General features: G+C 33.8%; 116 protein-coding genes, 1 rRNA gene, 4 pseudogenes and 1 other annotated feature (2 of these 122 cut by a window edge). Of the genes and pseudogenes, 18 read left to right on the plus strand and 103 right to left on the minus strand.

Translation table 11 applies throughout. From position 1 onward, the window contains the following. From IGM04_RS11205 to IGM04_RS11220, 4 genes are all read right to left on the minus strand, one after another. A 16S ribosomal RNA gene (locus IGM04_RS11205) occupies positions 1-995 on the minus strand (it extends 566 nt beyond the left edge of the window). Between the two features lie 434 nt (positions 996-1,429). Next, on the minus strand, positions 1,430-1,678 hold the full coding sequence (locus IGM04_RS11210; RefSeq protein WP_002387756.1) for a hypothetical protein: 249 nt from the start codon (positions 1,676-1,678) through the stop codon (positions 1,430-1,432). Next, positions 1,662-2,033, minus strand: coding sequence for a hypothetical protein (locus IGM04_RS11215; protein WP_002385270.1), 372 nt, complete (start codon positions 2,031-2,033; stop codon positions 1,662-1,664). Before IGM04_RS11215 ends, IGM04_RS11210 begins: the two co-directional genes overlap by 17 nt. A 64-nt stretch (positions 2,034-2,097) precedes the next feature. Further along, positions 2,098-2,466 (minus strand): CvfD/Ygs/GSP13 family RNA-binding post-transcriptional regulator, encoded by a 369-nt coding sequence (locus tag IGM04_RS11220; protein WP_002365178.1) that lies wholly within the window; start codon positions 2,464-2,466, stop codon positions 2,098-2,100. A 183-nt stretch (positions 2,467-2,649) separates the two neighbouring features. Here IGM04_RS11220 and IGM04_RS11225 point away from each other — a divergent pair, with 183 nt between their 5' ends. After that, positions 2,650-3,816, plus strand: a complete 1,167-nt coding sequence (locus IGM04_RS11225) for a MalY/PatB family protein (RefSeq protein ID WP_010777913.1) — start codon at positions 2,650-2,652, stop codon at positions 3,814-3,816. A 33-nt stretch (positions 3,817-3,849) separates the two neighbouring features. Here IGM04_RS11225 and IGM04_RS11230 read toward each other — a convergent pair whose 3' ends face one another. Then, on the minus strand, positions 3,850-4,056 hold the full coding sequence (locus IGM04_RS11230; protein ID WP_002355151.1) for a DUF3955 domain-containing protein: 207 nt from the start codon (positions 4,054-4,056) through the stop codon (positions 3,850-3,852). A 164-nt stretch (positions 4,057-4,220) separates the two neighbouring features. Then, a complete protein-coding gene (locus IGM04_RS11235; protein WP_002355150.1) occupies positions 4,221-4,811 on the minus strand; it encodes a peptidylprolyl isomerase in 591 nt (196 codons plus the stop codon). A 204-nt stretch (positions 4,812-5,015) separates the two neighbouring features. On the opposite strand from IGM04_RS11235, the gene IGM04_RS11240 reads away from it, so the two are divergent. Further along, the gene (locus IGM04_RS11240) at positions 5,016-6,026 is read left to right on the plus strand and encodes an NAD(P)/FAD-dependent oxidoreductase (RefSeq protein WP_086318211.1); all 1,011 of its coding nucleotides are present in this window, start codon (positions 5,016-5,018) and stop codon (positions 6,024-6,026) included. 147 nt (positions 6,027-6,173) lie between these two features. Continuing rightward, positions 6,174-7,136 (plus strand): phosphoglycerate dehydrogenase, encoded by a 963-nt coding sequence (locus IGM04_RS11245; protein ID WP_086318210.1) that lies wholly within the window; start codon positions 6,174-6,176, stop codon positions 7,134-7,136. 63 nt (positions 7,137-7,199) lie between these two features. Here IGM04_RS11245 and IGM04_RS11250 read toward each other — a convergent pair whose 3' ends face one another. From IGM04_RS11250 to efrA, 19 genes are all read right to left on the minus strand, one after another. Further along, complete coding sequence (locus IGM04_RS11250; protein WP_086318209.1) at positions 7,200-8,753, minus strand: bifunctional metallophosphatase/5'-nucleotidase; 1,554 nt, start codon at positions 8,751-8,753, stop codon at positions 7,200-7,202. A gap of 97 nt (positions 8,754-8,850) precedes the next feature. Next, entirely contained in the window at positions 8,851-10,131 is a 1,281-nt protein-coding gene (locus IGM04_RS11255) for an extracellular solute-binding protein (RefSeq protein WP_002359172.1), read from the minus strand. Between the two features lie 23 nt (positions 10,132-10,154). Further along, positions 10,155-11,444, minus strand: coding sequence for an MBL fold metallo-hydrolase (locus IGM04_RS11260; protein WP_002359171.1), 1,290 nt, complete (start codon positions 11,442-11,444; stop codon positions 10,155-10,157). Then, a complete protein-coding gene (locus IGM04_RS11265; protein ID WP_002355144.1) occupies positions 11,428-12,246 on the minus strand; it encodes a carbohydrate ABC transporter permease in 819 nt (272 codons plus the stop codon). The genes IGM04_RS11260 and IGM04_RS11265 overlap by 17 nt, the downstream gene beginning before the upstream one ends. Positions 12,247-12,250: 4 nt before the next feature. After that, a complete protein-coding gene (locus tag IGM04_RS11270) occupies positions 12,251-13,126 on the minus strand; it encodes a carbohydrate ABC transporter permease (protein WP_002355143.1) in 876 nt (291 codons plus the stop codon). Beyond that, positions 13,126-14,259, minus strand: a complete 1,134-nt coding sequence (locus tag IGM04_RS11275; protein WP_002396511.1) for an ABC transporter ATP-binding protein — start codon at positions 14,257-14,259, stop codon at positions 13,126-13,128. Before IGM04_RS11275 ends, IGM04_RS11270 begins: the two co-directional genes overlap by 1 nt. Positions 14,260-14,405: 146 nt before the next feature. Further along, complete coding sequence (locus IGM04_RS11280) at positions 14,406-15,344, minus strand: glycosyltransferase family 2 protein (protein ID WP_002355141.1); 939 nt, start codon at positions 15,342-15,344, stop codon at positions 14,406-14,408. Positions 15,345-15,547: 203 nt separating this feature from the next. Beyond that, the gene (locus IGM04_RS11285; RefSeq protein ID WP_002355140.1) at positions 15,548-15,877 is read right to left on the minus strand and encodes a HesB/YadR/YfhF family protein; all 330 of its coding nucleotides are present in this window, start codon (positions 15,875-15,877) and stop codon (positions 15,548-15,550) included. Positions 15,878-15,931: 54 nt separating this feature from the next. After that, complete coding sequence (locus IGM04_RS11290) at positions 15,932-16,597, minus strand: potassium channel family protein (protein ID WP_002355139.1); 666 nt, start codon at positions 16,595-16,597, stop codon at positions 15,932-15,934. 103 nt (positions 16,598-16,700) lie between these two features. Next, positions 16,701-17,333: a response regulator gene (locus IGM04_RS11295; RefSeq protein WP_002355137.1), complete on the minus strand. Its 633-nt coding sequence runs from the start codon at positions 17,331-17,333 to the stop codon at positions 16,701-16,703. Then, positions 17,308-18,411 carry a sensor histidine kinase gene (locus IGM04_RS11300; protein WP_002365182.1) on the minus strand — a complete coding sequence of 368 codons (1,104 nt, stop codon included), beginning with the start codon at positions 18,409-18,411 and terminating at the stop codon, positions 17,308-17,310. Before IGM04_RS11300 ends, IGM04_RS11295 begins: the two co-directional genes overlap by 26 nt. Next, on the minus strand, positions 18,408-19,139 hold the full coding sequence (gene liaF / locus IGM04_RS11305; protein ID WP_086318208.1) for a cell wall-active antibiotics response protein LiaF: 732 nt from the start codon (positions 19,137-19,139) through the stop codon (positions 18,408-18,410). Before liaF ends, IGM04_RS11300 begins: the two co-directional genes overlap by 4 nt. Positions 19,140-19,289: 150 nt before the next feature. Continuing rightward, positions 19,290-19,769 (minus strand): transcription elongation factor GreA, encoded by a 480-nt coding sequence (gene greA / locus IGM04_RS11310; protein WP_002355133.1) that lies wholly within the window; start codon positions 19,767-19,769, stop codon positions 19,290-19,292. A 260-nt stretch (positions 19,770-20,029) separates the two neighbouring features. Further along, positions 20,030-21,415 carry an endolytic transglycosylase MltG gene (gene mltG, locus IGM04_RS11315; RefSeq protein WP_002381167.1) on the minus strand — a complete coding sequence of 462 codons (1,386 nt, stop codon included), beginning with the start codon at positions 21,413-21,415 and terminating at the stop codon, positions 20,030-20,032. A gap of 207 nt (positions 21,416-21,622) precedes the next feature. Continuing rightward, positions 21,623-22,300, minus strand: a complete 678-nt coding sequence (locus tag IGM04_RS11320; protein ID WP_179189167.1) for an HAD family hydrolase — start codon at positions 22,298-22,300, stop codon at positions 21,623-21,625. Positions 22,301-22,374: 74 nt separating this feature from the next. After that, positions 22,375-23,526 carry a non-hydrolyzing UDP-N-acetylglucosamine 2-epimerase gene (gene wecB / locus IGM04_RS11325; protein ID WP_002387311.1) on the minus strand — a complete coding sequence of 384 codons (1,152 nt, stop codon included), beginning with the start codon at positions 23,524-23,526 and terminating at the stop codon, positions 22,375-22,377. 13 nt (positions 23,527-23,539) lie between these two features. Then, positions 23,540-24,031 carry a gamma carbonic anhydrase family protein gene (locus IGM04_RS11330; RefSeq protein ID WP_002355129.1) on the minus strand — a complete coding sequence of 164 codons (492 nt, stop codon included), beginning with the start codon at positions 24,029-24,031 and terminating at the stop codon, positions 23,540-23,542. Between the two features lie 242 nt (positions 24,032-24,273). Further along, positions 24,274-26,043, minus strand: a complete 1,770-nt coding sequence (gene efrB, locus IGM04_RS11335) for a multidrug efflux ABC transporter subunit EfrB (RefSeq protein WP_002365186.1) — start codon at positions 26,041-26,043, stop codon at positions 24,274-24,276. Continuing rightward, entirely contained in the window at positions 26,040-27,767 is a 1,728-nt protein-coding gene (gene efrA / locus IGM04_RS11340; RefSeq protein ID WP_010709903.1) for a multidrug efflux ABC transporter subunit EfrA, read from the minus strand. Before efrA ends, efrB begins: the two co-directional genes overlap by 4 nt. 228 nt (positions 27,768-27,995) lie before the next feature. Here efrA and IGM04_RS11345 point away from each other — a divergent pair, with 228 nt between their 5' ends. The 3 genes from IGM04_RS11345 to rnjA all read left to right on the plus strand — a co-directional run bounded on the left by IGM04_RS11345 (position 27,996) and on the right by rnjA (position 30,586). Next, positions 27,996-28,382, plus strand: a complete 387-nt coding sequence (locus tag IGM04_RS11345; RefSeq protein WP_086318207.1) for a YbaN family protein — start codon at positions 27,996-27,998, stop codon at positions 28,380-28,382. Between the two features lie 304 nt (positions 28,383-28,686). Next, positions 28,687-28,899 (plus strand): DNA-directed RNA polymerase subunit epsilon, encoded by a 213-nt coding sequence (locus tag IGM04_RS11350; protein WP_002355123.1) that lies wholly within the window; start codon positions 28,687-28,689, stop codon positions 28,897-28,899. A 1-nt stretch (position 28,900) separates the two neighbouring features. Further along, positions 28,901-30,586, plus strand: coding sequence for a ribonuclease J1 (gene rnjA, locus IGM04_RS11355; RefSeq protein WP_002355122.1), 1,686 nt, complete (start codon positions 28,901-28,903; stop codon positions 30,584-30,586). A gap of 105 nt (positions 30,587-30,691) precedes the next feature. Here rnjA and IGM04_RS11360 read toward each other — a convergent pair whose 3' ends face one another. The 4 genes from IGM04_RS11360 to IGM04_RS11375 all read right to left on the minus strand — a co-directional run bounded on the left by IGM04_RS11360 (position 30,692) and on the right by IGM04_RS11375 (position 33,765). Continuing rightward, positions 30,692-30,892: a cold-shock protein gene (locus tag IGM04_RS11360; RefSeq protein WP_002355121.1), complete on the minus strand. Its 201-nt coding sequence runs from the start codon at positions 30,890-30,892 to the stop codon at positions 30,692-30,694. A gap of 153 nt (positions 30,893-31,045) precedes the next feature. Further along, positions 31,046-31,744 (minus strand): RadC family protein, encoded by a 699-nt coding sequence (radC, locus tag IGM04_RS11365; RefSeq protein ID WP_002365188.1) that lies wholly within the window; start codon positions 31,742-31,744, stop codon positions 31,046-31,048. Between the two features lie 55 nt (positions 31,745-31,799). Next, the gene (locus IGM04_RS11370) at positions 31,800-32,459 is read right to left on the minus strand and encodes an HAD family hydrolase (protein WP_002385286.1); all 660 of its coding nucleotides are present in this window, start codon (positions 32,457-32,459) and stop codon (positions 31,800-31,802) included. After that, positions 32,443-33,765, minus strand: coding sequence for a bifunctional folylpolyglutamate synthase/dihydrofolate synthase (locus tag IGM04_RS11375; protein ID WP_086318206.1), 1,323 nt, complete (start codon positions 33,763-33,765; stop codon positions 32,443-32,445). Before IGM04_RS11375 ends, IGM04_RS11370 begins: the two co-directional genes overlap by 17 nt. 248 nt (positions 33,766-34,013) lie before the next feature. Between IGM04_RS11375 and IGM04_RS11380 the strand changes: the two genes are divergently transcribed. The 3 genes and pseudogenes from IGM04_RS11380 to IGM04_RS11390 all read left to right on the plus strand — a co-directional run bounded on the left by IGM04_RS11380 (position 34,014) and on the right by IGM04_RS11390 (position 38,646). Continuing rightward, positions 34,014-36,578, plus strand: a complete 2,565-nt coding sequence (locus IGM04_RS11380) for a YfhO family protein (RefSeq protein WP_086318205.1) — start codon at positions 34,014-34,016, stop codon at positions 36,576-36,578. After that, on the plus strand, positions 36,571-37,170 hold the full coding sequence (locus tag IGM04_RS11385) for a TVP38/TMEM64 family protein (RefSeq protein ID WP_002355114.1): 600 nt from the start codon (positions 36,571-36,573) through the stop codon (positions 37,168-37,170). The genes IGM04_RS11380 and IGM04_RS11385 overlap by 8 nt, the downstream gene beginning before the upstream one ends. Before the next feature lie 73 nt (positions 37,171-37,243). Then, a pseudogene (locus IGM04_RS11390) lies at positions 37,244-38,646 on the plus strand (IS3 family transposase). A gap of 86 nt (positions 38,647-38,732) precedes the next feature. Here IGM04_RS11390 and IGM04_RS11395 read toward each other — a convergent pair. The 30 genes and pseudogenes from IGM04_RS11395 to IGM04_RS11540 all read right to left on the minus strand — a co-directional run bounded on the left by IGM04_RS11395 (position 38,733) and on the right by IGM04_RS11540 (position 64,318). Then, positions 38,733-41,375: a valine--tRNA ligase gene (locus IGM04_RS11395; RefSeq protein ID WP_010709906.1), complete on the minus strand. Its 2,643-nt coding sequence runs from the start codon at positions 41,373-41,375 to the stop codon at positions 38,733-38,735. 103 nt (positions 41,376-41,478) lie between these two features. Next, positions 41,479-41,718, minus strand: a binding site (T-box leader). Between the two features lie 49 nt (positions 41,719-41,767). Continuing rightward, entirely contained in the window at positions 41,768-42,256 is a 489-nt protein-coding gene (gene tpx / locus IGM04_RS11400; protein ID WP_002367321.1) for a thiol peroxidase, read from the minus strand. Positions 42,257-42,319: 63 nt separating this feature from the next. Further along, on the minus strand, positions 42,320-42,967 hold the full coding sequence (locus IGM04_RS11405; RefSeq protein ID WP_002365189.1) for a redox-sensing transcriptional repressor Rex: 648 nt from the start codon (positions 42,965-42,967) through the stop codon (positions 42,320-42,322). Positions 42,968-43,096: 129 nt separating this feature from the next. Next, complete coding sequence (thiI, locus tag IGM04_RS11410; protein ID WP_002359156.1) at positions 43,097-44,311, minus strand: tRNA uracil 4-sulfurtransferase ThiI; 1,215 nt, start codon at positions 44,309-44,311, stop codon at positions 43,097-43,099. Between the two features lie 91 nt (positions 44,312-44,402). Further along, positions 44,403-45,521: a site-specific integrase gene (locus tag IGM04_RS11415; RefSeq protein WP_002365190.1), complete on the minus strand. Its 1,119-nt coding sequence runs from the start codon at positions 45,519-45,521 to the stop codon at positions 44,403-44,405. Next, positions 45,496-45,708: a DUF3173 domain-containing protein gene (locus IGM04_RS11420; protein WP_002399131.1), complete on the minus strand. Its 213-nt coding sequence runs from the start codon at positions 45,706-45,708 to the stop codon at positions 45,496-45,498. The genes IGM04_RS11415 and IGM04_RS11420 overlap by 26 nt, the downstream gene beginning before the upstream one ends. A gap of 92 nt (positions 45,709-45,800) precedes the next feature. Next, positions 45,801-46,157, minus strand: coding sequence for an LptM family lipoprotein (locus IGM04_RS11425; RefSeq protein ID WP_002393063.1), 357 nt, complete (start codon positions 46,155-46,157; stop codon positions 45,801-45,803). A gap of 65 nt (positions 46,158-46,222) precedes the next feature. Next, positions 46,223-46,759 (minus strand): EF0163 family protein, encoded by a 537-nt coding sequence (locus IGM04_RS11430; RefSeq protein ID WP_002408339.1) that lies wholly within the window; start codon positions 46,757-46,759, stop codon positions 46,223-46,225. Next, entirely contained in the window at positions 46,756-46,980 is a 225-nt protein-coding gene (locus IGM04_RS11435) for a hypothetical protein (RefSeq protein WP_033596683.1), read from the minus strand. Before IGM04_RS11435 ends, IGM04_RS11430 begins: the two co-directional genes overlap by 4 nt. A 12-nt stretch (positions 46,981-46,992) precedes the next feature. Next, positions 46,993-48,021, minus strand: a complete 1,029-nt coding sequence (locus IGM04_RS11440) for a phage tail tip lysozyme (RefSeq protein WP_074653638.1) — start codon at positions 48,019-48,021, stop codon at positions 46,993-46,995. A gap of 41 nt (positions 48,022-48,062) precedes the next feature. Continuing rightward, complete coding sequence (locus IGM04_RS11445; protein WP_033596685.1) at positions 48,063-50,114, minus strand: ATP synthase F0 subunit A; 2,052 nt, start codon at positions 50,112-50,114, stop codon at positions 48,063-48,065. Between the two features lie 15 nt (positions 50,115-50,129). Further along, positions 50,130-52,634 (minus strand): annotated as a pseudogene (locus tag IGM04_RS11450) (ATP-binding protein). Positions 52,635-52,655: 21 nt separating this feature from the next. Then, positions 52,656-53,045 (minus strand): conjugal transfer protein, encoded by a 390-nt coding sequence (locus tag IGM04_RS11455; RefSeq protein WP_002394253.1) that lies wholly within the window; start codon positions 53,043-53,045, stop codon positions 52,656-52,658. Between the two features lie 8 nt (positions 53,046-53,053). Next, positions 53,054-53,278, minus strand: coding sequence for a hypothetical protein (locus IGM04_RS11460; RefSeq protein WP_081115960.1), 225 nt, complete (start codon positions 53,276-53,278; stop codon positions 53,054-53,056). Beyond that, entirely contained in the window at positions 53,278-54,264 is a 987-nt protein-coding gene (locus IGM04_RS11465; RefSeq protein WP_085382910.1) for a conjugal transfer protein, read from the minus strand. The genes IGM04_RS11460 and IGM04_RS11465 overlap by 1 nt, the downstream gene beginning before the upstream one ends. After that, complete coding sequence (locus IGM04_RS11470; protein ID WP_002380870.1) at positions 54,245-54,712, minus strand: hypothetical protein; 468 nt, start codon at positions 54,710-54,712, stop codon at positions 54,245-54,247. The genes IGM04_RS11465 and IGM04_RS11470 overlap by 20 nt, the downstream gene beginning before the upstream one ends. Then, the gene (locus IGM04_RS11475; RefSeq protein WP_086318204.1) at positions 54,709-55,260 is read right to left on the minus strand and encodes a hypothetical protein; all 552 of its coding nucleotides are present in this window, start codon (positions 55,258-55,260) and stop codon (positions 54,709-54,711) included. The genes IGM04_RS11470 and IGM04_RS11475 overlap by 4 nt, the downstream gene beginning before the upstream one ends. A gap of 13 nt (positions 55,261-55,273) precedes the next feature. Then, positions 55,274-56,002, minus strand: coding sequence for a class A sortase (locus IGM04_RS11480; RefSeq protein ID WP_086318203.1), 729 nt, complete (start codon positions 56,000-56,002; stop codon positions 55,274-55,276). Positions 56,003-56,005: 3 nt separating this feature from the next. Next, positions 56,006-58,003, minus strand: coding sequence for an isopeptide-forming domain-containing fimbrial protein (locus tag IGM04_RS11485; RefSeq protein WP_179142598.1), 1,998 nt, complete (start codon positions 58,001-58,003; stop codon positions 56,006-56,008). 123 nt (positions 58,004-58,126) lie between these two features. Then, entirely contained in the window at positions 58,127-58,738 is a 612-nt protein-coding gene (locus IGM04_RS11490; RefSeq protein WP_033596692.1) for a hypothetical protein, read from the minus strand. Then, complete coding sequence (locus tag IGM04_RS11495) at positions 58,702-58,926, minus strand: hypothetical protein (protein WP_033596694.1); 225 nt, start codon at positions 58,924-58,926, stop codon at positions 58,702-58,704. The genes IGM04_RS11490 and IGM04_RS11495 overlap by 37 nt, the downstream gene beginning before the upstream one ends. Positions 58,927-58,943: 17 nt before the next feature. Further along, the gene (locus IGM04_RS11500; RefSeq protein WP_033596696.1) at positions 58,944-60,227 is read right to left on the minus strand and encodes a replication initiation factor domain-containing protein; all 1,284 of its coding nucleotides are present in this window, start codon (positions 60,225-60,227) and stop codon (positions 58,944-58,946) included. Between the two features lie 287 nt (positions 60,228-60,514). After that, entirely contained in the window at positions 60,515-60,955 is a 441-nt protein-coding gene (locus tag IGM04_RS11505; protein ID WP_010710100.1) for a hypothetical protein, read from the minus strand. Positions 60,956-60,964: 9 nt separating this feature from the next. After that, on the minus strand, positions 60,965-61,252 hold the full coding sequence (locus tag IGM04_RS11510) for a hypothetical protein (protein ID WP_033599777.1): 288 nt from the start codon (positions 61,250-61,252) through the stop codon (positions 60,965-60,967). After that, entirely contained in the window at positions 61,242-61,520 is a 279-nt protein-coding gene (locus IGM04_RS11515; protein ID WP_033599775.1) for a hypothetical protein, read from the minus strand. The genes IGM04_RS11510 and IGM04_RS11515 overlap by 11 nt, the downstream gene beginning before the upstream one ends. Before the next feature lie 18 nt (positions 61,521-61,538). After that, positions 61,539-63,047: an FtsK/SpoIIIE domain-containing protein gene (locus tag IGM04_RS11520; protein WP_086318200.1), complete on the minus strand. Its 1,509-nt coding sequence runs from the start codon at positions 63,045-63,047 to the stop codon at positions 61,539-61,541. Then, positions 63,048-63,428: a HepT-like ribonuclease domain-containing protein gene (locus IGM04_RS11525; protein ID WP_086318199.1), complete on the minus strand. Its 381-nt coding sequence runs from the start codon at positions 63,426-63,428 to the stop codon at positions 63,048-63,050. It lies immediately after the preceding gene. After that, positions 63,418-63,744, minus strand: a complete 327-nt coding sequence (locus IGM04_RS11530; RefSeq protein WP_002394268.1) for a nucleotidyltransferase family protein — start codon at positions 63,742-63,744, stop codon at positions 63,418-63,420. The genes IGM04_RS11525 and IGM04_RS11530 overlap by 11 nt, the downstream gene beginning before the upstream one ends. Positions 63,745-63,803: 59 nt before the next feature. Then, positions 63,804-64,128: pseudogene (locus IGM04_RS11535) on the minus strand (hypothetical protein). 37 nt (positions 64,129-64,165) lie between these two features. Then, a complete protein-coding gene (locus IGM04_RS11540; RefSeq protein ID WP_033600203.1) occupies positions 64,166-64,318 on the minus strand; it encodes a DUF6906 family protein in 153 nt (50 codons plus the stop codon). Positions 64,319-64,532: 214 nt separating this feature from the next. Between IGM04_RS11540 and IGM04_RS11545 the strand changes: the two genes are divergently transcribed. Next, entirely contained in the window at positions 64,533-64,721 is a 189-nt protein-coding gene (locus IGM04_RS11545; protein ID WP_002408317.1) for a hypothetical protein, read from the plus strand. Here IGM04_RS11545 and IGM04_RS11550 read toward each other — a convergent pair. From IGM04_RS11550 to IGM04_RS11565, 4 genes are all read right to left on the minus strand, one after another. Then, positions 64,708-64,869: a hypothetical protein gene (locus IGM04_RS11550; RefSeq protein ID WP_002408316.1), complete on the minus strand. Its 162-nt coding sequence runs from the start codon at positions 64,867-64,869 to the stop codon at positions 64,708-64,710. The genes IGM04_RS11545 and IGM04_RS11550 overlap by 14 nt on opposite strands. A 22-nt stretch (positions 64,870-64,891) precedes the next feature. Then, complete coding sequence (locus IGM04_RS11555) at positions 64,892-65,308, minus strand: DUF961 family protein (RefSeq protein WP_033594339.1); 417 nt, start codon at positions 65,306-65,308, stop codon at positions 64,892-64,894. Continuing rightward, the gene (locus tag IGM04_RS11560) at positions 65,308-65,634 is read right to left on the minus strand and encodes a hypothetical protein (RefSeq protein WP_033594340.1); all 327 of its coding nucleotides are present in this window, start codon (positions 65,632-65,634) and stop codon (positions 65,308-65,310) included. The genes IGM04_RS11555 and IGM04_RS11560 overlap by 1 nt, the downstream gene beginning before the upstream one ends. 85 nt (positions 65,635-65,719) lie before the next feature. Next, the gene (locus IGM04_RS11565) at positions 65,720-65,971 is read right to left on the minus strand and encodes a hypothetical protein (protein WP_002408313.1); all 252 of its coding nucleotides are present in this window, start codon (positions 65,969-65,971) and stop codon (positions 65,720-65,722) included. A 735-nt stretch (positions 65,972-66,706) separates the two neighbouring features. Between IGM04_RS11565 and IGM04_RS11570 the strand changes: the two genes are divergently transcribed. The 3 genes from IGM04_RS11570 to IGM04_RS11580 are packed head-to-tail and all read left to right on the plus strand — an operon-like array spanning position 66,707 to position 68,107. Beyond that, a complete protein-coding gene (locus IGM04_RS11570) occupies positions 66,707-67,084 on the plus strand; it encodes a helix-turn-helix domain-containing protein (protein ID WP_010816769.1) in 378 nt (125 codons plus the stop codon). Next, complete coding sequence (locus IGM04_RS11575) at positions 67,081-67,734, plus strand: ImmA/IrrE family metallo-endopeptidase (RefSeq protein WP_016633978.1); 654 nt, start codon at positions 67,081-67,083, stop codon at positions 67,732-67,734. The genes IGM04_RS11570 and IGM04_RS11575 overlap by 4 nt, the downstream gene beginning before the upstream one ends. A gap of 37 nt (positions 67,735-67,771) precedes the next feature. Beyond that, positions 67,772-68,107 (plus strand): winged helix-turn-helix transcriptional regulator, encoded by a 336-nt coding sequence (locus tag IGM04_RS11580; protein ID WP_033592588.1) that lies wholly within the window; start codon positions 67,772-67,774, stop codon positions 68,105-68,107. A 37-nt stretch (positions 68,108-68,144) separates the two neighbouring features. Here IGM04_RS11580 and IGM04_RS11585 read toward each other — a convergent pair whose 3' ends face one another. From IGM04_RS11585 to IGM04_RS11600, 4 genes are all read right to left on the minus strand, one after another. Further along, positions 68,145-69,476: an FAD-dependent oxidoreductase gene (locus IGM04_RS11585; RefSeq protein WP_016633980.1), complete on the minus strand. Its 1,332-nt coding sequence runs from the start codon at positions 69,474-69,476 to the stop codon at positions 68,145-68,147. 99 nt (positions 69,477-69,575) lie between these two features. Continuing rightward, the gene (locus IGM04_RS11590; RefSeq protein WP_033594341.1) at positions 69,576-70,451 is read right to left on the minus strand and encodes an aldo/keto reductase; all 876 of its coding nucleotides are present in this window, start codon (positions 70,449-70,451) and stop codon (positions 69,576-69,578) included. A gap of 75 nt (positions 70,452-70,526) precedes the next feature. Then, positions 70,527-70,946 carry a MerR family transcriptional regulator gene (locus IGM04_RS11595; protein ID WP_002365234.1) on the minus strand — a complete coding sequence of 140 codons (420 nt, stop codon included), beginning with the start codon at positions 70,944-70,946 and terminating at the stop codon, positions 70,527-70,529. A gap of 16 nt (positions 70,947-70,962) precedes the next feature. Beyond that, on the minus strand, positions 70,963-71,544 hold the full coding sequence (locus tag IGM04_RS11600) for a histidine phosphatase family protein (protein ID WP_033592584.1): 582 nt from the start codon (positions 71,542-71,544) through the stop codon (positions 70,963-70,965). Between the two features lie 221 nt (positions 71,545-71,765). On the opposite strand from IGM04_RS11600, the gene IGM04_RS11605 reads away from it, so the two are divergent. Both IGM04_RS11605 and IGM04_RS11610 read left to right on the plus strand, forming a co-directional pair. Then, positions 71,766-72,095 carry a winged helix-turn-helix transcriptional regulator gene (locus IGM04_RS11605; RefSeq protein WP_010816770.1) on the plus strand — a complete coding sequence of 110 codons (330 nt, stop codon included), beginning with the start codon at positions 71,766-71,768 and terminating at the stop codon, positions 72,093-72,095. A 78-nt stretch (positions 72,096-72,173) separates the two neighbouring features. Beyond that, positions 72,174-72,782 (plus strand): hypothetical protein, encoded by a 609-nt coding sequence (locus tag IGM04_RS11610; protein ID WP_002371732.1) that lies wholly within the window; start codon positions 72,174-72,176, stop codon positions 72,780-72,782. A 290-nt stretch (positions 72,783-73,072) separates the two neighbouring features. Here the strand turns inward: IGM04_RS11610 and IGM04_RS11615 are convergent, their stop codons facing one another. From IGM04_RS11615 to IGM04_RS11635, 5 genes are all read right to left on the minus strand, one after another. Further along, positions 73,073-74,068: an alpha/beta hydrolase gene (locus IGM04_RS11615; protein WP_033594343.1), complete on the minus strand. Its 996-nt coding sequence runs from the start codon at positions 74,066-74,068 to the stop codon at positions 73,073-73,075. Positions 74,069-74,556: 488 nt separating this feature from the next. Next, on the minus strand, positions 74,557-75,594 hold the full coding sequence (locus IGM04_RS11620; protein WP_161633719.1) for a DUF916 and DUF3324 domain-containing protein: 1,038 nt from the start codon (positions 75,592-75,594) through the stop codon (positions 74,557-74,559). Positions 75,595-75,692: 98 nt separating this feature from the next. Then, positions 75,693-78,641 (minus strand): WxL domain-containing protein, encoded by a 2,949-nt coding sequence (locus IGM04_RS11625; RefSeq protein ID WP_033594345.1) that lies wholly within the window; start codon positions 78,639-78,641, stop codon positions 75,693-75,695. Beyond that, positions 78,631-79,011 (minus strand): LPXTG cell wall anchor domain-containing protein, encoded by a 381-nt coding sequence (locus tag IGM04_RS11630; RefSeq protein ID WP_086318197.1) that lies wholly within the window; start codon positions 79,009-79,011, stop codon positions 78,631-78,633. Before IGM04_RS11630 ends, IGM04_RS11625 begins: the two co-directional genes overlap by 11 nt. A gap of 88 nt (positions 79,012-79,099) precedes the next feature. Next, a complete protein-coding gene (locus IGM04_RS11635) occupies positions 79,100-79,921 on the minus strand; it encodes a WxL domain-containing protein (RefSeq protein WP_002408303.1) in 822 nt (273 codons plus the stop codon). A gap of 171 nt (positions 79,922-80,092) precedes the next feature. On the opposite strand from IGM04_RS11635, the gene IGM04_RS11640 reads away from it, so the two are divergent. Further along, complete coding sequence (locus IGM04_RS11640) at positions 80,093-81,538, plus strand: helix-turn-helix domain-containing protein (protein WP_033594347.1); 1,446 nt, start codon at positions 80,093-80,095, stop codon at positions 81,536-81,538. A gap of 567 nt (positions 81,539-82,105) precedes the next feature. Here the strand turns inward: IGM04_RS11640 and IGM04_RS11645 are convergent. The 6 genes and pseudogenes from IGM04_RS11645 to IGM04_RS11670 form a co-directional block, all read right to left on the minus strand. Further along, complete coding sequence (locus IGM04_RS11645; RefSeq protein WP_033594348.1) at positions 82,106-82,555, minus strand: GNAT family N-acetyltransferase; 450 nt, start codon at positions 82,553-82,555, stop codon at positions 82,106-82,108. Between the two features lie 145 nt (positions 82,556-82,700). Continuing rightward, positions 82,701-82,997 carry a type II toxin-antitoxin system RelB/DinJ family antitoxin gene (locus tag IGM04_RS11650; RefSeq protein ID WP_033594349.1) on the minus strand — a complete coding sequence of 99 codons (297 nt, stop codon included), beginning with the start codon at positions 82,995-82,997 and terminating at the stop codon, positions 82,701-82,703. Between the two features lie 344 nt (positions 82,998-83,341). Further along, positions 83,342-84,474: pseudogene (locus IGM04_RS11655) on the minus strand (IS3 family transposase). 151 nt (positions 84,475-84,625) lie between these two features. Next, positions 84,626-85,675 (minus strand): hypothetical protein, encoded by a 1,050-nt coding sequence (locus IGM04_RS11660; protein WP_033592576.1) that lies wholly within the window; start codon positions 85,673-85,675, stop codon positions 84,626-84,628. A gap of 251 nt (positions 85,676-85,926) precedes the next feature. Then, the gene (locus IGM04_RS11665) at positions 85,927-86,154 is read right to left on the minus strand and encodes a hypothetical protein (RefSeq protein ID WP_002380886.1); all 228 of its coding nucleotides are present in this window, start codon (positions 86,152-86,154) and stop codon (positions 85,927-85,929) included. Between the two features lie 90 nt (positions 86,155-86,244). Next, positions 86,245-86,445: a cold-shock protein gene (locus tag IGM04_RS11670; RefSeq protein WP_002371724.1), complete on the minus strand. Its 201-nt coding sequence runs from the start codon at positions 86,443-86,445 to the stop codon at positions 86,245-86,247. Positions 86,446-86,680: 235 nt separating this feature from the next. Between IGM04_RS11670 and IGM04_RS11675 the strand changes: the two genes are divergently transcribed. Beyond that, the gene (locus IGM04_RS11675; protein ID WP_050443328.1) at positions 86,681-86,980 is read left to right on the plus strand and encodes a hypothetical protein; all 300 of its coding nucleotides are present in this window, start codon (positions 86,681-86,683) and stop codon (positions 86,978-86,980) included. Positions 86,981-87,187: 207 nt separating this feature from the next. On the opposite strand, the gene IGM04_RS11680 is transcribed toward IGM04_RS11675, so the two are convergent. The 23 genes from IGM04_RS11680 to IGM04_RS11790 form a co-directional block, all read right to left on the minus strand. Continuing rightward, on the minus strand, positions 87,188-87,985 hold the full coding sequence (locus IGM04_RS11680; protein WP_086318196.1) for a GH25 family lysozyme: 798 nt from the start codon (positions 87,983-87,985) through the stop codon (positions 87,188-87,190). Between the two features lie 54 nt (positions 87,986-88,039). Then, positions 88,040-88,537 carry a PepSY domain-containing protein gene (locus tag IGM04_RS11685; protein ID WP_238641508.1) on the minus strand — a complete coding sequence of 166 codons (498 nt, stop codon included), beginning with the start codon at positions 88,535-88,537 and terminating at the stop codon, positions 88,040-88,042. A gap of 76 nt (positions 88,538-88,613) precedes the next feature. Further along, complete coding sequence (locus tag IGM04_RS11690; RefSeq protein ID WP_002425286.1) at positions 88,614-88,742, minus strand: hypothetical protein; 129 nt, start codon at positions 88,740-88,742, stop codon at positions 88,614-88,616. A gap of 823 nt (positions 88,743-89,565) precedes the next feature. After that, positions 89,566-90,345: a TraX family protein gene (locus tag IGM04_RS11695; RefSeq protein ID WP_086318195.1), complete on the minus strand. Its 780-nt coding sequence runs from the start codon at positions 90,343-90,345 to the stop codon at positions 89,566-89,568. Between the two features lie 167 nt (positions 90,346-90,512). After that, on the minus strand, positions 90,513-92,462 hold the full coding sequence (locus IGM04_RS11700; RefSeq protein ID WP_438792736.1) for a bacterial Ig-like domain-containing protein: 1,950 nt from the start codon (positions 92,460-92,462) through the stop codon (positions 90,513-90,515). Position 92,463: 1 nt separating this feature from the next. Beyond that, positions 92,464-93,465, minus strand: a complete 1,002-nt coding sequence (locus IGM04_RS11705) for a DUF916 and DUF3324 domain-containing protein (protein WP_033599902.1) — start codon at positions 93,463-93,465, stop codon at positions 92,464-92,466. Further along, positions 93,462-93,776, minus strand: a complete 315-nt coding sequence (locus IGM04_RS11710) for an LPXTG cell wall anchor domain-containing protein (protein WP_239642620.1) — start codon at positions 93,774-93,776, stop codon at positions 93,462-93,464. Before IGM04_RS11710 ends, IGM04_RS11705 begins: the two co-directional genes overlap by 4 nt. Positions 93,777-93,867: 91 nt before the next feature. Next, positions 93,868-94,539, minus strand: a complete 672-nt coding sequence (locus IGM04_RS11715; RefSeq protein WP_086318193.1) for a WxL domain-containing protein — start codon at positions 94,537-94,539, stop codon at positions 93,868-93,870. Between the two features lie 640 nt (positions 94,540-95,179). Beyond that, positions 95,180-96,658 carry a helix-turn-helix domain-containing protein gene (locus IGM04_RS11720; protein ID WP_033595051.1) on the minus strand — a complete coding sequence of 493 codons (1,479 nt, stop codon included), beginning with the start codon at positions 96,656-96,658 and terminating at the stop codon, positions 95,180-95,182. A gap of 346 nt (positions 96,659-97,004) precedes the next feature. Then, positions 97,005-97,217, minus strand: a complete 213-nt coding sequence (locus IGM04_RS11725) for a hypothetical protein (protein ID WP_002365253.1) — start codon at positions 97,215-97,217, stop codon at positions 97,005-97,007. Between the two features lie 86 nt (positions 97,218-97,303). Continuing rightward, complete coding sequence (locus IGM04_RS11730; RefSeq protein WP_438792737.1) at positions 97,304-101,914, minus strand: isopeptide-forming domain-containing fimbrial protein; 4,611 nt, start codon at positions 101,912-101,914, stop codon at positions 97,304-97,306. 17 nt (positions 101,915-101,931) lie between these two features. After that, positions 101,932-102,318 (minus strand): hypothetical protein, encoded by a 387-nt coding sequence (locus IGM04_RS11735; protein ID WP_010711506.1) that lies wholly within the window; start codon positions 102,316-102,318, stop codon positions 101,932-101,934. Then, a complete protein-coding gene (locus tag IGM04_RS11740; RefSeq protein ID WP_250178403.1) occupies positions 102,315-103,739 on the minus strand; it encodes a helix-turn-helix domain-containing protein in 1,425 nt (474 codons plus the stop codon). Before IGM04_RS11740 ends, IGM04_RS11735 begins: the two co-directional genes overlap by 4 nt. 805 nt (positions 103,740-104,544) lie before the next feature. Further along, positions 104,545-105,135, minus strand: a complete 591-nt coding sequence (locus tag IGM04_RS11745) for an ATP-binding cassette domain-containing protein (RefSeq protein WP_002365260.1) — start codon at positions 105,133-105,135, stop codon at positions 104,545-104,547. Further along, the gene (locus IGM04_RS11750; RefSeq protein ID WP_002365261.1) at positions 105,122-105,802 is read right to left on the minus strand and encodes a hypothetical protein; all 681 of its coding nucleotides are present in this window, start codon (positions 105,800-105,802) and stop codon (positions 105,122-105,124) included. Before IGM04_RS11750 ends, IGM04_RS11745 begins: the two co-directional genes overlap by 14 nt. Before the next feature lie 12 nt (positions 105,803-105,814). Beyond that, a complete protein-coding gene (locus IGM04_RS11755; protein ID WP_010711509.1) occupies positions 105,815-106,858 on the minus strand; it encodes a YcaO-like family protein in 1,044 nt (347 codons plus the stop codon). Positions 106,859-106,875: 17 nt separating this feature from the next. Further along, the gene (locus IGM04_RS11760; RefSeq protein ID WP_002399541.1) at positions 106,876-107,853 is read right to left on the minus strand and encodes a hypothetical protein; all 978 of its coding nucleotides are present in this window, start codon (positions 107,851-107,853) and stop codon (positions 106,876-106,878) included. Beyond that, complete coding sequence (locus IGM04_RS11765; protein WP_010823210.1) at positions 107,837-108,493, minus strand: hypothetical protein; 657 nt, start codon at positions 108,491-108,493, stop codon at positions 107,837-107,839. Before IGM04_RS11765 ends, IGM04_RS11760 begins: the two co-directional genes overlap by 17 nt. Beyond that, positions 108,486-109,316: an McbB family protein gene (locus tag IGM04_RS11770; protein ID WP_002365265.1), complete on the minus strand. Its 831-nt coding sequence runs from the start codon at positions 109,314-109,316 to the stop codon at positions 108,486-108,488. Before IGM04_RS11770 ends, IGM04_RS11765 begins: the two co-directional genes overlap by 8 nt. A 64-nt stretch (positions 109,317-109,380) precedes the next feature. Next, positions 109,381-109,584, minus strand: a complete 204-nt coding sequence (locus IGM04_RS11775; RefSeq protein WP_002410046.1) for a hypothetical protein — start codon at positions 109,582-109,584, stop codon at positions 109,381-109,383. 693 nt (positions 109,585-110,277) lie between these two features. Further along, positions 110,278-111,591, minus strand: a complete 1,314-nt coding sequence (locus IGM04_RS11780) for an NCS2 family permease (protein ID WP_002355107.1) — start codon at positions 111,589-111,591, stop codon at positions 110,278-110,280. Between the two features lie 180 nt (positions 111,592-111,771). Continuing rightward, a complete protein-coding gene (locus IGM04_RS11785; RefSeq protein ID WP_086318192.1) occupies positions 111,772-112,509 on the minus strand; it encodes an SDR family oxidoreductase in 738 nt (245 codons plus the stop codon). Beyond that, positions 112,509-113,090, minus strand: a complete 582-nt coding sequence (locus IGM04_RS11790) for a DapH/DapD/GlmU-related protein (RefSeq protein ID WP_002355105.1) — start codon at positions 113,088-113,090, stop codon at positions 112,509-112,511. Before IGM04_RS11790 ends, IGM04_RS11785 begins: the two co-directional genes overlap by 1 nt. A gap of 107 nt (positions 113,091-113,197) precedes the next feature. Here IGM04_RS11790 and IGM04_RS11795 point away from each other — a divergent pair, with 107 nt between their 5' ends. After that, positions 113,198-114,082, plus strand: coding sequence for a LysR family transcriptional regulator (locus IGM04_RS11795; RefSeq protein WP_086318191.1), 885 nt, complete (start codon positions 113,198-113,200; stop codon positions 114,080-114,082). A 19-nt stretch (positions 114,083-114,101) separates the two neighbouring features. Here IGM04_RS11795 and rbsU read toward each other — a convergent pair whose 3' ends face one another. Then, positions 114,102-114,989 carry a ribose/proton symporter RbsU gene (rbsU, locus tag IGM04_RS11800; RefSeq protein WP_086318190.1) on the minus strand — a complete coding sequence of 296 codons (888 nt, stop codon included), beginning with the start codon at positions 114,987-114,989 and terminating at the stop codon, positions 114,102-114,104. Positions 114,990-115,009: 20 nt separating this feature from the next. After that, a protein-coding gene (gene rbsD, locus IGM04_RS11805) for a D-ribose pyranase (RefSeq protein WP_002410040.1) crosses the window boundary here: on the minus strand, positions 115,010-115,343 show its 3' portion. 62 nt of this gene lie beyond the right edge of the window; the window shows 334 of its 396 coding nt (coding positions 63-396); its start codon lies beyond the right edge, outside the window; the stop codon is at positions 115,010-115,012.

Genomic DNA, 115,343 nt, shown 5'->3' on the forward strand with positions numbered 1-115,343 from the left:
CTTCGCGTTGCTTCGAATTAAACCACATGCTCCACCGCTTGTGCGGGCCCCCGTCAATTCCTTTGAGTTTCAACCTTGCGGTCGTACTCCCCAGGCGGAGTGCTTAATGCGTTTGCTGCAGCACTGAAGGGCGGAAACCCTCCAACACTTAGCACTCATCGTTTACGGCGTGGACTACCAGGGTATCTAATCCTGTTTGCTCCCCACGCTTTCGAGCCTCAGCGTCAGTTACAGACCAGAGAGCCGCCTTCGCCACTGGTGTTCCTCCATATATCTACGCATTTCACCGCTACACATGGAATTCCACTCTCCTCTTCTGCACTCAAGTCTCCCAGTTTCCAATGACCCTCCCCGGTTGAGCCGGGGGCTTTCACATCAGACTTAAGAAACCGCCTGCGCTCGCTTTACGCCCAATAAATCCGGACAACGCTTGCCACCTACGTATTACCGCGGCTGCTGGCACGTAGTTAGCCGTGGCTTTCTGGTTAGATACCGTCAGGGGACGTTCAGTTACTAACGTCCTTGTTCTTCTCTAACAACAGAGTTTTACGATCCGAAAACCTTCTTCACTCACGCGGCGTTGCTCGGTCAGACTTTCGTCCATTGCCGAAGATTCCCTACTGCTGCCTCCCGTAGGAGTCTGGGCCGTGTCTCAGTCCCAGTGTGGCCGATCACCCTCTCAGGTCGGCTATGCATCGTGGCCTTGGTGAGCCGTTACCTCACCAACTAGCTAATGCACCGCGGGTCCATCCATCAGCGACACCCGAAAGCGCCTTTCACTCTTATGCCATGCGGCATAAACTGTTATGCGGTATTAGCACCTGTTTCCAAGTGTTATCCCCCTCTGATGGGTAGGTTACCCACGTGTTACTCACCCGTCCGCCACTCCTCTTTCCAATTGAGTGCAAGCACTCGGGAGGAAAGAAGCGTTCGACTTGCATGTATTAGGCACGCCGCCAGCGTTCGTCCTGAGCCAGGATCAAACTCTCATAATAAAAGTTAGAACAATCTTGCGATTGTTAAGCTCAATTTGTTTGCTAGCATATTGCTTGCTTGTTAAAAATGTTTGTTGTCTTGAATTGAATCAAGACGCCCTACACATTTGGTTCGTCTATTCTTTGTTCAGTTTTCAAAGGCCTACGTTACCTCGCAGCAACTTTTATATCATAACAAACTTTCGTTTGAATGTCAAGAACTTTTTTAAAAAAGTTTTTTAAGTTGTTTTGCTCGGTTGTTGTCGTCTGTTGTGACAACTTCTATATCTTATCATCTCGTTTGTTATTTGTCAACAACTTTTTTTGTTGTTTTTTCAAACTTTTTTCGAGAGATTTGAAACCAAGAATTGTTATTTAATTATTGATTTCTGAATCGCTCAGCTGTGTGACTCGCCTTGCGACATGTAATAATATATCAAGATTTTGATGTTTGGTCAACACTTTTTTTCAAAAAAATTAAAAGAAGTTTTCAATCTGTTTTCATTCTTTTCAATTATTTCGTTTTTAAACTTTTTAAATCCTAATTGTCTATCAAAACAGTTTAATTCCTTACTAAAAATCGAACAATTTGAATCATATATTTGAAATAGTTCGATTAACTTTTTTACGTCCAACATAAAAAAAGAAAGAATCTGTTCGATTATCGACAGATTCTTTCTTTTTTGTTTAAAACATTGGGACACCTTCAATATGATATTTTGACCAAATCGTTTTTAATTCTGCAGGTGCTACCCATGTATAGTCTTTATCCATTTCATTTTTAAGTGCTTGTTCATCCATCTCGAAGACAAACAGCGGAACATTTTCTTTATTGATATGCGCGTTAGTTAATTCTACTAAGCTAATTGAAGTAACGTCCAATTGAACCTCTTCTTTGAACCATTGTAGCATACTAGCTAAACCCGTCATCTCATCAGAAACTTTTGCCATCGCAAACTCAATCGCTTCACCTATTGGATGCATCAAAAATTTTTTACTACCATCGTTTAAGTTCAGTATGATTGTTCCAGCGACTTTTTTGTTAGACACGACATCCACCTCAATTAATTTTTAGATTCACTAACAAAAGAAATTGTAACACACTTTCTGAAAAAATACAGAATTATTTTTCAAGCAACTTATCCATTGCTTCATCAATCCATTCTGGAAGTTCTTTGTCTAAGGTTGCAAAGCCAATTTTTTTATTCTTATCCGTAAAATATTTTTTGCGTCGATGGTTCACTGAATGAACTTTGTCTTCAAGGGTCCGTAAAGATAAGCTAATCTTTTGAGAATATTCATCAACATCAATAACTTGAACGGTTACTTTTTGTCCAACGGTTAAGAGTCCATGGATATTTTTGGTAAAGCCAGCTTGTACTTCCGAAACATGAATCAGTCCCTGTGTTTCTTCGTCTAAAGAAACAAATGCGCCATATGGTTGAAGTCCGGTAATTGTGCCAGAAAGTACCATACCAATTTTGTACTTCATCAAATTTCCTCTTTTCATACGATAAATTTCTTTTTCCGTTTCTACTCATTTAAAATAATAGCATTTTTTCAACGTTTGTGCATTATTTCTTCCCTAGTTGTTAAAACTATTGTTTCATCTTTTAAGCAAAATCTACTATACTATAGGAAGTAAGACTTTATATAGAAGAAAAGGAGTTATCTTATGTTTAATTTTAATGAAACCATTGATCGTCGCCACACGAATTGTGTTAAATGGGACACCGTTGAAACGAGTTACCACGAAAAAGATTTACTACCTTTATGGGTTGCTGATATGGATTTCAAAGTGCATCAGCCTATTCTTGATGCTTTGTCACAAGTTATTGAACAGGGTATTCTAGGATATGCAGTGGCACCTAATGAACTGTATCAAGCAATTCAAGATTGGCAACAGCAACACCATCAATTGATTGTTGAAAAAGAAGAAATTTTGTTTAATAGTGGCGTGGTACCCAGTTTGGCCACAGCCGTTCAAGCGTATACAGCACCTGCGGATTCTGTCATGATTTGTGATCCAGTCTACCCCCCTTTTGCAGATGTGGTAAAACAAAATGAGCGTAGACTTGTGCGCCATTCTTTGCTAGAAGTTAACGGACATTATGAGGTTGATTTGGTTAAAATGGAACAACAGATAATCGAAGAAAAGGTGAAGCTGTTACTTTTTTGTAATCCCCATAATCCTGGTGGACGTGTTTGGACAAAAGAAGAATTGCTAGCAATTGGCCGTTTATGCCAAAAACACCAAGTAACTGTGGTTAGCGATGAAATTCATCAGGATTTGATTTTCAAACCGCATACCTTCACTTCCTTCACCGTTGCTGATGAAGCATTTAAGGAATTCACTGTTACCTTAACAGCGGCAACGAAAACCTTTAATTTAGCGGGGATTAAAAATTCAATGCTGTTCATTCCTAATGAAAAACTACGGCAATCTTTCGTATCTTTACAAGACAAAAATCATCAAGGCGGTATCAATACTTTTGGCTACGTGGGAACGGCAGCTGCCTATCAAACAGGGGAAGAATGGCTAACGGCGTTACTTGATTATTTAAAAGAAAATATTGATTTTGCCCTTTCCTTTTTCCGTGAAGAGCTGCCTAGCGTTCGTGTAATGGAGCCTGAAGGAACCTATCTTTTATGGTTAGACTTTAGTTCTTATTCGCTAACGGATCGGGAACTTCGCGATACCTTAATTCATAAGGGGAAAGTGGTTCTAAATCCAGGAATTAGTTTTGGTCCCCAAGGTTCTCAACACATGCGTTTAAACTTAGCTTGTTCAAAAGAAACTCTCGAAGAAGGCCTTTTACGTATCAAAAAAGCCTTTAATTAAAAACAGCTGTCCTAGTTTTTAGGACAGCTGTTTTTAATTCTTTCTTTTGCGTTTAGCTAAATAAACTCTGACGAACCAGATACCTGAAAATAGAAGTAAAATTTCTCCAATTATTATTGTATAAAATCCTGGTTCATGAACGATTCCTTGCTGATCTACATACGTAAAAAACGTTCCTATAAATGGGAGTATTACTGCAAACAAAGCCAAGGCCATTGGATATCTGTATTTTTCTAACAAATTTGCTTCCTCTCCTTCTATTCTTTCACTCAGTATCCTATAAAGACTTCATTAAAAGAAGCGATTTGGGTGCTTTTAAAAAAAAGTTAGTCGTTTTAAGAAAAAAATAAAGAGTACCAATGAATTTGTCCCTCGTTGATACTCTCTTTTTCAATTGGTTAAACTTATTCACCAATGATTTCAACTGTGTCCATCACGACGTCAAATGTTGGACGGTCTTGGGCATCCCGTTGGACTCCACCAATTTCATCCACTACATCCATACCATCAACAACATGACCAAAAACAGTATGACGGAAGTCTAACCAAGGTGTTCCGCCTTGTTTGTAAGCTTCAATAATTTCTTCTGGAAAACCAGCATCTTCTAACTGACTCATCATTTGAGCTGGAACATTTTGATTAGTAACAACAAAGAATTGGCTACCATTTGTGTTAGGACCAGCATTTGCCATTGACAATGCGCCACGCAAATTGAAAACATCCCGAGAAAATTCATCCTCAAATGCTTCTCCATAAATACTTTCGCCGCCCATTCCTGTTCCGGTTGGGTCACCGCCTTGAATCATAAAATCAGGAATCACACGATGGAAAATAACGCCATCATAGTAGCCCTTTTTCGCTAATTCAACAAAATTTTTAACCGTTTTAGGCGCTTGTTCTGGGAATAATTGAACAGTGATGTCGCCTCGGTTTGTTTTAATGACCGCTTTTGGGCCTTTAGCATTTTCTAAATCTAATTGTGGAAATTGTGACATGAGAATGTCCTCCTAGATAATTATTTTATAGTTCCATCATATCGAAAAATGCTGAAAATTGCTATGATCTTTTTCCAATGATTAAAGAATGCTTTGATTCGTTAGCCAAACTTGCTTTTTTCGAAAAGCCGTGCTATTTTGTGAAGTGTTCGCAAAACGATCAATAGTTGTCTCAACCCTAAATGAATTAGGAGGAATTTTCAAATGTCTGATGAAAAAGATATTTATGATTTAACAATTATCGGCGGCGGTCCTGTTGGATTATTTGCCGCTTTTTATGCGGGAATTCGTAAAGCGAAAACGAAAATCATTGATAGCCTGCCGCAATTAGGTGGTCAGCTAACAATGCTGTATCCCGAAAAATATATTTATGATATTCCTGGATTCCCTGCTATTAAAGCAGGTGAGTTAATTGCCAATTTGGAAAAACAGATGCAGCCATTTCAGCACGATGTTTGCTTGGAAGAAGAGGTCACACACCTTGCACAGGAAGCAGATGGACTTCTGCGCTTAGACACAACTAAAGGCACACATTATTCTAAAACGGTTATCTTTGCGATTGGTAACGGCGCTTTCCAACCTCGACGTTTAGCTATCGAAAATGTTGAAGCCTTTGAAGGTGAGTCAATCCATTATTATGTGACTGACATGAAAAAATTCGCTGGCAAAAAAGTTGCGATTGCTGGTGGCGGCGATTCTGCAATTGATTGGGCTTTAATGCTAGAAAACGTTGCAGAAGAAGTATCTATTATCCATCGTCGCCCACAATTTCGCGGCCACGAACATAGCGTGGAACAACTGGAAAAATCTAGTGTTTCTATCAGAACTCCTTATATCATTAGTGATATTTTAAAGGAAAATGAAACGTTCACAGGCATCCAATTAAAGGAGACAAAAGGTGACCAAACATTGGATCTCCCTCTGGATGATTTAATTATCAATTATGGCTTCACTTCTTCTTTAACACACCTCAAAGAATGGGGATTAGACGTTTCTAGAAATGCTATTAATGTTCATTCCGATATGTCAACTAACATTCCTGGTGTATACGCTGTAGGGGATATCTGTTCCTATGAGGGAAAAGTGAAATTAATCGCTACAGGCTTTGGTGAGGCGCCTACTGCCGTAAATAATGCTTTACATTACTTACGGCCCGATGCTCGACGTCAACCAGTTCATAGTACAAGTTTATTTGAAAACGGCGTACCTAAATAAGTTTAGCACTGGACTTTAGCAGTTTTTAAGCCAAGGAAAAAAATCTAAAACGGATTTTTTTCCTTGGCTTTCTGCTTTACTGAAAGCCTTTCTTTTTCTCTTTTAAATTTATTTTTGATACAATAAAAAGTGCTAGGAGGAAGAAAGATGAACCAACCAATTATTTATTTAAATGAAGTATTCAACGAAGAACAACTGGAACAAGTGAAAGCTGTGGCGCCCAATTATCTAGTTAAAACATCTACCGATCATTTATCCTCTGCTGAAGAAGAGGCAATCGAAATTATGTTAGGCTGGCATAAAAAAATTGGTCCGCGTTTATTAGCCTCTGATACTAGTCACCTAAAATGGATTCAGCTCATTTCTGCTGGTGCTGATTATATGGATTTTGATAAATTAAGAGAAAAAGGCATTCTGTTGTCTAATGGTAGCGGAATTCATAGTGTTTCTATCTCAGAACATGTTTTAGGCGTTTTATTAGCACATACCCGTGGACTGCAAGAAAGTATCCAACAACAAATGCAACACACATGGAATCAAACAGCCCTTTCCTATCAACAACTTTCTGGGCAAAAAATGTTAATCGTAGGCACCGGGCAAATCGGACAACAATTAGCTAAATTTGCTAAAGGTTTAAATCTTCAAGTTTATGGCGTGAATACCTCTGGACATGTGACGGAAGGCTTCATTGAATGCTATTCACAGAAGAATATGAGTAAAATTATCCATGAAATGTCCATTGTTGTGAACATTCTTCCTTTGACTGAAACAACAAAACATTTATACAATCAGGCACTTTTTGAAAAAATGGCTCCTGAAACAATTTTCGTAAATGTTGGTCGAGGCGCCTCAGTAGCAACGAACGATTTGATAACTGCCTTAAACAATAAAACCATTGCTTTTGCTGCCTTAGATGTCTTTGAAGAAGAACCTCTTCCCGAAGATAGCCCTTTATGGGAGATGCAGAATGTTTTATTAACACCTCATATTTCTGGCATGACACCGAAGTTCAAATCAAAATTACTGGCGATTTTTATTCCAAACTTAAATCAATTTGTGACAGATCAAACCCTCGTCAAAAACCAAGTTTCCTTAAAAAAAGGCTATTAACTCAAAAAAGGCCTTCAACCATCTTTCAAGTAATTGCATGGTTGAAGGCTTTTTTTGCTTTTTTTACCAGATAACCTTGAAGTTATCATTTGTCGATGCTTGAATGATTGGATGTTTTTTCAAATATTCTGCAATCAGTTCCGTCATATCAATTTGGATTTCTCGAATAATTTTTTCAGGTTGGAACATTTGATAGTTTCCGCCACCGACTGCTCGGTATTGATTTGTCACGATTTCCAAAACATCTTCTGCTTGCACTGCTTTACCATGATAATTAAGTTTCGTCACTCTTTCACCAAACGGTTGTCTTAAATCAAGCGTATACTCAATACCTTCATACATATCATAATTATAGTATTGTGGTTTTGGATCGACATATTTCGGGTTAAAAATTGGTTGACCTTTTTCTAACACAAAATAAGTAGCGCTTTGTTCTAACGCTTCACGGAGGTCTTGTCCAGTGACACGCAATACAGCCAAGGTATTTGGATAAATATAGTTGGTAATGATATCGCGCATCGTAATTTGATTATTAAACCCTTTGCCTTCATTGTTAAAAAGTGCAGTCCCTGAAATATCCGTTCCGCTTGAAGCCATTTGGACGTTATTAATAAATTCTATATATGGATGTTCTTTGAGGCGTACGGCATTCGGATTTTGAATCGTCATATCCCCTTCCACATTTCCCACTGGTTGGTCAAGCCACTCTTCTACCTCGTCATGTAACGCTGTTGTCAAAGCTAAAACTTCTGCATCTGGTTGTTCGTTTCCAACAGGATGAATAGCTGCGTCACTTCCAATAACGCGATAGCCTTTAGCCATAGGTTCAATTTCTAAAGTAATTTCCCCAACGAAAGCCCCTCGAAAACCTGGTTGAATCACGGGTATCCCATTCAGTTTTGTAGCAATTTCTCGATGTTGATGACCAGTGACTAAGGCATCAATCCCAGGAACTTTTTCCAATAAATCGTAGCCTTCATTTTCTCCTGTTAGTAATTCCGTGGGTTCCCCTGTTTCTAAATCTTTTTCAAAACCGCCATGGTAAGCGACAACAACTAGGTCCGCTTCTTCCCGCAGTTTTGGCACGTATTCTTCCGCTGTTTCAACGACACTTTTAAACGTTAAATCTTTGACTGTTGCCGGCTGTTCCCAATGAGGAATATATTGGGTCGTCACGCCAAGAATGGCTACTTTAACCCCTTGTTTTTCTATGATGACATACGGCTGACCGAAATAAGGTTGTCCATCTTTACCAAGAATATTGGCAGCTAAAACTGGCTGTTGATAACTGGCAATCGTTTCCTTTAAATAATCTAAACCGTAATTAAATTCATGGTTGCCTAAAATGCTAACATCATAATTCATTTGATTAATGATCTTAGTGATGGCAGCCACTGAATGTGTTTCTGCTTTTCTTACGTAGTAACTAAGCGGCGAACCTTGAATAAAATCCCCATTTTCAATTTGAAAAACTGGTCCTTTGGCAGACGCACGTAACTTTTTCAGCATGGTTGCTGCTTTTGCGGTTCCAAAAGGCAAATCCATCTTTTTTTCACTATAACTTGTTGGCATAATATACCCATGCATATCACTTGTTGCTAAAATTTTTATTTGCATTTTGTTTCTCTCCTTCTTCCGCCCAAAAGAACAGGAAGGTTAGAACACGAGCCATAACGACTCAGATCCCAACCTCCCACGTCTGTTTATTTATTGATTATTGGTTCCATGCTTGTTCAAATTGTGATGTTGCATCTTTCAATAATTTTTTCGTGTCTTTATTTGATGAAGCAAAAATACTTTCCATAATTGTCCGCATTTCATTATAGGCTGAATCAGCATTCTCTTCTACTGGGATAGCGAATAAATCTTTTACTGCGTTTTCAAGTTGTGCAGGTACTTTGGTTGTCTTAGAGTTTTTGTACTCATCACTGTGTAAAACAGATTCTAAAATTGGCATATAACCTGTTTGTTGTGCCCAGTACAATTGTGAATCAGGCGTTGCTAAGAATTTCATGAATTCAAATGCCGCTGTCCGTTGTTCTGGCGTAGCACTATCGAACATATAAATATCTGTTCCTTGTTGTAAGTTGATTTTTTCAGGACGTGGTGCAACACCGTATTCATAGCCACCAGCTTCAGCATCTTTTTGAACAAAACCAGCACCAGCAATACTACCGACAAACATTGCTACCTTTTTGTTTGCAAATGGGCCAGATAAATATTTATCTGAACCAGCTGTGCGGAAGTAACCTGCTTCGATACCATCACGGTAATAGTCCACGACTTCTTGTGAATCTTTGCTTGTTAAATCTAAGTCTTTATTAAAATCAACGCCTTTGTTTTTCATTCCAATTGCGTAATAGTTATTTAACGAGTCAAAACCAGCACCAACGACTTCTTTGTTGGATTTTTCGTAAATTGTTTTAGAAGCTTCTTTTAATTCCTCTAATGTTTTCGGTACTTCAACACCATATTCTTTCAACAAATCAGCATTATAGAATAACATTTCTGTCGATTTATTAAATGGAATGCCGTATTGTTTGCCGTCGATTTTGGCGCCGTCTAACAATACTTCACGAATTGGCTCTGCATCTTTCCAACCGATTGTGTCATCATCCATATATGGTTTTAAGTCCACTAACATTTCATCTTGTGCAGCATTCCATAACCAGCCTGGGTACGCTTGCGTAATTGTTGGTAAATCTTTTGGTGAAGTTAAAGTCGAATTGATTTTGGCTTGTAAATCAGGGTAAGCAGATTGATTTTGTAATTCCACTTTAATTTTTGGATTTTCTTTCATGAAGTCTTTCGTTAATTTTGTTAACGCTTCTTCTTGAACCCCATTCATTGCATGCCAGAAAGTGATTGTCGTATCTTCCTTCACTTCTTTCACAATATCGTTTGATTCTTTGGCCCCATTACCGTTACCACAAGCCCCCAATGCGAAAATAGCTGCGGTTGCTAACACTGTTGTTGCTAGAGTTTTGAACTTCATTTTTTTCTCTCCCTTAAAAAAATTTATAAAACAATTTGCTCGCCACGTTCTGGCAATATTCTTTCACCATACGGGTTTTCCAGTTTTTCTGGTTTTAACGTATGGATTGGAACCAATACTTGAGGTTCAATCAATGCAATAATTTTATCCAGATCTTCTGGAATTGCATGTCCTGAACAAGCTAAACGGACAAAAGTAATGTCTTTTTTAGCCAACAAATCTAAAAACACGCGATACTGTGGATCAAAGTCCCCTAACGGTTGTGCATCACTGTGAATGTATAAACTACCTTCTTGGAGGTTGTCAAACTGGTTCACAACTTGCCACAAATAGTCTGTTTTGTCCTTTAGTAACGTGTCATACGGGATTTCTAACGCTGGATTCAATTCTGGTATTTTACCAGATTCAGCATAATAATAACGAACTTCTATTCCAAATACTTCAAGTAACAACGCAGCCATATTTGCTTCTAAAACGACTGTACGTGGTGACTTTTCAATAATCTTAGCAAAACGTTCCACGTTTGCTGGATAACCATTAAAGGTAATTTGTCGATTCGGGTTTTCTAGTTCTAAACGAACCAAGTGCTGAACAAGATCTTCTTCACTGACAACCGCTATTTGGGCTGGATCTGGTTCACGTTCTGGGAAGCTAATGCTTACGCCTTCCATCATTAATAATTCAGTATGTTTGGCTTTTTCACAAAAAGCTAAAGTCTCTTCACGATTATGGCCATGTAAGCGCAAATCACCTGTGTATGTGATGAAATGGTCAGGCGTGCGAATCAGTAATGCCGAAGCACCGTACGCATCATGATCAACAGGTACGATTTCCACTGAAATTTCTCCAACTTTAATCACATCGTTTTTATTAAGACCAATCATTTCTCGGGTAAAATTCTTTTCTTCAAACGGTGATGGAATCAAAAAATCACCTTTGCGATTTAAACTATTTAGAATCATCTTCGTTTCTTTTAATGTGTACAAAGGAACAGCTGGGTCTAAATAATTAATCATGCGCGAATGATCTAAATGGGCATGAGATAAGAAAACAGCTGTGTGTTGATACTCTTTGTCTTCTGCACCATGATATTCATAACCTAAACGTGGATCATATAAGTCTTTTAATTCTGGCACTAAACGATTATTAATTAAGGTTTCAATGTGATCATCGGGCAAATCTAATTCTGGTCGAAATTCTGTACCAAAATCAAAGAAGATGTGGGCATCTTTATACGCCACTTCAATCACGGTTCCTCCAATTGTTAAAATGCCACTGTGAAAAGTCACAGTTGTTTTAGCCTTTGATTCCATTTTTTGCAACTCCTCTGATAATTTCTTTTCTGAAAATCAAGTAAATAATTAAAATTGGAATAACGGTTAATGTTGCAGCAGCCATTTGTAAATGTACGTCACTACCGCTCTCTGTCGCAAAGGCCGATAGTCCATTATTCAATAGACGGTATTTTTTCTCGTTCGTCACCAACAATGGCCACAAGAAAGAATTCCAACTAGAAATGAATGTTAAAATCCCTACTGTTACCAACGCTGGTTTTGACATTGGTACTAAAATACGCCAAATATATTCTAAATCACTAGCGCCATCAATCTTGGCAGCCTTGTAAAAAGTATCAGGAATACCTTTTAAATAACCGTTTAAATAGTAAATATAAAAAATACTAGTTAAAAATGGAATAATTAAGGCGCTGTAAGTATTTAACAAACCTAATTGCGCAATCGTTTGATAATTGGTAAAAATAATAGATTCATACGGAACCATTAACAACGAAATCATCAAAGCAATGACCACATTTTTAAAACGGAACTTCAAACTCGTTAACGCGAATGAAGCTAACACGGCGGTGACTACCGTAGCAATCGTTGTAACGCCTGAAACAAAGACTGTGTTCAAGAAATACCGAAGAAAGGGTGCTTTTTGAAAGACCTCTGTGTAGTTTTGCCATTGTGGTTGTTTTGGAAACATGGTTGGCGGCATGCTGGTCGCTTCAGAGTAACTCATTAAACCAGCTAAAATCATATAGACAAACGGAAATAACGTAATAACGGCTAAAATGCCTAAGAAAACAAATGCGATAATCGTTAAAACTTTTTTCATTGGCTTATTGCCCCACTTTCTTTAAGAGTTTATTTTGTAAGAAAGTGACCACTAAAATAATCACAAATAAAATCACTGTGGCGGCCATCGCAATTCCGGGACGTCCTGCAATGTGGAATTTGTCATAAATATAGTACACTGCGGTTGTGGCACTATTGGCAATCCCCGCACGGCCACCGAATAAAGCATAAACTTGTGTATAAACTTTAAAGGCGCCAATTAAATTGACCGTTAATAAAAAGGCAATGGTCGGGACTAGCTGCGGAAACGTAATACGTCGGAAAATTTCGCCGTCTGAGGCGCCAAACATTTTCGCTATTTTAAAGTGTTCTTCATCAATATTTCTCAACCCAGCCAACAAAATAATAATATTAAATGCTAAACTCGTCCAAACCCCAAAAATAATCAATGTTGGCATACTCATTTGAACATTATCTAGCCAGTTGACAGAAGGAATGCCGAAAAAGCCTAAGACGTAATTGACAATTCCATAATCGCCATTAAAGAAGTAACGGAAGACAATCCCAATGGCAATCGTACTCGTTACATAAGGCATAAAGAAAATCGTTTCAAAGAAACTCTTATGTTTAACTTTTTCAAAGATAATCCAAGCAATTGCTAGGGAAATTATCAAGGCAATCGGTACCACAGCAAATGCATAGAGCGCTGTATTTTTTAACGCTTTATAGAAGATTGGATCATTCAATACACGTTGATAATTTTCTAAACCAGCGTAGCGTTGGTTAATTAAGGAACCTTTTTGGAAGCTCATCCACAAAGAACGAAACAGTGGATAAACGCTAAACAGTAAAATGATTCCTAATGATGGCAGAAGGAAGAGCCATGCTTTTGGTTGATTTTCTGGATTGTATTTTTTCATTAGTAAACCCGGTCTCCCGCTTCGTTAAAGATAAATACTTTTTTATATGAAAAATCAAAAGATAAAGTGTCTCCTTCTTCAATCGCTTCTTCTACACTTACAATTGATTTCACTTGTTCATTTCCTAATGTAAATCGTAAAATACGTTCTCGACCAATCAATTCCACTAAATCTGTCGTTGTGGTAAAGAGACCTGTTTCAGCTGGTACCACATCTTCTGGACGAGAAGCAAACGTATATTTCCCATCAGTCATTGGCATTTTAAAGCGTGCTTGCTCAAAACGCTCAAGCGGAATTTCAAAACTTTCATGGTACATTTTGCCGTCTTTCACTTCAACAGACAATAAATTAATAATTGGGTTACCTATGAACTGAGCAACAAATAAGTTATTTGGTTCTAAGTAAAGGTTTTGAGGTTCATCATTTTGTTGAATAACCCCTTCGTTTAATAAAATAATTTTATCACTGATTGATAGCGCTTCCTCTTGGTCGTGCGTTACAAAGATTGTTGTAATGCCTACTTCTTTCACCAAGCGGCGGATTTCTTCACGAATTTTCAAACGCAAACGTGCATCCAAGTTACTTAAAGGCTCATCTAATAATAAAACATCTGGTTTTTGAACTAACGCCCGGGTAATCGCAACACGCTGTTGTTGACCACCAGAAAGTGTGCCTGGCTTTTTATGGCTTAACTCTTCAATATTCGTTAGTTTCATATATTCTTCGGCAATAGCTTGTGCCTCTGCCTTGGGAACTTTCTTACTTCCTACCGTCAAAGGAAACATTACGTTTTCTAGAACAGTCATATGTGGATATAAGGCATAGTTTTGAAAAACGAACCCGATGTTCCGATCTTTTGGTGCTGTTTTGACAACCGATTGCTGTCGAAACTGAATATCTCCATCACTTGGATGTAATAAACCTGCAATTAAGTTTAAAATTGTGGATTTCCCACACCCACTTGGTCCTAACAAACAAACCAAGTCCCCTTGCTCAATCGTAAAATTGACCGATTTTAACGCTTCAAACCCATTATCGAATACTTTTTTCAAGTCGATAACTTCTATCATGACCCAACCTCCAAAAAAACATTTAATAGCATACCTTTTGATTTTAACATTTATTTCTTGCAACCGCGAGAGCAAAGCTGTTTCATTAAGATAAAAATAGGTAAAGTTAATGTATTTTTTATGTAAAAAATGTTGTTTTTCTGAAAAGTCTATTCACACTTTTTTTAATGCACAACAAAAAAACAGAGAATTTTTCTCTGCTTTTTTGGTTATTTTTTAGAATCTTTTTCTGATTCCTTTACAATATAAATTGGTCGTTTTTTCGTTTCTAAGAAAATTTTGCCGATATATTTGCCAATAATTCCTAAACATAATAGTTGCAAACCACCTACAAAAAGTACAATACAAACCATTGAAGGCCAGCCGCTTGTTGGATCACCATTAACTAATGTTCGAAAGATAATCACTAACATTGCTAGTGCAGAACCAATACACGAAAAGGCGCCAACGTATGAAGCAATATTCAATGGTGTTTCTGAAAAATTGACAATCCCGTCAATTGAATAACTTAATAGACTCCAGAAAGACCAAGAGGTTTCTCCAGCAATTCGTTCTCGATTTTTAAATTCAATATATTCTGTTTTGAAGCCGACCCAACTAAAAATCCCTTTTGAGAAACGATTATACTCAGATAACTCTAAAATCGCATCGACCATTTGTCGGGTCATGACACGGAAGTCACGGGCACCATCCACCATTTCCGTCTCAGCAATTCGATTAATGAGTTTATAGAACATCCGTGCAAAAAAGCTACGAATGGGCGGTTCGCCGTCTCTTGTTATGCGTCGTGTGCCAACACAATCTAAATCTGTACTGGTTTCAATCATCTCAATCATTTGAGGTAATAACTCAGGCGGGTCTTGTAAATCAACGTCCATGACTGTCACTAAGTCACCTGTTGCTTCTTTTAAACCAGCGTATAAGCCTGCTTCTTTCCCAAAATTTCGTGAAAAAGAAAGATAACGTACCTTCTCTGGATGTTCGCGATAAAGCTGTCTTAAAACAGCTAACGTCTTATCTTTTGAGCCATCATTCACAAATATATATTCTACTGAATGAGACAGTTGCTGGCTAATTTTTTCTACTTCTTCAAAAAACAGCGGAATCGCTGCTTCCTCATTATAACAAGGGACAACAATTGATAACATTTTATTTCCTCCACACTTCAGTTAATTATCATTATACCATATAATAGCCTTATTAAATAACGATATCCAACTAAAAATAACTTAAATAGAAAGAACCTGAGAAAAAATCCAAAACGATTTTTTCTCAGGCTGACTAGCGGTTAAACGAAAGCAACAGAAATAGTCCTACGCACTACTTCAGCTTTTTCTGTTTAGCACTAAAATTATTTTGTTAAATCTTCTTGGTTTGCTTCAAATTGATAACGCGGTTCATCATTCTTTTCATCATAATCAACAATCAAATCATACCCTTTAAAGAACCAATCATCTGTTTCTTCAATAAAATAGGTAATCCCATCTAGGTTCTCTTTAATCATTGGCTCATCTGGCGCTTCTACAGACATCGCAATGGAAAAACCATCATGAACAGGTGTTTTTCCGTAAATTTTTCCGAAAAAACGAATGCCTGTCTCAGGCTGAACCCCGGTTTCTTCTTTAAACCATTGTTGGGCTTTCGGTGTCACTTCTAATTTCATTCTTTGTTCCTCCTTCACATCTCTGTCGCCATTTATTGTAGCACAGCGCAGTGCTTTTAGAGAATAAAGTGCTTAGCCATTCATTTTTTCATCTAATAAATCAACATCTGCGGTATCACCGATAACTAATAAATTGTCGTTTTCTCGAACAATTTCAGAAGCATCTGGCGAAGCAATTACTTCTGTTTTCGAGCGGCGGATCGCTACCACAGTTAAACCAAATCGCTGACGGAAATTTAATTCTGCTAAGGTTTTATTGTAAAATTTAGGATTGGTGACCCGAACCTCAGCTAATGAAAATTCGCTAGATAATTCAATATAATCTAAAATATTGCGTGAAACAAGTTTATGGGCAATTCGAATGCCCATATCCCGCTCTGGGTGAACGACCATGTCTGCCCCAATTTTATCTAAGACACGGGCATGATATTCATTGACTGCTTTGGCCAAGACATTGGGAACCCCCATTTCTTTAACCATTAGTGTCACTAAAATACTCGCTTGAATATCTTCACCAATCGCCACCACTACGTGATCAAAATTCCGAATTCCTAAAGAACGCAACGTCATTTCATCTTGGGCGTTAGCCACCACTGCATGCGTTGCAATATTCATATATTCATTGACACGGTCTTCACTGCTGTCAATGGCCAAAACTTCTTGACCAGCTTCCACCAAAGTTTGGCATATGCTGCCGCCAAAACGTCCTAAACCAATAATTGCAAAATTTTGTTTCATTTCTTCTGACCGCTCCTGTCTGTTCGTTAAAATTAGTATAACAAATCCATAAATAAATTCCTAGAAGGATTTCCTAGAATTTATTTATGGATTTATCTGATATTTATTTGGCTAAACCATGTTGAAAAGCATAAATCGCCGCTTGGGTCCGATCATCCACATCTAGTTTTGCTAAAATGTTTGAAACATGTGTTTTAACTGTTTTCAAAGTGATAAAGAGTTCATCAGCTATTTCCTGATTACTTTTACCTTGTGCAATCAACATTAAAATTTCGTGTTCCCGGTTTGTCAAATCTTCGTGCAACACCGGCTCTTGTTTTTTTGTTAACCGTTCCATCATCTTATGCGTCACTTCAGGTTCCAACACACGCTCTCCGCGATAAGTCGCCCGAATTGCATCAGCAATCTCATGTGCTGTTGATGTTTTTAATAGGTAGCCCGCTGCACCAGCTTCTATCGCCGGATACACTTTTTCATCATCAATAAAACTCGTCACAATAATAATCTTGGCTTCTGGCCAATCTTTCAAGATCGCTTTTGTTGAATCAATGCCGTCCATTTCTTCCATTACCAAATCCATCAAAATAACATCTGGACGTAGTTCCAATGCTTTTTCATAGCCAATCTTACCATTTTCTGCTTCGCCTACGACTTCTATATCCTCTTGAATAGATAAATATGATGAAACTCCTAAACGGACCATTTCATGGTCATCCACTAACATTACTTTGATCACTTGCAGTTTCCTCCTTTATGACAGGAACTTTAATTTCAACGCTGGTTCCCTGCCCTTTAAAACTAATAATTTTAACTGTACCGCCCATGCCGACAACACGTTCTCGGATATTATTTAAGCCATAACTACCGGCTTTATTACTTTGTTCCTTCATATCAAAGCCGACACCGTCATCAACAATACGCAATAGCACGTTTTTATCGACTTGGTGTAAGTATACCTCTAATTCCTTTGCTTTGGCATGTCTTAAGGTATTTGAAAGTAACTCCTGCACAATTCGGAAAAGATGATCCTCAATGCTGCTATTTAAATGAACATCTTCAACATCCCAAATCAATTCAATTTTAATTTTTGTTTGTAGTTCTTTCAGTAATTGTTCAATACCTTTACGCAAACTTTTTCCTTCTAGACTGATAGGACGCAAGTGCAATAGTAACGCGCGCATTTCCGATTGGGAGGCATTAATGATTTCTGCCACCATGGCTAGTTGTTTACGATATGGTTCCGGGGTTTCTGTTCGCTGTGCTTGTTCATTTAAGGCAGACAACATCATCATGGCTGCAAAAAGTTGTTGACTGACTGAATCATGCAACTCCCGCGCCAAACGATGCCGCTCGTTCTCTAAAATTTCTTCTTTTGTTTGCCCATCCATTAATTGCGGTCGACTGTTTAATAATTGCAATTCTTTAGACATCTCTAATAATTTATTTTTAATCGACCAAATATCTTGTTCGACTTCGGTTAGATAATGGTCTTGATTTTCACTGGTCGTTGGTTTGTTTAAGACTGGACTTTCATAATTACCGTTGGCCAATAACCGAAGTTTTTCTTCAATCCGTCCATATTGCCCTTTTTGAACCAATGAAATCAGTAAAAAGGTCAATAAGCCTATTAGTAAGGATATGAGAACAATGTGCACAATTAGTGGTAAATAAAAGACTTTTCTCTGAAGAAGCTCTAATAGCCACCGGTTTTGTTTAATCGAATGAAAATATGAAAACAATGTAATTAAGATAACAATAAAGGTGCTAAGGGACGCATATAATGAAATCATGCGTCTTGAAATCCGATCGGTCATACACGGATCACCTCAACATCTCCTACTAAAGTGTTCGTCATAATTTTCAAACGACGAAGATTGGTATCATAATCATTGCTGTAAATTTTTAATGATTCGTTTTTCAATTGATATTTTTCTTCTTCAAAACGTACCGTTCCGTAAAAAGTTGAATGTTCTAACAAAATAGCTACACCTAACGGCACTAGAATTCGCGTGCGGCCAAAACCTTTACGAATAATAATAATATTGTCTTCTTTCGGTAGTAGCGTATTACCTAAATCAATAATGGTGTCCCCAGAGATTAAATCAATATTGATATCGTCCCATTCATAGATATTGTTACCAATGCGTTCGTTGGCAAACCAGCGGCGTTTAAATCGTTTGCCATTTTTAGGTTCTTTTGCCGCCGTCTCCACCATAATCATTTGTTTTTTTCGCCAAGGTGCTAGCTCAGCTATATCCACGCCTGAAATCTCAAAGCCTTTTAAGCCGATAAAGAGTACGCCAAAAATCAACATAAACCAAACAGCCGTGCTGTTCATTGCACCAATGACAATAAAAACAACGCCGAGGACGAATTGAAAGTTGTTAAAATGTGTTTTAGATGCTTTCCTGGAAACGTAGGCCACAAGTAAAACGCCAATTGTTAATAAAACAGCTAATCCAGGATTATGTACAATTTGCCATAACGCCAGAATAAAAAGTAATGCTTCTGCGACGATAAAAAAGCGCCAAGGGTTATTCATAGATTTGCCTCCTCCCTCTGTCATTTATTTTACTCGTTTATTTTATTTAATCATAGTGGTTTGCGCCTCAGGTTACCATAGGACTTTAGCCCTAAATGTCCTAGATTGCGAAAGGACAGGCCTTGGAAGCTGCCTGCCCTACTCAATTATTTAGTTTGCTTCAACTTTTGTAATTTTAACTGTCATGTCGCCACCAGGTGTTGCAATAATCACTTGGTCGCCTAATTGTTTACCAATTAAGGCTTGCGCAATCGGTGAATCATTAGAAATTTTACCAGAAAATGGATCGGCTTCGGCACTTCCTACGATTGTGTATTCCTCTTCTTCTCCGTCAGGTAACTCTTGGAAAGTAACTGTTTTACCGATGGAAACTTCGTCTTGGTCCACGCCATCATTATCGATGATTTCTGCAAAACGAATCATATTTTCTAACGTTGTAATACGTCCTTCAACGAAAGCTTGTTCATCTTTAGCTGATTCATACTCAGAGTTCTCTGAAAGATCCCCAAAGCTACGAGCGATTTTAATACGCTCTACGATTTCTTTACGTTTAATTGTTTTTAATTCTTCTAGCTCTTGTTCTAATTTTTCTTTTCCTTCAAGAGTCATTGGATATACTTTTTCTACCATGTTAATTCTCCTTTTTCGCTTAACGATACGTAGTTCTTGGTTGGTTATTGAAAAAAATTCCGCTTTCAATCCACAAAAGAGTACCACGCTTTTTCTAAATTGTAAATATAATTATTGAATTTTTGTGATTTTGCTAAATTTTATTTATATAAATTTCTAGTTGCTACTCTTTCCCTCTGTTAAACAGATTACTTTTTGAGTATCTAAAAGCTTGGTGAATCATACAAAATTGATTCACCAAGCTCTTTTATGTTTTCATTTTATTCACTACTTGAATTATTGACATACTGATCTACTAATACTTGATGTTCTTCATATGTTTTTGAGAAGTATACTTTTCCTGTAGAAATATCTGCTACAAAGTATAAATAGTCACTTGGTGTCGGATTCAAGACTGCTTTAATTGACTCCTCACTTGGGCTATCTAATGGTCCTGGTCCATAACCAGTATTTTTATACAAGTTATAAGACGAGTCCACTTCCAAGTCAGCATACGTTACAGTTTCTTTGTGTTCTCCTAGAGCATACAAAATAGAAATATCTGATTGGATCGGCATATCGGCAGCCAAGCGGTTAAAGAATACTTGCGCAATTTGTTTGCGGTCTGCTTCTTTGACTCCTTCTTTTTCAACCAATGAAGCTAACGTTAAGACTTGCTGATTGGTTAAATTCTTTGCATGAATTGTCGGCGTATATTGTTCCATTACTGTGTTCATTTTAGCAACCATCTGTTCGACAAATTCAGGAAGTGTTGCTTTTTTGTAGTAATCATAAGTTGCCGGGAACAAATAGCCTTCTAAGCGATAACGAACACCTTCTGCAGTTGCAGCACTTTCAAGTAAATCAGGATACTTAGCTTTCATTTGATTGAAGAAGTCTTCGTTTTTCATTAATGCAATGAAATCTGCTTTCTTGAAATCTGTATTTTTTTCAATAGCTTCGCCAATTTTATCTATATCGTAGCCTTCAGGAATCGTTACTTTGCCATCTGCGATTTTAGTTGGTTCTGGCGTGCCCCCTTCTTTTAGCATTTCACCAATTTCATCGAGTGTCATGCTTGGAGACATTTGATAATAGCCCGCTTGAAAATCTGTTAAGTTTTTAAATTTTACGTAGTAGTTAAAAACCATTCCGCTTTTAATGACGTTGCTTTCTTCTAAAACCGCAGCAATTTGCTTATTAGAAGATCCTTCTGGGATATGCACTTGAACAAGCTTCTTATTGTTCTTGTCTAGTGGTTGTAGCCCAGCGTCTACATATTTATAAAAAGTAAACCCAAAGATTGCCATCATTAAAACCAATACAGAAACTACAATTAACACGATACGACCGACTAAACGATCTTCTTTTTTACGTGTTTGTTTTTTTGTATTTGTTGGCTTTTCGTCTGTTTCAATCGGGGTTGGCTCTTCGACTGTCTGTGTTGTCTTGTCTTTCCCACGTCTTCGAGCAGCTCTAGAACCTGCACGTGTTTGTGTTGTGCGGCTCGCTGTTTCTTGTGATTCATCATATGAAGGTTGGGGAGACCTATCATTTTTTTCAGAGGAATCAGGTTGATCGCCATCATTTCTACCTTTTAAAGACCCAGTTACTTGATCTCTAAGCGAAGATTTGGGATCTTGGTTATTTTGGTTATCATTAGCCAAAACTAACCCTCCTTACTATTCTATCGTTTATGACTGAAACTATTATACATGAAACCTCTTTAAAATTAAATGTTTTTAATAAAAAGACCGTCATTCCCCGATAAAAAATTCATCATTGACAACGTTTAAAGCCTATGATGGCGCTTTTCTATTGAAACGATAATAAATCTTAAAATCCTCCTAAATTTATCGAAAATCCATTTTCTATTAGGAATTTTGTAGCAAAATAGCACCTAAGTCTTTAGGCGATTGTACTAGGAATGTCGCTCCCGCCTCTTGTAACTCTGTTTCTTCACCAAATCCATACAAGACACCTATACTATCTAAGCCATTTTGTTGAGCACCAAGAACGTCATGATTACGATCACCAACCATGATAATCGCTTCTTTGGTTGGGTCTAATTGAGCTTCCGCTAATGCATACTGAATCACATCTGCTTTTTTAGAACGATGACCGTCCATACTCGCTCCATAGATGCCTGTAAAATAACGATCTAAATCAAAATGAGTAATAATCTTTTTAGCAAATTCTTCTGGCTTGGAAGTCGCAATGTATAACTTTGCTCCCGCTTCCTTTAACCTTGTTAGTACCTCTGGGATCCCTGGATACACATGATTTTCAAACATACCTTTTCTCTGATAATACGCTCGATAATGACTCACGGCTTGTTGCGCTGCTTCAGCTGAAGGCGCCATGTGCAAAAACGACTCATATAAAGGCGGCCCTATGAAAGAACGTAATGTCTCCTCGCTAGGAGCTGGCCAGCCTAATTGTTCTGTTGCGTATAAAATAGAACGCATAATGCCGCTACCAGAATCCGTAATTGTGCCATCTAAATCAAATAAAATCGTTTGATACATCTTCACTTCACTACTTTCTAGCATTTTTTGTCTAATTGATTCTTCAAAATAAGATACGCAAAAGAAGCACATTTTTCAGCGCTTCTCTGCCTTTTTATTTATTTTGCTGTAAACGTATCTGGTTTTTTATCTGATTTCTGCATTTCATAGGCAATGGCTTCAACGATTCGGCGGCTAGCTTGACCATCCCCATACGGATTTTGTGCATGCGCCATCGCGTGGTAAGCATCAGAATCAGTCAATAATGTTTTCGCCTCTTGATAGACTACTTGTTCGTCTGTACCAACCAATTTCAATGTTCCTGCCGCTACGCCTTCTGGACGTTCCGTTGTATCTCGTAAAACTAAAACTGGCACACCTAAGGAAGGAGCTTCTTCTTGCACACCGCCAGAATCAGTTAAAATTAAAGCACTTTTCGCTGCAAAATTTTGAAAATCTTTGACATCCAATGGTTCAATTAAATGCACACGAGCTAATTCACCTAAGTGTTCCGCTACTATTTCACGGACTTTGGGATTTTTGTGCATAGGGAAAATGACTTCAATTTCTGGATGTTCCATTACAAGTCGACGAACAGCTTTAAACACATTTGCCATTGGCAGGCCTAAATTTTCACGACGATGCATTGTAATTAGCACGATGCGTTGGTCTGTAGGGATTTTTTCCAATAAATCATTTTGATAGTGGGCATCAACGGTGTACGCCATCGCGTCAATTGCTGTATTGCCAGTCACATAAATATGTTCTTCTGGATGATTTTCTTTGATTAAATTGTCCTTACTTTGAGTGGTTGGGGCAAAATAAATATCAGTTAACACGTCTACCAGTTGACGATTCATTTCTTCCGGAAACGGAGAATATTTTTGCCAGGTCCGCAATCCTGCTTCCACATGTCCCACTGGAATCTGTTGATAAAAAGCAGCCAATGCAGCCGCAAATGACGTGGTTGTATCGCCATGAACCAAGACAATATCCGGCTGTTCTGTCACAAGAACCTCAGTTAATAAATTCAAAACACGACTTGTAATATCTGTTAAGGTTTGCCCATCTTTCATGATATTTAAATCATGATTCGGTGTAATTTGAAAATCTTCTAACACTTGATCCAACATTTGGCGATGTTGCGCTGTTACGACTACTACAGAGTCAAATCCTTGACTTTGCTCTTCTAAAACTTTGATTAAAGGGGCCATTTTGATTGCTTCTGGCCGTGTTCCAAAAACCGTCATTACTTTAATTTTCTTCATCATTTTCCTCCTAATTCTATGTTAGTTTCGGGTATTTTTGTTGGCGAAATTCTTCTGCTCGTTGAATATAATGTAAGGCGTTCGTATGATTACTGGCTATTTCTGCTGCCGTTAACGGACGGATAACCTTCGCGGGTCGACCAAATGCTAAAACATTTGGCGGGATAATTTTGCCTTCTGTCACTAAAGAGCCCGCACCAATCAGGCTGTTTTCTCCAATAATGGCGTTATTTAGAATGGTTGAACCCATGCCAATCAAAGCACCATCACCGATTTTACAACCGTGTAACATGCATTGATGGCCCACCGTTACATACTTGCCTACAATTGTCGGGGCATCTTCATCAACATGAATAATCGTGCCATCTTGAATATTACTACCTTCACCAATGGTAATTGTGTTACTGTCACCTCTTAAGACCGACTGAAACCAAATATTACTATCCTTCGCTAGTTGTACGTTTCCATAGACATCTGCACTAGCAGCAATAAAATATTCTTTTTTCAAACTCTGTCACCTCTTTTCATTAAGTATAGACAAGAATTCCTCACTTTCATAGTAAAAAAGACAAGAAAAGAGCGTGGGACAAAAATCACTTTGGATTTTTGCTCCACGCTCAAAAACTGATAAACGGCGGGAACAAAAGCAACTCCTTCGGAAATAAGCCGGAATTCTCCAAAAATTACAGAACAATTTTCGGAAATTCCTTCTTATTTCTCGGAGTTAAACGCTTCTGTCCCGACCTCTTTTTATTCCTCATAGTCGCCTTCTTCAGCAAATTGACTATTGTATAGTTTTTCATAGAAGCCACCTTGTTCCAGCAACTCATGATGCGTACCTTTTTCAATGATTTCTCCTTGTTTCATAACAAGAATTAAATCAGCTTCACGAATAGTTGATAGGCGGTGGGCAATAACGAAACTCGTTCGTCCTTCCATAACACGATCCATTGCTTTTTGAATTAAGGCTTCCAAGCGTGTATCGACTGAACTAGTCGCCTCATCTAAAATCAAAATTTTCGGATCAGAAATTACCGCTCGGGCAATGGTCAACAATTGTTTTTGACCAAGGGAAACGTTATCTCCCTCAGAATTGATTTCCATTTCATACCCATCTGGCATTGTCCGAATGAAGTGATCCACATTGGCCGTTTTCGCTGCATCGACAACTTCATAATCCGTGGCATCCAACTTCCCAAAACGAATGTTATCTGCAATGGTACCTTTATACAACCAAGCATCTTGCAATACCATTCCAAATACAGATCGGACATCACTACGGTTCATTTTTTTCGTGTCAATGCCATCAATTTTAATGGCGCCTTCTGTTACATCATAAAAACGCATTAGCAAATTGATTAAGGTTGTTTTCCCAGCGCCAGTTGGTCCCACAATCGCAACCATTTGGCCCGCATCAACTTTAAAGTTCAAATTACGAATTAACGGTTTTTCTGGGTCATAACTAAAGCTGACATTTTCAAATTCAACAGAGCCTAAAATAGGTTCTGGTAAAGGAACATCTTGTTCGTTAAGTTCTTCTTCTGGTTCATCTAGGATTTCAAAAATCCGCATGGTCGAAGCTGAAGCGCTTTGTAAAGCTGCAGACAACTGCGTAATATTCCCCATTGGTTGGCTAATTTGCCAAATATATTGAATAAACGCTTGTAACTGCCCCACTACGATCACACCAGCAACCACATAGTAACTACCAAGGACAGCTACCCCGATATAGGTCCCATAAGCGGTCATTTGAACCAATGGCAACATTAATCCTGAGATAAAGGATGCTTTGAAACCAAAACCATTTAAACGATGATTGACTTGTTTAAAGCCTTCAAGAGTTTCTTTTTCCCGACCATATAGTTTTAAAACACTGAACCCAGTCATATTTTCTTGGACATAACCATTTAAGTCTCCTAAAGAATTTTGCATTCCTTGGAAATATTTCTGGGAGATTTTAACAATTGTTCTGGAAATAATCAGAGACAACGGAATCATAATCACTGAAAAAATCGCCATCAGCGGATTGATTAAGAACATCATCACTACCGCCATCACAATCCCTAAGACTGCTGAAACAATATTGATAAAACTTTGTTGCATCGCATTGCTGACAGCATCCACATCGTTCGTCACCCGTGACAAAATATTTCCTTGTTGGTTCTTATCAAAATAAGAAACTGGCAAACGATTGATTTTTTCTTCAATATCGCGGCGTAAATCGCGCATGGATTGTTGAACGACATTCGTCATTAAAAAGCCTGACAAAAATTGTGCCACACAATAACCTGTTCCCACAACTAAAATCCAAATTAAACATTGGATTACATAATCAAAATTAATGGATTCGCCAGCCGCAATATTACGGCTAATTTCTGTCGTTGGTAATCCAGTCAAATAAGGCAACGCTGCATTAAAGGCAACGGTTAATATTGTAAATAAAATAACTAAATAAAACGTCACTCGGTACGGTTTAATATAGCGACCGATTCGTTTCATAGAAGAAAAGGCGTGTTTCATGCTAATTCCTCCTCTGACAATTGAGAAGCCGCAATATCATAGTAAATTGGACAAGTCTCAAGTAATTCACGATGTGTGCCAATTCCGACCACGTCGCCTTCGTTTAAAACAACAATGCGGTCCGCATGCATAATTGTTCCAACACGTTGTGCCACAATTAAAACAGTGGATTCTGTTGTTTCTTTTTTCAGACGCGCTCGTAAATTTGCATCTGTTTGATAATCTAACGCAGAAAAACTATCATCAAATATATAAATTTCCGGATTGCGAATAATCGCCCGTGCGATAGCTAAACGTTGTTTTTGACCACCAGAAAAGTTCGTGCCACCTTCTGAAAGAGGTTCATCATAGCCTTGCGGTTTTTGTGAAACAAATTCTGTTGCTTGAGCAATGTCAATTGCTCGTTCCATTTCTTCTAATGTCGCATCTTCCTTACCGTAGCGAAGGTTATCAGCAATTGTACCAGTAAAAAGTAACGCTTTTTGTGGAATATAGCCAATCTTATTGCGTAATGCACTAAGTTGGTACTCTTTTACGTTCACTCCATCGATTAAAATTTCACCTTCTGATACATCATAAAACCGTGGAATCAATTGAATTAATGTTGATTTCCCACTACCTGTGCTCCCAATAAAGGCCACTGTTTCACCAGGTGACGCCTTAAAACTTACATTGCGGATGACTGGGCTTTCCGCATGTCCAGGATAGGCAAAGGTTACATTTTTAAACTCTAGATAGCCTTTAGTAGCTGTTTCTGTTACGCCTTCTTCTTCACGAATAGCTGGTTCCATGTCTAAGGCTTCTTGAATCCGCGAAGCCGAAACCGCAGCCCGAGGATACATCATAAAGACACTGGCAAATAACATAAACGAGAACAGCGCATGGAAAATATATTCAATAAAAGCTATTAAATTCCCAACTTCTAAATCCCCATGGCTGATTTGAACAGTCCCGCTCCAAATGATTAAGACCATCACAATATTAAATAAGAAAAAGAACCCTGGTTGGGCTGCTGCCATTAAACGAAACAGACTTTTTGAACTTTTAGTGTAAGTTTCATTGACTTTATTAAAACGAGATTCTTCAAATTTTTCATTAACAAATGCGCGTATTACCCGCAATCCAGAAAGATTTTCTCTTAAAATCCCGTTGATTCCATCTAAGTTCTTTTGTTGCTTTTTAGATAACGGTTCTGACAAACGAGCAATCCCGACAACTGCTAGCAGCAGAAAAGGCAAGGCACCTAAAACGTACATTCCTAACGACGGACTCGTTCGCATCACCATGTAAAGACTGGCAATAAACATCACTGGCGTCATAAAGCCAAGACGTAAAATATTTCCCAAGAAGAGCATAATTTGGTATGCATCATTGGTCGTTCGCGTAATTAAGGAAGAAACCCCAATACTTTCATATTCACTGTGTGAGAAAGTTTGAATCTTTTCAAATAAATCATCACGAATATCACGAACAATGTTTGTTGTAATTCTGGCACCAAAGTACCCTAGCAAAATATTCATTGCGACACCAATAATCGTAATTACAACCATCCAAATCCCTTGCTGATAAATATAGTCCATATCTCTAGGAATAATTCCTTTGTCAATCATTCGTGCTAAAATGGTCGGCAAGCCTAATTCAATCAAAATAAAACCAAACACACAAATAAAATCAGCAAAAAGTAATTTCTTATAACGCATTGTGTAACGCCACATTAACTTCAATTAATCATCTCCTTCTTATCTTACTTTAAATTTTCTAGTACTCCCACTGTATCAAAAAGAAATCGGTAATACAAGCTGTCTGGCTAGAAAAAACAGCCTTTCTCTTTCTATCCTTTCTCTTTTAGATTTTCTAAAAAATAGATAATTTTAATGATTTACTTATACGATTAAAATTGCTACTTCCTTTTGATTGTGCCATAATTGGGAAAAACTGAAAGGACCCTTTGAATGAAAAAATTATTCTTCATTTTTCTCGGTTCCTGTACGTTTGCTTTAGGCACGATAGGAATCTTTTTGCCGCTTTTACCCACCACTGGTTTTTATTTATTAACGGCCTTTTTTTGGATGCGTAGTTCAGATAAACTTTATAACAAATTTTTAGCTTCTTCTTATTATCAAAAATATATCCAAGAAGCCTTCTTTGAGAAAAAAATTACTCGTAAAGGTAAATGGAAACTATTTATTTCCATGTTTCTTTTATTTGCCATTCCGTGTTTAATTGTCCGAAATACGTTGATGACTACGACTTTAGCGATTGTTTATTTAGCCCACGTGATTGGCTTAAGTTGGTATTGGCGTCCTAAAAAAAAGGCACTCGAACTTGATCAAGAATAAGGCGAAACAAGAAGTTTGTTTTTTTTAAAAGTCCAGTGAGTGTTTCTATACTTCCTTATCATTCTATGATAAAATAAGCTTAATTGTTGTTATTCACAACACACGGGACGGTTGAAAAAGAACACATAAAATCAAATACCCAGAATGAAGCAAAGTCGAGGCTTCATTTCATCATTAACAGATGTTTTTGATGAGCATTCTTTTTTAGGTGATCAGCACCTCGTTTTGTTGTGTTTAATTTTCTGTCTTAAAATGAAAAAAACTATAAATTGCTACTATTAGTAGCTGAAGGAGAAATGAATCGATGATTTACAAAGTATACTATCAAGAAACAAAAATCAGAAACCCAAAAAGAGAAGACACAAAATCTCTTTACATGGAAGCCGATAGCGATGTAATCGTGCGCCAATTAGTTGAAGAAAATACCCCATACAATATTGAATACGTTCAATTATTAGACGAAAAACATCTTGCTTACGAGCAAGAACATGCGGACTTCACTCTAACGGAGTTTTAACATGAAAGTAAACATAAAAAATAACGAAACTGGCGTTTTTGCAATCGGTGGTTTAGGCGAAATTGGAAAAAACACATATGGGGTACAATTCCAAGATGAAATTATCATTATTGATGCTGGGATCAAATTCCCAGAAGATGATTTACTTGGGATTGACTACGTGATTCCAGATTATAGCTACATCGTTCAAAATTTGCATAAAGTCAAAGCACTCGTTATTACCCACGGTCATGAAGACCATATTGGTGGCGTTCCTTATCTTTTACGTCAAGCGAATATCCCAATCTATGCGGGACCACTAGCCTTGGCTTTAATTACCAACAAACTAGATGAACATGGTTTATTGCGAGAAGCGGAATTACACGAAATTAATGAAGATACGGTGATTCGTTTTAGAAAAACAGCGATTAGTTTTTTCCGGACGACTCACAGTATTCCTGATGCCTTGGGCGTTGTGGTTAAAACGCCTTCTGGTAACATTGTCGCAACAGGTGACTTTAAGTTTGACTTTACACCCGTTGGTGAGCCGGCCAACTTACACAGAATGGCGAAATTAGGTGAAGAAGGCGTCCTTTGTCTTCTTTCAGACAGTACCAATGCTGAAATACCCACCTTTACAAAATCCGAAAAAACAATTGGGACCTCTATTTTAAAAATCTTTGAAAAAATTGATGGTCGGATTATCTTTGCCAGTTTTGCTTCAAACATTTTCCGTTTACAACAAGCTGCTGATGCAGCCGTGAAAACCGGTCGCAAAATTGCTGTTTTTGGTCGTAGCATGGAAAATGCCATTGTCAATGGCGAACGCTTAGGCTACATCAAAGTGCCAAAAGGAACGTTTGTCGATGCGGCGGAACTGAATCAATTGCCAGCAAATGAAACAATGATTTTATGTACTGGCTCTCAAGGAGAACCTATGGCCGCGCTTAGTCGGATTGCTAACGGTACACACCGCCAAATTAGTATTCAACCAGGCGATACGGTTGTTTTCTCAAGTTCACCAATTCCTGGGAATACGACAAGCGTTAACCGTTTAATCAACTTATTATCTGAAGCCGGTGCAGAAGTTATCCACGGAAAAATCAATAATATCCATACTTCTGGTCACGGTGGACAAGAAGAGCAAAAATTAATGCTTCGTTTGATGAAGCCTAAATATTTCATGCCTGTTCATGGTGAATTTAGAATGTTAAAAATCCATGCTTCGCTCGCTCAAGATACAGGGGTTCCTGAAGAAAATTGCTTTATCATGGGCAACGGCGATGTCTTGGCTTTAACGGCTGATAGCGCACGTCCTGCTGGTCACTTCAACGCTAATGACGTGTACGTTGATGGAAATGGTGTCGGTGATATCGGGAATGTTGTTTTACGGGATCGTCGTATCTTATCTGAAGAAGGTTTAGTTTTAGCGGTAGCAACAGTTGATATTAAAAATAAAGAAATTATGGCTGGTCCAGACATTCTTTCCCGTGGTTTTGTCTACATGCGTGAGTCTGGTGATATGATTCATGAAGGCCAACGTCTTTTATTCAATGCTCTACGTGAAGCAATGAAAGATAAAAACTGTACCGAAGCAAAATTAGGCGAAGCCATGACGACCGCTTTACAGCCTTTCTTGTTTGAACAAACAGAACGTCATCCAATGATTCTGCCAATGATTATGACTGCCACAGTTAGTGATCAATAAAGCTCTCATTTAATAGAGAAGAAAAATGCTTGTCCATTTTTCTTCTCTATTTTTTCTAACAAAAAAACACCTAACATGCGTTAGGTGTTTTTGGATTATTTTTTATTAGTTTTTTTCTACGTTAACTGCTTGAGGGCCACGGTCTGAATCTTCAACATCAAAAGTCACTGCTTGACCTTCTTCTAAAGTTTTGAAACCATCACCTTGGATAGCTGAGAAGTGTACGAATACGTCGCTTCCGTCTTCGCGTGAGATAAACCCAAAACCTTTTTCTGCGTTAAACCATTTTACTGTTCCTTGTTCCATTCTTTTGTTCCTCCTCGTGCATTTGCACATAAATAGTCGTAACTTTGCTCGCTTCCAATAGAATATTTAAAAAAATTTAAAAAGTCTACATAATTCCAAACAAGATTACCCTTTCATTTTACACGTGATAAAATATTTTTGCAAGAATTGTCCTCATTCTGAAGCAAAAAAATTCTCTTCTCTCAAACTAATGTATCCGCTATCACCAACAATAATATGATCCAACAATTGAATCCCCATCATTTCGCCACATTCTTCCATTCGTTTGGTAAATTGAATATCTTGTGGAGACGGTGTCGGATTGCCAGATGGATGATTATGAGCTAATAGTATGCGAGCAGAAGAATATTTAACCGCTTCCCGAAAAATTTCGCGTGGATGAGCAATACTTTGATTCAGTGATCCTTTGAAAATCGTTTTCTGTTGGATAATGTCATTCTTGGTATTCAAGTAAATACAAATTAAATGTTCTTGTTGCAGCCCCTTCATCTCTTGGAGTAATCGTTGAGCGACTTGTTGACTGGACGTAACTTTGCCAAATTTGATTTGACTACTTTGATAAATTCGACACCCTAATTCAATGGCCGCACGTAATTCAATGGCTTTCACTTGGCCAATGCCTTTAATAGCCATTAACTCGTTCAACGTGGCTTGCTGCAAATAAGAAAGTTGCTTAAACTGTTTTAACAGCGTTGCGGCAACAGTCATCACGTCTGCTTCTTTTGAGCCAGTACGTAACAGAATCGCCAACAACTCTTGATTCGATAATGCTTTTTCTCCTATCGCCAAGAGCCGTTCTCGTGGTAAACAATCACTCGGCATCTCACGAATAAACAGATCCGATACTTGCATAAAAAAACCTCCTTTGCTAGTCATTAATAAACTACGCAAAGGAGTGTTGTTTTTATTATTTTAAATAATGTGGCGCTTGATGTAAACTCTCCAAGACATGTAATGTTTTCTCTTGGATAACTTCAGTTGGTTGCAATAAATCAGGTACCATGATCACTGGAATGCCCGCACTATGAGCCGCACTTACCCCATGAAATGAGTCTTCGAAAATCAAGGTTTTCGGGGCTTCTGTTCCTAAAAGTTGACGAGCTTTTTGAAAAATTTCTGGGTCTGGTTTTGCTCGTTTAACATCCTCTGCTGAAACGATCCCTACAAAACGATCCTGAATCCCAGCATGGCTTAATAACATTTCAATTGCTGGACGGACGTTACTTGAAGCAACTAATCGAGGAATTTTTTGATCATCTAAAAAGTCGAGAAATTCCACCACCCCTGGTTTTAAAGGGACGTTACCAGATCGAAACTCTTGCAGGGTATCATCATAAGAACGGCGGATAAATTCTTCCACTGTGTCATGACCATAGGATGCATAAATACGTCGGTAATTCTCTTGTACTTCTTCATCGGAAATCCCAACATAGTCTAAATAGACTTCTTTACTATATGGTAACCCCATTGCATCTGCTACTTTTTGAGTAGATGTATAGTAAATCAACTCCGTATCAAAAAGCAACCCATCCATATCAAAAATTACGCCATCAAATTTCTTCATCATTTCCTCCTATAGTTAAAAGTAATTCTCTTACTTGAGAAACAAAATATAATGAACCTGTTACTAATAATAAATCATCTGTCGACATTTTTTCTAAAATTTCGCCTAAGCCAAATTGCCATAAAGACACAATTTCTGTTAAATCGTCTTCATATTTTTCCATTTCTGTAAGTGCAATAGCTTTAGGGTAATCAAAGCTAGTTAAGTAAAGATGCGCATTCGGTACTTGCTTTAAGTCCTGAATCATCTCATCCACATCTTTAGTTGCTAAAGCTGAAAATAAAATATGAATCGTGTGTTGTGGAAACTCTTTGCGCAAGTTTTCAACTAAGCGTTTTACTGCATGATCATTGTGGGCACCATCTAAAACAATCAACGGTTCATCACTAAGACGTTCCATTCGAGCTGGCCATTGCGCTTTAGCTAACCCTTGAGTAATGTCTCGTTCTTTAAACGGCAAATGTTGTAGTTGGCAATACTTGTCAAATAATTGAACAGCTACCGCCGCGTTTTCTACTTGGTGACGCCCCAACAAGGGAACTTTAATTTTTGTCAGTTTGCCCATTTCTCCATAGAAATTAAATACTTCCCCCCATTGTGTATCAGGATGTAGATATTCCACTTGATACTCTTTGCCAAAACGAAAAATTGGACTCTGTTTTTCTTGTGCGACTTTTTCAATGACTGCTAGCGCATCAGCACAAATATTGCCTGTTACTACTGGGACTTTTTCTTTAATAATACCCGCTTTTTGATAGGCAATTTCAGCAATTGTTTCACCTAAAATTTCTGTGTGATCCTTCCCAATTGTCGTAATTCCCGTCAATAATGGCTTCACGACATTGGTGCTATCAAGTAATCCACCTAAGCCAACTTCAACAACTGCGATATCCACTTGTTCATTCACGAAATAGTCCAAGGCCATTCCTGTCAATGTTTCGAATTCTGTAATTCCAGCCACTTCAGTGATTTGGTCTAATTCTTTAATGATTGGTTGATACTTTTCCACATAGGTAATCAATTGTTCGTCTGAAATTGGTTGACCATTTATCGCAATTCTTTCATTAAATGATTCAATATAAGGAGAGGTAAAGGTTCCGACTTTCAAGCCCATTTCTTCTAATAGACAGCGTAAATATGTCACGGTTGAGCCTTTACCATTGGTTCCTGCGATATGAATCGTTGGCACTTTGTTTTCTGGATGATCAATTTTTTCTAATAACGCATTAATCCGATCCAAACCAGGTCTTGAACCAAAGGGTAACCGGCTATGAATCCATTCAATGGCTTCTTCTATTGTTAATTGCATCTTGTCCAACTCCTTGTCTTCTTCTACATTATAACTAAGTTAGGTGACTTTTTCACTAATAACCAATTGAAACTTTTTCTTGAAAACTTTTTGCATTTTTCATAATTTTGCGTTATTAGCGGATACATTAATGAACTTATGGTAAACTAACATTCTGGATGGTTCGTTCCAGCCAGCCAATTAAAAACTATTTTTAGAGCGTTCAACACGCTTATTCATGATTTTTTTATAAAGGTGGACTTATTTTGATGAAAAACAAATCGAAGCTTTTATGGTTAGGAAGTTTTTTCTTGCCGTTTTTACTTCTGTTGCTTGTATGGATGACATTACAACTTGCGCCTTTTGGTGACAACAACTTATTAGTTAGTGATTTAGGCACACAATACATGCCTTTCTTGAGTTTTTTAAAACGCTCTTTTCACGAGGGAATAACTACATTCTACTCTTTTTCCAATGAGATTGGTGAGTCGATTGTTCCTTTGACAGCCTATTACTTACTGAGCCCTTTTAATGTGTTGGCTTTCTTTTTTCCTTATGAACAATTACCTATAGCAATTTTATGGATTATTACCTTAAAACTTGCCTTGATGGGCACGACGATGTTTAGCTATTTAAAATACACCTATCAAAAAGTTGATGGCACCACGTTACTTTTTTCAACGTCCTATAGTTTCTGTGGCTTTGTCACCGTCTATAGCCAAAACTTTATGTGGTTGGATGCACTGATTCTATTCCCGCTTATCTTATTGGGACTCCAACGTTTATGGGATCAACGCAAATGGGGCTTATACAGTATAACCCTGTTTTTAGCGATTGTGACGAATTACTACATGGGTTATATGATTTGTCTCTTTGCTGTTTTTTACAGTATCTATTGGTTCTTTAAAAAGAATACCCAAGCCCATGCTATTCGGCAATTTTTTAAACAAAGTCCGTTATTCATCCTCGTTTCTTTTTTAACAGGAACTGCAACTAGCTTTTTATTATTACCTGCAGCAGAAGGGATGCTCTATACAAAAAAAGCAGATTTTGATGTCTCGACGTTCTTTTTAACGCCTAAGTTCAACACTTCGTTCTTCTCGCAATTAGGCTTAGGTTCTATTAATTATGAGTTGCGTTTAGACCATTTACCAACCGTTTTTGCTGGATTATTTGTGACACTCCTCTGTGTTGCCTATTTTCAAACGAAACAAATTGCGTTAAAAGAAAGAATAGCTTCAGCAATTCTTTTATTCATTCTCTTTTTAAGCTTTTGGTTAGAAGCCTTTAACACTGTGTGGCACATGTTTCAAAGCCCAGCTGGGTTCCCTTACCGAAATGTCTTTATCTTTAGCTTTTTATTGATTGTCTTTGCCTATGAAGTTTGGCTTAAAAAAGTGACCATTCCTTGGACCGCACCTATTATTTTTAGTCTGCTGTTAGTCATTGGCTACGGATCTTTGTATTATGGTCCACAAAAGAATCTCTTAATTTCGATCAATTATTTATGGCTAAGTTTACTTTTTATTTGGTTGATTTTCTTTTGCTTGCGTTTAGCACACAAAAAGGCCTTAAGAAACTATGTAGTCGTTGCTTTATTCTTACTGGTCAGCACAGAATTAACAACGAATTTCTGGATTTCTTTTAAACACATGCCCTTTGGTAGCCAAGCAACATTTGCCCAAGATTACCGAAAACACAGCCAATTAATCGATGAAAAAATGGCCTCAGCACCAGAACTTTATCGCATGAAACAAGTCATTCCTTCCAAAGAAACAGGGTTCCGTGAAATCAATAACGGCTACAATAATCCTTTACTTTATGGCTATGCTGGCGTTTCTAGCTATACTTCGACTTTAACTGCCACTACCCAAGACACATTAAGTGCGCTAGGTTTATATCGAAAAAATGATCGCCGGATTGCCTATGTGGATAATTCACAATTAACCAATTTACTTTTAAATGTGAAATATGACTTTTTACCAATTGAAAAACCTACGAGTGAAAAATTGCTAAAAACAGTTGGTTCCACGAAAATCATGGAAAATGATGAAGCGATCGGTATGGGCTTTTTGGCGCCAACCGCATTAACCAAGTTAAAATTAGCAAAAAATAATCCTTTAGATGCCCAAGAAGAACTCCTGCAAACGCTCGTGCCGACGGATAAACCTTACTTTAAAACAGCTTCGTTGATAAATGAACCTCATCATACCAATGAAACAATTGAAGCAACCTTTAAAGTGAATAGCACTGGCGACTTGCATCTTTATATTCCGAATTTAAAATGGAAAAAAGTTACACAATTGAAGGTAAACCAACAAGTTATCTCGACGCCGATTTATATTGCAACCAATCAACTGTTCAATTTAGGGCATTTTGAAAAAGGAACTACCGTGACCCTGTCACTAACTGCTGAACAAGTGGTTGATTTAACTAATTGGCAACTTCAAACTTTAGACCAAACAGCCTTTAATCGTGCGGTTGACAAATTACGCCAACAAGCTCTTCACGTGAATGCAACTAAAAAAGGCCATTTAAATGGCGCACTGAATGTACCTGGAAATGACACTCAGTTACTGTATACGTCCATTCCTTATGACCAAGATTGGCAAGTCAAATCGTCGCTACAAAAAGAACCCTTAAAAACACAACGCATTCTAGGTGGCTTTTTAGCTGTTGAAGTCCCAGCTGGCAAACAGCAGTTAACCTTTGCCTATCATCCAAGAATGATTTATCTCGGCACTGCCGTCAGCGGAACGATTTTACTGGGAACGGCTGGTTATCTTGGCTTTAAAAAATACCGTCGAAAACGTCAGGAGGCCACTCATGACTAATCAGAAAAAATTTTTAAATGGACTCATTCGGTGGTTACCCCTAGTTGGACTGGTGCTTTTCTTCGGCTTAATTTTATGGGGATATTCCAGAGGAATTTTTCATTCTGTTGCTTCCTTGCAAGCTTTTATTAAACAGTTTGGTAACTATGCGGTTCTGTGTTTCATTCTTTTACAAATCGTCCAAGTGATTATCCCTATTCTACCTGGAGGAATTTCTTCTGTTGCAGGAATGTTGATGTTTGGCAATTTGCAAGGCCTTTTGTATAGCTATCTTGGATTGATTATTGGTGAGTTTATTGGCTTTTTACTGGTTCGTTACTATGGACGTAGCTTTGTAAAAATAATCCTTTCACCCAATAAATACAAAAAATTTGAAGAGATTTTAGACAAAAATGAACACAATGTCAAAAAGCTCTTAATCTTTACTATGTTAGTCCCCTTCGCTCCAGATGATATTGTTTGTTTAGTGGCGGGAATTACAGATATTTCTTTAAAAGAATTCATGAAAATTGTTCTTTTATTGAAATTCTGGTCTGTGGCTACTTACAGCTATTTAATGTTGTATTTGTTTCAATTATTTGGCAAATTATAACAAAAAGACAACAAAACCTGAGCCGACCCCCAAAAGTTAGACCTAGAAATCTAACTTTTGGAGGTTTTTTTGTATGGCAAAATACAGTTTTGAATTTAAACTTAAACTTGTTCATGACTACTTATCTGGTCAAGGAGGTCTAAGGTTTCTCGCAAAGAAGTATGGGTTTAAAGATAGTTCTCAAATAAGCAAATGGATAAATGCCTATAAAGAACTTGGTGAAGAAGGCCTACTTCGCAGTCGAAAAAATAAGAATTACTCTGTTCAATTTAAGCTAGATGCGATAGAGTTATATTTAACAACAGAGTTGTCCTATCAAGAAGCAGCTAATCTTCTAAAAATGAACAATCCATCATTGATTGCGAATTGGCTTAGAACGTATCAGAAGTTTGGTATAGAGGGACTCTCTAAACAGAAAGGACGTCCACCTACCATGTCTAAAAAGAAACGAAATGAACCCCAACCACTACCAAGTGAACGATTTCAAGTAGAGAAACTAGAAAAAGAAAATAGAATGTTAAAAATTGAGAATGCCTATTTAAAAGAATTGAGGAGACTGCGTTTAGAGGACGAACAAAAAATGAACGAATCGCACGAATCATTCACAGTCTCCGAAGACACTTTCGATTAAAAGATATTTTGGAAACCTTAAGGTTTCCAAAATCTACTTACATGTACTGGCAAAAACGCCTCGACAGAACAGCTTCAACACAAATCATTGAAGAAGAAATTCAAGCGATTCGTAAAAAACATCAACATTATGGCTATAGAAGGATAACCCAAGAATTGAAACGACGTGGATTTCAAGTGAATAAAAAGAAAGTCCAGCGATTAATACAAAAGTTAAAGTTACAAGTCAAAGCTTTTACTAAGAAATCCAGAAAATATAATTCCTATAAAGGAATCGTTGGTAAAATCGCTAAAAATTTGATTCGTCGCCGATTTAAAACCTCTGTTCCTCATCAAAAAATTACAACTGATACAACTGAATTTAAGTACTTTGAAGCAGATAACGCAGGCATCTTTCGTCAGAAAAAACTATACTTAGATCCATTTATGGATATGTATAATAGTGAAATTCTAAGCTATAGCCTTTCTACTCAACCAAATGGTAAAACAGTTATGGAAGGTCTGAAAGAAGCAATTTCTCAAACAAATGATTGTCCCTATCGGCGCACCTTTCACTCTGATCAAGGCTGGGCTTATCAAATGAATGTCTATATACAAACATTAAAGGACAACAATATCTTTCAAAGTATGTCTCGAAAAGGAACCTGTTTAGATAATTCTCCCATGGAGAATTTCTTCAGTATCCTAAAACAAGAAGTGTACTATGGAAAAATCTATCAAAGTCAAAATGAATTGATAGAAGCAATTGAGAACTACATTTATTATTACAATCATCACCGAATCAAGGAAAAACTTAACTGGAAAAGCCCAGTAGAATTTCGACAATTCAATCAAAAAACTGCATAAAAATAGAGTGGAAAAATCCACTCTATAAAAAGTCTAACTTTTTGGGGTCACTACAACCAACGTTTGGTTTTGTTGTCTTTTCTTTTTTAGATTGAACGTAATTGGGCAATCCGTTCTTTGACAGCCTCTTGTTTTTCAAGGTAGTCCTTTTCTTTTGCACGTTCTGCTTCCACGACCTCATCTGGTGCGTTTGACACAAAACGTTCATTTGAAAGTTTGCCTTGCACACGTTTGACTTCTTTTGTCCATTTGTCTAATTCTTTTTCTAAGCGAGCAATTTCTTCCTCGATATTAATCAACCCAGCTAATGGTAGGAATAGTTCTGCGCCTGTTAATACAGCGGACATGGCTAATTCTGGCGCTTCTATTTCACGACTGATGACTAATTCCTCTGGGTTACAGAAGCGTTCTAAATAGCTAGTATTAGCTGTTAAAAATTCTTCTACTTCTGTATCGTTTGTTTTAATTAACAAGGTAATTGGTTTAGAAAGTGGTGTATTCACTTCTGCTCGAATATTCCGAACCGAACGAATAACTTCTTTCAGAACTTCCATTCCTCGAGCTGCTGCTTCATCGTTAAATTCTTCATGAACAACTGGGTACTCTGCCACAACCAATGACTCACCTTGATGCGGAATTTTTTCCCAAATTTCTTCTGTTACAAACGGCATAATTGGATGCAATAAGCGTAAGATTTGATCCAATGTGTACACCAAGATGCTCCGTGTTGTTTGTTTAGCTGCTTCATTTTCTCCGTAAAGAATTTCTTTACTCATTTCAATATACCAATCACAGAAATCATCCCAGATGAAGTTGTATAATTGGCGACCTGCTTCACCAAATTCAAAACGATCAAATAATTCTGTCACACGGGCGACTGTTTCGTTTAAGCGCGTTAAAATCCAACGATCAGCGACAGTCTTTTCACCACTAAAGTCAATATCTGCAGCAGTCATACCTTCTACATTCATGATAACGAAGCGACTTGCATTCCAGATCTTATTGATAAAGTTCCAAGAAGCATCCATTTTTTCATAACTAAAACGAACATCTTGACCTGGAGCTGAACCATTTGATAAGAACCAACGTAACGCATCTGCGCCATATTTTTCGATGACATCCATTGGATCAATCCCATTCCCCAATGATTTACTCATTTTGCGTCCTTGCTCATCACGAATTAAGCCGTGAATTAAGACATTTTGGAAGGGACGTTCACCTGTAAACTCTAAGCTTTGGAAAATCATACGACTTACCCAGAAGAAGATGATGTCATAGCCAGTAACTAATGTGCTTGTTGGGAAGTAACGTTGATAATCTTCGCTTGCTTCATCTGGCCAACCCATCGTTGAAAATGGCCATAAAGCAGAACTAAACCATGTATCTAAGACGTCACTATCTTGAACCCAATTTTCACTGTCGGCTGGCGCTTCCATCCCAACATACATCTCGCCCGTTTCTTTGTGATACCAAGCAGGAATTTGATGGCCCCACCATAATTGTCGCGAAATAACCCAGTCATGTACATTTTCCATCCAACGTAAAAATGTTTGATTGAAGCGTGGTGGATAAAATTCAACAGCGTCTTCTGTTTCTTGATTTTTCATTGCTTTTTCAGCTAATGGTCCCATTTTTACAAACCATTGGGTCGATAAACGTGGTTCCACGACAACGCCTGTTCGTTCTGAATGGCCCACGCTGTGATTCATTGTTTCGATCTTAATTAAGCGACCTAATTCTTTCAAGTCAGAGACAATCGCTTTACGTGCAGCAAAACGATCCATTCCTTCGTATTTTCCAGCCAGTTCATTCATCGTGCCGTCTTCGTTCATAACATTTACTCGAGGTAAGTCATGACGATTACCGACTTCAAAGTCATTTGGATCATGGGCAGGTGTGATTTTTACAACCCCTGTTCCAAATTCCATATCTACATAGTCATCTGCAATAATTGGAATTTCTTTATCCACTAATGGCAAGACAACTGTCTTACCAATAAGTTCTTGATACCGTTCATCTTCTGGATGGACCGCAATCGCCGTATCTCCCAACATTGTTTCAGGACGCGTTGTCGCAATTTCAACAACACCAGAACCATCTGATAATGGGTAGCTCATGTGGTAAAAAGCTCCTTCAATATCTTTATGGATTACTTCAATATCAGACAATGCTGTTTTCGCTTTCGGATCCCAGTTAATGATATACTCACCACGGTAAATCAAATCTTTCTCGTAAAGAGAGACAAACACTTTACGAACAGCCTCAGATAGCCCTTCATCTAAAGTGAAACGTTCACGGCTGTAATCTAAAGAAAGACCCATTTTTGCCCACTGTTCACGAATGTGAGAAGCATATTCTTCTTTCCATTCCCACACTTGATCAACAAATTTTTCACGACCTAAGTCGTAACGTGAAATTCCTTGTTGTGCTAGTTTCTCTTCTACTTTTGCTTGCGTGGCAATTCCGGCATGGTCCATTCCTGGTAGCCATAACGTATCAAAGCCTTGCATTCTTTTTTGGCGGATAATCATATCTTGTAATGTTGTATCCCAAGCATGCCCTAAGTGTAGTTTTCCTGTTACATTGGGTGGTGGAATAACAATTGAATAGGGCTTCGCTTTTTTGTCGCCACTTGGTTTAAATAAATCTTGATCTAGCCATTTTTGATAACGGCCAGCTTCGATTTCTGTCGGTTGATATTTCGTTGGTAAGTTTTTTTCTTCTGACATTTTTTCCCCTTCTTTCTTAAAATACGCGATTTGGAGCGGTAATTATTTTACAAATGAGTTTTTTTGGGCTAAACACTAAAATACGCCCTAAAATACTTTCGTATTTTAGGGCGTAGATTCATCTTATTTACGCGGTACCACCTAAATTGCATTTGAATTGAATTCATTCAAATGCCACTCATTCGTGAGATAACGTTCACGAAACGAATCGTTCTACTAACGTACTGTGTTCAAACCATTGACTCACAAGCTACCTTCTCACTGGTTGTGTAAAAGTCTTGCACCTGAACGACTTTTTCTCTAAAACGACGCCAATGATACTCCTCTTGTTCGCTGTCTTTGCTTCATTCTACAATGAAGCGCAAGCAAAGTCAATTTGTAATCTAGAGGGATTACACTTTTTTTGCAGCTTCTAACGCTTGTTGATAATCGGGTTCCGACGAAACTTCTGAGACGATTTCTTCATAAACTAACGTTCCTTCTGGGTCAATCACAAAAATAGCACGTGCTAAACGGCCCATTTCTGGAATATACAAACCATAAGCTGCACCAAATGAGTCTTCAGTATCATGAAGCATTTCCATTTCGACACCCTCAGCGGCACACCAATTTGCTTGTTCTTCAACTGTGTTATTGGAAATCGTGATAATCTGAACACCGTCTAATTTCGCCGCTTCTTGATTGAAACGTTTCGTTTGCAGTGAACAAACACGTGTGTCGATATCAGGAACCACACTAATTAAAACCGTTTTACCTTTATAATCTGCCAAGTTGATTTCTTGGTTGTTTAAATTTTTCAAAGAAAAGACGGGGGCTTTTGTGCCAACTTCGGGCTGTTCACCTGTCAATTCTAATACGTGCCCTTTTCTTGTAACATTCATTCTGAAATCCTCCTTTTCCACTTTCAATAATAAGTATAGTAGAGGATTTTTATGAAGACAATTTTATTGCTTTGGGCTATTTGCTAGTGAAAAAGTTTCATTAAAATAAATCAGTGTTTGCAGTTCCGTTGTTAAATCAATATACTGCACACTAACGTTGGCTGGCACACTGACACGGTCTGGCGCAAAATTTAAAATCGCAGTCACACCCGCTTGAACAATTTTGTCGATAGCTTTTTGGGCATGGTGACTGGGTACTGTAGAAATGGCTACCGTGACCCCTTCTTGTCGAACGAATGCTTCTAACTCAGACATATCATGAACTAATAATCCATTAATCGTGGTGCCAACTAAAGCTGAATCATTATCAAAAGCACAGACAATATTCAAATTCTCGTTGCGTCTAAAATTATTTTTTAATAATGCCTTGCCTAAATTGCCACAACCAATCAGAGCAATTCTTTTTTCTTCTTGCGTATTTAAAATATTACTAAATACCTCAATTAAATACGGCACATCGTAACCATAACCGCTTCGGCCCAGTTCACCAACGTGGGAAAAATCACGCCGAATCGTTGCAGAAGGAATCTGGATCATTTCACTAAACTCTCGTGATTTAATGCGTTTAACACCAGAATCCCCTAACATTTTTAAATAACGTAAATAAACCGGCAAACGTTTTGCCGTTGCTTTAGGCATTTTTTTCTCCATCCTCTGTCCTCCTTGTTACCTACTTCACATATTCAGTTTATCACGGTTCCCCTCTCCGAGCAACTTGTTTGTGAAATAAGTACAAAATAAATACAGTGACGTCTAAGCGACCGTCACTGTATTTATTTCTTATAGGAAATCTGCAAATTCGTCTTCTTGTTTATCTTTCGCTGTTTCTGCTGAAATCTCTGTAATTTTGAGTCCTTCTAAGGCCCGAGCCATTAAACCTTCCAAGTCTAAGCGCGCTTCATAATCTTGCGCTTTATCCAAGCGAGGTCGTGTTTTCGGTTGCGGTGGCGCAAAAATTGTACAACAATCTTCGAAGGGTTGGATGGCTAATTCAAACGTGTCAATTTTTTCGGCAATTTCGATAATTTCTGTCTTATCCATTGAAACAACAGGTCGAATTATCGGTGTTGAGGTAACCTCATTAATTGCTACCATACTTTGAAGTGTTTGCGAAGCCACTTGTCCTAACGATTCACCGTTAATAATGACTAAACCTTTCCGCATTTCACGAATTGCATCTGTTAAGCGTAACATTAAACGTCGTGTAATGGTCATTAAGTAGCCTTGGGGAACGACTCGTTTAATTTCTTCTTGAATTTCTGTAAAGGGCACTTCAATAAATTGAATAGTTCCTACATAAGGGACTAATTTTTCAGCTAAATCTTTGGCCTTTTGTAACGCTTGTTCACTTGTATAAGGTGGACTAGCAAAATGGACAGCTTCCACTTCCACGCCACGTTTCATAGCTAAATAACCTGCAACTGGTGAATCAATGCCTCCTGACAACATCAACATACCACGACCACTGGTGCCCACTGGCAATCCACCCGCACCACGAATCGTTTCATAAGATAAATACGCCGCATCTTTACGAATTTCAATTCTTAAGTTGATATCAGGCTTTTTCATTTGTACTTGAATTTCCGGGATGGCTTCAATAACAGCCCCACCTAATTCTTGATTCAAGCCATTTGAATCAAGTTCAAATGAATGGTCCGAACGTTTAGCAGTAATTTTAAACGTCTTACCTGGCGTATAAACTTCCCGAACAACCTCTTGAACCATTGCACGAATCGCTGGCATTTCTTTTTCAATACGAATACTTGGTGAAAAATTTTGAATCCCAAACACTTTACTTAATTTCGGAATCACTTCTTCACTATCTTCCCCATTTAATAAAATATGCATTCTGTCTCGATCTGCATGGATTTTCAATGCTGGAAAATCAGCTAACGCACGTTTCACATTTTGTGCTAACTGCATGATAAACGTTTTACGATTTTTTCCTTTAGTTGATAATTCGCCATAGCGAACCATAATTTCTGTATATTTCACTTTCTATTAATCCCTTTCTAAATCGCTTTAAAACAAAGCTTACAATTAGTTTTCATTATATTTGCTAACAATAAAGCTAACAATTACTATTCTAAATTTTTAAATCAGTTAATTTCTTAGAAACATCATTCATTCTTCCATTATAAAGGTGCCCATATTTTTCTAAAGTGGTTGTTATACGACTATGACCCAATCTTTCCTTAATAACCAGTGAATCTTCCTTAAGGGCAATTAACATAGAAGCATGAGAATGTCTTAAAGCGTGTATCTTAATCACTGGCACATCTGCTAAGTCACAAAGTTTTTTAAGCCAGCCATGCGTTGTAGACTTAGCCAATGTTCCACCATCTATAGAAAATATAAGGTTTATTTTTAAAGGAGATTGCTGTTCTCTCCATATTTCAAAAAGCCGTAGCGTTTCATCGTCAAGAGATACCGTTCTAATACTACTTTTTGTTTTTGGCGTTGTAGTTCTAAACTCTCTTTTATTTTTAACAAGCATCGTCTTATTAATATAAACAACTTTACTGTCAAAATCAACATCTTCCCAATTCAAAGCTAAGGCTTCACCTAGCCGAAGACCTGTCATGAATAAAAATCTAAAAAACATTTTTTTAAAGAACAATAAACTATCGCTTTCATCACTAAGCAGCATTACTTTTTGCATATCATCTATAGTCCAAATGTTAACTTCTTTCTCTTCAACTCGAACTCTACTTACTTTTTTTGATATATCTTCATCAATAAATCCAAAAATAAAAGCTCGCTCGAATACGGATTGAATATTACAAATGATTAAATTAATATACTCTGGAGATAAACTTTCACCTGTTTTAGTTTTATACTCACCAGATAAATAATTAATCAATTTTTGTAAATCAACCGTTTCAATAGCATTTATCTGTACCTCATTAAAGATAGATAAATGATTTTCAATTATACCTGTATTGGTCTTAAAAGTACCTTCCTTAACATGATTTTTGTACCAGCATTTATAATATTCTTCGTAAAAATTACCAAATGTAATCTTTTCACGTTTTTCTTGATAATCAATCATAAACTGATTATAAGCTTTTTTTGCCTCCTTTGCTGTCTTAAATCCACGCTTAAATTTTTGTATTCTTTTCCCTTTTAAATCAAAACCCAAACTTGCAACAAAATAATACTTACCTGTCTTTTTGTCTTTATAAACATTTGATGTCTTTGCCACCTTTATTAACCTCTATTCCTAAAATTTCTTCAACTACACTCACAGGAACACAAGAGATTTTCTTACCACTATAGAAGTGGCAACCTCTTTCTACTAGTAAAGCTTTGGCTTCACGAATAACACGTTGTGATTGGTATGGAGAAAATCCAAGGCTAATAATGTCTTTTTTTGTCACAGTACTTAACATTAATAATACCATCTCCTTCTATTTAATTACATAAAAAAAAGCAGTACTTAATTAGCACTACCCTATGTCAAATGTTCATTAAAATTGAATTTCTATTTAAATTTACCCGACTTGTAGATAACTTCATAGTTACCACTAGCTTTCATATCATCAAAAGTTGCTTTGCTTTTTGTACTATCTAACTGCTTATCTTCATCATAATAATAAAAATACTCCAATGCACTAGGCTCATCTTTAACAGGAACCCAAATATCAGCCAAATAACGATTAGTGTCTTTATCTTTATACATCAAAAAACTAAAACTATCTTCTGAATATTCATCACCATATGCAGAATCTTTAATTATAGAGTCTTTAAATTCTTCACCTGTTTTATCTAATTTAGAACCACAGGCAGATATCGTAAAAATTGCAACAACCATCAACGCAATTGAAGCTGCCTTTTTCATTTTATCATCTCCTAACTTATATAAACGTAATACTATTAAATAAAGCAAAAAATTGTATTCCAAGATTAATACTCTTGTTTCACTGAGTTATAGGTAATTTCTGCTATCTTATTCCCTTTCACTTTTGCCAGTAAAAGTACCCTTGTTTTTGTTCCGTTTTGTTCACAATCAAGCAAGACTGCGTATTCCTTTTTATCATTTTGATATATTGATCTTACTTCACCTTTACTTTCCAATTTTGCACCAGTTTTCACATCAATACCATTTTTCTTTATACATTCAGCAGTCATTAATTTCTTCAAATTTTCGTTACGATCATTGATACTAGAAAAATTAGCATAAGCATTTCCAAAGTCCTCTACCAACTGGTAAGTGTTAGATACCTTTTCTTCCGTTGATTTATCCTTACTCTGTATAGACTTGGTACTACTTTTTTCAGTTACTTCACTTCTTTTCGTAGTATTTATATTATCAACTGGTTTCATAGTCGCCGATTCAGTTGTTGACGAAGCCACCGTTTCATGACCTTTGGTATTTCCTCCACAAGCAGAAAATATTAATCCAACACCTAATACTAAAACTACTAAACTTAACTTTTTCATTTTCTACCTACTTTCTTTGAAATGCGTTGCACTTCTTTAATATACACAACATTTGAAAAAATTCCCTCAGACAATTTAACACGATACTCTTTATTATTCACAGCTACTAAAAAACCATCTTGGTACTTTTGAACTGCAAACTCATTTTTTCTACAGTTAAATTTCGAACAGATTTCTTTTATCTGACGATTAGTTAAACCACTTTTCTTACTCAAAATCATTCATAATTCCTCCTACTTCCTTACTATGCTGGTCACATGTGGAAAATCTAATCCCCAAGTCCGAGAATACTTAGCAACAATTTGACCTTGTTCCGCATTTTGCTCGTATGTTGTAAATATTCCTTTGCCTTCTACGCCTGCAACAACACCAGTATGTCCATAAATACTAGTAGCCACACCACCTTGTCCAAAATTAATAACATCTCCTGCTTTAATATCCGAGTAGTTTGGATTCTTTATCACTTTCCAACCTATTGACGGCCAATTGTAATCATTACCAATCTCACTCGCAAACATATGTCCTGTACCCATCATTTGAAAACCTCCTTGTTTTTCAACAAAAAAAGCAGATAAGCCATAGCACTGCCCACCATTAATAGTTTGTCCCAGTACATTTTCTAAAATATCAATTTCTCCTCCACCAATATTGGCTGAACCTCCGCCCATCGAACCTGTAGAAAGTCGCTTATACCAATTATTAGCACTAGTCTTTCTTTTTACTTGTTCTACAGGATCATCTTTTGTTCCAGCTCGTTCCCACAGCTTCAAAATATCTACCGCAAGTGTATTCACATCTTTTGATTTAGACATTCTTTTAAGTAAGTCACTATCAGAACCATCCTTATTCCATGCAAAATCCATTTGTAAAGCTACTGATTTCCATTCCTTTTTTTGACTTTTTGCAAAATTTAATAAATTAACTCTTCGTCCTGAATCCCATTGCCCTAATCCAATTCCATAACCGCCTAAACTAGCGTTATAAGCAATAGAAGGATTAAAAGCCAAATTACTTTGAATTCTAGCAGGATTTAATCCACTTTCATGTTCCATATTGCCAATCCAAGCGGCTGCAAACTGCAACGTTCCACCGTGTGACGTCACGTAGTTAGAAACTTCTAATGCTACTTTTTCCTGTGGTGTAGCAGGCTGAAACTGGGAAGAATCTCCGCTTTCACTAGAAGAAAATACACCTAAAAATAATAAAAAAGGAAGAATAAAGACAAAGCAACTAGCAATTAAAACCTTATTTGATTTCTTCATGGTCTCTCCTTTCAATAAAAAAGAAGGCTGATAATCATTCATCAGCCCTCTACAACATCAAAATTATATTCTTCCGTGTTCACACTATCAAAAAATTGTTCCTCTGTTTGTTCTAAATTATTGAAGTTTTCTTCTGTTTGGTAAAATGAATAAACGTTATTTAATGAATCATTGTTATTTGTGATTAATTCGCTATCCTCTCTACCATCAAAAAATGCACGTTCTTCACGAGCAAATGCCAACTCATCGAAATTATCAACCCTAACATTCAAATTGTCCGCTATTTCTTGCTCATCAAGTTCTTGAATTGGCTCTTCTCTATCATTTTCACTTGATTCTACACTTGAATCTAAACTATCAAGTTCATTTTCAATAATTGGCTCTAATTCAATATTATTTTCATCAGCTAAAGAAGTATCAGTATCAAAATCAGATACATTTTCATCTAATACAGGAACATCAAATTCTTCTAAAGAATTATCCGCTTCATCATCTGTTGAATCTTCAAAATTATCCACTTCATCAGTTAAAGCTTTATCTTCTATTTCTTCTAATTCCTCATTATCAACATTGGTTGGCTCTTCTACTTCCGCAATTTCTTCTTCGGGCAACATATCGTCTTTAAATGGTTGTTGTTCTTCTTGAGTAGAACGATTCAATAATGAATTCAATCCTGTTCTAACACCAGCAAATTGCCCATTATCGTCAATAAAATGGTCTTTAGCTAAGTTCAACGCCTTGTCATGTTTTGGCATTAAATGACTAGCACCATCAGCAGCCAACGCTAAATTTCCAGTGGAAGCAGCTATTCCTGCTTTTACTGCTCCAACACCAATTTCACCTGTACGCTCAACCGTTTCTTTTGTTTTTTCATTCATTTTTGATTCAAAAGAAGGTTGTTGAACTTGACCATCAGAAAAGAATGATAATATTTTATATCTGCTTTTCCAAATTTTCCGATACAAAATAATTTTCACCAATGCAGTAACAATTAATGTGCCTAAAAGAAAAACACCACCAGACATCACCATTAATAAACTGCTACTTACTTTATCCATCAATCCTAAAAATGCTTGGTCAATTAACTTATTGATCCAAAATAACACAGACAAAAAGATACCGAAAACTACAGGTAAAAATAAAATGCCAATTAATGATTTAAAAAATTTAAACATCATCATTTGACACCGAGGGAAGAAGGAAACTAATGCAATAATCGGAAAAACAAGAATGAGTAAATCAACAATGATTTGAATTACATTGAGCATAATATTAATATACGTGACAGGCACTGCTAAGACTGCTAAATTGACTAAACCCACACCAACGCCAAAAGCTTTTTCCATTGTTTTTGCTCCGTCCTGTGCGAAGTATGGATTATCTTTCTCATTATTTTTTATATAGGTACTTCTTTCATCCTCAAATTTTGCTTTTTCTTTTTTAGACAATTTAGGTTTTTCTAGTAGTTTACTTTCGTCTAACTTTTTACCATTCTCCATTTTCCCATCTAGCGAACCACTATTCACAAAATTAAATGTTTGTTTTACTGTGGCATCAAAAATTGGACTTTGATATACTTCTCCATCTTTAGAACCTTCTGTTCCTAAATTGGCACTTGTGGTAAACGTACTTTGTACTCCTTTAGCAATTGCGTTAGTTGATTGAATCAAGAACGTTGAGCCACTTGTTGTGCCTGTTGACGTTGATACAGAGCCAAACCAAAAACCAAACAAAACAACAACTGCTAAATAATGAAGGAATACTTTTGAAAAGCTTCTACGACTGGAAAAGAAATGATAAAGCAGATAATATGCACTAATAAGAATCGCTAATGCAAGTAAAGAACCACCTCTAAATCCCTTGCCACCAAAGCCACTTAAAACATCTTTTGACATATTCAATACCGTTTCTTGTTTTCCTTCAAAGAAACTAGATTGGTTTAAGACGTTCTCACAAAAAAGGAAAAAAGAAGCAAACATTCGTAAGATAAAGAATGGTATATCTACAAAGAACCAATTCACTACTTGCCACCCTTTATCCAACAAACCACCATCAACCGTATAGGCACTATAACTGTCAATTAGATACTGCACATTCTCACTTCCTTCCTATGCAACAAAGCGGTTCTCCATTTTAGAAGCTTCTGTATCATCAACGGTTTTGAATAGTTCCAACCATTCTTCAAAAATAACATGAACAACAATTCGATTAGTCTGACCAAACATATCTTTCATTAAACACTGACCTTGAACCATATTTGAGACCCATTTCATGTTAATTTCGTTCACTGGTAAATTGAGATATTTCAAAACACCTTCTCGATTTTGAACTTCATCAAAACAAATCACTGTTCCAAAACCAGTACCATCTTCACTATCATCTAAATCGTTTGTTGATTGTGTAATCAATACTAAGAAATTATTAAACGAACGACCAATACGTTTCATTGATTTTAAAATCGCTTTACCTTCTGGCGAAGATTGAAAAATCCAAGATTCATCAAAGAACGTCACTGTTTCTTCTTTTGGATTTCTTGAACCAAACTTCGAACAAAACGTTCCTAAAGCAAACATCAATGTAACAGAAAGACGTTTATTTTCATCTAAATTTTCATTTTTATCAGTTGGTAAGTCTAAGTCCTCAATTTCTAAAATTGTTACTTTCTTATCGAATGATAGACCCTCAACATCACCATGAGAAAAAGCTAATTCTAAAACTGAACCTTTAACAGTCGACAAAATAAATCTACCCATATCTTTCACGTCAGAAATTTCACTTTCCACTAATCGCTCAATTACATGCCAAAACCCAACCTTTTTGCCTTCTTTCCGTTCCAAAACAACTTTCGCAATCGCTTCATTAATTTCTGTTTTTTGCTTTAAATTCCATGTTCCTTCGTATATATTGGTTAACATTGCTTTAGTTGTTGCAATCGCTTCTGTTTCATCAAATAAAACAATCGGGTCAAGCACGCCATGGTTTTTCGTATCACGAACATCTAAAGTGACGAAATTAAAGGACTTCACAAAATCAACATCTAAAGGATATTTCTTTTGATATTCAGGATCATTAATTGTGTACATAAATTGCTTTCGCATTTCTTTTTTTGGATCAATGTATAACACTCTGTCTTTTAAAAGTGCCATTTGCATAAATAAGGTTTTAGCCGTCACTGATTTTCCATTCCCAGTATCACCTGTAAGCGCCCAATGTGGGTTGTTTGTTTTCTTTCCATCAACCCCTTCTTTATTTGCTAATAGCATGTTCATAAAAATTAGATTTTTTGAACTAGAAATAATAGATTTTCTATCTTCTTTTTCTTCCAAAGTTGTATCCACTCGTCCAAGGTAAAAGCCTAACTTCGTACCTGCATGAAGTGAAGTAAAGAAATTCAACTCGGCAAACGATTCAATCGTTGACGTGTGTTGCCAACGAGAAGTCTGCATGCGGATAAAATTACCAAATAAGGTTGATTGAAATAAATAAGGATTATCAAACGTTGCTTTAATAAGTGGAATATCTAAACTATCAAAACGATTGATTAAATATTTTTTTCTTGCACGCATTTGTTTTTTCGTGCTACCACTAACAACAATCACTGCTTTCCAGTCAATAATATCCACACCATCATCAATTTTTTGGTCTAAATCGTCAAGTGATAATTGCCCTTCAACAATCTTTCGTTTTTGTTTAGAACCAGCTAAGTGTGCTTCCTGCATGATATTCTTAGTGCGGGTTCTTGCACGTGACTAACGCCCAGACAGTGCTAATTGCCCTTTACTTTCTGCAAAAGTCGCTTGAATCTTCACTTCGACTGGGAAAGGCATTTTTTGAACGACCTCTAAAAAATGATTACCATCAAGAAAAACACCTACATCTCCCATTGGAAGATAGGATATATAGCTTTCGCCATAATCACAATTCAAATGCAATCCACCGCCAAATAATGGTTTAATTTTTGTTGCCATTAAATTATCTAAATTTTGACTAGAAAGAACATCTTGTCGCTCATGAGGAATATTTTTCAAGAATTGGTACGCTTGGTAATAATACAATTCATCTTCTGTTAATCGTTCAATTAACAATTCAGATAGATTTTGGTAAACCTCTAATTCTTGCTCTCGATAATCTTTTTCCCAATCTTCTGCTAGCTCTACATCAAAACCTAAGCCTTTGACAAACTTTTCCGATACGTTACTAATTGAGTTAGTAACGGTTTCTTTTAAATCAACAGCGATATCTTTCTTGATTAAAGGTACACCAATTACCCATGTATATTCGTAAACCATGCCCATTTCTTGTTCTAAAACCATTGCCGTTTTCATCAATTTATCTACGCCTACTTCATAATTACTAGAATCAATTAAAGAACGCATAGCACCCATTTTCCCTCGAATGTCGGCATTAACTGGCAAAAGGTTAATTTCAAATCCATCATTTGCTTTTAAACGATTTAACGCACGAGCAACTTTCCTTTTCGTTTTTAATTTCTTTTCAACATCAGTCAACATGACGGTTTCAGAGCGAACACGATAGTAAGCTATCGCTGTTTTTTCTTGTGTTAAAACAATATTTCCTTTCATATGATTCGTTAATGGATATTCTAGTTGCATATTCACACTCTTTTTTATTTTTTATCGTTTAAACGAAAACTCTTCTATTTCTTTTACTCGTTCAAAAGCTACAATTGGCCTACTATCTAACACATAATTTTTCACATAGACAAAACCATCTTTTAAAAAACCAAAGCCTGTTTTTCCTTCGAATTCCTTTTCGGAATACCAACGAGCAACTTTATTCGGAACCAATACCATGATTAACAAATTTAAGTTAATTCCTAAAATTTGTGGTAATGGTACTTCTTTCCAAAACAAACCAGTTAACACAATCCCTAAGAATAGAATTAGGAGATAGGATAGGCTAACAGGTTGTGCAAATACCCATACCACTTGACCTTTAGGCGACTTAATAACTTGCATTGAATAAGGGGCTTTTAAGCCCCTCGAATAATCGTAATATTTCATATACTCACCTACATCTTAATTCCAACTAAACTTAATACCCATTTAACAACTGCAAAAATATTTTTTCCTTGATTCGTCGCAAAATCCTGTAAGATTAAGGCAATGACAATTACTGAACCAATTTTTGCCCATTCAGCACCTTTCCAGTGTTTTAGAATCAAAATAATTACACCAGCCGCCATAATTGTAATAAAACTTGTACTTAAAAAATTACTCAAATTTCCTGTATTCATTAGTCATTTCCTTCTTTCTCTGTAAAGTAATGTTTCATCGTATTAATAAAATAAGAATTCTCCGTTTTAGATAACCAAAGCGAAAAATCCTCTGTATGCGTTAATTTTGTTGTTTTATCTGAAAAAGTAACTGATACTTGAACCCCTGTTACGTCTTTCTGCTTTGTATCAAAAAATTTCATATCACCAGAATCTATTGAAACAAACGAGTCTTGACCAGCTGTCGTTGTTGGATTTTTCATTAACAGCATTAATTCTTGTTTGTTCCCAACTGAATATTTTGTAAAAAACATCTTTAAAAATTTCTCTACAGATTGTTTTTCTTTCCCATCAACATCTACTGAATTTTCTGTCTGTTTTAGAGGTACTGTTTTCCCTTGTGGTAAACTACTTGCTACAAAATAAGGACGTCCTACAATTGAAAACAAATTGTCTTTTACTTGAATTGGTAAAACCATATTCTGTGTCACATTTTCAGTCTTTTTATCTTTCTCCAATTCATAATTCACATTTAGATAAACCAAATAACAATCTTCCATTTTCTCTATACGTGATAAAGACGTATTTTTAAACGTACGTAAGACATTCCCTTGTAGATTTTCTGTTTCATCAACATTTTTTACATCTAATGATAAATATTTAGATAATCGATCAATACGAGCCTTTTTCGCTTCATCACTAGCTTTCGAGTTATAATTCAAATACTCTTTCGCAAAATTTTCGACATAAAAAGAGAGGGCTGAATAATCAAGCTCCTCTCTATCAACTTTATTTTTTTTTGATTGTTCACTTAATGTATCCACTTTTGAATACAAATTATCTACATTACTTGCCATCACATTGGCTCGAAGCGCACCAACTCCTGACATCACCAGTAAAACACTAGCGCCAATTAACACAACCCGATTCGCTTTCTTTTGAGAAAAAGTTTTAACCTTTGGTGTTTTTTCTTTCTTCTCTTTCTTTTTAATTTTCTTTAAATTCATATTCCCCTCCTACTCTTAATAAGCCCAAACAACTTTCAAACGTTTTTAAAAAAGTAGATTTAATCGCTTTTTCAACATAAACTCTCTCTCTAACATGCCCCTTATGTGTTTGAAAGCCTTCTTTATACAAATAAAAATAATACGAATTGTACATTTTATCCCCGTTAGGCTTTCTCAAGTATTGACCTTCTGCAATCAAACTAGTTATACCGCCATGAAAAACGTATTGCGCAACAAATTCCTTTTTAAAAGGCGCTTCATCAATAATAATCCCCATTTTAAATAAAGAATTTTTATATTCTTCCATATAAACAATATCTGCTTCATCAATTGGCATCTCATCAACTATGAATCCATGCAATCGAAGCATTTCAGGAACTGGTACATTTGAATACTTTTGGTAAAATTTACTATGCTCTCTAAAAATTGGCATAATATTTTGATTCATAAAATACAACTCCTTTCCATTTTTCTGTAATATTTATGGTATCTTTCCATAAATTCTTCCCTTAACTCTTCCAATCCCTGCGTAACTGCTTTTTTAGAACGATTTATCATTAGTTCTTCATAACCCATAGGAAAATCATCATGTGTGAGAAAATAATTAGCAGCCACCTTCTTTTCTCGTCCTAAAATATAAGATAAATCATCTGCTCGATACTTTTCTAATGGCATTTGCTGTTTGACCATTTTTACGTGTAGCCCACAAAATTTTTCTTCACTAATCACATCATATTCCACTCGAAATAACTTTAAACGGTCAAGAAAATTTCTTTGAACAATCCTACCCAGTTCTTTTTCATCAGGCGGATACCCCTTCATTCGTCTATATGTTTCATAAAATAATACAGCGATTTTCTTTTCACATTCCAAGAGTTTTTCTTGTTTAGCTGTTATTTTTTCAGGATTATTGGATTTGAAAATTAATGACTTAAAATCAAACATGTACTGATTGACAAATTCTTCTTTTGACAATTCCCTTATTTTTTCAACCAACTTTTTCCCTCCTCTAAACTAATTCCGCAATCACAATAATTCTTCCTGTTGTTTTTGTGGCTTGGTCACAAGTTATTAAAGTTAATGTTGGCTTTCTTGTTAGATTCAACATAGTTGTATCAGTCATATCAACATGCTTTTGCTCTTTTACCTTATATATGAACGAATGTCCTTCACGATCATTAAGTTTGACCAAATCTCCTACAGAAACTTTATTTAACGAGGTAAAAAGTAATCCTTCATACCCAGCATTGTGAAAAGCTAAAGCATAATTTCCTTTTCCCATCGTTTGTTTTGATAAAACAGTACACGCTCCATAAAGCATATTGTCAAAACTATCACCCATTAAAATAGGTAATTTTAATTGAATAGAATCAATTTCAATAGACCCTAAAACAGAATCCGACACTTCATTAAAATTTTCTTGGGCATTTTGAATCGTTTTAACAGACGGACGTTCGCCTTCGGTTAAAGAAATCACTGTTGGAATAGGTGTTTCTTCTTGTGCTTCCGTACCAGTAATAACATCTACTTGATTACTTTGAACAGTTTCACTAGATTTTGTCTCTACATGTTTTTTTGGCTTCTCCGCTTCCTCTAAGCCACTTGATACCACTGTATTTATAGCTTCTTTCACTTCTTCTTTTTGTTGGTTTTCAAAAAGAAGGAATGAAAAAAGAGCAATGAGAATAACTCCAATTGCTCCAACAAAATATTTGTTTTTTTCAATCCATTTTTTCATTAATTAGCCCTCTTTGCTATCTTTTTGTCGTTTCACTGCTACGACCACACCAATTAATGAAATTGCAATCACTGTAGCTACACCTGCACTTGTTCCAAAATCCATATTAGTATTTGGCAATACTTTTGGTTTTTCTTGTGGAGTTGTAACATTTACTTTGTTAGAATCTGTCGGTTCATCATTAATCACCAATTGTGCCACGTTTGGAATCATAATATTCCCTTTATCATCGACATATTGAGAAAAATCTGCGTCTTTCAATTTCCCTTTAATGTACACAAACAATTGTTTTTCTTTTAATTTGTTTGGTTCATTGGCAGCCCAAGAAACTTTTTGTGTTTTTTCATCAACACTAATTTTTCCTTGATCCGTAATATCTGTCCCATCTGAAAGAGTGACTTTCACTTCTTTATTCGCTTCTAAAACATCTTCTAAATCATCTTGAATGACTAAAGAAGTCATATCTTTGGTGTTTGGTACTTGCACATCTAATTTGAACGTTACTTCATCGCCCACTTTGGCACTGGTCAAATCCACTTCTTTATCACCTTCAAGGATTTTCTTCGCGATAGACGGGTCTTTTGGTGTGACAGTGGTTGTTGTTTCATCAGTTGGGACTTCTTTGTTGTTTTGGATAATTTTTGCTTTATTTGGAATTTGTAACTTGCCATCAATAAGGTACTTATCTAAGCTGGCACCTTCACGAATTTTTGTTTGGAAATTAAATTTGTATTCGTGATTATAGAAATCCGCTGTTTTTAATATGTCAGCCTTTGCAACCATACGTACTAAATTGCCTTCATGCTTCGCTTCAAATTTATTGGTAACGTCCTTTCCTGCTTCGTCCGTGACTTTCACATCAGACACACGTTCCAATTCAGGAATCAGTTCGTCTTGCATTTCATAGTTGCTATAATAAAATTCTTTCATTTCATCAGGAACTTTATGTGTGATCGTATAGCTATATACTTCGCCTAATCCTTCTAACGTATTTTTATCAACATTTGTTTCATCACTATCTGTCACCGTTTTAGTAGGAATCATCGGCGCTGTCCGAACTGGTTTTTTGGCACTATAGCCAAAATAACTATACTGGTTATTATTTTTTGGCGGTAATGGATTCCCTGAATTCTTTTCACGTGTCGCGAAATCTTCACTGTACGTAAAATCAAATCGAGAACGATTAGAATACAAGAACGTAAAATCACCACGATTGTCACCATCATCTAATGGAATATCGTCAGAATCGTAAAAAGTTTTTCCACCGTCTTTTTCTTCTTTATATTTAACAATTGTATCTTTCGTTGGTACGTACAATTTATCGATTGCTTTGTACGAATCTTTGTCAATCGTCATTCCTTGTAAATTATCAATATCAATCCATGAATAGTAGCCTGAAACTGGCTTTTCTTTGTCTGTGCCATGTTCTAGGTACGTCCATGTTTGTTTCACCCATGAGAAACCACCTTGGTAGGTTGCAATTGCGGATACATTGTTAAAAGCAACAATATTATTTGACACCATATTTTGTGCATTTTTATATTGTTCCCAATCTTGAATGGTAATTTTTAAATCAATTGGTGTCCCATCATCAGCTGTACCTACATTGTTGTAACGAATCCACGATTGTCCTTTCTTCGTTTTCGTTACATCAAGACCGATTTTCCCATCCCATTTTTGCGGAGGCATATTAACGTAAACATCATTCGTCCACCCATCACCACCTGTTTCAACCGTAGTGACACCTTTAATAAACTTTGCAATAAAACTATATTTTGAACCAGCTTCATCATCTGGTGTTACCACAGAAGCGTTCGGCGCATTAATGATTGAGTTAGAGCTTGCATTTGCACGTTGAAAAAAGTCGGCTCTCACTGTTTGTGGAACTTGTCCGCCTTCTTGCCCTTGAACCATCATTGGCATTGCCATGCCTGCTAAAATGATTGTTGTTGCTAATCCTTGAATAATCGTTGTTTTCTTCAAAATATTTCCTCTTTTCATTATTATTTTTTTGTATAAAAAATAGCCACAGAATAATTTCTATCGCATCATCACAGATTCATTCAATTAAATATATTAAGGTGCACGTTCTGTTTTCAACAAAACACCTAGCATTTGAAAAATTTAAAGCATCTCTTTTACTTTACCTTCCACAATTTCTCCTTCAAACCATTCTGCAAAGTCTTGTTTAAATCCATCTACACTATACACTTCTTGTAATCCAACTTCTTCTCCATCCGTTGGATCTAAATAAGTTGGTTTATCCTTTGGTCTAGCGTAAACCCCAATCCATCTTTCAAAATCACCTTCAAATGGACTGTCAACAATATACCCTTTCTTTTCTAACAATACTCGAGCTTGTTGTTTTAATTCTTCACTGTTTTTAGGTTCAAAATATTTATATTTATCTTTAAAACTAGAAAATTCTGAAAGCTCTTTATCATATATTTTTTTTACACTAAAAAATTCTTCCCAAATTGCTTTCTCTTTAACCGTCATTAATTCTTCATAAGCTACATAAGTATAACTATATCTTGAAATTTCTTTTAAAAGTTCTTCATTAGATTCTAAAAGCTTTTCAAAGACTGTTTTTAAATAAGGAATAATCAATTCTCCTTGTTTATCTAATTGAATTATTTTTTCTTTTGTTTTTTGTATGTCATTTCTAGTTTGTTTCATTTTCCCAGTAATAGTAATTGCTACTTTAGTGTTTTGTTTAATACATTCTCTGCCCATATACATAAACTCCTTTCAACTACAATATTATCTATTAATAAAGAATCAGCATCAGAACGTTTTCTAAATTCTTCATCACCATTATTTAGCTTTTTTCTCTTTCTCATCGAATAGAGTGAAAAAATAAATATCTCAAAATTAAGTACTACTAAAACAAAAGTAATTAGCAATAAATCAATTGTATCCATATATCCCCCCTTAATCTTTAAAATGGATATGCTTCTTCTAAATCAAATTCTTGTTCCATATAAGACCGAACACTATTATTTTGATTAGTATTAAACAATAAATCTTTCGCATCAACACACACCATTTCAATAATTTCCTCGTGTTTCTCCTTTAGTTCTGCTAAATCGATACGTTCCATCAGCTCATTTGTTCCTAACAGATTATCAATCTCTTTAATCATCTTTAATGAAGGGGCTAAATAATTTGATAACCACCGAAGTGTTTTTTCAATAGACGGTTTTTCACCTTGAATAGATAATTTTAAGCCTTCCAATTTATCAACAACATCATACCAAGATTTACAATAGACCTTCATATCATCTTCAATGTCATATACAGTCAAAGATTGATTAATAATTTCTTTCACTAACCAGTCTAACGACTCACTGCTTGATAGAAAATATTCTACAAACAAAAACGCCTTTTCATCTGAAAGGCGAATTTCATATCGATTTTTAATTTCATATTTTTCTCTTGCTTCCTCAACACTTACACTTTCTTTTCTTGCTAACTCGTAATCTTTTTGGTAAAAGTTAAAATATAATGGCGATTGACGACTGCCAAAATAAAGAGACAAACCTTTATTTACCATTTTTTTATTTTCATAAGCAAAGCCCCCACTAAAATCAAAATTCTTAAATGTAGTATCTACAAGCCCTTGCTCCATTTTTTCTTTCAAAACATATAAATCAAAATTTTCTTGTCCTTTCACAATCAATTCATCAAGAGCAATATCAATTCGTGTAATTTTTGTATCTACCAAAATACCTTGACCGAAAATATCGTCATCATAAAGAGAGCGAAAAAATTCTGTCCACGATCTATTGTTATCCTCTTCAAAAATTTCTTCTAGTTGCCGACAACCTTCACCAGACAAGTCCAACATAATTCCCATATTAACGTTTTCTGGATTCCGAAAAATCCGAATAGAGCTATATGAAAATGTTTCTGTATAATGATAAAACCCTCTAGGTTCATAAGTAAACCAGTTCATATCCATGTGCAACAACTTCTCAATAACTGTCCGAACATCTAATGTTTTAAATCGTATTCTTAAAAAGTCAATTTTTGCTTCTACCGAAGCGTGCCCACCATCTAAGTTCAACACATCAATAATCTTTTGTTCTAACTCTTTAGAAATAACACGTTTTCCAGATTCTATTTTTGAAATTAACGAACGCTCAATTCCTAATTTACTTGCCAATTCTTGCTGTTTTAATTTTAGCTCTTTTCTATACCGCTTTAAATCAACACCTCTCACTGCTTTAAACCTACTTCCAAAAAATGTGACAACTTTAGTCGAAAAATGTGACAAAATTATAATCGCTCAATCCCTTGTGGGACATAGCGTTTAAGTAACTTTTTTATATGGTATATTAAATTCTACCCCCATGTTATAAAACGGGGGTAGAAACTTTTGAGGTGGGACAAGCCCACCTCACGACTAGAAGTATTTGGGATATACGTTGCTACTTTTGTTAACGATAGAATAGGGGCGGGCGCCTTGGGGCGCCGCCCCTATTCTATCTACAAATCACGCAACAATCCCTAGCAACTTCTAGTCTGCTCTCCTGCTATTCCTTGCTTCATTTCTAGAACTTTCAGTCGTTTTTTTATCTCTGCATTATCCGACAAGACATCTTTTACTAAATCAATTAGTTCTTTCACTGTTGCTTTATTTTCTTCAAAATCTATTTTTGCAATAGTAATTACTTGTCGTTTTTCTTTTTCTTCTACAGACATAAATACCTCAATCATTGCCTGCTCTAACGGTACGTTTTGTTTCCTTAATTGAACTAATTCGTTAAATTGTTCAATTTGATTCCCACTAAAAACTTTATACGAGTAATTTCTGCCTTGTTTATTTTTAGCATATTGGCGAACAAATTGGACATCAGTTAACTTTTCAATTTTATTTGCCCAATTCTTCAAAGTTTTTAAAGAAATAGCATTATCTAACGCTAAAATTACTTCATCAAATGAAAACATGCTTCACACCTACTTACCAAACATTTCTTTCCAAGCAGAATCCATATGCTCCTTAAATCTTGTTTCTAAATACTTATCAACTTCTTGTGATGTTGAGAATTTCTTTTCCTCAACTGGTCTATCTTCATCATAAACAGCTTCTGCATCTAAAATAGAAGTCACTAAAGACTTATAATCAAGTAATCTATTATCATCTGAAACCCCTTCTTTTTCTGCCCTCCGCTCAACTTCTTTAATAATTTCTTGTTCCTTCTCCTTTACATAACTTAGCATTTGTCCTTGCGATTTAAATTTCACTTTCTTTTTCCTCCTTTTTATTCAAAGCAAAAATTACTTCTTCAACAATTTCAGTTCCCTTATTTTCCATAAATTTTTCAAACTCAACAGGATCAGTTAATTTTTTTATTCGCTTTCCATTAGAAAATCGAACTAATTTTGCATAGCTTTCTGATTGTTCATAGAGAATGTCACGAATACGTGTATCTAAATCAGGCTTTTTGTATCGTTTCTTGACTTCAACATATACTCGTTCTCTAACGCGCTTAATTATTTCACTAGAATCCAATAAAAAGCTCCTTTCTTATTATCCAAATTTTTCACTTAACTTAGCTAACTTTGCTTGTCCTGCTTCTAACTCTTCATCAATTTCAGCAAGGGCTTCTTTATCCACATGCTTAGATATTTTTTGAGATACTTCTTCTTGCACTTCTTTTGAAACATCTTTATATCCTAATTCTTTAGAAATCTTGATAAATTCCTGAATGAAGTCAAAATCTTGTGGTACTTGCGGGCTATAAAATTCTCTTGCAACAGAACCACCTAAAGCAACATAGCCACGTCCATAAACCTTTAAACCATCAATTTTTTCAACATATTTAAACTTTTTATTTTTATTTTCATCGCCGAAAATCATCAAAATACCTGTTTCTGATAAACGGCCAACCGACATACGAAACATAAATTGATCTCTTAATGCCGTTTTGATAAACTCGCCATCTGGTCGTTGCATAGCAACAATAAAGAAAATTCCTGCTTGACGAGCTTTTAAAATAAGTTGGGTTAAATATTCATCTACATCACCATCAGTTGCATAGTCATTCGCTAATTCTGCTTTAAATGCAGCAAATTCATCTACGACAATAAATTTTGGTTTTAATCCGTAATAAGCATAATTTTTACCCATTTTAAATTTTGGACTCTCGTTGATAGTTTTGAATCGTTCTTCCATTTCCTGTACTGCATTTTTAATACAATTGACAATATCCGTTTTCCCTGTAAAAACTTTTCCTTCAAATAAAGGTAATCTACCTAATGCCATTAAATCTGAATTTTTTGGGTCACAAATTTCTATTTCACCCACACGACACAAAGCATAGATTAAAGAAAGAATGGTAAAAGTTTTACCCCCACCTGTACCTCCTCCAATCAACATATGCGGGTCTTTATCGAAATGCCAATATAAACCTTTCATCAACTGGACTTTGCCTTTGTCTGCTTGCATATCTCTAATGGAAATACGTTTACTATACACATCAGTTGCTAACTCATACATCACAAATCCCTTCTCACTAGTCTGATTTAAATTATCCGCATGAAACGCTGTTTCCAAAAAACCACCAATGGTTTCAAATTTTTCCTGAAATTTATTACCTGCTGTTTCAAATGAAACGAAAATACTATTTTTTGCAGACTTATAATAAATTTTTGGGAACTTTATTTTTTCTTTTGTTTTACCATCACTACCTTTAACTTGCTTCTTCGTATAATAGCCATTGTCAATAATCATACGAGCTAACACTTGACGTTGTTCTACTTTAGAAAAATAGCCCGAATTGATAATTGAAGCCTTAACAAGTAATGTAATTAGCACGATTGAGCCTATCGAGACACCTATAATGATTAACGCTGGTACAATATATATTTTCCAATCAGTTAGATTTGAAAGATATAAAGGATACATCCATTTATAGCCCACAAAATAGCCTAAACAAGCAAAAATTGGCATAAAAAATAACACTCTATAGAGTGCCAACAAATTTCTTGAAGAATAACGGATACGCCTTCCTCTATATCTAAATAATTTTTTAAACATTTACCTACCTTCTTTTTGTAATCGTGCTAATTCTTGTCTACAAAATTCTTTATACACTGGAATATATTCTGTAGCCATTCGAAAAATCTGACGTTCATTCATTGTGCTATACGAATGTGCAAACATATTCCTCATATTCCTAAGTCTTTTCCAATCAACTTTACCACTATTTTTCTCTTTAAATTCTTCTGAAAAGCCACTGTTCCCAACAGTATATTCACCAATTTGCATTAAACACATACTGATTGCATTAAAAAACACTCTATCATGATAGAAGGTTTCATAATCCCTTCCAAAACGATTGAGTGTCTGTTCTATATCTTGAATGTAGATCAGCGTTCCTCTTAACAAACGTAAATCCTTTACTGTACTATCTCTCAAATACCTTTACACCTTCCTTTAAAATGGTAGCTAACAATTCTCTTCTTTCGGGTTTATCTTGTGTATCAACAAGAGTTTCTAGCTCCACTAAATCAATATCATGCGCTACAGCTTCTTTTAATTCTTCAAAGAAATCTCCATATAAATTCCAATAGGCTTCTTCTGATTGTCCTGTAATATCTACAGCAAAATCAATATCACTGGTTTCTTTCGCTTCATTACGTGCATAAGAACCAAAGACATAAACGACTGGTACATTGTGTTTTTCTGCTACAGGCTTCACACGCTCTTTAATTTCATTCATTGTCATCACCATCTGTTTCACCTCTTCTAACGTCTTTTCTAAAGCCATTATAAAGCATTCAAAATACACAATCAATTTACCTCACTTATTCCTAATGGATATTCTTCAAAATACACATTCTTTTCAAAATCTTCATGAAACTTCAAATCGTAGGCACGAATTAATTGATCAAAAAAACTATCTAATAATTTCAAAATAGCTTGTTCACTTTCAAAAAAAATAATCATCTAGTAATAAGAATTGAATAAGACTATTGCTCGTTTCATTAAATAGTTTTAAGTACAAGTCACTGTAATAATTAAAACTTTGCCACCCCCTATATGAATGCAATCTTCTTTCTAAAAAAGCTCGATACCTTACTTGCTTATGCTCCATTTTTTCCGACAGACTACTCATTAACTTACAAGACACCCCCTTTCATTAACATTCCTCCTTAATAAAAAATTTCTTTCAAATTACCACTTTCCTTATGCAGAAAAATAACACTACTCTTCAACCGTCTTTCCACTAACCAATTCATTGCATTTAATCTGCGACTTTTCAGCAATTCTTTTTCTTTCCTAACTGGGCGTTTCCCTTGTTTCATTTAACCACTCCTATTCTTTATTATTAATGTCTGTTAACAAACCATTAATAATAAAAAGGGCACTCGTTAGAATGCCCTTCACAGCTGTTAAACGGTGCCACCGATTCGTCTGAATATGATATTTACTTTCGTTTCAATTCCCACATCCAATTAATTTTTTCAGAAATTTCTGGTTCAGTGGTAAAATATTAACAAAAGGAGGTGTCCTATAATAATGCTAAAAACAATTGAAAAAGCATGTGAAATAGACATGAAATCCGTAACAATTATTCTTGCCAACAACCAAAGACTCAAAATTGAAAAATTCCAATCAATTATTGATGATAAAATTTTAGAATTTATCAGCTCCAATATTCAATACTACATTCCTGAAAAAAGTATTCTCTATTTTACAACGTCTTAAGAGACACCATTGTTCGTTTCATTTCACAATCTAATTTAATTGAAAGATAATCTAGCGTTACTTTTGCTTGTTCAAAGGTAACGTTTTTTTGTGCCAAAACTTCATACAATTCATCACCTATTTTTTTTAATTCTTCTCTTTTGCTCATTTAATCTACCTCAATCTAACATTTATTTTTGCTCATTTACTTGATTCTTATTTTCTTTTTGTAGTGTAGGTTGCGCTGGTTTAACAGCTCCTAATTTTTTAATACCCACTGCACGGACTTTAAATGCTTGTTCTGTTTGTACATTGTCATTAAAACCTTTATAAGCATTAAGCCACCCACGAGCTGTTACATTTCCAGTCAACTCGATCTCATCATCATAATTGATACCACTAACATCATAATCTGGATCAATCGCAATTTCTACTTGGTCATTTAATTTGCTAGAATAAACCGTTACTCGTTGTTCACGAACATCGTCAGTCACATTTCCTTCACCATCACGTTCATTAATTGCAACTACTTCTAAAAAATTCATCGTACCAAATGTTCCTACTACATCAAAATTTTCAATCGTGTTATTTTCGAATGTTAATCCCATTATTTATTACCTCCAACTACTTCTAAACGTTTTGCATAAACTACCATGTCAATTGAGCGACTATTTCCAATGTTATTCCGTTTTACATTGATTCGAGCCACTGGTTCAATTAATTTTACTTCTTCACGACCATTCAGCATTTGTGAATTTCGTAAATGAGGAACAAAAATTTCAAAATCACGTTGCTTTTCGCTTGAAGCGGTGAACACACGACCACGAACAGGTGCCCCATTTACATAAATATCACGTTCTGTTTTATAAACAGCTTTAATTTTACTTCCTAGATTTTTTTCTGTTAATGCAATTTCTTGAATTCTATTTGCCAAAATAATTTCCTTCTTTCACTAATTTTTATACAAAAATAAACAGTCAACTATTGACTGCCTTTCTCTCTTTATGCAATTCTTCTTATTAACTAAAAAACACAACTTGACAAGGTTTATGATAACCTGTCATTTTATATGTTCGTTGTAAAATCTGATTTTTTAATAATCGACTTTCAATTGTTAAGCGTTCCATGTTTGTTAACTTAACCGCACTCTTACCTAACTTCTTACGTTCTAAGTTATAGCTCTTTTCTATATCCGAAATAGAAAAAGCTTTTTTCTGTCGTTTCATACGTTCAACAAACTTCTCAACAAAAAGTAATAGCTCTTTTTTCATTTTTATCCTCCTTATTCACTTAATAACAAATTCTGTTCTTTCATTTAAAATAAAAAAGTACAACTAAAATAATACAGTTGTGCTTACTAAAGTTAATATTGAATATTCTTTTATAAAAAATCTTTTCCACGCTTAAAAATAACAACTTTAATTGTATTTCAATTTTAGATTCTTACGTTCATCACAATACATAGAATCATCTTCAACGGCTAGTGACTCTTACATCACATCACGGCACATTAGATAGTACTGTAATATACGGTATACAGCTCTCCTCCTTTTATTGAGCTTGCATAGATTTTTTTATTCAATCTAGTTCAGCAACTATTTCCAACGTGTCTCACGACATGGTTATTGAAAATAATCTGACAGCTCTGCATTAATCTGTCATCAATATGGCTCTAGTTAAAGATACTACTGCCACCTTGCGTCCCATTCAACGGCTGGTACGCATCACCTCAACAAGACTTACAACCTCGAACAAAAATTTCATTCTTGTATTATTTCGTCAAATCGCTTAAAATAAATGTGTCTAGTATTTATATAAGTGTTTGCGAAACAGAAATTCATTTTCTCCTCGTGAACGCTTTTTGTTTATCTAATTTACAGAACTAACAGTTCTATATCAGAACTATAACACAACGAAATAGAACCGTCAATATCAAAACGGAACTTTATTTATTATTTTTAATTTTATATGATAAACTATACTAAAATAGACTCAGGAGTTCTAAAATGGAAACTTACAAAAAAATTAAATCACTAAGAGAAAACAAAAATGTTACTCAACAAGAAATAGCCGATGCAATCAATATGAATATAAGTGTCTATAAAAAAATTGAATTAGGATCTCGCCCGATAAGAGAAAATGAACTTTCAAAAATCGCAGACTTCTTCAACGTATCTTCAGATTTTCTTTTAAATAGAACTTCAAATCCTTTACTACCTAAAGATGAAGATAGCATCGGACAAAATATTATTTCTCATTTTCGTTTAAATACTTCTGATATGGACATAGAAGATATAGAAGAATTAGAAGAGGAATTAATCGACTTTCAAGATTTTCTTATAAAAAAAGCAAAAGAAAAAAAGGAACGTAACAAAAAAGATTGATTGGACTGTTGTTGGTGGATTTTATTAGTAAAGAACTCTATTTTGAAGCATTTAATTTTTCGAACGAATTAATAAAAGAAGTATCTTACTACTCTTCCAAAAATATTGAACAAGTTAAATGCTTTGATATTGAAAAATATGTAAAAGAAGTTGAAGATGTTGAATTTGTTGAATACACGTTTCAAAAACAACTTAAAAGACGGATGCTTGGTTCAATCTCTAAAGTAGACGATGAAGTCATTATAACAACAAACAAGGAATTAATGTTAGAACGAAAAAATTTCACTAAAATGCATGAAATTATGCATTACTACATAGATATACCTAAAATTAATAATGCAACCCATACTTTTTCTGATATTCTTTTGAAAAATGGTTATTTGATGGAAGATTTTCCAAAAGAATATCGTGCTAATGTCGGTGCTAGCATGTTAATGGCAAATGACCAAGCCTTGTTTTACGCATTAAAAAATTTTTATTCATTCGAAGAAATTGCACAATACTTTTTTATGAGCAAATCTGCATTAAGAAATAGACTCATTGAACATCTTATGTATGTAAATAACTGTACTTTTGCACACGCTAATACACTTTTTAACAATTATTACTTTCATAAAGAAACTGATATCTACAGATTTATTTTCAATTAGTTTTTATTTTAATAATTCATAAAAGGAGTGTTACATAATGGATAAAAACGTAGAAAAAAAATGCCCTGTAGAGGCTTTATCTAATATACTTGGAAAAAAGTGGATCCCCCAAATAATAGAATCCCTAAACGGAGGATCTATGCGCTTTGGAGAAATTTGCCGATTGCTTCCGAATAGTTCTCCAAAAATGATCAAACAACAACTAAAACTTTTGGAAGACAATGAGATTGTTAAGAATGAAAAAGAAGTTTTCAATAATACTACTTCGTCCACTTATTATTTGTCTGAAAAGGGAAAAGATTTAGCAATTATTGTTTTACAAATGAAACTATGGGGTCAAAGAGAATTAGATTGTACAAATCTAAAAAATTGAAGTTCATTTCTATGGTTATGGAATGAACTTCAATTTTTTATTTTAGTAAATCATTTAAAGATTCCGACATAGTAGGATGGGTATACACTCTATCACGTAATACTTTATAGTCCATATTAAAATCCATTGCCAACGAAATAAGATTTATTAATTCATGAGATTCTGCACCATATAAAGAAGCTCCCAAAATCTTTTCAGTTTCTGCATCTATTATTACTTTAAAAATCCCTACTGTCTGATCAATAATATGTGCTTTAGGTATAGCTTTAACAGGTAGACTAAAAACTTTATAGTTTACTTTGCTTTTTTCTAGCTCTTTTTCTTTTATTCCAACACTTGAAAAAGGTGGTGTTATAAATACACTGTACGGTATATTACCTCTATTCATAGTATTTCTCTTTTTGTCACCATAAAGATAATCTACTATTATTCTATAATCATCTAAAGAAATATAGGTAAATTGTAGGCCCCCTTTTACATCGCCTATTGCCCAAATATTTTCCACAGATGTTTTTAAAAATTCATCTACAACAATAGCCCCATGACTATCCGTTTTTATATTTGTATTTTCTAATCCTAAGGTATCTGTATTAGGTTTTCTACCTGTAGCTACAAGCAATTTAGACACTTCTACTTTCTTTATTTTACCAGCTTGAGTATATATTACTTCAGTATAATTATCCTTATCTATGATATGGTTTATAGATACGCCTAACTGAATATCAATTCCCTTATCTAAAAAATCTTTATATATTAATGTTGAGATATCTTCATCTTCTCTAGGTAAAAATTCAGAGCTAGCATCTAAAATACTAACTTTGCTTCCATAAGAATTAAACATTGATGCAAATTCTAACCCAATGTAACCAGCACCTATAATAACTATTTTTTCTGGTGCTATTACTTGTTCCATAGCAGTTGTAGAATCTAAAACATTTTTACTTTTATTTAACCCATCTATAGGTAATTTGATAGCTTTTGAGCCCGTATTAATAAAAATACGTTCACCTTCAACTTGGATTTTCGTATTATCTGTCTTAGTGATTTGTATGATTTTATCTGATAAAAATTTAGCTTTTCCATTTAAAATAGTTATATTCTCTTCTTCAAAAAGGTTATTGTAATTTTTTTCTCTCAACTTACTTGTCAAACTATTTTTTATTGAATGCGCCGTTGACATATCTAAATGTTTTTCTCCATTAATTATTAAAGATTTTGATGGTATACATCCTACATTAATACATGTCCCTCCATACATTAGTTCAGATTCTTCAATCATCAATACCTCTTCACCACGCATAGCAATTTCTTTTGCTAGTGTTTTCCCTCCCTTTCCAAAACCAATAATTATATTTTTATATTTGTTCATAACAATCACTTCCTTTCTAAAATAATTTTATAAGGTTTTATTATAGCTAGCAATTAGTTACTTTAAAGTAACCATATAGACCTATCTTTTTTAACTCCTTTAATCCACATTAGTTTCAGTGTCTAGCATTCTATTCATAAACCATTCCACTTGCTGTGGTGCGTCATGATCAAAGAAAGCAGATTCTTTCATGTCTAAATTAGCTATCTTTTCAATGTCTTCTTTTGAAAGCTCAAAATCAAAAATATCTATATTTTCAGACATTCGTTCAGGATGGACTGATTTTGCTAAAGCTACAATCCCTCTTTGCATTAGCCAGCGAAGCACAACTTGACCAATTGACTTGCCATATTGCTCACCGATTTCTTCTAATACTGGATTTTTGAATAGTTCATGGCGGCCTTCTGCAAATGGTGCCCAAGCTTCTATTTGTACTTCATATTTTTCGTGCCATTCCTGATCTTCAATTCGCTGATTCCATGGATTCACTTCAATTTGATTAATTTGAGGTTTTACTTCATTCAATCCAACAAACTCAATCATTTTAGCTGACTTGAAATTTGAAATTCCTATTGCACGCAATTTCCCTGCTTTTTGAGTAGCAACCATTGACCGCCATGCACCATAAATATCTCCGTATGGTTGATGAATAAGGTAAAGATCAAAATAATCCAATCCCATTACTTTAAGAGAATGTTCAATCGTTTCCTTAGCTTTTTCCTCTGATGCTTGAAGAATAAACAATTTAGAGGTAATAAAAAGTTCATCTCTAGTGACCAGATCTTCATTGATGGCACGTTTGATTCCCTCACCTGTTTCTTTTTCATTTCCGTAAATAGAAGCTGTATCGATCAGACGGTATCCTGCTTTAATGGCTTGATAGACTGCTTCAGCTGTTTCTTCTAATGGAATTTGATACACACCAAATCCCAATTGAGGCATTTCTACGCCATTATTCAAAGTAATTGTTTGCATATTTTTTTCCTCCTCAAATTTCTTTACATGTCCTATCCTAAACCTTAGAGCTAAATACATAAAAAGAAAAAAGTTTTATTTTTTTCGTTCCCATAGTTTTTCGACTTTATCAGGATCCAATTCACCAGCTTTAAATTTTGCAATATGATCCTCGTATGTTTCTATCTTGTACACAAGTAATTCTCTTGTTTGCTGCATTTCCTCTAGCTTTTTATCTAATTCTACTAACTGTTCTTTTAAAATATGCTTTTGCGCATCTTCTACATTTTGTTTATCTCTAAGTTGTGCTAAAGTTGAAAATTCAATCAAAGATTCTATAGATAAGCCTGCATTACGAAGATTTTTTACTAAATAAACCCAATTTAAATCTTTAGTTTTATAGTCTCTATATCCGCTACTGTTTCTTGATACAGGAGGTATTATTCCCACTCGTTCATAATATCTTAACGTATCTACTGTTAAATTAAACATTTCTGCTGCCTGTTTTATATTCATTATTGTCTTTACCTCCTTACTCTAAATGTGAAAAATCATGATTAATAATCTCTTCTAAGTAAAACTGATCATTCTCAAAACAAAATTTCATAATACTACAGTTACCAATAGGAGCTTGCGGTGTAATATCACTTAAATGCGCCCACTCTCTTATAAATTGTCTACAAGCTGCTCCATGTGAGACTACTAAAATAGTTTTACCTTGTTCTTTCTGCATAATATTTACTAAGCATTTTGTTACTCTTTTTCTAAACTCTATTTCTTCTTCACCGCCATATTGTACAAAAAAATCTCTATAAGGTAATGGTGGATTTAAATATTCATGCTCCGCTTCTAATCTGCCAAAATTCCATTCTTTTAATCCTTTATGCCGCTCATAGTTTATTTCTGTAATTAATTCTAATGTATCTGAAGCTCGTTCAAGAGTAGAAGTGTGTGCACCATCAAATACAATAACGTTTTTTTCAAAAAATTCTTTAGCTATCTTAGCTTGTTCAATTCCTTGTTTTGTTAAAGGAGAATCGCACCATCCTTGAATTTTTTTTTGTTGATTGAACAATGTTTGACCATGTCTCATTAAATAAAGTGTCTTTTTCATCTATCTAACTCCCTACTATCTATTTTTCATCATTATAAACCTTGAAGTTAACTTCAAGGCAACTGATTATGTTTTAAAATATATATCTATAATTTTTCACACAATATTAACTAAAATAGAAAGTCTATTAATAAAATTTTATTAGATATTTTCGTTGAAATTATCTATAAATTTAATTTATACTATAGATAAATTAAAAATTCTATTCGGAGAACAAAATTATGAAAAAAAATCCACAATTACCTATTTGTGATGTAGAAACAACAGTTAAACTAGTTAATAGTAAATGGAAGGTCTTGATTATCCGGGATTTAATGACTGGTTCCAAAAGAAATAGTGAATTAAAAAGATCATTGAGTGGAATTTCACAAAAAGTTTTAACAGCTAGTTTAAAGTCAATGATTAAAGATGGCCTTGTTGAACGTATTGATTTAAAAAAAAATCCACCCCATGTCGAATATAAATTAACTAAACTAGGAAATACATTATTACCTGTAATTGAATCTATGAGAGAGTGGGGAGAATTCTACAAAACACAAGTTAACATATAGTTACATTTTTGTACCTACTTCTCATTCTAAAAAAAATAAGCTATCCTTATATTATAGAAAATTAGGGAGCGTGAAAACATGGATATAGAAATGTTTGATTTTGAGCAAGTAAATGTAAATGCCAAACTTACTACTTTAAAAAAAGATATTGTTTTAAGAGTTGTAAAATCAAATAAAATAATGGAGTTTGATGAAAATACCTACGCTAAAGTAACTAATTTTTCTTTTCATAATGGTATAATTGAAGTAAAAATGTTAAGTAGGTTATTGTCGAATGCTCCAAACTTTGCTCGAGGTTTTATCGGTATTGCATTCAGGATAAATGATGATGATTCTAAATTTGAATCTTTTTATATACGCCCTACCAATGGTCATAGCGAAGACCCTATAAGAAAGAATAGAGCAGTACAATATTTTTCATACCCCAACTATACCTTTGAATATTTTAGAAATCTTAACATAGCGGATTATGAAGGTTCAGCTGATATTAAGCTTAACGAATGGATTACTTTAAAAGCCATAATTCAAGAATCTAGAGGTGAATTTTATATAAACAATAATGAAACTCCTTCTTTGGTTGTAGAGAACATGAAACTTGGGGAGGCTGCTTCTGGTAGTATAGGATTGTTCGTTGATATCGGTACAGAAGCGTTTTTTAAAGATTTAAAAATTATAAAATTCGATTAAACAATAACAATTATATGTAATAAAAAAGTCTGAAAAATATTAACAATAATATTCTCAGACTTTTTTATAAGTAGGTCAAAATGTTCATTACATTTATTATCTATTCGTAATAAAAGGTATACTCCGTATCTGTAGTTTTTTTAGATATAAATTAAATTAATTTAAATTTATATTTTGCAAAATGTTCGCTATATCTATACTAGCAGTTATTTACCTACGGGTAGTCTGGTAGTCCAAAATTTGTCTATTTCTTTTTTCTATCTTCTATAGTTTAATTTGATAAATTTTTACTAATTCCATTTTTGTAAGAATTTTAAAGATTCTTTTACCGCCTGTTTTGAAGCTTCTGTATTCATTTTAAGTTGATATCCATGCCCTACTTTATTCTTTGAATCAAAAAATAAAGTTTTTACGGGAACATGTTTTTTGATTAATATATTAGCATAGTCTTCTGCTTGTTCTGTGAAGGTTTTAGTATTACCATCAGTTATAAATATTGGCGGGAAACCACTATTCACATAATTGTTTAGGTTTAACTTTTCTCCTAAATCCCTATTAGTCTTCCATTTTTTCTCTCCAGTTAACCCCCATCCAATTTTAGATAATAGATAGTTAGTTAAAATATTACCATTAAATTTTTGGAATTCTGACAAATTATATACTGAACTATATAGCAATAAGCTATTAAATTTAATGTTTTCAACGGGTATTATTTGTAGTTCTTTAGTATATTTTTTATTATGGTATGCAGACAACAATTGTAGTGCTAAAAATCCACCTGCCGATGATCCTGACAAATTAATACTACTAGTGTCTAAACAGTAATTATTCTCATTTTTTTTAATAAATTTAATAGCTTCATTAATCTGTTGCACTTGGTTAAATAAAGTAGTATCTGGTGCTAAGTCATAATTAATGCTGATGAAGCTGTAATGACTATTAGATATAGTAGGTCCAAAATATTTTGCCATTTCTTTATCACCTTTGAAAAAACCTCCACCATGAATAAATAGTACTACTGGTAATTTTCCTTTAAAATCTTTTGGTGAATATATATCCAATTTATTATTTTTGTATTCGTTTGTATAAGGAATATTTTTATTCACAGTGACACTGCTTTCTATGTTAGAATAATTATCTGGCTTTGATAAATTTTCTTCTATCGGTATTGAATTAGCTATTTTAAATATGGGATTTGGCGTGAAATAAAGTACTACTAAAACTAATAAAAATAGGAAAGCAATAATTACAAACGTATATACAAAAAAATCAATTAATTTTATCATTTTTTCTCCCTTATTAGACCTATGTTAATCAACTGTTGTTTTTCACAATATTCCCAAATTGATCACGTATAAATTCTGTACAACACCAACTACATCGAAAAAAATTAACACACCCTTTTTGCCTTATAGCGAGATTATGACAATCACACTTAACATAATAAATTGTATATTTTGTATTATTTTTTCTAATCTCATTTTCAAATAAATCATATATTTTTCTATTCATATTTCTCTCCTTTAATTATAGGTTCAAACTGATACTTTTTAAATCTTACTTTAACTAAATAAAAAATCAGGATATAAACTTTTGAAATAGCCCACTCTCGATTTATTGTTTTAATATAACTAAATTGCACGATAAAATTACGATTGAAAAATATTAACAAATATAAGACTAACACTACTTCTTGTATCCATACTTCTAAAAAGAAGGCCTAATGTTAATAAAACTAGAGACACTTTCAAAAAGAGTAAAAATCTTCCTTAATCTATTTATCGGAAGTTTTTTTTCTTTTTTTTAAAATAAATACAATAATAGCAAATAAAGTAATAATCATCACTAATAGACCCAGGATAATAATGATCCAAATTTTATTGTTATTTTTTTCTAATATAACATTTTCTTCGTTTACTTCTTTTGCGTTTTTATTTGTTACTTTAAAGTTTTGATTAAGATTAATCTTGTATCTATATTTTTCACCATTATATTCATATTTTCCTAAAGAACTTTTATCACCATATAGTGTTCCAATCATACTGTATGTTCCAGCATTTATAGCTTTTGTTCCCATACCAATCCGAAAATCCATAATAGAATTTGGAGCAAACTGCATATCTATTTTTTTTATTGCGGAGATAGCATCTTTACTATTTTCATAATAAACCTTAGCATCTATTGCCATTTTATTTAGATAACTGGCAGAATTATTTTGCAACCTTAAAATAGTATTGCTTCTGCCATATTGAGTATTTATAAAAACTTTGTTTAAAGAAACATCTGGGATTACTTCATTTTCATTTTCTCTAATAAGCAGTGCTAAGACGTATGAAAATGTATTATTTATGGCTACAGCATCTTTATTATCATCACTTTTATTTTCTTGGCCATTCTCTCTAAATTGAATACCACCTGCTATTAGTCCATCAAAAAACTTTTCAGGCATTTTTATTTTGAAATCCACAATTTTTTCACTTTTAGCAGGTACTATTACCTGATCAGGAAATTCAACAATATTACTGATATCTACTGGTAAGTTATTCGTATTTTTTAATTTATTATTTCTATACTCTACTACTCCGTTACCATTTGTTTTCGCACCATTTATTGAAATATCAACTTTTACATCTTTATCTGTCGCATTTCCAAGTTTAACTTGTAAATTTTCTTGTTCGTTAGGTTTTAACATTATATCAAAATACGTTAAGCTTTTATCCAATTGTTTGCTAGATTGAATGGGATTAACTGAAAATTTAAATTCTGCCGCAGAGGCATATATATTGTCTGTCATAATAATCATAACTGTCATTAATAACGAACCGATTATATATCGTATTTTTTTCATAATATAGTCCTTTCATTGTATCATTTTAAAAATTATTTGGAGAGACTAAGCTCTCCAAATAATTATTCAGGAACATTTTGTAATTGCCAATCGAGGTTAGCTTTATAATCACTTTCTACTTTTTTTGTGACTCCAGGAATCTTTAAAGATACTGAATTTTTTGCAGTATCTTCCTCTGTATTTCCAAAAGCAATAATGCTATTTTGTAAATCACTATTATCAGTTGACGCTGCAATTAAATTAGCATCTCCACCAGCCATAAATAGTATTTCTTTGGAAAGTTCACCTGTAAACGGTCTATTTAATCCCTCATAATTATTATATTGAGAATTATTTATAGTCAGTTGCGCTCCATTCAATTTATCTTGATTTTGATTATAAAATTCATCTAATGTCATTGACAATTTCCAACCACTTTTATCTTGTAAGGTATCGTGTATTTGTACAAAATTTGGAACTTCTTTTCCATCGTTTATTTCTACTAATTTTGCACTATATTCACTATCTCTATTAGTAATCTTTTGTTCTCCAAAATCAAACGAAGGAACATAAACTAAATTTAAATTTCCTAATTGAGCTCCCAAAGTTCCTGTATTTGGTGTAATTATTTCTGTTGGACTCTCAGGATTTAGGATTGGAACTATATCCACTTGCTCTGTAGAAACACCCGTTTCCATAGAATTGCCACTCTCTGTTATGAAAAAAACATTGTTAACCAATTGATTTCCTTGTGCTAAACCAGTTGATTGCAGTTGATAACTTAATTTAACTACTGAATCCTTTCTTATTTCAGAAAATACCATTTGTAGTTGGTTATTCTTTTCATCATAAAAATCCTCAGGAATTTCGATTTCTTCTCCATCTATAGTTAAAGTGTATTCTCCAATTTTTCTAAATAAATTTTGTTCAGGTAGTTCATCAACTAATTTAACATTAGTTAGAGTATCTCCTGGATTGTAATATTTTATATCATAACGTAAAATATCACCAATATACAATTCCCTTTCATCCCGATTTAATCCATCTTCTTTAGTAATGTTGGTGTAAGATTTTTGGAGTTCTGGCATGGGCACATCATCAGTTTTAATTTTAGCTAATGCTGAATTTGAAGCCAAGGTTATATCATTCTCAACAGCTGGTTGTCGATAAGTTAAATCTCCTGAAATTGAAAAAACATAGTATCCTTGACCGTCAATATTTTGATAGGCTTTAGATAAATTAACACCAGTTTTCGTAGTTGCCTTAAATTTAATTTCCATGGTTGAAGGAAAATTATTTTTTTGAATAGAAGTATTCCCAATATTCTTTAAGTTCAAAGTTACTTTTCCATTTTCAGAAATTGTTATGTCGAATTGGCTGGTAATATTTCCACCCGTATCAATATTTTTAATAGTAATGTCTGATGGGTTTATTCTATTTAACAATTCATAGTGTTCAATTTCCATATTTATTTTATAATCCTCCGGGAGTACTATCTGTGTTTGCCCGCCTCCCCTAGAAGGATTACTTTGAATAGCTCTATATTCTAAAGTGTTATCTTCAATATTAGTCCCCTCTTCATCTCCATAAAAAGTGGGCGCTTCATAACCAATCCTAAGTAAGTTTAAGTCAATTGCACCCAACCATTGAGCATAACCTACTCCTGAAGAAACATATCCATATGTTATAGGGAAGCTTTGCTGATCTTCAAACATTATTGTAAAAGTGTTAGCTGGAACAACTGTTGTCATTCCTTGAGGCTGACCTTGAACACCGAAATTTGTAGTTACTCCTGAACCATCTGGAATTGTTTGAATATATTTTAAATTATTCTGATAAAAAGAATATACATAATTTGAAATTCTCGAATTATCAAAAGTATAATACTCTGTATTATCAACATTACCATATGAGATATATCCTGAAATGGTAGCTGGTTGTTTAGTTGCACTATCCAAAAAATTCATATTTGTATTTACACGGCTATTATAAAACATTCTTGTTATAGACATAATTTTATTATTAGGATAGTTACTATTTAATGTTGAGTGAATTTTGATTCTTATATTAGGATTTACGTTTGGACTCTGTAAAAAATTCCACTTAATGTCGATATAACGACCTTTGTATATACCTGCACGTTTATAATATACAAAATATCCACCATATTGTTGAATGGCTTTCATTTCCTCACTAGTTAATTCTTTTTCTGAAATACTTTGAGTTGCAGATACTGTGTTGTATCCTACTTGAGTGACACCAGGATAAATCTTAGGTGTAAAATTAAATTTACTTGGAAAATCTTCCATATTATCCTGATTAATACTTTTTGGAGCAGCTAATAAAGAGCCAATTTCTGTAGGTTCTTGTGCTGCATATGCATTAGTGAAATCTTCTGTAGATTTTTCATTTTCATCTATGGCAATTTCAGATTTATTTTCTATTTTACTGCTATTCAATGAAGAACTATTTTCTTCTTGTGTATGTGTGTTATTTTCACTAGAAGATTCTTTATCATTATTCTTTTGAGAATAAAAATTTTCTTTTACATTAATTGTAACTTTGGTAATAACAGTAGAGACAGCTCCTTCAAACCCAAAATCAAACACATATGTTTTTGAGGAAATACTTTCATCACTTATAAAACTGATATCACTATTAAACGGTTCATCCTTAGGAAATATGAGGCTGTTTTTTTCTTTATTATATTTAACTTCGCCAGTAATTTCTTCGATTCTCAATTCATCTGAAAGAACGAATTCGTAGTCCGCTTTGAGTGATTCCCCAATAATCTTTAACTTAAATGTATTGTGTGATATATTAACTTCAGTATAATCTTCATGTCCAATAACAACTGGGGCAATGGTAGGAGTGTCTTCTATAATATTATTATTTGTTTTTTCTTGTAAACTCGATTCTATTGAATTCGATACATTATTATCTTTTTCTACAGCAAAAACTGTTGATCCATTAACAATTTCCGCAATAAACAAGCTTAATACAAATACTTTGCTTAACCATCTAATTTTCATAAGCATTCTCCTTTCTTTTTTTTAAGAAAATCAAGCAAAAAGTTATGGTAAGTATCATTATCCACCCAATCAAGGTAAACTCGTTTGTTTTTTCCCCAGTATTTGGAAGTACTTGACTATTAGAAGTATTAGCTTGATTTGACAATTTATTGGTTAGTTCTTCTTCATTTTTTAAATTAGGATCAATGTCTCCTCCAGGATCTGGACTATGCTTTTCTTCATAAATCCCAAAAAAACCAGTTGTGCCTTGAGAATTTATGCCTTTCTCTTCTGCAAAGCTATTTATAGAAACTAAAATTGTAGCAAGTATTAATCCTAAGCTTGTTATAGTCAAAAAATAACTTTTTCTATCGAACATTCTTTTCTTCATGTTTCACCTCAAAATTCTATATCATACAGTTTCTAATAAAAAGAGAAGCTGACATAAACAGCCAACCTCTCACAGGATAATAATATAATTATTGAGCGGGCGTATCTGATAATACCCAATCAAGATTTGTTACATAGCGTTCAGCTTGTTTTTTAACAGAACCTGGAACTGAAAGTTGAACAGCTTTATTCACTTGTGCATCTTTCAATTGAGGTTCATCTTCACCTTCAACGGCAGTAAAACGTTGTTCAGTTTCAACAGTTCCCCATGAATTAATCCAGGTACCTTCCCCTTCATTCTCTGCTGCAGCCAATACAGTTTGTGCTTCATTGTTCGGTAATAAGTTAATTGAATCTGTAACTACTGAAGGTGCTGTAGCATCCTCCCAGACTCCTTTAGTGGATGGATTAGTTAACGATATTTGAGTTGCACTTCCTAAAGTAGAACCTGAACCTGAAGTAAATTCATCTTTCTGCGCAACAGTTAATGTCCAACCTGCATACTCACTTCTCTCGTCAGTAACTTGAACATAGTTAGGCACATATTTATCCACACCACCTTCTAGATTACGTAAAGGTGTTGCGTAAGCATTATAAACTGTATCTTTATTAGTAATTTGATTTAAACCAAAGTATAAATGTGGAACGTAATCCAAACTTAAAGGTCCATCAGTACCTGGCTCTGGATCTGGACCTTCTGGATCAGGGTTACCTGGATCAACAGGTTTCTCTGGATCTGGTTCTTCCGGATCAATTGGTGGTACAACTTCATCATTTTGAAAGTACTTAATGGATCCCTCTGAACCTAATTGGCCACCATTTTCGTCTGCAAATACAGAATTTGGAGCGATTGATAGTAGTAATCCTAATGTCATACTACTTAATAAAACTCCAGATAATGTTTTTTTCATTTTATTCCTCCTAAAAAAGTGATAGTTATAATACATAAGTTAGATGTTTTTAGCTATAAGAATAAGCATTTAACTTATGTATTTACTTTTTTAATGATATTATATTTTTATTCTACTGAGTTAACATAAATTGATTTATTTTTGTTCATTTTTTAAAAAGGAGATTGAAATTTGAGACTAGCAATGGAGATAATTGAAAATAGCACTTTCAAAAAGCTTACTATTTTAAAAATGTTAAAAAATAATAAGCATCTATCTGTAAATGAAATGAGTTCTTTATCAAATATTTCAAAAAATACTATTTATAAATATATATCTGAATTTAAGTATAGAATTTCAACTTTATCTAAAATAGAAGAAACATTAAATTTTGATATAGATGTTAGTTACAGACAATTAGAAATAGATGTAATAAGCGAGGATATAAATATAAAGTTATTCAAAACTTTTTTATTACGTAATGAAGTTAATATATTTGAATTTACGATAAATAACTTTATCAGTGAAGGTAGCTTCAGAAGAAAGATTAACATAATTAGAAAAGCAATACGCGATTATAATTTTACTATAAAAACACAAAATAATATTTCGAAATTATATGGTGATGAAAATAGTATACGCATTTTAGCTCAAAAGTTTTTTTGGTCACTCTATAAAGGTGAAAAATGGATTTTTGAAGAATTGGATAAAAATAAATTAGTTACAATCTTGTCAAATATTATTCCTAAACAAGTAATGACTGAAACTAATTTTGTCAGTATTAATCAGGCGGTAAATGCTATCGCTATAACTATAATAAGGAGTAGAAAAGGGTATTCCCCTGTTATTTCAAAAGAACTCAATATTGAAGATAGGTGGTTCAAAGAAAATATATGGCCCAAAATAAGTAGTCATGTTACAATCCCTTATACAGATGCACTATATATCTTCTTGTCTTTTATTTCTGCACCTAGATTTATTTTAAGCCCTCTAGGAAATCAGTTATCAAAAACTCTCTTTGATTTAAATTCTACAGCATCCTTAGTTTCTACTGATTTCTGTAATGAGTTACAAAAGGTTATGGATGGTTATTTAATAGATTCTATACACTTATACAATCTCATATACTCTTGCCATGTTTTCCACTTCTTATACTATAATTGGGATTCTTTTAAGAATACAGATCCATATTTAAATAATTACCCAGAACTAAAAAAAAGATTAACAACTATTAAAAATAAAGTGTTTGAAAGATATGAGATAAAACTGTACAGCTTAAATACATCGTATTCTTTACTTAAAAATTATCAATTAATATTTGGTCAATATTATCCATTAAGTTTTTTTGAAAAAGAGATAATTATTTTTTTAAATACAGATTTAGGTCTACTTTATGAAAATATCTTAAAGAAGGAATTAACTGATTCGTTCTCACATATTTATAACATTAAAATTTTTATTGCTAGTTCGCATATTCAAAGTTCTAAAATCGATTTAGTAATAACAACAAATAACGATTCTTTACTAAATGAATTATATGGAAACTCCGAATATATATATATTGAAGAATTCCCTTCTCCAATTGACTTTTTTAACATCCGGAAAATAATTAATGATATATATATCAGAAAAAAATAATTATTTTAACGTTGTTTCAACATCTGATAAATCATTTTTGTAATATTAACTATTTATTTGAAAATATTTACTATACTTTTAGAAGTTTCGAATATAAAAAGTAGTGATAATTCTTGATACCAAGAATTATCACTATAAGTTTACAACTGATTTATTTACTCAATATTCATCTGAAGTTATCGTTTTAAGCTTTCCCTGAATTTTTAAATCATACTAAATGTTGGTAAAGCTTTAAATGTTCTTTACAGATTATATATGTCATCACATCTGCAAAAAGGGACCAAGTATAATGAACAGTTCTAGTAGACTTTCCATCTAAACACATTAATAAAACATATTAATTCTTAAAATTTATTTAATAATAATGCCTAATAATTTTCTACAATATATATTGAAATCTGCTTAGGAATTTTTAAACTCAAAATTTTAACAACAAACAATACACCTAATACCCAATGTATTCATGATAAAAAATACACTAATAACTTTACGTGTTTTTGAATTCTTCAATAAATCTTTTCTCTAGTTAAACATAAATTGAATATATTAAAAATTATTAATTTCAAATCAAGTATTCAAAACCATAGAAATATGTGGAATATCATCTTCTAAATAAATACCAGAAACTGCTTGAAATCCAAAAGACTCATACATTTTTTTTAAATAACTTTGTGCTGATATTTTAATAACCTTGGTTGGATAAAGTTTTTGTATTTCAGCAATTGTTTCTGTAACAATTTTTTTCCCTAATTTTAGGTTTCGATATTCTTTAACTACTAACACTCTACCAAAACTAATAGTTGTATCATTTTGGTCTAATGTAATACGAGCATAAGCTACAATCTTATCATTGGATTTAAAATATACATGTCGAGCAGTGTCGTCTTTATCATCTACTTCTTGATATGCACAATTCTGCTCTACAACGAAAACACGAACACGTTCTTTAATAATTTTTAAAAATTCTAAGGGTAGTAATTCTTTTGTATCTTTAATAACTAATTCCAAATTTTCCATTTAATTTCCCTCCAAAATAAAAAATGCTATTATGTATTCTTCACTAAAATAGGGTCTAGTAGAATACGTAAAAACACTGTCTAATTGTGTTATCCGAGGATAATGCATAGTTTATTTAAAGTTATTGTAGGTTATTTGATTCATTTTATAATTTAGCATGTTCTTCCTTGACTGATTCTTTTGTCATTCTGCCAAAATAGCTATCCAAATCCTCACCATTTTCTAAATCCATACGTTCTATAAGGTTCTCCGTCTCTTTAAAGGCTTGTAATGTTTCAGTATTTGGCTGATAAGAAATTGTCTCAATATCAAATGGAAATTTTCCAGTCTTAACAAAGCTATTCAAAAATATTTTAACTGCAACCGACGTATTCATGCCCACTTCATCAAACATTTTATCTGCATCATGTTTTAATTCATCATCAATTCTAATCGTTGCCATACTTTCCCCTACTTTAATGACACTACCTTACCATAAAAAGCTGCTATTGTATATAATAGTAGCTTTTTATATACTTTTCGTGCCTCTTTGAAATTCTATCCATCTACTGTTTGAATCATGCCAAGAACTTTCTTTCAATTCTTTTAATTAACTACTAACCCCCAATGATATTTACCATAAGAATTCCTCCTTTTCATGTATGCTAATAAAGTAGACAGATTTTCTGCTATACTATCAATTAAATAGACACTCATTTAGAAAGGATTTTTTATTATGGTAGACAAATGAAAAGGAACTGACCTAAGATTGTGAGACAGGAATAAAAAAGCATTTTCCTAGACTGCTTATTTCCAATAGTCTATCGGCGATTGGTAGTCTAGTTTTTGTTGAATTCGGCTTTCATTATAATAAGTAATGTATTTTTTTACAATTTCTATTACAATAGATGAAGGTTCATTTGTGAGCCCATCTAAGTAGAACGTTTCAGACTTTAGTGAGGCATGAAACGATTCGATGCAGGCATTATCTGAAGGTGTTCCTTTGCGGGACATACTCATGGTAATGCCTTTTATTTTTATTTGGTTCTGGTAATCAAAAGAAGTATAAACAGAGCCCCGATCACTATGCAATAGACAATCCGTTGTTTGGGCAATTGATCAAGTGTATACAGAACAAAAGCCGTATCTTGCTTATCACCGATGGTATAGGCGATAATTTCACCATTGTATAAATCCATAATCGAAGACAAATACAATTGCTTTTAACCAAAAGGTAGATAAGTATATCTGTTACCAATTTCTTTAAAGGAGCATCTGAAGAAAATTGTCTATTCAGCTTGTTCTCGACAACCATGTAAGGTTATCCCACTTTACTGCGTTTATTCATTTTCACGCGACAATTCCAATGATATTTCTGCATAATCTTTTGTATAGTGTTTTTATTTACTTTGTATTCCTTGTTAATCAACGCAGTAATCTTTCGATAGCCATATCGAAACTTATGCTGGAAGCAAAGACGACGAACAGCTTCTTCAAAAAGAGTTAACTTTCCCAAGTCTTTTCGATGAGTCCAACGATAATAAGTAGCTCGCAAAACGCCGAAAAGTTAACAAAATGCAGTAATGGTTAATTTCCCTTTCATTCTTTTAACTAATTGTACAAATATTTCTGACTCCACGTCCTTTCCAATTCTTTGTACTTTTTTAGCACCTCAATGTGCATTTTTAAATAGTTATTTTCATTTTTAAGTTGTTGTTCATTTGATAGATTTTCTGGACCTTTTCCATAAGCATATTGTTTTCCAACGGGTTGAACCAGACGATGATTCTCGCATTACGGTACCAACGCCGCCATGTTTCAATTTGTGTTTTGTTTTTAATGCCTAATTCTTCCATAATCGTTTTTACAGAAATATTCTCTTTTTTCATCTGTATAGCCATTTCTTTGATGTGAATCGGATAATAAACTCGATTTCCCATTGAAAAAGCACCTCCTAGTTAAATTCATTTTAACGTGAATTCAACAAGAGGTGCTTTTTTATTTTGTCTCAGTTTATTGGGTCAGTTCCTATTTACATTACTAACTTTTTTTATTATATCCATTAAATTAAATAGCGTATAACAATAGAATTTACAATTTATGTTCTCTTTCAGGATTTTTTACTAAGTTAGCTCCTAATAATCCAGATAGAGAAGTAATAATTAATCCAATAACCATTGCAACAAATCCCCAAATAGATGCTTTAGCTGTCGTGTTTGACGCATCCTCTGCCGCTTGTCTTGCTTCATCGATTGATTCTTTCAAATCATCTTTAGCTTTATCTAAATTAGTACGTGCAGTGCCAATTTGTTTTTGCGCTTCATTACTAGCTGTTTTTAATTCATTGTAAATATTATCTGTTGCTTGTTGTGCTTCTTCTTGAGATAAGTCACTATTTTTCGCTACAGCATTCGCAATCGCGTTTTTATCTACCGAATCGCCAATTTTTTTCGCTTGGTCTTGTAAAGAATCCGCTGTAGAATCAAAAACCTTATCTGCATTTTCAGGATTTTTTATAATTTCTTTACCAGCATCTTTGATTTTATCAGTTGCTTCACTCATTTGGTCTTTTAAATAATCTGGTTGAAGTTCTGGAACATCCGTATCTTTTAAATATTTATTTACATTGTTTTGTAGTTCTTGTGTATTGACCGTGCCAATTTCATCAGTTACTTTATCAAAACCTTTTGAAATCGCATCGCCAGTAGTAGAAGCAACTACCCCAACACTATCCCCTACACCAGAAGCAACATTTCCTAAAAGGGAACCGATTGCTGAAAATGCACTAACTGCTGTATAACTCACTAGAAGCATTACTACAACCATACTTGTTGCCCATGTTAAGAAGCCGTGCAATAAACCAATTCTTTTAGCCGCTACACCAGATACAAATCCTGCAGCAAACAGAGATAACACAATAGTAATAATCGTCCAAATAATGAGTCCAGTCCCAACGCCATCTAAAGAATTACTTGATGTCGGTTTTAAAGTACCGAACCCAATCGCTGATCCAATAAGTCCAAGAGTCATAAAAATAGATAAAAATGTGATTACTCCAGCAAAAACTGCCCCCCAAGAGATATTTGTCCCTGCTTCATCATCTGTAAAATAAGTTCTGAATCTTGTATTTCTTTTTTCCATTTTATATATCCCCCTAATTTTTGTTTACAATAAAATTTTATAGGATGTTATTTATTTATACAAATATTTTGATTTCCTATAATTATAAAATGTTGTTTAAAAGCATTTATTCAATTTGTTTTATGTGATAAATAACCTGTTATAATTTAATAAACTAATTACGAAAAAAATTATCCAGTATAACTACTAGTTAATACTAGTTTGCATAAAGTTTTTTTAGATTTTAATAATTCATTAATAGTAACTATTTATCATTCATGCTTAGATCCATATAATTTGTCATATCCAATCACAATTGTTTCATTTTTTTCTTTATGACCTTTGATGCTGTCCAATTCTATAATTGCTGAATTGGTCAATAAATCTTTTATCTTACCACTTCTTATTTCTTTTCTATACATAAAAGACACATGTTGATTTTCAGAAAATTGTTTACTACTTTCAGAAGGCACACTTGGTTTCCATCCATTAAATCCCATATAATTTCCTCTTTTCTGTAATTTCAAATTCTTTCATACAATAAATATTAAAAAATAACGGATCAAAAATTGATCCGTTATTACTCGTAATTAAGCTTTTGCGATATTAGTGGCTTGTGGCCCACGCGGACCTTCTTCAGTATCAAACGTTACGGTTTGTCCTTCATCTAAAGTTTTAAATCCATCTGTTTGGATAGCTGAAAAATGGGCAAATACATCATTGCCATCTTCACCTGTAATAAATCCAAAACCTTTGTCTGCGTTAAACCATTTTACTGTACCATTGTTCATGTATATTTCCTCCTAGTGCACTAAATCATGCAAATTATTGCAAAAAATGTTGAGTGCAAAAGGAGAAGTATAGTTTTTAGATATATAACTCAAATTACTTATCAAAATTGATTACTTGTTCACTATAACACATTAATAAGGAATAAACAAAACTAAGTCTTATTGAAATAATTTAGATAGTACTTAATTCGAATTTATTAAGATTCAATTACATTTAAAAATAAAAGTAACTAATATGAAAATTAATGTTAGAATTTACTTGTATCAGAAAGTAGGTGTTCATATGAATACTAATTTTTATCCAATAAAAGTTTACTCTTTAAACTACAATCTATATTCTTCACGTTCAAAAGCATTTTTAACAAAAAAAATAAACAATAATCAAACAGTTGATTCTTTCTATGCCGTTTTAAATTTAAGGGAGATAAAAAATATTGAATTACGTTTATCCATATTAGATATTGATATTGATAAATATAAAAGACTTGATCACGCAATTAATCGCTGCAAGGAACTCATGTATATGTATAAGTAGTTAAAACATTTATTCACTAATTGAATAAATTTTGCTCTAAAAACACTATTATTTGCCAATAGTGTTTTTATTTTAGACTCCACTTTATATCAATGGGATTAACTTTATTCAAATTATAAACAATAAAAAAAGAAGACCAAAAATCGTAAAAAAATTTTCGGTCTTCTTTTTTATGATTCTTAGTCCTTATATCCTACTCTCTTTTATTCAATTAGTAGTAAAGCGTCCTAAGTAATCCACGTTGAAATCAAAGTTAATTCCAGGAACGAAATCAAAAGAGCCTTGACTACTCCATTGCCAAGCAGCTGTGTCTGTGTGTAGTAAGTTATTGGCACTTGGATTCGCCGGCCATTCTGCCACCCAACTATTTTCTTTACCTAAAACGTCATATTCCATCCAATTATTATTGAACCAACTAACGCTAGAATAATGGACAACGTTTTTGAAGCCACGTTTTGCTAATTGATCTCTAAAGTAGACAGAAACTTTTGTAGCATCCGCGTTAATCATTGGCGTGGTTTCTGCATCGTTAACCATGACGCTATTTTGGGATAGCCCTAATTCTTCTGCGTAATCCGCATAGTAATTGGCTTGATCAATTGCTTCTTGTTGATTTTCAAACCAAGAAAAATGATACGTTGAAACAGTCAGACCTGCTTTTTTGGCATTGGTAATTTGACTAGGGGCTAACGGGTTTTTGTAGGTTGTTCCTTCAGTTAATTTGACTACTACGCCTTTAATTCCCATGTTTTTCATCTTTTGAAATTGTTCTACAGAAATCTCTCCATTGTGAGAGGAAATATCGATAAAATCCACTCTCAGAGGTGTTTCACTGAGACTACGTTTACTTCTTAGCAAGGGTTGATTGACAGGGTCATTTTGAGCAAAACTTCCTAATTCATAGTTACTCGTCACGATATTTTTTGCTTCTGCTGGAACACTCGTTATAAGACCTCCAAAAGTTAGTCCTATTCCTAAAATAAATAACTTCGCAGAACGTTTCATTTAACCATTCCTTTCTTTTTTGTTACATGTTACATAATTTATAACACTTATAAATTATTTCGCACTTAATAGAACTCTTTCAGAGCCTGTGCTTGTCTTAACATTGATATCATAAACTAATGTTCCGTCTTTTTTTTCTAATCGCCAATCCAATACTCTTGGAGAAATCCCTCCTACCTTGTTTTTAGCTTCTTCTAGAACTTTTTTTGTAGATTTAGTCCCTTCAAGCTCTTTTGCATTAAATGGTTCTTTATTATTCTCTCCACCGCTAGTAATGCTTTCTTTTTTTACTTTTTCGTTTTGTGGATTTATATATATTTTTTCAGTCTTGTTAACAAACATATACTCATATTCTTTAGAGCTTTCACCAATGTCAAAGTTAATAGACAGAATTTCTGAATTATTCGTATTTTTTTGGTAAATATTTGCTGCGTCTTCAACAGTTACCTTATAGTTTGTGTTTGTTACCTCATCCTTACCCAGACCACAGGCAGTCAAAGTAACGATTCCTCCTAGCATTGCTACGACAAAAAAGATTCTTTTTAAATTCAATACAGTCAGCTCCTAACCTATATTATCATGATTTTATATCCAAAAATGGTAATTAGTTTTATTAAAGTTTGATACTTTATAATTTGTAGTAATTTCTCAAACTATAATTGTCAATCATCATTGTAACTTCTTCTTTTGTCTTAGGATTCACTTCTTTTAATTCTTTAGCTAATTCCTCGAAATTTTTTATAGTTCTATAAGACATCTTAGTGAATATAAGGAATGGATCTATCTCTTGTTTTACACGATTCCGATATTTGGATGCTGTAGTAGTAGATATTCGTCCGTTAGACATTTTTTCAATAGAATACGATGTAATCATTGGATTTCTCAGTAATTCAATAATATCTTTTTTCGTACACATACTTTTTTAGCCCTTTCTTTGATAATTTGATTGGAAATTTATATAAAATAAATTTTCTTTTTCTATTTTAAATATTTCCCATTTACTGGTGCCTGATAGACAAGATCACATACATCCAGAAGAGAAAATAAATTTCATATTTTTATAGTCACTTATTATTTAAGTTACTAATAATCAATACTCATTTTCAAAAATAGTCATCATGATTTTCGCAATGTGCCTTAATCCCGATGAAAATGATTGCTATCATCGAAACAAATTTTAATGATAGTATGAATAACAACCTAAGTTCTCCTTTATCTATTTATCTTTCAACATGTTTTATATCAACTTTCCTTAATTTTAAAGTACTTAATCTTATTAAAATATATTCAGGATACACTTGTCTATTGAACAATATAAAATTTTGCTAACAAAAATGAAAGATTGACTCTAAGTCCATACTAATAGTTTTGCTATAATATTTTGAAATGAACTATTCCGTGACACTATAATTTCAGTAAAAAGTGAAAACACATGAAGTACATCTTTTATTGTTTTTTCTCAAAAGTATTACCAATTTAGTTTAAGAATAATAACATACAAAATTTAGGAATTAACGACTAAAGACACTCACTCATAGATTTCTTTATATGAGTGAACAAATTTTAATTCTGAACTGTTCCTATTGACGAAGGACAAAAGAAAGAATGGCAAATAAGATAATATGTGCAGGGTAAAAGTAATAGAAGAAACTTTTTAACCCTTTTCCTTTTTCTCCGTTATATAAAATAATAGGAATTGCTGAGAAGAACATCATCCATTGATCGTTACTAGAAAATAAATCTGAAAAACCTGTTGCTGCTGCTGAAATAAAAGACACAATTCCTAACGATAAAACCTGAAAAAATTTTTTTCCATGAAATATATAGAACAATACTCCTAACATTACCATCAAAAATCCACCTTCAGTAGCAAACAAAGATGGTACAAATAAGGTATATAGTTGTAAACTAATCATTTTTATCGTACTCATTTCACCTATTGTAAATATAAATGAAATTAATCCTATTAAGATAGGAATGATAAACCAAAAGAAGCTTGCAACAAATTTTCTTTCTTTAAGATATGCAATAGATTGCATATAAACTGTTCCTAAAAATAATGTACTAAAAACATTATTTGCTATAATTTCTCCATTAACCACAAAGTATTGATTCAATACTAAATTTATTAAATTCATTACCCAAAAGCCTACTAGTAATCGCAACATATATTTTTTCCGATTACTCGTATGAACAAAACCTTCAGAACTTTCAAATAAAAAAATAGGGGCAGTAATTCTTCCAATCCAATGGAACCATGATGGAACTCCTAAAAAATTGAAAAATTCTGCTAAGTGATCAATTACCATTGTAATCAATCCGATAATCTTTAATTGAAATCCTGTTAAATATTTCTTCATGTTTACAAGCCTCACTATCAGTTTCTCAAGTCTATCCAGAAGTTGAAATTTTAACTTCTGGATAGCTTTTTTATTCACATTTACTTCAAAAATATATCCTTATTCTTGATAATATATATTATTCGTTTAAATGGTTCTTGTTTCTACGCCAAGTCGCCATTAACACTTTATCCAGGCACATCTAATAGTGTCCAATGTAATGTTGATTCATAATTACCTGTTTTATTTTCTGGTGGAATAGACAAGGTTATTCCTTTTGTTGCCAATTTATTTTTCCAACGACCTTTACCTTTTGTTTTCGTTCCATGCATTAAAATACTCGCTTTTCCATTTGCTTCTAATTGACAGTCATATTGAGTAGGTTCCTCTGTTTCTAAATCAGATTCTAGTTTTCCCTTCGGAATAAACAAACTCACTCCTTTCAAAATACTTTTACTATTCTCTTTATCTAAAAACGGAGATAGTTCAACTTGTAATTGCCAATCTTTTCCCATGATTGAAGGGGTTTCTAAGTCAATTGTTGGGTTTTCTTTCTTATTAACTACTGATTTATTTGTTGATACAAGAATGTGATCTTCAAAGTCAAAGTATGGCACCTGTTTAATAGTAAATGGTTCTTCTTTTACAGTTACCGTAACTTCATTACTATATGTCCATGGTGATGTACTGCTAGATGCATTTGCCACAGCGATTTGCACTTTATGCATACCTGGCTTACTAGTATCTATCAATTCTTTTGTTTTATTTTCATGTAAATCAATCCACTTTCTGTTTATTTGTACCCATTTTATTTTCTCTAGTTTAATTGGATTTCCGTCTTTATCTACCACACTTTCGAGGACACTTCCTAAGTCCCATTTCTGACCTACATATAACTCTGCGTCTTTTAATATTGCTTTTGTTTTATCTTCCTTAACGGTTACTGTAGCTGTATTACTATTGACCCATTGATTATGTGCATTGGGTACAGCAATTTGTACAGTATGTTTACCCGGTTTACTAGTATCTATTTCTCTAACTTTTTCCTGACCATCTACCCAGACCCGTTCTACTTGTTCTGGTTTAATGGGATTTCCATCTTTGTCTACTACATTCTTAAAGACACTTCCTAAGTCCCATTTCTGGCCTACATATAATTCTGTGTCTTGTAATTCTGCTTTTGTTTTATCTTCTTTTACAGTTACTGTAGCTGTATTACTATTGACCCATTGATTATGTGCATTGGGTACAGCAATTTGTACAGTATGTTTACCCGGTTTACTAGTATCTATTTCTCTAACTTTTTCCTGACCATCTACCCAGACCCGTTCTACTTGTTCTGGTTTAATGGGATTTCCATCTTTGTCTACTACATTCTTAAAGACACTTCCTAAGTCCCATTTCTGGCCTACATATAATTCTGTGTCTTGTAATTCTGCTTTTGTTTTATCTTCTTTTACAATTACAAGGGCTACATTACTGAATACCAAAGGTTTGGTTCTTGGACTTGATACACCAATCTTTAGTAAATGCATACCCGGTTTACTAGTATCTATTTCTTTTTCTCTATTATCATTTATCCAAACGTCGTTTACTTGCTCTGGTTTCATTGGGTTTCCGTCTCTATCTCGCACATTTTTAAAAACACTTCCTAAGTCCCATTTCTGGCCTACATATAATTCTGTGTCTTGTAATTCTGCTCTTCTCCCATCTCTAGCAACAACCTTAACATATAATTCTCTGACTATACTATACCCAGGAGTACTATATTTGTATACCAAAACTTCCTGAGCACCTACAATACTTGGATTAATTGGAAATCCGGATCTCCAAGATACCTGAATTTCATTAAAGTTAATTATTTTACCATCTTGGTTCCTTCCACTGATAAAAGGATAGGATTCGTCAAATTCATCTCCTATACAGATCTCATACGGGTCGATAATTTGGATACTGGGTTCAAAACCGCTTATACTCGGAGAGATTTCAGTTTCATTAAAGCTATTATTTATTTTTTCTTCAGTTGGTACATTTGCTATTTCTGCAAAAGCTATCTGTTCCTGATTTATAGAGAAAATTTGGAAAATCAGTATATATAGAAGTAACATAACCTTTTTTTTCATATAATCAATGTCCACCTCACTTTTGCTTTATTTTCCACAATAAATAGATAATAATTCCTAGTGTGACAACCAGTACAAAAACTAAAATATAAATTATATAGTCATTTTTATTAGTTTGATCTTTTATATTGACTGCTTCTTCATTATATTTTTTTACGTTGTCTTTTATCTCAAATTCTTTATTAAACGACCACTTGTGACCTGCTTTGTCACTTGCATTTAGTTTTAAACTATATTTACCTGGTTGAAATGCTTGATTATCCCATGAAATTGGAAAGTTATAGTTTGAATTCGGAGCCATTGATTGATTATTTTTGACTGTTTTATGAAGGACTTCTTTACCGTTTTCTTTGTAGACTTCAGCGGTGACAGTCATATCCGTAATCATTGTCGCAGTCGTATTTTGAAGATTAGCAAACAATGTCGTTCGATAATTATTTAAGCCAGGCTCAACTGTGTTTAGTTTTAATTCTGGTGTTACTTTTTGCTCTGTTTCTGTCACTTGCAACCCAATGACATAAGAATAGTCATTTTTGATTTGAAATTTTTGATTCGTAGCAGCTTCTTTGTCCTTCTTATGAATATGGAACCCCCCTAAAAGAATTCCTTCAAATTTTTGTTCAGGCATTGTGATAGTATAGGGTACTTCTTTTTTTTCGTTACCATTCAACTTTACGGTTTGGTCACCTGTGATAAGCTCTTTTAAATCGTACGCTAAACTACTATCTTTTCTTTCTTTTGTTCCTTTATAATCAATGACACCATTATCATTCGTTTGTGCTGCATGATAATTCACTTCTAATTCAATTGGATTTTCTGAATGATTTTCAAAGGTAATGCTGATTGCTTGCTTTTGTTTAGGTTGCATGAATAAATCGAAATACGTATGTTCATTGTTTCGCTGATTTTCTGGTAAGTTTGCCTTGACACTGTACGCCATGTCCGCTGCATAAGCTCTATCGGCCAGTAATATGACGATAAAACAAATGATACAGAGCGAATAGATGATTTTTCTCATAAGTTATTCCTCCTATGTTTTCTTCTCATTGATAGAATAGTAACACTTAGAAAAAACGCTAATATACCCAATATGAATAATAGCCCACTCATTTTTGACCCTGTACTAGGCAAAAATGTTTTTGAACTTCTATCGAAAGTCATCTTCTGAGAATCTTTGCTTTCCACCTGTTCTTGCTTTTCTGAACTTTCTACAAATGTAATTGTGACTTGACTTTCAGCATTTGATTTTTGTTGTGTATCAGCAGCGTCTACATCCACTTTGACTAAAAATCCGCTTAACATAAATAAGAGTATAGCTAACTTTTTCAAGTTTATTCACCTCTAACTAATCTATATGATGTATGTAAATTACTCTCTAAAGCCAAAAAAATAGTTGTTGGCTTTAGAAAGCGTACTGGCATTAGGCAGGCGCATCGGTTAACTCCCAACGGATAACGCTTGAGTAATTTTGTTTAGCTCGTGCGGATCCGGCCGGTACTTTTAACTGGACATTTGCATTATTATCTTTTGTTCCAGAAAACGCATCTACCCAAGTCCCCATGCCTTGATCCGATCCAGCTTGCATAATTACTTGTAAATCTTTGTTCAAATTGACATCATATCCTTTAGGTTTTTCAGATACGTTTCCACTTGTTGATTTAATGGTACCGTTTTTTAAAGAAAGTTCTGCTCCTTTTAACGTTTTTTTCTTATCTTCACTGTTAAACTCATCAATAGAGGCTTTTAGTGTCCAGCCAGCTCCAGTAGCTCGCCGGTCGGTTACCTGTACATAAGGATGTTCTGTTTTCACATTATAAACAGCTTCTTTTTCTTTAATTTCCTGTTCTCCAAACTCAATGCTAGAAGCATGGTCTATTGTAAGCGGTCCAGTATTTCCTGTGCCAGGCACTTCTGGATTTGGTTTGTTTGGATTGGTAGGATCTACAGGATCTACTGCTCCATTAGTATCTCCTAAAATTGTTTTCACTGTACTTTTTGTTTCTGCTTTACTTTTTATTTCCGCATGTGTGATCTGGGCACTAACGAAAAGCGAAGTAATAACTAAACTGGTTCCTAAAATTAGTTTTTTCATACGTATATTTCTCCTCCTGTTTTGTTTATCTGTTAAAAAATCTAGCTAGTTTCCACTCTTTCTTTGTATGGACAAGAATTATCCTCAAAATAACTTGTCTGTCATAGCATAACTGTTCCCTACACATAATGACTTTTTCGTGTGTAATTTACTGTATTTCCTCCTTTACTTTAATAAGATAACCAAACACATATGTCAGTCTGTTCTTGCTTCAAAATAAAAATAGGGGGAATTTTCTTATATATCTACTATGGATAGAGTAATATTTTGTGCTTACACACCAGACATATATGTTTGGTATACACCTATTTATCCTTATGAGATACAGTATTTAATGCTAGTAACTATCTAAAATCGTAGTGTTGACTTATTATCCACTTGGTATATGAATCTTTATCCTTTATCAAACAGTTGCCTGAATAAATAGATGATTATGTGTATACTGATACCTCACGTAAAAAATAGCATCTTTTTCCGCTAAAGTCTTATCTTGTTTTTTTAATTTTGTTACTTTTTGGATAAAAACCTGTCTGATAGTCTAAGTCGAAAGACTAGTCTTCCGTGATAACTAGTAAGGTTCAGCTGTATATTGATACACAAAAAAAACCTCAAATTTTATTAATTGAGGTTTCGCTTAAATTTATTTAGTATTTAAAATACTGTTAACATATTCAACGATGGAAGAACACCAAGTATGTGGATCTAAAGCATGACGAATTAAAAAATAAGTTTTTTCTTTAAAAGAGGTCGAAGGGGTATCAGAAATAATAATGTCTGCCAATTCATACCTTTCTACTATTTCTAAAATTTTTATACTATATCTGTGTTTTAATGCATTCACAACAATCATTCTGTCTTCTGAATGATGTTGGAATTCAACGTATATTTTTAGAGGCTGTTCCACAGCTAACTTCACATAACTAGTGACTAAAGGAATTAGGCTATATTTTAATTTTGCGTATGACCTTTCATTTTGATAACCATAAAAATATTTATCAAATAATACTTCAACACGCCTATCAACAACACCTTTAAATTCTACAGTATGTCTCTCAAACATAAACTGGTGCAATCCTAAATGATGAACAACAACTAACCTTTTACATAACGTATATAGCAGTTCATAGTAACAATCTTGAGATATCGAAAAATTTTGTTTTATATCCTCTAGAAAATATATACACGTTTGTATGATTTCATTTTCTTCAAGTGTCGTATAATTCTTTCCAACTAGAATTTTCTGATTTCTATCACGTAATTCTTGTATGAAATAATGAACCATGAATATGAAATGAATGTTTCGATCATCATTTAATACGTCGACAGTTTGATTTATATAAAATGGAAATTCACCATCGTTATCCATCAGTTCACCTATTTCAATAATATTTTTAGATAGGCAAAGTAAGGGGTCCTTAACGTGAGAGGTTATTTTATAGATTGTTAAAAGATTCAAAATTTTATCTCTATTACAGTCGCTTAGTAACTCTAAGCTATCTAAAATTTTTGTGGGCTGGTAAGATAACACCACTTCTTTTTCACTGTCTTGAAATACCCATTCATTTTCATGGGAAACCAACATGACTAATAAATAGTGGAAAATTATTTTAGAAGATTCCCTCCCCTCAAGATAGAGATCAGATTTATTAACTTTCACTAATTTTAAATCTGTTTCTAAGTAATAGAAAAAATTTTTCAATCTTTTTATTATTTTATAAGTATAAGAATCACTATAGAACAAGTGATCAGCTAATTCTTGCAAACAAAAATAGCGTTGCTCTAATACAAATAGCAATGCTTTGTAAACACTTGAAGAAAGTAAATATTTTTTTCTTAACTGCATAAGCAACATTGTATAAGTTGCTTCATTTATTTCAGAATTAAATGAAACAAACTTATCTTTAACCACTAGTATATTGTCAATCTTATCAAAGAAGTGAAGGCTTTTGACTTCTTCATCCAATACTTTTAGGACTCTCTTTAATTCATTTTTAGAAACTTGGCAGAGATTTTCTAGCTCATTCATTTGTTTGCCTCTAGGATACAGATTATAAACTACAACCAAGCTCTTTAATTGCGTTTGGCTTAATACAAGATTTTTTAATTTATCTAGTTTCATATAAATTCTCCTTCTTATCAGCTATATTTTGAGTTGTATATACCAAAAATAAGATTCCAATAAAGATAGGATTCAAATACGAAGTAGGAAATCAACAAAATTTTAGAACATCAACTACTATACTTGAAGCGTAGCCCTAATACAATAGATAAAAAGATTTAAACATATATCAATTTTGTAAGCTATTTAATACATCCTAATATTATACATACTAAAAATACACAATTGAACAAACATTCAGGGTGTATGTTTGTTCAATCGTGTACGGATGATTTACAGGTAATATTCTTTGATAAATTAAATATTCGTAATTATAAAAGTATTCTTTTCCAATATATAGATTGTTTTAATCAAAAATTAGTTTATATTCAGTTTTTATTCTTCCAAATTCATTAGTGTATACTTTTTTAATTTCATCATGATATTTTAAAATACTTATTACAATTATGCGATTTGAATTTATAACATCCATATCCATAATCATAAGTAAGTCATCTAAAGATATTCCCTCTGGATAACACAACAAAATCTCTTTAATTTCATCAAAATTTAGTTTCATACTATACAACCTAACCTTAATAACTATTAGAACAGCTTATATAATATCAAGTAATACAAACCTACTCTGACTATACTACAAATTAACTATTCAATTCGTCTTTTTTTAAGAATATAATATACTGTAAGGATTATTAAAATACATGTCCCTACAACAAGCAGTATATTACTTAGCATTTGATTTTCTCCAGTATGTGGGAAAATACCTTTTGAAGGAGTAAGATTACCTTTATCAGTTTGATTACTTGGAGTATTAGTTTTTTCTGGAGAAGCTCCTTTTAGCGGAACTATTTTAGGTATTTCTGAATGCTTTTTATCTCCTTCATTACCAAAGTTTAAATATGCTTGGTTTGGCACTCCACCATCTTTAATATATGGAGCCAACTCTTTATCCGTTACACTATCTTTGATTTTTGTGGTAATTATCATGGTATACGTATGACCTGCCAAATAAGTATAGCTGTCATCTTTTTTATTAATTTCAAAAATGACTTTGTTGTTTTCTGTACTCAGTGTACCGTTCCCAGTCACATTTTCGCCATTTTCATCCACTACTGTAACTTTCACAATGTCTAATAAATTATTTACTGAGTCTGTAATGGAAGCTTGTTTCCAATTCATAGTATTGGTTCCAAAAGAAACAGTAATATTCCAATTAAATTTCTGTTTATTATTCTTTAGTATTAACTTCTGTACACCTTCTATATTCTTGTGAATAGTAGGTTCAATAGGTACTTTTGTTTCTGCTGGTGGAGTTGGTGGTACGTTTGAATCATCTGTTTCTGCCACATTCGCAATCGTTTGACCTTCAGCTGCTTTGATTGCTTTTACTTTAAACGTAATTGTGACACTTTCTCCAGCTTTAATTGTTTGTTTTACATTTAATACATTGTCTTTCCAGACATCATTATCTTCTACTTTTTCACCATTTATGGTTGTTGTTCCACTTACCAAGTTCACATATTTCGTCGGAATTTTATCGGTGATTGTGCCATTTTCCCAATCGCCATTCCCACTATTTTTCGCTGTGATTGTATAGGTGATTTCTTCGCCTACTTTGGCGTTAGCTTTGTCAGCTGTTTTTGTTAACTCTACTTTTGGTACTTTTGTTTCCGCTGGTGGAGTTGGTGGTACGTTTGGATCATCTGTTTCTGCCACATTCGCAATCGTTTGACCTTCTGCTGCTTTGATTGCTTTTACTTTAAACGTAATTGTGACACTTTCTCCAGCTTTAATTGTTTGTTTTACATTTAATACATTGTCTTTCCAGACATCATTATCTTCTACTTTTTCACCATTTACGGTTGTTGTTCCACTTACCAAGTTCACATATTCCGTCGGAATTTTATCGGTGATTGTACCGTTTTCCCAATCGCCATTCCCACTATTTTTCGCTGTGATTGTATAGGTGATTTCTTCGCCTACTTTGGCGTTAGCTTTGTCGGCAGTTTTTGTTAACTCTACTTTTGGTACTTTTGTTTCCGCTGGTGGAGTTGGTGGTACGTTTGGATCATCTGTTTCTGCCACGTTCGCAATCGTTTGACCTTCTGCTGCTTTGATTGTTTTTACTTTAAACGTAATTGTGACACTTTCTCCAGCTTTAATTGTTTGTTTTACATTTAATACATTGTCTTTCCAGACATCATTATCTTCTACTTTTTCACCATTTACGGTTGTTGTTCCACTTACCAAGTTCACATATTCCGTCGGAATTTTATCGGTGATTGTACCATTTTCCCAATCGCCATTCCCACTATTTTTCGCTGTGATTGTATAGGTGATTTCTTCGCCTACTTTGGCGTTAGCTTTGTCAGCTGTTTTTGTTAACTCTACTTTTGGTACTTTTGTTTCCGCTGGTGGAGTTGGTGGTACGTTTGGATCATCTGTTTCTGCCACGTTCGCAATCGTTTGACCTTCTGCTGCTTTGATTGTTTTTACTTTAAACGTAATTGTGACACTTTCTCCAGCTTTAATTGTTTGTTTTACATTTAATACATTGTCTTTCCAGACATCATTATCTTCTACTTTTTCACCATTTACGGTTGTTGTTCCACTTACCAAGTTCACATATTCCGTCGGAATTTTATCGGTGATTGTGCCATTTTCCCAATCGCCATTCCCACTATTTTTCGCTGTGATTGTATAGGTGATTTCTTCGCCTACTTTGGCGTTAGCTTTGTCAGCTGTTTTTGTTAACTCTACTTTTGGTACTTTTGTTTCCGCTGGTGGAGTTGGTGGTACGTTTGGATCATCTGTTTCTGCCACGTTCGCAATCGTTTGACCTTCTGCTGCTTTGATTGTTTTTACTTTAAACGTAATTGTGACACTTTCTCCAGCTTTAATTGTTTGTTTTACATTTAATACATTGTCTTTCCAGACATCATTATCTTCTACTTTTTCACCATTTACAGTTGTTGTTCCACTTACCAAGTTCACATATTCCGTCGGAATTTTATCGGTGATTGTGCCATTTTCCCAATCGCCATTCCCACTATTTTTCGCTGTGATTGTATAGGTGATTTCTTCGCCTACTTTGGCGTTAGCTTTGTCAGCTGTTTTTGTTAACTCTACTTTTGGTACTTTTGTTTCCGCTGGTGGAGTTGGTGGTACGTTTGGATCATCTGTTTCTGCCACGTTCGCAATCGTTTGACCTTCTGCTGCTTTGATTGTTTTTACTTTAAACGTAATTGTGACACTTTCTCCAGCTTTAATTGTTTGTTTTACATTTAATACATTGTCTTTCCAGACATCATTATCTTCTACTTTTTCACCATTTATGGTTGTTGTTCCACTTATCAAGTTCACATATTCCGTCGGAATTTTATCGGTGATCGTGCCATTCCAATTACCCTCACCACTATTTTTCGCTGTAATTGTATATGTTAGTTCATCGCCTACTTTAGCAGTTTCTTTATCTACTGATTTTTTTACTTCTACTTTTGGTAGAAGTTTTCTGTAGAAATATGTTACTTCTTGGGCTGTTTGAGTAAAGGAACCTTCTGTTTTTTTATCTACTTTTACAAACTCATACTGGTCAATATCTTTTTGTTCGCTTTTCCAAGAATCTCCTAATTTACCTGTTAATAGTTCCGAATCTGCTATCTCTTCATTTGTATCAATGTCCTTATAGAAAACAGTAACCGGTGCTACTGGTAATTGATTAAATGATACTAGGTTATATTCTGTACTTGATCCTGTTGATCCTGTAAAGCCAAACCTAACCAGTTTTCCGCCAAACGTTTGATTTAAATCACTTACATGATAATTTGTAGGATTAAATCCTTCTAACTCGTAAGTAATTATTTGATTAGCAGAATCCCAATGAACTTTGAAGTTTTTCCATTTGTTTCCAAATACTGGGTTGGTATCTGTCCCATACTGCACATTGTTATGTGTCATTTGTCCAAAATTACCACCATGTCCAGTATCAATACCTGAAGCACTAGCATAATCTGAACTGACATCTTTATTGGTTTCTAAAACGGCGATATGCCCATTGTAATTTACTTTTTGTAAATTTTGCGTTTGGCCATCGCCTATAACATCAATACCTAATTCAGAACCGCTCCCATTGTAATAAGTATCCATCTCGAAAGCTAAAGCATTTTTTATCTTGGCTTCGCTCGAAGTGCCATACGTACCAATTCCCCATCCTGTTTGTCCATATGCTTTATTTTCATTTGAATCATTTTGAAGAACAAAATTTAAACCGTCTCCATGTTTCTCTGGATTGATAGGATTATACATATACACATAGGCAGACATATCAAAATCATTTGTTAAGTCAATAACAGTATTAGCCCACATTACGCCAAACTGTCCAGTGCTATTAGGATTTATAGTTACAGACTGAGGATAATCATCATTCACAGAGGCCGCATTACTAGCATTCCCTAAATTGGGTACATTAAAATAATCTAATATGTTGGTACTAGAAGCAGGGGGTGTAGGAATATTAGCATCTATATTTGATCTACTTTCAATGACTCTTTTTATTTTGGATTCTTCTTTATCCTGTAGTTCTTTTTTCACAGAAGTGGATTCCGTAGAATCTACATTAGAATTATTTTCCACTTCATTTTTTTGCTCTTTATTTAAACTATTAATATCTAATGAATTACTAGATTCACTATTTGTAGAACTTTGCTGGGCAGATTCTCCATCTTCTTCATTCTTTTGTATTTCTTCTTGTTGTTTATTATTTTCTGAACTTGTAGTTGTAATCGTTACTGGCTTAGACGTATAAATTTGACTATCTTGTCTTATAACCTTTGCGTACATACGTTCTTGGTTATTTCCCACTGAATCAGTAGTAGTTAGGACCAAATTTGTCCGTTTGATATTTTGTTCTTTATTTTTGAATACAATTTTTACTTTATTTGTCTCTTGATCATAATTTACAGTACTTGCATCATCTAATTGTGAATTAGTTTCTGATAAATTTAATTTTGTCAATTCTGGTAAAGTTACTATTGCCTCTTCGTCTTCTTTATTTTCATCAACAAAGGTAATAGTTTCTTCTTTTCCTTGTTCTAAAGTAATTTCTGATATTTTAGTATTATTTTTTTCAAAATAAATATCTTCAATAATAGACTCTTGATTGCTGATTGTTTCAGCAAATGCAGTAACTCCAGCAATATTTTGCCCGACTACCATTATTAATGTGCCCACTATTGACAAACTCTTTTTCCAGTTCATATAATGTATCCTTTCATTTAATAAATTTTCTCTGCTTTAGATCCATAAAGCATTGTTCCAGAAAGATTAAATAAAACTTTTCCTAAAATACTTTCTTCTGAATCTTTTTCAATTAAGTACGGCGGATTTTCTAAAATAGTTATCATTTTATCAACATCATCAAACCTATTCTTCTTTTTTTTCTTTTCTATTTCAATATTTTTCTTTTCCTTTTTTATTTGTACTTCTGGTTTTTCAGAAGTTTTCTTTTGATTGTCACCAAAATGTAGTTCTGCTTGATTATCTATCACCTGAGCAACTTGTACGAGTTCATTACTAATGAACTCTTGAAAGTTATCGGTCGATATATTTAATAACATTAATGGTGCTAATAGTTGATAACTAAATAGAAAATATTTACTCATGTTTCACCTCCTTTCAATTTGACAATTAGATCACCAAACAATTTCCATTCATTTGGCCCAGGTGGATTTTTCCAAATTACTTGCCGACACCTTATACCCTCTAAAACAAAATCGGATATATAAATTTGCGTATCATTTGTAATTTTATACTCAAAAACTATGTTCAAATTTTTAAATGATTTTATACTATTTTGGATAAAATCGTTATAAAATTTTCCATGAGAAAAGTCCACACATACATAAATCATTTCTTCTATAAAATTTGCTGGAACTATAGTAGTTAAAAGAAATAAGTAATCATAATATACTTTCACTTTTTCTTCTTTATCTTCAAATAATTTTTCTAACGAACTCTGACCTAAATACGTACGTACAATTGAATCACATTTAAAATATATTTCTTGAAAATAGCTTTTTTGATTCTCGAATACAAAAGTTGCCTCTTTAAAGTGAAAATATAACCACTTCTGATTAATTCTAAATACTTCTTTTCCTATTTGTTCTTTAAATTTAATGTCTAAAGTAACAACTTTTTCTAATTCCTTTACAAAGTTTTCACTAATATCTAATGCTTCTTTATTATCTTTAAAATTTATCTCCCATTGTGGATCGCTAATCAAGTTCTCTGTATAACAAAAAAATAATATATTTTGTATTTCGTTTTGGATATCTATGTTAGATTTATTTTTGCTGCTACCGTATAACTTAAAATAGGGATACAAATCCAACTCAGGAATATCTAATACAGATTCATCTAGCAAAAAATTTTTTTCTTTTCGTATAAAGGAAATACCAATAAAAAGTTCAAGTCGATATTCTTGTACTTTTGTAGGATAAATATTTTTATTTACTAATAATAAATTTTTGAAGCTATTAATTCTTTTATTTAGTTCTTGAGAGAAAGGCTTAGTTATTCCGCAATAAAAATCATTAAATAGCGAGAAAAAAAAGGAGCGTACCTTTAACTCGCGTCCTACTATTTTCAAATTTTTAACTTTAAGTCCGTAAATTTTTAAATTATCTTTCAAGATTTTTAATACATTGTAAATAGAAGCTCGGCTAACATATAATTTAGTAGCTAATGATTCCGCACTTTGATTGCTACCAACTAACATTTCATATAATAATTGATATTGCTTGCTCTGTTCCAAATAATACAATCGTAATTTTTTAGTTACTAAGTTATTAAAACCTTGTGATCTTATTTCTCCTGAAACGTCTACAACTATGCTGATTTTCAAGTTTAATAATTCACTATCTTCTTCAATATCTTTTAAAAATCTATCTATTTTATATTTTGAAACTCCTAATGCCTCCATCAATTGTGCTTGAGAAAAAAAAGTATTTTGTTTCAACTCAAGCAACTTTACAATATAATATTTGTATCTTTGATCTTCATCTAAAAAAACATTAAAGTTCATAACTACAGCTCCATTTCTACTCAACCAATATTAGTTTAATTAATCAGTCTTTTCTATACAAAATAATCGTTTTTTTCTATATATTTTTCAGGCACAAAAAATTTTTTAGACTAAGTCAATTTATTGTAATGTCGTGCTTACAATACTGCAAATTTTCAATACTAATTACCTTTAAAGATGTCTATTATTTTTTATTCACGTCAAAAAAAGCAGAATGACAGTAAGTATTTATTCAACATGATCAAAATTTTTTGCTATAATTATTTGGTAGAAGTTCATAACTTCTATTACAATCTATCTGATATAAAAACTAGCGGAAACTAGTTTTTATGTCTTCTTTATATTATTATGTACAAGCGAAAATTCATTTACTAAATAAAAAAGGAACAGTTATCTATTAACAATGTAGTGCGCCCCCAAAGTTAGACTAAAAAATCTAACTTTGGGGGCGCACTATGCAATGACTGTTCCTTTTTTTATTATTTTTATTCAACTCCAATATAGAAATTAAAATTAAGATTCCTATTATTTTAATAGAGACTTGACCTCCACAGTTTGCTTGCTTTAATAAAAAGCAAGCACCACTAACGCAAAAGCTAGAAATCATTACTTTTTGAACTTAATTACTTTGCAAAAAAAACATTGCAAATCAACCAGTACTATCTATACTTTCCAAAAAACTACTATACAAAAACATAATTATTTTATATTTACTATAATTTAAACTACGGTCTGAGCTTATTATAATTCATTCTTTTATCGTAAAACATTAAATATTCTAAAATGATGATACTACTTCTTACAGTTATATTTCAAAAACCTTGCTAACTGATTGTAATACTACTTCATCTTCTTCATGAGTAGTTAAGATAATACCCTTATCTTCTGATATTTTAATATCTATAATTTTATATAACATTTTTTTTCTTTTCTTATCTACAAAAGCAAACGGTTCATCTAAAATATACCATTCTCTTTCTAAAGACATCAAAATAAGAGCATAAAGGAACTTTTTTTCCCCTCCTGAAAGCATTCCCCATTGTTTTTTAAGCAACTTATCAATATCTTCACGCTTAAGAATTTTATCGCTTAATTGATAAAAAGATTGAATACTTTTTTTTCCGTCCAAACCATAACTAAATTTCAGAAAGTCCATTCCTGATAAACGATCAGAAAAATATATGTTTTGATTAATATATATGATACTTTCATTTCCTTTAATTACAGTTCTTTTTGCCTTTTTTACTCCTGAAATGTAATCTAATAGTAAGGTTTTTCCGTTACCATTATCACCAGTAAATAAATTATACTCTTTTAAAATATTCATACTTATTTTTTTATCTACATAAGGAATATTTAAATCCTTTATTTCGATCATAGCTTTACCTTCTTTCATTTGAAATCGGTTCAAATTTAACTATAGAATACATACTAATAAAAACTAAAAATATTGAAAAAGTAACATATTTGAAGACATCCATATTTTTATGTTCAATTAAAACATTAGATAAAATTGACAGAGGGTTATATTTATTTAACTCTATATTCGTATTTAACAATATAAATAAACCAAAAATTAGCATTGTAAATATTGAATTTATAGTATTAGCATGCACTTTTTTTATTAGAGTTAAATTGTAACTAAAAAATGCAACTGGTAAACACGCTATAATAGTAATAAAGCTATATAAAAAAAGACGGAGAAACGATAATGGTAGTAAAATAACCACAATTAAATTAAGTAAGTTTACACTGATAAAGCTAAACATAATTTGCGTCAATAGATTGCCTAAAAAAAATGCCCAAGGTGAATTATTTATTGAAAAAATTGTTTTTAAGCTTCCATATTCCTTTAATTGTAATGCGTAAACTCCTACTCCATAAACATAGGAACAAACAACAATATATACCCACCAATATGCCAATTCCCATTCATTTGTTACACTTCTATAATTCATAAAAAAAGTAATTACAGGTAAGGCTATTGACCACAATAAAGGAATTTTATCTTTCAGTAACATTTTAATATTAAACAATGCATATGATTTAACTGAGATAAACATTTTCACTCCTCCTTACGGAAATGGTAACAGTTCTGAAAAATTTTTTCTTTTTAATTTTAATATATTCTCTACATTTAATATTATTTCTTTCGAAAAATTTCTTGGTGCCATGTTGGGGAACCACTTTGGGTCAAATACCTTCACTACTTTCACATTCTTAGCATGATTATTTTCAAACATTGTAATATACGGATACATATTAAGAGAATTACTTATATTTTTGATAGTAAATGTATGACTAACTTTTTCTATTTTCTCTTCATTATTCAGAATAATAAATTCACTACCTTCAAGATATGCATATAAATCTTTAACTTCTTTCGAGCTCAATCTATCAAAATAGTCATGATAAATGTCCTTATTGTCAATTACTAATCCAGAGCCTTGACTAACTTTTCCTTCTTTATATTTTGAATGCGATGTAGCAAAATATTGTAATATTTCTTTTTGTGATTTTATTACTGCTTTTCTTGCTGATTGACTAGTTCCCAAACCCACTGCTTTGTATTTTTCACCATACCCAACGGCAAGTACCACGTAAAGGTTCTTACTTAAAGATATATTATAATATTTGACATTGTCTAAATAATTAGTCAAATATCTGTCTATTTTTTTTATTTCTTCTATCTTATCTATATTTAATTGCTGAGCCTTAGTATGAAACAAGAAGTTAGTAATATAGCTCTGTCTTTCAAAGAATTCTTTATACGCTGTCCATATTAATGGCTTTGATTTTTTATGCGAGGCCATACCAGAAGAATCAACAAAACTATTCTTAAACAAAATCATATCAAGATTAACTTGTTTAATGCTTCCATCAATTAAATTCGTAGCAATAACCGTATGCTCTTTTGGTGAATTTTCGTTGATGAGTGTTTCTCGCTCCAAATACTCTCCTAAAGTTGAAAGAATATGCTGCCTTTTATTCTTTAAATCAACCTCATAGGCTTTGATAGGTCTTTTAGAATATTTTTCTATATATACGTTATAGTGATGTGACATAAATAAATCCTCATTTAAAACAAAATTCACCTTATTTCTTAAAAAACCTTTCAAAAGTATTCTCCTTTCTATCATTGGATAGGACAATCAATAGAATAATCAATTAAATATCTCTTAATAATCTCTTTATCTTTTTGTCTTTCAATGTTTATCTTAATTGGTACAGAATTTAGTAACTGTTTGGATATACATTTTATTGTTTTAACTCCTCTATTTATGTCATCTCCAATTACGGATATCTCAACATGGTTAATCCAATCAGCAGTTTCAATGTATTTCGTAGCTTGTATAGAATCTTTTGTAATAACTTTGTATGTTTCATCCATAAACTTTACTTTTTTTAAAATTTGTTTATGCAATTTATCAGAAAATTTATTTGCTTTTGCTAAGGGATTATTAAAAGTTTGCCACTCTATTCCCTTAGCTTCTTTCAAGGCCAAAATTAGAGATTGTTCCATAGTAATACTACAACATACACCTGAGGTTAGTAATTTCCCTTCTAAAAACCCCATCACGATCACTGTTGAATAATTACTAAGTTCACGAACTACATAAATTTTAAACATATTTGAAATAAAATTATAATCATTAATTAAGTCATGAATTTCTTTATCTTGTTTTAACTTTTCCCCTTTCAAACCATACCAAAAACAAAATACTTCATTTTTCTCAATCAATTCTGTTAGTGCCTTTTGGATTATTACTTCTGAAAGTTTTCCAGATGAAGTTCCTGTCGTATCATTAAATCCAAACTCATGATTTCCATATCCAAATTCTGAATATTTTCTGCTACTTACAATATTTTTTTCTAAATTTACAGAAGAAATAGTTTTATTTGTACTTAATGGTATCCCTAAGAAAAGTCTTTCTAAATATTCATTATAACTTTTAATAAGTGATAACTGTTTATTTTCGTCAACTGAGAAAGCACTACCTGCTGTCGTTCCTTGCTTAATCTTGACACGTGAAAAATTCACATATCCAATATTTATATTTGATAAAAACATATCACTTTTCACACCGTAGGAACTTTTATTCGTGAATATCATTAGTTAACACCTCTAAAATTAAAGCTTCCATTAACAAACATTTTCTCAAGTTTATACCTAATCCATTTGTCAGTTGTTGCTCTGGTACTAGCATTTCGTTTATTATTATGTTTTTTTCTTTACTAATCGCTAATTGACTGCTTTTAGAAACATAACCAATTTCTTTTATACCATTTGTGTACGCCTTTTTTTTATATAAACAAATTGCATCCTCTATGTTTAAAAAAAAAGCTAATACCAGTTTATCATTTACTATTTCTCTAATCTTAGTTACATTAGTTTCATATAGAATCAAAAAATTATTTTTAAAATCAAAAGAATAACAACCAGTATTTACATTCCCTATTTTTTTTGTTATGGCTAGTATTGGCATACTAACTTTATATATAAAGGAAGCATAATTTTTTTGTAAATCACTAACTAACGTTTTTATAAAGACAGGTAACTCATCAAAAGGATATACCGCTAACCTAATATCCGAGTATTTCACATTATAAAGACCTAAAACATCGCTCAATTCATCTAAATTATTCTCTTCTACTTGTTTATTCACTACCCTTTGTTGATATTTTAACGTATCAATTAAATATGCTTCATCTAATAGTACATTCTTATATTCATTCCAATAATAATCACTCATAGCAATCACAATACCCCCAATGATAAGCAATATCTTTTGTAACTAAATGATTATTTAAATCAATAGATAAAACTTCATCTAAGTCACATTTCATTAAATCGCTATCCAAATTCCTCATTATGGTATAAACTATCGTAAAATAATCATCCTTTTGCAACGGGTATTCTATAGCAAAATTTTGTGATTTTGTATAAAGTAAATCTATAATTGTCTGAAAATTAGCTGTATCAGAAGTTATTTCTCCTCTTAATTGGCTTTCTAGTTCAGAAAAAAAACATATTGGACATGGATTGTACCATTCCCTTTTATAGAAATTCGAAAAATAAATATGATGATTATAGCTAAAAATTATTTTAATGACTACATTCTTTTCCTTGGCTATATTTACAATATTTTCATATTCTTTAAAATTGAAAGCCTTTAAAAATACTATAAGCAATTTACCATCCATATTTTTAGATTCTAAGTGGGAAATACTGCTCTGATGACTAATTGTAAATTTTTCGGAAAACACGTAATCGAATAATTCAGAAAATTCAGAATCATCGGTATATACCAAAACCTCATTAACCTTATTATTTTCTATATCTAGCTTTTTAATTAATTTATTTTCTTCTAAAAAGACCAGTACATTATTAATCATGTTGCTCCTAAAATAATTGGATAATAGAGATTCCTCAAAATTTATTACTTCATTTTTTTCTAAATCTTTTAACATTCTAACTAAATTTTTATTAGTAATAATTATCGAAGATAGTTTTGTTTGAAAGAATGTTTCTTTTTCACTAAGATCATGCCATATAAAAGGGTTTACTTTATACATTTTTTCACTCCTTTTTACTTGAGTATGTAAAGAGGTAAGTGCGTCCACTTACCTTATGAAGTTTCTATTCTTCTAATCCTGTGGCCCCCCCACAACAACAGCAGCAACAACAACAACAGCCACCGCCACCGCCGCCTCCACCACCGCCTCCACCTTTAGAGACAGTAATGTTCTCAACGACAGAACCATACCCAAACCCATATAATTCAGTCTCTTCATTAATTGCATTTGGGGTTTTTTGCGACACTAAAACTTCTTCAACATTCATTTTAATACACCTCCGTTATAATTTTATCAATATTGATGAAATTATTTTACCACTATCCAATCAATTTTCAAGCAAAAACTCATCTTATTCTAATTAAAAAACGTATTTTTATACTGAAAAATCTAAAATTCTTTGATTAGACAACAAAAACAAAAAAATTAATAACAAAACAACTATCATTAATTTTTCTATTTTTATATCAATGAAAATTCTAACAAAAATAATTTTTAAAATATTTATTTTATCACATTAAAATTATAATATACAATGCATATTCGCATATTTTCGGATTTTACCTCTTTAATAACAATTGTGAATACCTAGTTTTATGAATTGATACTTACTATAAGGAAAGCATATTGTTTAATAACAAAACATATTTAAGTATTTAAAAAGCAACAACCGCTAACACAAGAGCTAACAATCATTGCTTTTTGAACTTATTTACTGTACGAAAAAAGACATTAAAAACCAGTATTCTCAATACATTTCAGCAGAAACTACTACCTGAAATCATAATTTCTGTATATTTCACTCAATTAATTCCTCTCTGTTCCTGTATCTTCACAGGTCAATGTCTTTGCAAATTATACATCAAATAAGGGGCGTTTTTCTAGTGCTTAGTCGAAAAAAATAGTTGATTCATAAGTTCATTGTCTTATGAATCAACTATTTAATAACTTTCTCTCTTACTTATTGCGCATTCAGGATCCACATGAATCCGACAAAAACAAAGAACAAGCCATACATAATTGGCGAAACTTCTTTCCCACGTTTTGCCGCAATCATTGTAATTGGATAGAAGATAAAGCCTAAGGCAATCCCATCTGAAATGCTATATGTCAATGGCATTCCTAACAAGATTAAGAAGGAAGGGATTGCAATTTCCATCTCGTTCCATTTAATTTTGCTTAAGGATTGTGCCATCAAAACGCCAACAATAATCAACGCTGGTGCTGTAACTTGCGAAGTGACAACTGCTAACAAAGGAGAAAATAGCAAGCTGAAAATAAATAAAATCCCCGTTGTAATAGCTGTGATTCCTGAACGACCACCCACAGCAATCCCCGCAGATGATTCGACATATGCGCCAACTGGCGATGTCCCTAGTAGAGAACCAGCTAACATCGCTGTTGAATCAGCGGCTAAAGCTTTCCCCACACGCGGCATTTTATTGTCCTTCATAAAACCTGCTTGATTGGCTAAGCCCACCAACGTACCAGCCGTATCAAAGAATGTTACTAATAGGAACGTTAAAACCACGACCCACATTTGAATCGTATTGATATCTTTCACATGTCCTAACGCCACTAAAAATGTTGGCTCTAAACTTGGCGCGCTTGAAATAATCTTATCAGGCATTGGAATAACGCCTGTCGCTAAACCAACAATCGTTGAAATCGCCATCCCAATAAAAATACCACCAGGCACTCGACGAACTAACAGAATTGCAGTTACGACCAAACCGACAATGGTGACCCACGTTGAGCCAACGTTCAAAGGTCCTAAGCCAACGAGTGTCGCATCATTAGCCACAATTAAGCCACCTTGGCTTAAACCAAGAAAAGCAATAAACAACCCGATCCCACCTGAAATGGCAAATTTCAAGTCTGCAGGAATTGCATCAATAATTAGCTCGCGTAATTTAAAAATTGTAATTAAAATAAATATCAATGAAGCCACAAAAACGCCTGCTAATGTCGTTTGCCAAGGAATCCCCATACCAACAGAGACTGAATAAGCAAAGAATGCATTAATTCCTAAAGCTGGTGCTGTCGCAATCGGATATTTCGCCAACACACCCATTAAAATACAACCTAAGGCACTCGCTAAAGCGGTGGCAGTAAAAACAGCGCCTTCGTCCATGCCAGAAGCACCAAGTACGGTTGGATTAACGAACAAAATATACGCCATCGAGATAAACGTGGTGAAACCAGCTAACATTTCTCGTTTCATATTCGTATTCAATTGTTCAAGTTCAAAATATGAACTTATTTTTTCTTTCATGTTCCGTCCTCCTAAAATCTAAACATTTTACAATGTTCGTAAAATATTCAATTTATTAATGAAACAACGTGTTTAATCATATAATAAACCAACAAATAAGTAAATATCAAATTCTAAATTCTGTAAAAAACGAACAATCACGATTAAAAAAAGTATTCCTTTCTAGGAATACTTTTTAAATTAAATCGTTTGTGTGGTCGGGCGAACAACCATTTCACTGATTGACATACGATCTGGCGTGTCTATGGCAAAGACCACTGCTTGCGCAATGTCTTCCGCCTTTAAGCCCCAACTTAACTGTTCTAGATGTAACGTTTCAGCTACTACTCGATTAGAAATTGTTTGATAAAGTTCTGTTTGTACAGCACCTGGTGAAATAATCGTTGATTTAATGTTATTCTCTCTTTGTTCTTGTCGCAATCCTTCCATAATTGCTCGAACAGCAAACTTTGTTCCACAGTAGACAGCCGAATCTGGATAAACGACATGTCCTGCCACAGAATCAGTAGCAATAATCTGCCCTGATTTTTGTTCAATCATAATTGGAAGAACTGCCGCAATGCCATTTAAAACACCCATAATATTAATATCTAGCATTTGACGCCATTCTCCTTTTGGTGCTTCAATAAGAGGCGCCGTTGGCATAACTCCTGCATTGTTAAAAAGAACATCAATTCGTCCATATTTTTCCATTGTAAGCTTGATTACACGCTGAACTTCCTCTTCTTTCGTTACATCTGCTTGTTGCACGAGAATCGTTGCTTCAGGAAGTTCTTTTTTTATAGCAATTAAACGTTCTTGTCGACGTGCTGCAATGACTAACTTCGCTCCTTTTCTGGCAAGTAAACGGGCTGTTGCCTCACCGATTCCACTGGAAGCGCCCATGATAACAATAACTTTTTCTGATAATGATTTCATTATATTTCCTCCTTATCTTCCTGAATCCAACGAATAATTTTAGCTGGTGTTCCTGCAACAATAGCGTTAGCTGGCACATCTTTAGTTACAGTCGCATTAGCTGCTACGATAGCATTTTCACCAATCGTAATACCTGGTAAAACAGTGACACCCGCGCCTAACCACGCAAATTTTTTAATGGTAATTGGTGCTAGCAATACGCCTCGCCGTTTCATTGGCAGTTCCGGATGATTGACACTTAAGAGATTAACGCGCGGACCAATTAAAACATTGTCTTCAATTATAATGCCCCCTAAATCAACAAACATAGCTGCCCGATTAATAAAAATATTTTTACCAAAATGTATATTGCGTCCAAAATCTGTATAAAAAGGCAATAAAATCGTAACGGTTTCGTCAATTTTGTCTTGGATAATCGTGGCAAGAAGATTCCTTACTTCATTATGTGTATAGGCTTGTTGATTTAATTCTATTAAATAGCGACTATTTTCCTCTTGAATCTGATGAATAAGTTGAAATAGTGGTTCATCTTTATCAATGCTACCTGTTGCAATTAGTTCTTGGAGATTTTTTGTAAGCATTCCTAATCGCCTCCTTTTGCTAAATTTATCGTAATACGTGACAACTCCTCTGTCTAATACTTATAATAAATAGATAAGTATGCGTTTTAGTTATAGGAGGGAAAGTAATGGAATTACGAGTGATTCACTATTTCTTAGCAGTGGTCCAAGAAAAAACGATTAGTGGCGCAGCCAAACAATTGCATGTATCACAACCAACATTATCTAAGCAATTAAAAGAATTAGAGGAAGAATTAGGCGTGACATTATTTATACGAGGAAATCGACAAATACAATTAACACCTGAAGGAGAATATTTAGCTAAACAAGGGCAAGATATTTTAAGCTTAGCGAATAAAACAGTCACCAACTTGTCGCAAAATGAATTCATTAATGGCGAAATCACGATTGGTGGCGGCGAAACAAAAGCTATGTCTTTTTTAGCGAATGCACTACAACAAATAACAAGCCAGCACTCAGCTGATATTCACCTTCATTTATACAGTGGGAATGCAGATGATGTAATAGAACGGCTAGACAAAGGATTATTAGATTTTGGTTTAATTATTGAGCCTGCACCTAAACAAAAATATAGCTATTTAACATTACCAGTTGTAGATACATGGGGCTTAATTACTGTAAAGGACCATCCCTTAGCCACTAAAAATGTTATTACTGCAGCCGATTTAAAAGAAGAACCTTTATTTATTTCTCGACAAGCACAAGTTCCGAGCCAACTCTCTGATTGGCTCGAAGCAAGTCTAGATCAGTTCCGAATCGTTGGGACCTACAACTTACTTTACAACGCTTCACTGATGGTAGAAGCTGGGCTAGGTAGCGCCCTAAGCATTGATGGTATTCTAGAAACAAATCAAACAAATTTACGTTTTATCCCGCTATATCCTGCTTTAACAGCCAAAATTAGTTTAATTTGGCGCAAAAATACGGTTCTTTCCACAGCTGCTGCATTATTTTTAGAACAAATAAAAAAAAGTATTCAACGCCCTGAATAATAGGTCGTTGAATACTTTTTTAAATCATCACTGTGATCGTAGCTGCTGCCAAAATCAAAACTAAGCCGATAATCGTTACGGTCATTTCCTTGGCTGTTTTCTTTTGACCTAAGAACCAAATACCTGTCAACGTTGCAAGCACAACTGATGTTTGGGATAGAATAAAGCCAGTTGCCAAGCCGTTCATATCTGGCTGCGCTGAAATTAAATAAGTTAACGCTGCAAAGGCGAAGAAAAAGCCTGAAAAAATTTGTTTGTAAGAAACAGCTTCTATAAATGGGGATGTTTCCCCACCCTTAATAGTGACAACCGCTGAGTAAATAACTGCGACAATTACCATGCCTATTGCTTGTGGTAAAAAGGCATGCATGCCATCAATTGCCGTTGCTTGAGGTGCTGCAGAGTACGCCCAATAGCCGATTTCACCAACGGCTAATAGAAGAACTGCTTTTTTCATAATCCCAGCACTCTCAGCGGACTCCGTTTCCGACCAGACCGTCATTTTGGCACCAATCATGATTAACACTAAGGCAAATGCGCCTAACAATTTGGCTGTCGCACCTGGCCAGTTTCCTAAGAAAAAGACACCCCAGAGAGAAGCACCTAAAAGTTGGAACGCGGTCGTTACTGGCATGGCACGTGATGAACCAATCATCGTGAAGCATTTAAACGTAATGATTTGCGCACAGGCCCAACCGACACCAGATAAAAGTGAAAAGAATAAATCCATGCCCGCTGGAAAAGCCAAACCATTAATCATTGAAAAAATAGCGGCAAAAATTAATGTTCCTAAACTGGTACCAAGAATTTGATTCACTGGACGACCACCAATTTTGGAAGCGATTGTTGGGAAAAGCCCCCAACCTAAAAGCGGTCCTAAACCGATTAATAATGCAGTCGCATTCATCTTTATTTCCCCTCTCTCGTTTAAAAGACAACGTTACTTTCTAATAAAATATTTGCGTATGGGGTCATTTCCCCTGTCCGAATAAAGGCATGGCAGTTGTTTAATTCTTGTTTCATTTCTGTATGAGGAATAAAACTGATGGGAGTTTCTGGTAAACGAGTTTTAATTGCTGCCAACATGTCAGGATTTTCTGTTTTAATTTCTTCTGCTAAATAAATTCGTTGAACTGCCAATTCCTCAAGGACATTGTTTAAAACTTCCATAAAACTAGGGATGCCATTAGTAACTGCTAAATCAATTTTTTCTGTAGTCCGAGGCACTGGCATGCCTGCATCACCAATACTTAATTTATCA

The sequence above is a fragment of the Enterococcus sp. DIV2385 genome (assembly GCF_051711925.1).
GTDB lineage: Bacteria > Bacillota > Bacilli > Lactobacillales > Enterococcaceae > Enterococcus > Enterococcus faecalis.

Coding starts and splice junctions, on each gene's coding strand:
- IGM04_RS11705 (WP_033599902.1), bottom strand. CDS start 93,465: ATGAGAAAAATCATCTATTCGCTCTGTATCATTTGTTTTATCGTCATA.
- IGM04_RS11440 (WP_074653638.1), bottom strand. CDS start 48,021: ATGAAGAAATCAAATAAGGTTTTAATTGCTAGTTGCTTTGTCTTTATT.
- IGM04_RS11675 (WP_050443328.1), top strand. CDS start 86,681: ATGAAAATTAATGTTAGAATTTACTTGTATCAGAAAGTAGGTGTTCAT.
- IGM04_RS11770 (WP_002365265.1), bottom strand. CDS start 109,316: ATGTATAAAGTAAACCCTTTTATATGGCATGATCTTAGTGAAAAAGAA.
- IGM04_RS11545 (WP_002408317.1), top strand. CDS start 64,533: ATGCTAAAAACAATTGAAAAAGCATGTGAAATAGACATGAAATCCGTA.
- IGM04_RS11425 (WP_002393063.1), bottom strand. CDS start 46,157: ATGAAAAAGGCAGCTTCAATTGCGTTGATGGTTGTTGCAATTTTTACG.
- IGM04_RS11240 (WP_086318211.1), top strand. CDS start 5,016: ATGTCTGATGAAAAAGATATTTATGATTTAACAATTATCGGCGGCGGT.
- IGM04_RS11255 (WP_002359172.1), bottom strand. CDS start 10,131: ATGAAGTTCAAAACTCTAGCAACAACAGTGTTAGCAACCGCAGCTATT.
- radC (WP_002365188.1), bottom strand. CDS start 31,744: ATGCAAGTATCGGATCTGTTTATTCGTGAGATGCCGAGTGATTGTTTA.
- IGM04_RS11435 (WP_033596683.1), bottom strand. CDS start 46,980: ATGATTTTGAGTAAGAAAAGTGGTTTAACTAATCGTCAGATAAAAGAA.
- IGM04_RS11555 (WP_033594339.1), bottom strand. CDS start 65,308: ATGGGATTAACATTCGAAAATAACACGATTGAAAATTTTGATGTAGTA.
- IGM04_RS11460 (WP_081115960.1), bottom strand. CDS start 53,278: ATGAATACAGGAAATTTGAGTAATTTTTTAAGTACAAGTTTTATTACA.
- IGM04_RS11480 (WP_086318203.1), bottom strand. CDS start 56,002: ATGAAAAAATGGATTGAAAAAAACAAATATTTTGTTGGAGCAATTGGA.
- IGM04_RS11385 (WP_002355114.1), top strand. CDS start 36,571: ATGACTAATCAGAAAAAATTTTTAAATGGACTCATTCGGTGGTTACCC.
- IGM04_RS11745 (WP_002365260.1), bottom strand. CDS start 105,135: ATGAAAGAAGGTAAAGCTATGATCGAAATAAAGGATTTAAATATTCCT.
- IGM04_RS11765 (WP_010823210.1), bottom strand. CDS start 108,493: ATGAGTGATTATTATTGGAATGAATATAAGAATGTACTATTAGATGAA.
- IGM04_RS11735 (WP_010711506.1), bottom strand. CDS start 102,318: ATGAGTAAATATTTTCTATTTAGTTATCAACTATTAGCACCATTAATG.
- IGM04_RS11635 (WP_002408303.1), bottom strand. CDS start 79,921: ATGAAAAAAACATTATCTGGAGTTTTATTAAGTAGTATGACATTAGGA.
- IGM04_RS11645 (WP_033594348.1), bottom strand. CDS start 82,555: ATGGAAAATTTGGAATTAGTTATTAAAGATACAAAAGAATTACTACCC.
- tpx (WP_002367321.1), bottom strand. CDS start 42,256: ATGAATGTTACAAGAAAAGGGCACGTATTAGAATTGACAGGTGAACAG.
- rbsU (WP_086318190.1), bottom strand. CDS start 114,989: ATGAATGCGACTGCATTATTAATCGGTTTAGGACCGCTTTTAGGTTGG.
- IGM04_RS11790 (WP_002355105.1), bottom strand. CDS start 113,090: ATGCTTACAAAAAATCTCCAAGAACTAATTGCAACAGGTAGCATTGAT.
- IGM04_RS11260 (WP_002359171.1), bottom strand. CDS start 11,444: ATGGAATCAAAGGCTAAAACAACTGTGACTTTTCACAGTGGCATTTTA.
- liaF (WP_086318208.1), bottom strand. CDS start 19,139: ATGAATAACCCTTGGCGCTTTTTTATCGTCGCAGAAGCATTACTTTTT.
- IGM04_RS11620 (WP_161633719.1), bottom strand. CDS start 75,594: ATGACAGTTATGATTATTATGACAGACAATATATATGCCTCTGCGGCA.
- IGM04_RS11495 (WP_033596694.1), bottom strand. CDS start 58,926: ATGGATACAATTGATTTATTGCTAATTACTTTTGTTTTAGTAGTACTT.
- IGM04_RS11785 (WP_086318192.1), bottom strand. CDS start 112,509: ATGAAATCATTATCAGAAAAAGTTATTGTTATCATGGGCGCTTCCAGT.
- IGM04_RS11695 (WP_086318195.1), bottom strand. CDS start 90,345: ATGAAGAAATATTTAACAGGATTTCAATTAAAGATTATCGGATTGATT.
- IGM04_RS11715 (WP_086318193.1), bottom strand. CDS start 94,539: ATGAAAAAACTAATTTTAGGAACCAGTTTAGTTATTACTTCGCTTTTC.
- IGM04_RS11345 (WP_086318207.1), top strand. CDS start 27,996: ATGAAAAAATTATTCTTCATTTTTCTCGGTTCCTGTACGTTTGCTTTA.
- IGM04_RS11530 (WP_002394268.1), bottom strand. CDS start 63,744: ATGGTGATGACAATGAATGAAATTAAAGAGCGTGTGAAGCCTGTAGCA.
- IGM04_RS11360 (WP_002355121.1), bottom strand. CDS start 30,892: ATGGAACAAGGAACAGTAAAATGGTTTAACGCAGAAAAAGGTTTTGGG.
- IGM04_RS11490 (WP_033596692.1), bottom strand. CDS start 58,738: ATGGGCAGAGAATGTATTAAACAAAACACTAAAGTAGCAATTACTATT.
- IGM04_RS11380 (WP_086318205.1), top strand. CDS start 34,014: ATGAAAAACAAATCGAAGCTTTTATGGTTAGGAAGTTTTTTCTTGCCG.
- rnjA (WP_002355122.1), top strand. CDS start 28,901: ATGAAAGTAAACATAAAAAATAACGAAACTGGCGTTTTTGCAATCGGT.
- IGM04_RS11610 (WP_002371732.1), top strand. CDS start 72,174: ATGGATATAGAAATGTTTGATTTTGAGCAAGTAAATGTAAATGCCAAA.
- IGM04_RS11375 (WP_086318206.1), bottom strand. CDS start 33,765: ATGCAATTAACAATAGAAGAAGCCATTGAATGGATTCATAGCCGGTTA.
- IGM04_RS11250 (WP_086318209.1), bottom strand. CDS start 8,753: ATGCAAATAAAAATTTTAGCAACAAGTGATATGCATGGGTATATTATG.
- IGM04_RS11455 (WP_002394253.1), bottom strand. CDS start 53,045: ATGAAATATTACGATTATTCGAGGGGCTTAAAAGCCCCTTATTCAATG.
- IGM04_RS11485 (WP_179142598.1), bottom strand. CDS start 58,003: ATGAAAAGAGGAAATATTTTGAAGAAAACAACGATTATTCAAGGATTA.
- IGM04_RS11405 (WP_002365189.1), bottom strand. CDS start 42,967: ATGGAGAAAAAAATGCCTAAAGCAACGGCAAAACGTTTGCCGGTTTAT.
- IGM04_RS11430 (WP_002408339.1), bottom strand. CDS start 46,759: ATGAAAAAGTTAAGTTTAGTAGTTTTAGTATTAGGTGTTGGATTAATA.
- IGM04_RS11320 (WP_179189167.1), bottom strand. CDS start 22,300: ATGCTAGAAAGTAGTGAAGTGAAGATGTATCAAACGATTTTATTTGAT.
- IGM04_RS11300 (WP_002365182.1), bottom strand. CDS start 18,411: ATGACCGATCGGATTTCAAGACGCATGATTTCATTATATGCGTCCCTT.
- IGM04_RS11370 (WP_002385286.1), bottom strand. CDS start 32,459: ATGATGAAGAAATTTGATGGCGTAATTTTTGATATGGATGGGTTGCTT.
- IGM04_RS11520 (WP_086318200.1), bottom strand. CDS start 63,047: ATGTTTAAAAAATTATTTAGATATAGAGGAAGGCGTATCCGTTATTCT.
- IGM04_RS11665 (WP_002380886.1), bottom strand. CDS start 86,154: ATGGGATTTAATGGATGGAAACCAAGTGTGCCTTCTGAAAGTAGTAAA.
- IGM04_RS11605 (WP_010816770.1), top strand. CDS start 71,766: ATGAAAAAAAATCCACAATTACCTATTTGTGATGTAGAAACAACAGTT.
- IGM04_RS11470 (WP_002380870.1), bottom strand. CDS start 54,712: ATGAATCAAAATATTATGCCAATTTTTAGAGAGCATAGTAAATTTTAC.
- wecB (WP_002387311.1), bottom strand. CDS start 23,526: ATGATGAAGAAAATTAAAGTAATGACGGTTTTTGGAACACGGCCAGAA.
- IGM04_RS11540 (WP_033600203.1), bottom strand. CDS start 64,318: ATGAAACAAGGGAAACGCCCAGTTAGGAAAGAAAAAGAATTGCTGAAA.
- IGM04_RS11600 (WP_033592584.1), bottom strand. CDS start 71,544: ATGAAAAAGACACTTTATTTAATGAGACATGGTCAAACATTGTTCAAT.
- IGM04_RS11760 (WP_002399541.1), bottom strand. CDS start 107,853: ATGATATTCACGAATAAAAGTTCCTACGGTGTGAAAAGTGATATGTTT.
- IGM04_RS11730 (WP_438792737.1), bottom strand. CDS start 101,914: ATGAACTGGAAAAAGAGTTTGTCAATAGTGGGCACATTAATAATGGTA.
- IGM04_RS11775 (WP_002410046.1), bottom strand. CDS start 109,584: ATGAATGTTGAAGAAGTTTTAGTGTCGCAAAAAACCCCAAATGCAATT.
- IGM04_RS11750 (WP_002365261.1), bottom strand. CDS start 105,802: ATGTTTATCTCAGTTAAATCATATGCATTGTTTAATATTAAAATGTTA.
- IGM04_RS11505 (WP_010710100.1), bottom strand. CDS start 60,955: ATGTTTTCATTTGATGAAGTAATTTTAGCGTTAGATAATGCTATTTCT.
- IGM04_RS11795 (WP_086318191.1), top strand. CDS start 113,198: ATGGAATTACGAGTGATTCACTATTTCTTAGCAGTGGTCCAAGAAAAA.
- IGM04_RS11225 (WP_010777913.1), top strand. CDS start 2,650: ATGTTTAATTTTAATGAAACCATTGATCGTCGCCACACGAATTGTGTT.
- IGM04_RS11595 (WP_002365234.1), bottom strand. CDS start 70,946: ATGAATATAAAACAGGCAGCAGAAATGTTTAATTTAACAGTAGATACG.
- IGM04_RS11270 (WP_002355143.1), bottom strand. CDS start 13,126: ATGAAAAAATACAATCCAGAAAATCAACCAAAAGCATGGCTCTTCCTT.
- IGM04_RS11580 (WP_033592588.1), top strand. CDS start 67,772: ATGGATAAAAACGTAGAAAAAAAATGCCCTGTAGAGGCTTTATCTAAT.
- IGM04_RS11235 (WP_002355150.1), bottom strand. CDS start 4,811: ATGTCACAATTTCCACAATTAGATTTAGAAAATGCTAAAGGCCCAAAA.
- IGM04_RS11550 (WP_002408316.1), bottom strand. CDS start 64,869: ATGAGCAAAAGAGAAGAATTAAAAAAAATAGGTGATGAATTGTATGAA.
- IGM04_RS11615 (WP_033594343.1), bottom strand. CDS start 74,068: ATGATAAAATTAATTGATTTTTTTGTATATACGTTTGTAATTATTGCT.
- IGM04_RS11630 (WP_086318197.1), bottom strand. CDS start 79,011: ATGAAGAAAAGAATGTTCGATAGAAAAAGTTATTTTTTGACTATAACA.
- IGM04_RS11585 (WP_016633980.1), bottom strand. CDS start 69,476: ATGAACAAATATAAAAATATAATTATTGGTTTTGGAAAGGGAGGGAAA.
- IGM04_RS11670 (WP_002371724.1), bottom strand. CDS start 86,445: ATGAACAATGGTACAGTAAAATGGTTTAACGCAGACAAAGGTTTTGGA.
- IGM04_RS11350 (WP_002355123.1), top strand. CDS start 28,687: ATGATTTACAAAGTATACTATCAAGAAACAAAAATCAGAAACCCAAAA.
- IGM04_RS11590 (WP_033594341.1), bottom strand. CDS start 70,451: ATGCAAACAATTACTTTGAATAATGGCGTAGAAATGCCTCAATTGGGA.
- IGM04_RS11245 (WP_086318210.1), top strand. CDS start 6,174: ATGAACCAACCAATTATTTATTTAAATGAAGTATTCAACGAAGAACAA.
- IGM04_RS11720 (WP_033595051.1), bottom strand. CDS start 96,658: ATGAAACTAGATAAATTAAAAAATCTTGTATTAAGCCAAACGCAATTA.
- IGM04_RS11660 (WP_033592576.1), bottom strand. CDS start 85,675: ATGGAAAAAAGAAATACAAGATTCAGAACTTATTTTACAGATGATGAA.
- IGM04_RS11570 (WP_010816769.1), top strand. CDS start 66,707: ATGGAAACTTACAAAAAAATTAAATCACTAAGAGAAAACAAAAATGTT.
- efrB (WP_002365186.1), bottom strand. CDS start 26,043: ATGAAACACGCCTTTTCTTCTATGAAACGAATCGGTCGCTATATTAAA.
- IGM04_RS11680 (WP_086318196.1), bottom strand. CDS start 87,985: ATGAAACGTTCTGCGAAGTTATTTATTTTAGGAATAGGACTAACTTTT.
- IGM04_RS11725 (WP_002365253.1), bottom strand. CDS start 97,217: ATGAAACTAAATTTTGATGAAATTAAAGAGATTTTGTTGTGTTATCCA.
- IGM04_RS11395 (WP_010709906.1), bottom strand. CDS start 41,375: ATGTCAGAAGAAAAAAACTTACCAACGAAATATCAACCGACAGAAATC.
- IGM04_RS11740 (WP_250178403.1), bottom strand. CDS start 103,739: ATGAACTTTAATGTTTTTTTAGATGAAGATCAAAGATACAAATATTAT.
- IGM04_RS11465 (WP_085382910.1), bottom strand. CDS start 54,264: ATGAATTTAAAGAAAATTAAAAAGAAAGAGAAGAAAGAAAAAACACCA.
- IGM04_RS11690 (WP_002425286.1), bottom strand. CDS start 88,742: ATGTCTTATAGAACTATAAAAAATTTCGAGGAATTAGCTAAAGAATTA.
- IGM04_RS11780 (WP_002355107.1), bottom strand. CDS start 111,591: ATGAAAGAAAAAATAAGTTCATATTTTGAACTTGAACAATTGAATACG.
- IGM04_RS11265 (WP_002355144.1), bottom strand. CDS start 12,246: ATGAAAAAAGTTTTAACGATTATCGCATTTGTTTTCTTAGGCATTTTA.
- IGM04_RS11625 (WP_033594345.1), bottom strand. CDS start 78,641: ATGAAAATTAGATGGTTAAGCAAAGTATTTGTATTAAGCTTGTTTATT.
- IGM04_RS11420 (WP_002399131.1), bottom strand. CDS start 45,708: ATGTTAAGTACTGTGACAAAAAAAGACATTATTAGCCTTGGATTTTCT.
- IGM04_RS11220 (WP_002365178.1), bottom strand. CDS start 2,466: ATGAAGTACAAAATTGGTATGGTACTTTCTGGCACAATTACCGGACTT.
- IGM04_RS11280 (WP_002355141.1), bottom strand. CDS start 15,344: ATGTTATCAATTGTTGTCCCTTGTTATAATGAGGAAGCAGCGATTCCG.
- IGM04_RS11565 (WP_002408313.1), bottom strand. CDS start 65,971: ATGAAAAAAGAGCTATTACTTTTTGTTGAGAAGTTTGTTGAACGTATG.
- IGM04_RS11650 (WP_033594349.1), bottom strand. CDS start 82,997: ATGGCAACGATTAGAATTGATGATGAATTAAAACATGATGCAGATAAA.
- greA (WP_002355133.1), bottom strand. CDS start 19,769: ATGGTAGAAAAAGTATATCCAATGACTCTTGAAGGAAAAGAAAAATTA.
- IGM04_RS11290 (WP_002355139.1), bottom strand. CDS start 16,597: ATGAAACAAAATTTTGCAATTATTGGTTTAGGACGTTTTGGCGGCAGC.